Genomic DNA, 113382 nt, shown 5'->3' with positions numbered 1-113382 from the left:
ACCGGGCGCGCGCCATCACCCACCGAGTCGGCGTGCTGCTGCCGCCCGACGCCGCCCCGACCGGCTGGCCGGACGATCCCCTCGCCGCGCTCCAACCCGCCCTGGAGGCCTGGGTCGCGCAGCTGCTGGGTCCGGCGGCGGGCTGGACGCTCACGGGGGTGCTCGGTGCACACTCCGACGGTCAGAACCACGACGGGGACGCGCACAGCGACGGCCCAGGGCATGAGGTGGACGCGCAGGCCGACGGCCAGGTCGTGTTCGAAGTCACCGTCGACCGGCTGGGATTGGGCGCCCTGCGGACCGTACTGGACGCGGCCGCCGTCCAACCAGCCGGGCTGTGGCAGGCCGTTCGCGGCGCCATGGGTGTCCCGCCGGACACCGCGGTCGAGTTCACCGGACCCGGATGGAGCGCTCTGCGCGGTCGGGCGGCCCGGATCCGGTCACTGCTGACCACCGCGCAGTCACTGCTGCCGGCACACCTTCCCGAGGACCCCGTCGGCCGTACGGTCGACACGGCCGGGCTGCGCACCCGCCTCGCCGCCTTCGCCGCGAGCCCCCTGGTCGCGGGGCACCCGGCGCAGGCCGCACTGCGCGCCCTGGCCGCGGAGCAGGTCACCCCGGCGACGGCTGAGGCCTGGCTGTCCCGGGCCCGCCCGACGCTGACCGAGGTGCTCGGCGCGGACGTACCCCTCCTGCCCACACTCACCGCAGTGGCACCGCAGCCCGCCGGACCCGGCGACGTGCCCGGGGCCGAACTGGAGGACTGGCTGCGGCGCAACGCGGCCGTACGACCGACGGTGCGCACCCTGCACGAGACGCTGCTGCTGGCCGGGACCCGCGCCGAACGGGCCGAACGGCTGCGCGCGGCACAGCGTCCGGCGGGCGCGGCCGACGCGTGGATCGGCGGCACCTTCCCCGCCGGGCAGCGCCCCCTGGCCACCACGCACCTCGTCTGGCACGCGCCCGTGGACGTCGCACCCGGCGCGGCCGTCACCGGCCTCGTCCTCGACGAGTGGATCGAACTCCTTCCCGGCTCCGACCAGCCTCCCCCGCCCCCCGAGGCCGCACCACCCGCCGAGGGTGCGCCGCAGACCGAACTGACCGGCGTGGCCTTCCACTACGACCGCCCCGACGCCAAGGCGCCGCACAGCGTCCTCATCGCCGTGCCCCCGGACCTCAGCCGCGGCTGGACCTCCGACGGCCTGGTGCAAGTGCTGCGCGAGACACTCGAACTGGCCAAGCTGCGCGCCGTCGACCTGCAAGACCTGCCGCAGCTTGACGACCTCCTCCCGGGCATCCGCATCAGCCAGCACGGAGCGACCGGGCGAGCGTTGTCCATGATGGAGACCCGTCGGCCGAACACCGACCCGGAAGGACCCTTCCGGCTGGAGCCGAACCACCGCGCCGCCGACATCGAGCAGGGGCTGGCCGCCCGGGTGCACGACCCGCTGTGGCTGCTCACCCGGCAGTGGCAGTTCGGCGAGTTCGCCGCCCAGGACGCCGGTTCGCCCGCGGTGGTCCGGATGAGCGGCGGCAGCGTCCCGATCGACGCCTGGCGCCCGGGCGGGAGCACGGACTGGACCCCCTACGATCCACGCCTGGGGCCGCTGGACATCCAGGTCGAGGACGAACCCGTCCAGGTCGATGAACGGCTGCGCGCCGAAGGCGGCACCGCACTCCTGCGGATGTGCGACGACGCCGGGTTGCGCGCCGCCGCCCGCACGGTCCTCGCGCCCCACCTGCTCCCGGCCGGCGAGCCGGACACGAGCCTCATCGGCCTGCTGGACGGCCGGATGCCCGACGCGGCGTCGGTGGCGGCCGCGCTGGACGCGGGCTCCTTCGACAGCGGACCGGAGCCGCAGCTGGCCGAGGTGCTCGGGCGGTGGCGCACCTGGTGGGCCGGACAACTCGCCGAGCACGGCCCGGACTGCTTCGACCCGCACCGCTTCGAATACGGCGTGGAACTGTCCACCGGCGGGACGGTCCTGCGCGCCGAGGAGTACCTGGGCGACGGCCTTGACTGGTACGGCCTGGACGTACATCCCGACCCCGACGCCGAGGCGGCACCGCAAGGACAGCGCCGGCCGTTCACCGAGGAGGGCCTGCCCTCGACCGTGCGCTACGGCGGGCTGCCGGCCGACCGGTTCTGGGAGATGGAGGACGCGCGCGTCGACCTCGGCGCGACGGACGTGTCCGCACTCGACACCGGCCGACTGCTGCTGATCTCGTTCGCCACGGTCTTCGGCAACGACTGGTTCCTGGTGCCCCTGGAAGTGCCGACCTCCTCCCTGACCGTCGTGGACCAACTGCTGGTACGCGACGTGTTCGGCCGCCACCATCTGATCCGGCGGGCCGGCGAGGACGACCCGTCCTGGTCGATGTTCACCCTGCACAGCCCCGACCCGGACCAGCCGGCGGCGTCCGGTCTGCTGATCCTGCCCACCGAGCCCGGCCAGAGCGGACAGCCCCTCGAACATGTGGTCCTGGCCCGCGACGAACTGGCCAACCTGGCCTGGGCCGTTCAGCATCACTACACCGACGCCCGGGGCGAGCGGATCGACCGCCGGGACCGCTGGGCACGCGCCACCCGGCCGGAGCCCGCCCCGGCCGGGGAACTGCCCAGCTATGCGGTGCAGACCATCGTGCCGGACTACTGGTTCCCGCTCGTCCCCGAGGAGATCCGCACCGCCGAGATCCGCTTCCGTCTGGTCGGCCTCACCGCTCCCGGCCTCGACGCCCGCCCCGAGGGCCGCCTCATCACGCCCGGACTGTGGGTGCACGAGGAGGAGGTGCCGCGCGACGGGGTGTACGTCACCCGCCGACCGGTGCTGGCCCGTTGGGTCGACGGCTCCTGGCACAGCTGGGTCCGCAGGGAGAAGGCGCCCGGTACGGGGGAGAGCTCCAGCGGGCTCGCCTTCGACACGGTGCGGCCGACGGAGCCCTGGCCGTGACGCCAGAGCACTGACGTACGCGACCGATTCAGTTGTGCATGCTCCTCACCAGTGCCGTCAGGACGCGGCGGGTCTTGTTCTCCGGGTGCTCGGAGAGCGCCACCCCACGGTCCCGCACCGCGTCCGTCAGCTCGCGCTGCTTGCGCTCGGCACGCTCGGTGAACTCCTTGACCTCGTCCTTCTCCTTGGGCTTGACCCGGATCGAGGCCTCCAGGAACTCCAGACCGGCGACCGACCAGGCCTCCAGACTCACCTTCAGATCGTCCAGCGCGACGTCCTCGACCTTCGTCGCGAGGATCGGCCCCAGCGCGACCAGCCCGTCGAACGGCACGGAGGGCGCGCAGGTGCGCAGAAACTGTTCCTGCACCGCGTCGACCGACGCGGCGGGATCACCGTCGGGCGCCACCGCGCCCGACAGCGCCCCCGGCGGGTGGTCGTGCACCAGGGAGGCGGCCGGTACCCGGCGCTCCGCCGACCAGTCCTCCTCGATCTTGTACGTGAGCGGGTCCGCGTCGAACGGTACGGAGAAGCGCCCGACCAACTGCGCCCGTGTGCACGGCCGCAACTTGACCGTCAGATCGTCCGCACCGGCGTCGAGCCTGAACCGTACGATCACCCCGGCGTCCAGCAGCGGCACCCGGCGCTCGGCGACGCCGTGCCGGTCCTCGGCGAACCAGATCCGGCGTGTCGTTCTCACTCCGTGTGCCCCGCCCAGGGCGGACAGAGCCTCCGCCACGTCGCTCTCGATGTTGACCTTGATCTCGATCGGCAACAGGTCCATGCCACCGCTCCCTATCGTCGTTTCGGACATTAGCGCCGACGCCCCGCCGACGCTGCCGGACGGGACGGCTCCCTTTTCACCCTCAGCGGTGCGGCAAGAGCTGCACCCGGATGTCGTCCCCGTAGGGGAGGACGACGGTGCGGTCCCGGCCGAGAACCCAGTCCGGGGTGACCAGGAACAGTCGCCCGCCGGACGACAGCAACAGGCGGAAGCCCGCGTAACGGTGGTGGTACGCCCCCGCGTCCGCCGTCTTCCCGGACGCCCCCAGCCGGGTCTCCGTGACGCCGGTGGGCAGGCCGTCGAGCGGGTCCTTGGTGTCGATGACGACTTCCGGACGGTCCACCAGCCGGGCGGCGTCCTCCTCGCCACGACCCGTGCCGTACGCCCAGGCCAGCTGGGTCGAGGCCCAGAACAGCCCGGCGACGAACAACCCCACCGCGCACAGGGCCCCGTTGCGTGCCATCCGCTGCGACAGCAGGCGCCGGCCGTGCTGTTGGGCGTAGACCCAGACGCCGTACGCCACCGCCGCCGGCCCGATCGCCAGCGACAACGGCGTGGCACCGATGACGACACTGGTGTCGGAGTCCTGGACGAACATACCGATCAGGGCGCGGGCGATGAGAAGCAGGCCGACGAGAATGATGAGGTATGCCAGCAGGGCCCGGTTGCTGGAGGCGTCGCCGCCGGTGTCGCGGGCGAGCAGCCATTTGACGAGGGCGTGGATGCCGACGCACGCCAGGATGCCGAGGAACATCAAGGCCGCCGGGACGTACACCACTTCCAGGCCCTGCAGCATGAGGTCCTGGTTGGACAGCCCCGTCATGTCCAGCGGGACGCCGAAGTACTGGTAGCGCGCGCGGGTGGCGACGTAGCCGAAGTAGACGAGCAGCGCGGTGGCCAGGGTCGTCGGACCGATCGCCTCCGCCAGCTTGCGGACCCGGGTGGAGACGGGGAGCTGGTCGGCGGAGGACCGGGGTTCTTCCGGCGGTTCCGTGACCGGTGGTCGCGGTGGCGTGGGCGGTGGTTCCGTGACCGATGGTCGCGGTGGCGTGGGCGGCGGTTCCGCGGGCGGCGCCTCCTCGGCCATCAGCCCTGCTCCAGCCCGTACGCCCCATCGGCGACATCGGGTACGTCAGGCAGCGGCTGCTCGTCGTCGGGGGAAACGGTGTCGGGCGAGGCTGGGACGTCCTCAGGGGTGTCGGGGGCCGGAGTGAGCTCCTCGTCAGGGTTGTCCTCGGGCTCCCCTCCCACGACGATCGTCACCGGGGGAACATTGTTTGAGGTCGAACCACTGATCACCACCGGATCCTGAGGCGTCGGTGGCGAACCACCCCAGTCCTTCACCTCGTCGCACGGCGAGTTCGCGGGGTCCACGCACACGTAGGTGAAGTTGACCGTTGTGGTGATGACATACGTGCCGTTCGGGACGCCGGGCGGGAGGACGGCCCCCGCGTCACACTGGTTTCCCTCTTGCACCCTGGCCCCGGCGCACGGGGGGTTGTCGGCCGAACAGTGCGCCGCGTTGTCGGAGGTGACGGCCGGCTTGGCCGGACCGCTGGCCACGGCGAACGAGACACTGTTGAAGGTCCCGGGCGTGCTCGTCTTGTTGATGATGGTCGCGCAGCCGTCGCCGCTGCCGTTGCCGTCGAGGTGCACCCCGTTGACGTGGATGGACCGGCGCCCGCTCCTGTGTGTGTCGCCGCCCGCCGACGCACCCTGCGAGGCGGCCCCGGAGCTGGAGCCCCCGTCGTCCGCGGTACCGGTGCCCCCGATGCCGCCGTCGGGATCGGGGTCGTTGCCATGGGAGGCGGCCGCCGGGCTGACCGCTCCTTCGTCAGCTGCGTTCTGGCCGTCGGTGGTTGCGGATCTGACCAACCAGACGATCCCGAGCACTGCCACGAGACCGAGGATGATCGCCAGAGCGATGGGTCGGGCACGCGTAGTGGCCATAAGTGCAGAATAAGCGCATTTCCGGCACACTTCCTGCTGAGTGAACGGCCGCCCGGATCTGGCAGCCCTGCCGGTAGAGTCAGCGGCTCACTTGGGCCGCGGCGGCCCTGAGCACGAGGCGACTTACCCGGCAGAGATCTGTGCAAGGCAGTCCTGGAGTCGGCGGACGGCCTCCTCCGCCTCCGTGTATTCCTCAGGGCTCGCGAGGACGGTGCCGAAGGTGCCGCCACGATCAGCAGTCAGGGCACGCCAGCGCAGGATCGGTTCGAGCGCGTTGATGGCACCGGAGAGGAACCAGGCCAGGCGGCCGTGAGTGCGAGCGAGGGAGATCGCCAGGACGGCGAGCGTCTCCCGCAGGCGTTCGAGCCGGTCGATCTGCGGCAATGCCTCCTGAACATCCGGCGGCCCGACAACTTTGCGCAGGCCGGCCTCAGTCTCATGAGCGAGAGTCCGATCGCTCGGTGCCAGCTTCCACACCTGGTCGTGTATTTGTTGCTCGGCTTCCTCGGCCAGCACCGCGACGATCCTCCGCATGTCCATGCGATCCACTCTAATGAACGGGTCAGCGCCGTCCGGCATGGCTCCGTGAGGTTCCTGACCTGGCCGCCGAGGGCGCTGGCCGGCCCCCGATCGCCGACCGCCCCGACAATACTGGCGCCCGTTGGGGACGCCATGGCGCCGAAGCCGTCCTCCAGCGAGCCTGTAGTTGTGCTGATCTGCACCCATCCAGGTTCGACCGGCTGTGGCCTGATCGATCGTTGTGTGATTGCCGCGCCGGGCTGAGACTGCTGTGTCCAGACAGTGACGCGACGACGGGGCGCTTGGTGAAACGCATTCACTTCACGGTGGAGGACTTGGCGCGGACTCGCGTGGCCACGACGATCGGCGTGGCGGCGGAGACGTTCGACAGTGTGCGGCTGTTGAAGGACCGCGACGCCAGTCTCACGTTCCGTCGCTGGCGGGTGTCGGTGCAGAGCCGACTGGGCGAACAGGCCGGCCCGCTGGCCGCGTTGATGCCCATGCGCGGTCCGCTGATCGACGCGATGAGCCTGATGGGTGACACGGCATCCGTCGACGAGGCAGTGGACAACTTCATGGCGGCTCCCCGCGCCCTGATGCGCCTCGAACTGGAGAACCTCGCCTTCCACCCCAGCCACCGTTCCTGGGCCCGCAACCTGATGGACGGCGACCGGGAAGCCCGCCTCCAGGTGGCCGCGGCACTTCGAGCCTGCCACAGCGTCACCGTCGCCCCCTACTGGAGCCGGGTGCGCTCCCATCTGAGCGAGGTCCGTAGCGCGTTTGTGAGCACGATGGCCGACGGCGGCGTCGAGCGGCTCTTCACCACACTCTGCGGCCCGTTGGTCCGCTGGCGCCCGCCTGTGCTCGAAGTGGCCCACCGGCACGATGAGGACATCCACCTGAACGGGCGAGGTCTCGTCATCGCGCCGACGATGTTCTCCACACCGCAGATTCAACTCCTGTCTCCGCCACTGGACCCGGATCGGGCACCCACATTGGCCGTCCCCGGCCTCAGTGGGACCTCGCTCGACACCGCCCTGTGGGAGGGCGTCGGCCAGTCCGCTGTCCAGTCACTTGAGCACCTGCTGGGACGCACCAGGGCTGCGGTGCTGAGGGCGGCGGACGGCGGATGCAGCACCACGGAACTGGCCCGCCGTCTGAACATCTCGCCGGCGACCGCGAGTCACCATACGACGGTGCTGCGCAACGCCCACCTGATCACCACCCGGCGGGAAGGCAAGGCAGTCCTCCACAGCCTCACGTCACTGGGTATCGCCTTGCTGGAGCAGAGGTACCCCTTCGCCTAACGGGACCGGCCGGGTCGGAACTGCCGCTGGTCCGGGGCTGGTTCATCATTCGGACGCGGGCAGTCGTTGCACCTCCCGCCTAGCGAGTGGTCCAGTGGAAGAGCCCCTCTTCGGGGGCAAGGCCTATGGCACGTGCCAAGCCGGTTGGGTATTCCATCCTGCGATAATGCGGGTTCCGCCCACACCTGCATGCGTGCTTCAGTGACTGCGCGCCGGATCTGCCGGTGCGCACAGCGAGGAGGACCAGCGGTGGAATCCATAGTCGTGATCAGTACCCTGCGTCTGCGCGCCGAGCGGGCGGACGAGGCCCGGAAGGTCATCGCGTCGGTGGTCTCCCAAACCCACGAGGACGCGGGCTGCCTCACATACGCGGCACACGAGGACGCCGCCGATCCACTCACCATGGTGCTCGTCGAGAAGTGGGCCTCACAGCAGGCCATCGACATACACAGCCAGGCTCCCTTTCTCACCGAAGCGATGAGCCGGGTGGGAGAACTGCTCACCGCCGAGCCCGAGATCCGCGTCATCACCCCGCTCGGCTACGGCACGGGCGACAAGGCCGCGCTGTGCTGACTGCACGGGTGCACAAAGGGCCGCGGGTTCGAGCCTGCCAAGGGGGCTTGACGCCGAACCGACGTGGGATGTTGCCGTAACCGTACTTGGGCGGTCCCGAGTTTTGTCCGGGCCCGCCCAATTGGCGGTGTCAGTTCTGCCGGACTCCGTCCGTTTTGAGCTTGAGTCGGTCTCTTGGCCCGACACCGACGTTCACCTGCTCGGCCGGCCCGACCCCGTCCTCACCGGTCCGCCGGGCGACGGCAGCGAGGATGTCGGGACAAGGAGCCTTGGCGCCCGCGGTCTCGGGGAGATCGGCACGGCCAGTCCGTGAGTGCCGCGTATGGCGAGCCGACCGATCGGCCTCGGCGTCGCCGGACCTGAGCCCCGACCAGTGGCCGGTGCCGCCGCGGTTATGAGGGATTGACAGGTCGTGTCGTGCCTCTACGTCACGACGGGGACCGGCCCTCGCTCGCCGTGCCACCCTGATCGCCCTCGACCTCAGCAGACCCGGGGCCGGACAGACACTCGACCGTGAGATCGCGACCCGCGATGTCACCGTGACGAGCCTCGTCGACAACGTCGGCTTCGGCTTCCCCACTGACGGCCCCGGCCGGGAGGAGGAAGGCGACCGTTTGCGGGACGCGGCCGTCGTTGACGGGGGCGAGCCTCGTGGAAGAGACGGCGGATGACGTCGCGGATTTCCCAGCGGAGGACACCGCAGCTGTCGGCCGGTGCCGATGACGGCCCCTGAGCGCGGGCCGACAGGCCCTGCTCACCCTCGCCCCCACGCCCGCCGAAGCTATCGGTGCTGCCTCGCCGAGGTAGTCGTCCGAGACGCGTGGATGGCCCGCCGGCCAGAGCTGTAGTGCACCGGCGGATGGTGATCGAGGAGGAGGACTGCTGCGACCGGGGCGTGCGGTTCAGTTCGCTGGGTGGCCCGGAGCGATGTCAAGGGTGTCGCTCAACGTCAGCACGGGGGTGCGGCTGCCCGTGAGACTCTCCGTCGCCTCGGGGGCGAGCAGAAAGCCGACGTGGTCGCCGCCGTCGATCCGGTTCTCCACGCGGCCGACGAACCAGGCGGGAGCCTCGTCCAGAACCGGTAGACCGCCCGGCCCCGCGTGCCATGGGACCTGGGTGAACTTGTCGGTGTGGTCGCCGGTCTCACCGCCGAAGAGCCGGGCCAGCTGGTCCTGGCCGCGGCGCAGAAGATGGACCGCGAGTCGGTCGGTGTGTGCGGCTACCCGGTAGGTCCGGTTGGCTTTGGACAGCCAGACCATGAACCGGGCGGGCCGAATCGAGCACTGCGAGGCGAATCCGACCAGACATCCGGCCATTTCCCCGTCGGCTTGCGCGGTCACGACGTACATCGGGTAGTCGAGCAGATCGGTGAAAGGATCGAGATCGGTCACGGTAATCGTCTCCCCGCTCAAGTGATCGGATATAGGTCAAGCATTTACCAGCTCCGTCAAAGAGCCTCGACCACGGCGCGCGCGGCCGTAGTGTGGCGCGAACCGCGGGTGAAGTGGCTGTCTGGCGCTGCGGCTCGGTGACGAGGTGTGGGGTCTGGCTGAGTATTGGTCGGCGTCCGGAACGGGCTTCGGCGTCACCGTCGGCGTGCTACTCCCCATCACGTTCACCGCGGCCGAGCGCGCGTTTGGGCGGGCCTTCGCGGGCGGGAACACGTGCGATCCCCGGAAAAGGGCTCCTCCGCCACGTGTCGCAGTGAGTGGCAGCCGTGCTGGGTGAACCACCTCTACCCGGGTGCCTTTTTTGCGACGGTGGTAGTCATGCACTGGCTGCCGAGCCGGAGGCGCCGAATTCGGTGGACGGGTGTGTGTCAGGTGTTCGCCGCATACCGCCAGAACTCCCTGATCACCGGTGCCGGCACGGGGCCCATCGCTGCCACCTGGGTCAGCAGGATGGTGACCGCACCCGTGGCCGGGACGATGTGCGCGGCTGTGCCCGTGCCGCCGACCCAGCCGTAACGGCCGGGCGCATTCCACGGGTTGGCCCGGTCGATGTCGACCGAGCCGCCGAAGCCCCAGCCCTGGCCCTCCAGGAACAGCCGGCCGATGTCGCGCTGCGCCGGATTCGTATGGTCGGTGGTCATCATGCGTACGGAGTCGGCCGACAGCACCCGGCGGCCGTCGGCCGTCACCCCGCCGGCCAGCAACATCCGGCAGAAGGCCAGCCAGTCGTCGGCGGTCGAGGCCAGCCCGCCATTACCGAGCGGAAGCGCGGGCAGGCTGCTCCACTCGCCGTCCGGGTCGTCGGCGAGCTCCAGACTGCCGTCGGCGCCTGGCCTGTAGAAGCTGGTGAACCGTCCCCGCTTGGCGGCCGACACCTCGAAACCGGTGTCCACCATGCCCAGCGGCCCGAAGATCCGCTCCGCCAGAAACTCCGGCAGCGGCTGCCCGGTGACCCGCGAAATCAGCACTCCCTGCAAGACGGAACAGGTGTCGTACAGCCAGGCAGCGCCCGGTTGGTACAGCAGCGGGATGCGGCCGAGCGCCGCCATCCACTCGTCGGCCGGCGGGAAGTTGCTCGGCACCCGGCCGTCCTTTTGCACCGTGAACAACTCCTGCACCGCCGGCAGTGTGAAGTCGGAGGGGAATCCGTACCCGGCCTGGGAGGCCAGCACGTCGAATACGGTAATGGACCGGCTGGCCGGCACCACGTCGTCCACCGGGCTCGCCGGCGTGCGTACGACCACCGGCTTCCCCAGCTCCGGCAGCCACCTCCCGATCGGGTCGTCCAGTGCGATCCTGCCCTCATCCACGAGGATCAGCAGTGCGGCGGCGGTGACGGACTTGGTGATCGAGGCGACCCGGAAGATGGAGTCCCTCGCCATCGGGGCGCCGCCGACGTCCTGCGTGCCGACGGCCACCACCTCGACCTGGTCACCCCGGGCCACGAGGCCAACGGCTCCCGGCACCGTACCGGCACCGACGTGGGCTTGGAGCAAGTCGTGCAGGGTCGTCATGAAGCCGCCTTCCAGAAGATTGCCGTCTAAAGACAGACTCCAGCACCGGCCGGGAATCATCGGCGTCGATAGGTCTGGTGGCCGAGAGCCACCACCCTCCTGGGCTGCTCGTAGGCGCGTTCGTCGATCGGGCAAGGTGCCGCGACTGGCAACGGCGACTTCAGTCGGCGCATGATCAACGCGACGCACAACGGGGATAGTGGCCGAGCTCCGAGCCGCTTCTACCTGTATGTCCGCATCATCGAAACGGGCTTCAGAATGAGCGACGCGGTCGAGACGGGGAACGGCCTCGCGCCCGTTCAGCGCCACCAGTTCGACATCAGCGACGAGGACGGGCCCGCCGGCGACGAGCTGGACCGCAGCCATAACGGCCTCGTCCGCGTCACCGACGGTGCCGTCACCGTGATGACCGCCATCCACACCGGCGACGTCGAACGGCCCCGGCGCCTACCCCGGCTGCGCAATCACACACGAAGTCGGGACACCGCCATCGACCAGGCCCCCGACACGGTCACCGAGTGGTACCTCATCACCGCAGTTGACGCCTCTTTCCCGCCTCCAGTGAGACGTATGACGGGCAGGGCGGGAGTTCCGTTCAGCCGATGGTGAAGCGCTGGTTCTGGGCGTTTCGGTCGCAGCTGGCCGTGCGGTAGTAGCCGTTGTCCTGCTGGTAGAGGCAGCGGCCCGTGCCGACGCTTCGGAGCATGATGGCGCTGCCGGCGGCGGGCTGGACGGTGCGCCACTTCTGGTATGAGCCGCCGTTGCAGGGCAGGGGGTAGACGTCGCCCCGGTCATTGCTGTCGAGGCAGCGGTCCCAGACGTTGTTCTTGAGAGTGGTGTTGGTGTTGAGGCGGCCGTTCCACTGCCACAGGAGACTGCCGCGTCCGGTGTTGCAGCGGTCGCCCATGAGTTCGGTTTCGGAGGCCTCGCGCAGGCAGTCACCGTAGCGGTAGTTCGCGAAGCGGCTGGTGGCGGTGGCAGCCGAGGCGGGTGTGGGGGTGAGAAGGGGGAGGGCGAGGCCGGCGGCGACGAGGGCGGCGAAGGCTTTCCGGGACGGGCGGCGCACTGGGCTCTCCTTGCAGTGATTTTCACAGGTGCCTCAACAGGATCTCCGAACACCACCGCCTACGCCGGAAGCATGCGGCAAACCCGCGGACGAGTCGCGCCAGTTCCCGGATTTCTCCGGAAGATGCACCCAATGGGTTCCGGTCTGGAAGCTCGAAGACGATCGCGTCGGTCACCTGCCGGTGATCCCTCACGGAAGCCAGGCACACCCACGGGGCGGGGAACGCTCATGACTCCTCCCCAGACCACCGTCGTTCCACCGACACCAGGTGCTGCAGGAACACGAGCCTTGGGCAACCGGTATGTTCCGTCTGTTGCAGCTTGATTTGTACAACTGGGTCTGGGATGGCGGAGGTTGGAAGTGGGGGATAGCCGTGTGCAGGCAGTTGCCCTTGACGGCTGTCGGGCTCTGCTTGAGCGATTACGCGTGTCGCCGGCTCTGTTGCGGGCGCCCGTGACAACGGTGCTTGGCTATGTGGAGACATGGAGGGCACCTGACCTGCGGCATCCGGTGCTTGATCAGGATCGGCTGAACCGCAGGTATCGGCAGCTGCTCGCGGTTGGTCTCGTCCTGGTGGCTTCGCTGGTAGGCCTGTGGAAGCTCGACCGGGACGCGTCGTCCTGGCGGGACGAGACGGTGAGCTATGCCGTGGCCAAGCGCACCTCAGGAGAGTTGTGGCTCCTGGTGCAGAACATTGATGCCGTCCACGGCCTGTACTACTTCCTTGCCCATCTTGCACTTGGGGTATGGGACGACGGCGTCCTGACACTGCGGGTGCTGTCGGTGCTCGGTACGGTGACTGCTGTGTTGGGGGTCTACGCAATCGGGACCCGGCTCGGTGACCCAGCAACCGGATTCTTGGCCGGAGTTGCTTTCCTGTGCGTTCCCCAGGTGCAGTTCTACGCGCAGGAGGCCCGCTCCTATGCGTTGGTGAGCGCCGCGGTGGTCTGGGCGACGTGGTTCTTCGTGCGCGTGCTGCAGGACCGCCGGCGACGCTGGTGGGTCGGGTATGCAGGATTGCTGTTGTTGGGCGGGTGGCTGCATGTGTTTTCTCTGCTGGTCATCCTTGCGCATGCCGTGACGCTCTGGCATGACGGCCATCTGCGCCGTCTCGGACGCCGCTGGCTCGTAGTGGTCGCCTTCGTCGGTTGTGCTGTGGCGCCACTGGCTGTGGTCAGTGCCGGTCAGGCGTCAGCGCAGTTGGACTGGCTGGGCCGACCGAGTTTTCAGGACTGGCTGGGGTTCGTGGTTCCTGCTGCTGTGGCAGCAGCTTTGGGGGTCGTGCTTCGGCGGCACGAGGCGGGCGAGGCCAGGGCGGTAACGCTTTCGACGCTCGGCGTGCCGCTCCTGATCGTCCCTGCCGGATTCCTGCTCACGGTGTCCCTCGCACAGCCGTGGTACGTCGATCGCTACGTCCTGTACTGCATGTCAGGCCTGGCACTCGTCGTCGGCCAGGCGCTGCGGCACTGGCAACGGATCCTGCGAGTGGAGGCAGTTGCAGAGCGCAGGCGGCGCAAGCTGTACGCCACAGCGGCCGTGGCCTTCGCTCTGTTCTCGGCGCTCGGCCCCTGGTACTGGCAGATGCGCTCCGCTGCCAGTCGCACCGACACGGTGGAGAGCTATTGGGGGCTCACCGTCACCGTCCCGGGAGACCCCGAAGCGGTTCTCTTCCAGCCTGCACGTCGCCGCGTATGGGTACTTGCCCGGCCTGCTGCTTTCGGGCCGCTCGACGACATCGCGCTGGAGCAGACACCGGCTGCGTCCGGAACGTTGTACGGCGTCGAGGCCTCCCCGGACGTCATCCGGCAGCGCATGCTCCGGCATCGTGAGATCAATGTCTTGCGCGATCGTCCCGGTCAGCCCCTGGACAACACTCCCGCCGAGATCACCAAGAGAGCAGTACTACGCCGGCACTATCAGCTCTGCTGGGTGATACCCGTCAATGGAGGCGAATCCGCAATCTTCATCCGCCGCGATACCGCGGCGACGAACCCCCTGTGTACGCCTGGGCGCGATATCTACAGCTGATCAGCTCAGGATCCGACTCTGCATGGCCCCGAGTCTGTGGCCGGTGTCTGCCCGGATCGCGAGGTCCGCTGAGGGCAGGGCTGGCGGCCAGATAGCGGCCGAAGGCCGCCGACAGGTACGCACGGATCTCCGTCGCCTGGCCGCCGAGGTCGGCGGCGATGCCGACCGCGTGCAGATAGGCGAGCCCCGCCTCGGGCAGCGGGGGCCGTCGGGCTCCAGCAGCGGATTGTCCGTGGGGTCGGCGACAAGCATCGAGGTGGGCGCTGTCGCCGGCCATGCCTTGCCCCCGCGGCGCAGTGTCGCCGCCCAGAAGTGCGCGTACCCGTCGACAGAAGCCCGTGCATTCTCGGGTGAGGGCGTGTAGGCCTCACGTCGTCGGTGGGGGTCCTTGGCTGTTGGCCTTACCTGCCCGGGCGTTTCCTGCCACCGTGGCAGGTGCGCTTTATCCGGCAGAGCGGGGGAGGGTCATGGGTGGCGGCGAGCTATGGCAGCTGGATGAACTGTGGTGTCACGGGCTCCCTAGCGACGGTGGGCGAGATGGGGAGGGACGACCGCGACGCGTCGTCGACGGGCACGGCACCCGTGAGGGGACTGACCAACGCATTGGTGGCGACCATCGTGCCGGCAGCGCGGGGACACGGACCACTGTAGGTGCAACCGCGGACTTTCCGGGGCCCGTCACGCCGCGGACGGCGTGGCCGGTCACCGAGTCCGGTTCATGTTCCGTGGCGGTGAGCAGGGATGGGGAGGGCTTCGTGTTCATCGGCCATCACTCGGGTCACTCATGACGGGATCATTGAATGAAGGGTCCGGCACACCTCGGGCCAGTGAGAAGACTGCCTCTGCGCGTGGGGTCGTGGCCTGGGGCGAGCGGTCGATCGCGGTCGGTGGCAACTTTCTCGGCACCGCCATCACCGGGGACAACGTCACGATCCACCACCCTCCTGGAGAGCTGAAGAGAGCTGACCAGGTGGACAGTCCCAAAGGTGTGGTGCGGTTGCGCGCTACACCTTCGGCCGGCTCACTGCTCATCTCCCGCGACGAGCAAGTGGGCCGGGTCCCTGCCCGCCTCAAGCGCGGCTCCGGTGCCCGCGCACTGGCGATCACGGGTCTTGGGGGAATCGGCAAATCCACGCTGGCCGAGCAATATGTCAGTTCCCGCTTGCGCCGCTACAACCCGATCTGGTGGATTGACGCGGAAACCCCGGCTCAGATCTCTCACGGGCTGGCCGAGCTGGGAAGGCGTCTGTATCCGGATCTCGCCCACGCCGCCGACGCCCACGCGGCAGAGTGGGGCCGCAACTGGCTTGCCGCCCACAAGGGCTGGCTTGTTGTCTTGGACAACGTACGGGGTCCAGGCGACGTGGCCGAACTCATCACCGCCTGCCGCAACGGCCGCTTCCTCGTCACCAGCCGCCACACCACCGACTGGGAAGGCATCGCCACCCCCACCCAACTCGGGGTGCTGCCGCTGCACAAGGCTACGGCGATGCTGCGGTTGCGGGTCCGGGACGAGATCCTGCTCGATGATGCCGGGGCTTTGTGCCAGGCCCTCGGCGGTTTGCCTCTGGCAATCGATCTGGCGGGCCGCTACCTGATGCAGAACCACGTATCAGCAGCGACCTATCTGCAACGCCTCTCCCAGCCCGGGGCCAACATCCTGGCCTGGCGCCAGGCCGGAGAGGAGCCCGGCCCGGCCGTCGCTACCGTCTGGGATGCCACCCTGGACCGAATCGCTTCGCACCACGGGCAGTTACCAGGCCGAATCCTTGGCGTGGTGTCCTGGTACGCCCCCGGCGATCTCCCTGCCGACGTGCTTCGGTACGAGGACCTCGGCGCCGAAGATCAAGCGGCCGTCGACGAGGCCATCGGACGCCTTGTTGCCTACGGCCTCATGGCACGCTCCGGCGATGCACTCCACGTCCACAGCCTCCTCCAGGCGATCACCCGTGAGCGCGGCGACGAGACAGGCTCGAACAGCCTCCGGGAACTGGCCGGACGTGTTCTGCTGTCCGCTTGGAAGGCCGCCGATCGCTCGCAGCGGTCCCGGCTCTTGCCTCACGTGGCAGCTCACATTCACCACGGCGGCCCCTGCAGCGGCGACGCCGAGTATGCCTGGATGGTCATCCACTACACGGAGCACATGGACCGGGTCGGTACTGCCGATGACCAGGTCCGTGTCCTGGCATCCATCCTCGACGAGACCGTCCCGCTCCTGGGCGCCGATCACCGTGCTGTGCTCCCGTACCGGCTGGCTCTCGCCGACGCGCAGGCAAGGGCCGGCTCCACGAGCGACATCACTTCGCAACTAGAAGACCTGATTGCCGATCAGACGCGGGTCCTGGGCCCGAACCACTGCGAAACCCTGTGGTCCACACTCACGTTGGCCAAGATCTACCAGCGCAACACTTCCCACCTCCACCAGGCGATCACTCTGCTTCATCGCGTGGCCGCCGACGCGCACCGAACACTGGGGCCCGGCGACTGGACCACCCTGACCGCCCGCTGGGAACTCGCCGACTGCTACGCCTCCTTGGCCGACGCAGCCACTTCACCCAAGGCGTATACGAGCCTCTTGCTTGCACTCGCCTACTATCGAGTCGTCCTGTCCGACGCAGCCCAGACACTCGGACACGACGATCCGCTCACATACGCGTACACGCACCGTTTCATGGAGTTCTGGGGCGGACGGAAGCTGGTGGCTCTCGACGACCCGATCTGTCGAAGAGTTCTCGCTTTCAGCCAGGGCGCGGCGGGCGGCAAGCGCCTGGATAGGATCCGCCGCGCACACGAACTCCGCTACCGTCGCCCCAGGTGACACCAGCGACGCCCCGCAACCTCTCCGCTGAGTAGGCTGCCAGAGCGCGGTACCGGGATTGCTCCTGGTCCGTGCTACCGGTCCTCTCGCCGAAACTCGCCGCGCTCCTCTCAGTGCAACTACCTCTTCCCGTCCGCTGCACACACGGCCTCCAGCTCGACACCCTTATCCACCACGCCCGTTCCTTCGCGACCTGCTTGTTGTCGACGATCGCGGTTTCGGCCGGGGCACCGCGTGCACTCCCGCTACCGGCACCGCCTGGCCGAACGCCCTGTGGCAGAACGGCCGTTGGTGACCTCCCTACCGTCGCGACGGTTCTTCTGCGACCGACCCGGGTGCCATCGCCGCACATTCGCCGAGCAGGTGCTCCAACACCGCCGCGGCGTCACCGCAGGCCTCAGTACCCGGATCCTGCTACGTCAGCGCGCGCGGATCCGTCCGTACAGCCAGGGGAGCACTGTGCCCGTCCCCCGCGTTTTTCCCTGGGGCCCGCAGAGCGAGGAGGGCGACGTCGTCGTCGTTGTCGGCGGGGCGGACCCGCCGCAGAAGCTGGTCGGTGAAGGAGACAAGAGGGCGGTGGGCGAGGGCGGCAGCGTGCTGGCGCAGCCGATCCAGGCCCGCGTCCAGGGAGTGTCCGGGTTCTTCGATGAGACCGTCGGTGTACAGCAGGAGGGTGGATCCGGCCGGCAGCGCGGCGGTGGCGTCGGGGCGGGGCGCGCGGGTCCCGGTACCCAGGAGGATGCCGTGGCCGTCGGTGAGGTAGCGGGTGATGCCGTCCCGGCTGATGAGCAGGGGTGGCGGGTGGCCGGCATTGGTCCAGGACAGTTCCCAGTGGCCGTCGTCCGCTTGTTTGACACGGGCGAAGATCATGGTGGCCATGGGGACGTCGGTGATGTGCGTGATCGCCTCGTCGAGCCGCTCGACGATCCGGCTGGGGGGTTCTTGCTGGGCCCAGGCGTAGGCACGCAGCATGTTGCGGACCTGCGCCATGCCGGCCGCTGCGTCCAGGTCGTGGCCGACGACGTCTCCGATGGTCAGGACGGTGGCGCCGTCCGACAGGCAGAAGGCGTCGTACCAGTCGCCGCCGACCTGCGAGGCGTCGGGTGCGGGCAGATAGCGGGCGATCATCTCCAGCCCGGGCACGTGTGGCAGCTGGGGCAGCAGGTGGTTCTGCATGGTCTCGGCGACCTTGCGCTGACGCTGGTAGAGGCGTGCGTTGTCCAGAGCGACCGCGGCCCGTCGAGCGAGGTCCTCGATCAGCGGCAGGTCGGCGGTGGTGAAGTCCTCCGCCGTCTCGGCACGGCCCAGGGTCAGGGCCCCCAGGACCTCCCGTGCACTGCGGATGGGCACGATGGCCGCGGAGCGGACGCCGGTCGCCTCGAAAAGGCGGCGCTGTTCGACCGCGATGCCGGAATCAGGTGGCTGCTGATAGGTCTCGGGACCGGCAAGGGTGGAGGAAACCCCACGCAGTGCTCTGGAGAGCGGCATCGGGGATTCTTCCGGCACCGGGGGCATCGGACCCTGCAGCTCTTCGTGGTGCACCAGCGCGTCGTCCTCGGCATGGACCACGGCAGCGCGCCACACCTCGTCCCGCTCCGTGATCAGGTCGACGACCACCCAGTCCGCCAGCCGGGGCACGAGCAGCGACACGAGCCGACGCAGCGCCTCGTTGGCATCGAGGGTGGAAGTCAGCTGCGTCGTGGTCTGCGCCAGCAGCGCCAGCCGCTCGACCTCGGTCAGCGCGTAAGTCACCAGCTCAGGCCGCCGGCCCGCTTCCTGCGCCTGCTGGGCGCAGTGGAAGACAACGAGCGTGGCGGCCTCCCGGCCACCGGTGTCGCACGGGGTGATCATCCAGTTGACGGGCAGCAGCGAGCCGTCACCGCGGGCGAACCACTCTCCTTCGGCCTGGGCGGTGCGTCCGGCGTGGAAGGCCTGCCGCATGCTGCATCGGCTGGTCGGCATCGGCTGCCCGCGGGCATCGCGGTGCAGCAGATCGTGCGCGTCACGGCCGACGAGGTCCTCGGCGGGCCGGGCCAGCAACTGCGCGGCTCGGGCGTTGACCGCGATGATGCACCCCTTCTCGTCCACCACGTACGCCCCCGTCCCGATGGCGGCCAGTGCCCCGCCCACAGGGGTGTCAGCCGGCCCACGGGATCGCTGATCCATGCTCTCGGTCCGCTCTGGCTCCGCCACGTGGGCCTCCTTCATGATCACCGCTCGTGCCCCCCACTGTGCATCCGGACGCTGCGTACTGTCTTGTCCTGCGTTCCTCTTCCCGGCTACCCCCTTGTGCAGGCATGCCGCCCCCGCCTGGCAGGACCACTGGTGTCCCTGAGCCCCGGAGCGGGCCTGGGGCTCGTCCGGAGCCCAGGCGAGCATGGCGACCAGCAGTGCGGCGGCCACCGTCAGCAGTGCCGCCGGCAGTATCAGCGCCCGCACCGGACCCTCGCTGCGCAGCCCGTGTGCGGGTGGTGGCGAGGCGATAGGAGTCGGTTCCGGTCTCGATGATGTTGCCGCCGGAGGTATCCGCGTACTGGTGCGCCAGCTGTAGGTCGTGATTTCGCTGATGAGGTGAGCCGAAAAACGATAGGTGCCACCAAGCCAGCGTGTTGTCACAAGGGCTGGCGGCCCCTGCCAGGGGTCAGGCGGTGAGTGCCCAGCGCAGCAGGGGCGCGGTCATGGCGGTGGTGACGAGGGCCATGACCACCATGAGTGAGTAGAGATCCGTGTCGAGCAACTCCAGACGTAGTCCCACACCGAGGATGATGAGTTCGGTGAGACCGCGCGTGTTCATGAGGATGCCCAGTGTCGTCGCCGACCGCCCGGGTCGGCCCGCGGCCCGCGCTCCGAGGTAACCGCCGCCGAACTTGCCGCCGATCGCGACGAGGAGGATCAGACCCAGCTCGCCGAGCCTGTCCCCGTCCACCGTGCTCAGGTCGACCTTCAGCCCGGCCACCGTGAAGTACGCGGGCAGCAACATCCAGGTGATCGTCTCGAACCGATCGACGACCGTCGCGCGCAGCCGCTGCGTGCCGTCGCGCGGCACGATCGCGCCGGCGAGGAATGCCCCGAAGATGAAGTGCAGCCCGAACCATTCGCTCAGTGCGCCGGAGACGAGCAGGACCACCGTCAGCACACACAGGGGTGCGGTACCCGGCCCGCGCTCCCCGTCATCCGCTCCGCGCGGCTCGCGGGTGGCCAGGAACCTGCCGAGGAGCGGCCGTACCACCGTGATCATGACCACCGCATACGGCAGGACGAGAAGCACCTGCCACGAACTCTGGCTCCCCGTGAAGGTAAGGACGGCCGCGAGCAACAGCCAAGCGAAGACGTCCCCGACGGCCGCGCTTGCCATGGCCAGCGCACCGACCCTGATGTGCTGGATGCCGCAGTCGGTGAGGATGCGGGCCAGGACCGGGAAGGCCGTGATGGACATGGCCGCGCCTATGAACAGCACGAAGCCGAGTTGGTCGCCGACCGCGTGATCGTTCCACAGCCACACCGCCAGCAGCACGCCGAGTCCGAACGAGCAGACGATCGACCCCACGGACACTCCGAGCGCAGCACGTTTGTTCCCGCGCAGCAGCCGGTTGTCGAGCTCGAGCCCGATGAGGAACATGAACAGCGCGACGCCCAGGTTGCCAAGTGTGCTGAGCATCGGCCGGACGTCTGAGGGGAAGACGGCGTCTGAAAGGGCGCCGTGGAACAGCGTCGGGCCGAGCAGGATGCCGGCGAGGATCTCGCCGAGGACGGCTGGCTGGCCGCACCGCCGTGCGAGGCGCCCTAGCACATGCGCGAGCAAGAGGATCAACGCCAGACCGACCATGATCATGGCTGTTTGATGGGTCGTCATGAACACTCTTTCCGTACGGGGCGATGGGCGCGAGTCGATGAGCCGTACCGGCCGGAGACAGCGGAGGGGGCGGGTGGCCGGAGCTGTCGAACCCGTTAACACGGCGATCTGGGCGTTGCTATGTTGAGAGACATGTCGAGTCCTGAGGCGGAAAGAAGCGGGCCACCGGTGATCCGGTGGCTGATCGCGTAAACCTCTGACGAACCTGCTTTCTCCGGCCCCGTCGCCGAGCAGGACGTCGTGCATCCGCCACGGATCAACCGCATCGCGGGATCACGCCCGGAACTCTCTCCGGGACGTCTCCCATGCGACCGCATGGCCATCCGTCCATGCGTCGCGTCCCCTCTTTCTGCGATGTAGTTGGAGCATCTTCATGCCATTTGCCGTCTACGTTCTCGGGCTGGCCGTATTCGCCCAGGGAACGTCGGAGTTCATGCTGTCCGGGCTGGTGGAGGACATGGCCACGGACTTCGGTGTGTCCCTCCCCGCCGTCGGTTCGCTCACCTCGGCCTTCGCCGTCGGCATGATCGTCGGCGCACCGCTGGTCGCGATGCTGAGCCTGCGATGGCCGCGACGCCGAGCGCTGCTCACCTTCCTCGTCACCTTCCTCCTGGCCCATGTCGTGGGCGCCCTCACCCACAGCTTCGAGGTCCTCTTCGTTACGCGAGTGATCGCCGCACTGGCCAACGCGGGCTTCCTCGCTGTCGGCCTCGCGACCGCGGCGAGCATGGCGGGACCCCAGGCCAAGGGCCGTGCGACGTCGGTGCTCCTGAGCGGTGTCACCCTGGCCCTGATCGCCGGTGTTCCCCTCGGCGCCGTACTGGGCGAGCTCTGGGGCTGGCGCTCGACCTTCTGGGGTGTCGCGATCGTCTGCACCCCGGCGGTCTTCGCGGTGCTTCGATCTGTACCGGCGACACCCGTGGACCCTGCGGCTCCGAGCGTCCACCACGAGCTGCGGGCGTTCCGGACGCCCCGGGTGATCATGATGCTCGTGCTCGGGGCGCTGGTCAACGGAGCGACGTTCTGCTCGTTCACGTACCTCACACCTGTTATCACCAACGTGACGGACCTGAGCTCCGGTTGGGTGCCTGCCACGCTGGCGCTGTTCGGAATCGGGGCCTTCGTCGGGGTCAACGTGGGCGGCCGACTCGCGGACAGCCGTCCCGGCCAGGTGCTGGCGGTCGGTGGTGCGGTGCTTCTGGTGGGCTGGCTGCTCTTCGCCCTCACGGCCGCGAACCCCGCCGTGGCGCTGATCCTCGCCTTCGTCCAGGGGACCTTGTCGTTCTGCGTGGGCTCCACGTTGATCGCGCAGGCCCTCTACACGGCCTCGGCCGCCCCCACGCTGGCCGGCGGCTTCGCCACCGCCGCGATGAACGTAGGCGCCGCTGCCGGACCCGCCCTGGGTGGCCTCGCCCTGGGCGCCGACTTCGGTTACCGCTCGCCCCTGGTGGTGAGTGCCGTGCTCGTCGCCACCGCCTTGGTCCTGGCGGGGGCTGCCCGGGCCATCGGCATCACCGGTGGCAAGGGCGACCCCGGCGCCGCCCAGAACCGTCCGGCCGAGCGTCCTCTGGAGGCCCGTTCCTGACCGTCGCTCCCTGTGTCCGGTGGCCCGTCCTCCTCGTGAGGATGGGCCACCGGCCGTATCCGTGGGGCGTACGGGACATGCTTCAGAGCAGCGAGAGGAAATGGGAGACCATCTCCGCCGACTGCTCGGGGTTCAGACGCGGGTCTCACGTGGACCGGTAGTTCGTGAACCGCGGCGGCTCATCCCGCTCTGACACGCACTCGGTGACCGGGTCCGGGGTCAGCTCCAGGTGGAGGCCCGCCGGCCACTGCCCGTGCGCCCGCAACGCTCGGGTCATCGGCACCGGGCTGGGCGGCTACGAACCCCTCACCGCCACCATGGTCCCCGGACCACACTCATGCTCTACACCGACGGCCTGGTCGAACGACGCGGCGACGTCGCAATCCTTGCTGCCCGCCGGCACCAACGCCGGTAACCCGCACCCACTGACGCTCTGCCGAGTGCCGTTGACGATGTCCCGGCGGGGCATTCTCCTGTCTGCCCCGCCTATGTCCGAGTCGACGTTCGCGCCTGATGGACAAAGCACAAGCCAACGCGCGGAATGGTTCTGCCTCAGCCCCGCCGTCGAGTCGGGCGCCCACATGCCCGGCGAACGTGGGGGCGCCGTCTGCTCGGCGGTGATGTCATCCTCGCGGACGCCGGCGGCCGTTCCTTCGTCTCAGGCGCCGACTACGCCATCGCTTTCGACGACGAGCCCGATAAGGCCGGCCTTCATCAGGGGCGCTTCTGCGTGGCGTACTGAGCAGGCCCGCTCCGGCTCGTCCTGGCCGCCAGGGGGTCTACGTCCTCACTTCACCCTTCGTCAGCAGCCACTCCTCGTGCACGGCGCCCAGCGGTATCCGTGTCTGGAAGACGGGTGTGCCGAAGATGGAGAGCTGCAGATTCAGCGTGCCGCTCAGGTCGACTCCGCCGTACAGGGCCCAGGAGCCGGACGCGGAGCCGGTGCCGTTCGCCGAGCCCCCGGCCGTGGCGTTGGATTCGGCGCGGAGATAGTGGGCGAGGTCGGCGGTGACGCCCACTGTGCCGTAGAGGCCCACCGTCGCCTCGGCGCCCATGGCGGCTTTGACGTCACCGAGGGTGGTGACCGTCGTCTTGAGGGGCTCACCGGTCATGTGGGATTCGCTGACGCCGCGCCAGCCCTTGGCCCAGGTGAAGTTGCCGCCTACGCGGAAGTCTCCCTTGAGGTGCTGTTCGGCGTCGACTGTGACGCGGCCGTCGGCGTCCACCCGGAAGTAGCAGACGAGATCGAGGTTGACGACGATCGGGACGGGGCCGACCTGGATCACGGGGTCGGCGTGCAGTTCGGCGAAGGGGATGCGGATCGGCTTGCCGTTCGTCGCGCCGGCCGCGCGGCCCTTCAGCTGCCACTGGGAGGTCCACTCGCCGGTCAGCCCCAGGAACGCGCCGCTGGGCGAGGAACTCGTGGCGGCGCGGGATCCGTCGTACGAGAAGGCGACCTCGGGGGCCAGTTGGACAAAGCCCTTTAGGGAGGCGGCGGCCGAGGCGGGGGCATCTGCGGCGGTCTTCACAGCGGTTGCGACGTCGATGCGCAGGCTGCCCAACGGGAGCTTCGCGCCCTCGGGTCCGAAGGTGAGATCCCCGGTCTTCGCCCAGGAGACCTTCACGCCCTCGACGAGCGGCTCGACGTTCAAGGCGGACGGGTCGACGGGGACCGCGCCGTCCGCCTTGCTCTTGCCCAGGACGGAGTTGAGCTTGGCCGGTTCCGTCTGCACGGTCGCACTGCCGTCCGCCGCGGTGTCGACGATCTCGGTCACCTTGGCCAGTATGCCGTCGGGGGCGCCGGGGGCGGGGGCGCTGGCTATGACGTCGCCGACAGCCACGGCGGTGGTGGAATTCGCGCCGCCCGAGCCTGCGTCCTGGGGAGTGCCGGAGGCGGTGGGCGAGGAAGCGGTCGTTGTCGACGGGGTTACCGGTGGTGTCGTGCCCGAGCCGGAGGTCGGTGCCGCTATGACCGCCCGGCGGCTCTTCCTGTCGTACGAGGCGACCGTGAGCGCGGATTTCCGGGCCCGGGCCTGGTCGGGCGTGTTGGCGGCGGCCACGGCGGTCGGGGTGGCGACGCCACCGGTCGGGGCGGAGACGACCGCGAGTCGTTCGTCGTCGGTGCCGGGCTTCGAGGCTTCGGCCGTCGAGCCGGCTGCTTCGCCGGTGGTGGCGGGGGAGTGGGCGGAGCAGCCGGTGGCCAGTAGAGCCGCGACGGTGATCGTCGACAGGGCCGAAATCAGGGCATGCGCTCTGAGTTTGTGCACGCGTGAGTCCTCGGGAGCGGTGGTAGGGGGTGTGCTTCGGGAAGGAATGGCGTAGTGGCATGGCGCAGGTGCCATGGCGGTCTTCGGGTGAGCGGGTACGAGCGGGGGTGGGCGTGGTCGGGCGGCACGGCTGTCCTCGTGACAGTGCGCGGCGGTTATTACCTGCGAGTAAGTGCGCATGAGCATGCCAGGTTGACGGTGCGGCAGGGGTTACTTCTCCTCTGGCTGCAGGGTGACGTGGAGCACATTCATCTGTGGGTCAACTGGCCCTCGGGGAAGGGGCGTTGGGGGCTCCCCGTGAGTCGGCCCACGGAGCCGGAGGGCATCGCCGGACTCTTCACGTCCGACGGACGGTGGGTGGTCGATGGCGAGGGCGCGAGTCTGAACAGCCACGAGGGGATCCGGGAGCGTTTCCGCGCACTGTCGAAGCGGATTCCCTGAAGGCGGCCACCGGCCTGCGCAACGGCGTTGAGGTCGCCCGGGGCGAGGGTGGCCATCTCAACGGGCATGGTGCCGGCGACTGATTCCGGCCCATCGGATCCACGCTCGGTGAATTGGCCTCCGAGTCGGTGTGCCCATCCCCATCATCCCCTCCCGTATGGCATGCTCCCGTCAATCGATGCACGCAGCCCACGGCCACCCACCGACGCACCCCAGCCGGTGGATAGCCGCCGAGCAGACCGGGATCCCGGTCGCCGCAAAGGAGTTACGCGTGAGAACCACCCCCCACAGATCCGTCGCCGCGCGCGCCCTCGCCGTCGCCGCGCTGGCCTCCGTGTCCTTGCTCCCCGTCCACCCGGCGTCCGCCGCCACCGACGCGGCCGCGGCCTGCACGCCGACCCAGGCGGTCGTCAACGGCGGCTTCGAGAGCGGCACTTCGCCCTGGACGCAGTCGTCCACGAGCGTGATCACCAGCCGTTCCGGCCAGTCCGCGCACGGCGGCACCAGCTTCGCCTGGCTCGACGGCACCGGCGGCACGCACACCGACACGCTCTCGCAGAGCGTGACGATCCCGTCCGGCTGCAGCACCGCCACCCTGTCGTTCTGGCTGCACATCGACACCGCCGAGACCACCTCGTCCACCGCCTACGACAAGCTGACGGCGAAGATCGGCAGCACCACGCTGGCGACCTGGTCGAACCTCGACAAGGCCACGGGATATGTGAAGAAGACCCTCGACGTGTCGTCGTTCGCGGGGCAGACCGTCACCCTCGCCTTCACCGGCACCGAGGACTCCAGCCTCCAGACCAGCTTCGTCCTCGACGACATCGCCCTCGACACCTCCGGCGGCACCGTCCCGCCGGCGGACTCGACACGGACGCCGGCCGCGCCCTCGTACACGGTGAACCTGAGCAGCAACACCTCCGGCACCGTCTGGACCGGCCATGAGAGCGCCACCTTCACCAACGCCTCCTCGACCGCGCTGAGCGAGGTGTACCTGCGCCTGTGGGACAACTACCACGGCACCTGCGACGCGATGCCGATCACGGTCACCAACGTCACCGGCGGTACGGCCGGTTCACTCTCCGTCGCCTGCACGGCGCTCCAGATCACCCTGCCGACACCCCTGACGCAGGGTCAGTCCGCCACGATCGGCTTCGACCTGGGCATCACCGTGCCCAGCGGCGCCGACCGGTTCGGCCATGACGGGGCGTTCAACAACATCGGCAACGCGCTGCCCGTGCTCGCGGTGAAGGACGGCTCGGGCTGGCACCTGGACCCGTACACCAACAACGGCGAGTCGTTCTACTCCCTGGCCGCCGACTTCAAGGTGACCCTGGACCACCCGAGTTCGCTCCTGGTCCCGGCCACCGGCACCTCGACGGACACCCCCGGCTCCAGCGGCCGCACCGTCACCACGGCGACCGCGACGAAGGTCCGTGACTTCGCCTGGGCTGCGGGCCCGTTCAGCAAGATCTCCGGCACCTCGGCGGCCGGGACGGCCATCAACATCTACTCCGTCTCGGGCATCAGCTCCTCCGACGCGCAGTCGATGTTGAGCACCGCCAAGACGGCCGTCGACGCACACGCCGGCCGCTTCGGGGCCTACCCCTACGGCGAGTTGGATGCGGTCATCGACAACAACTACTGGTTCGGCGGCATGGAGTACCCGGGCTTCGTCCTGGACCTCGTCAGCACCACCGCGCTCACCCACGAGATCGGCCACCAGTGGTGGTACGGCATCGTCGGCGACGACGAGTACAACAGCCCCTGGCTGGACGAAGCGTTCACCGACTACGCCACCGACCTCGCCCTCGGCAAGACCGGCGCCAACTGCTGGAACAGCGTCTCCTGGGCCTCCTCGGCGGAGAAAATAACCAACTCCATGGCCTACTGGGACGCCCACTCGTCCCGGTACTCCACCGTCGTCTACGGCTACGGCAAGTGCGCCCTGCACGATCTGCGGCGGCTGATCGGTGACACGGCGATGACCAACCTGCTGAAGAGCTACGCGAGTTCACACTGGTACGGCGTCTCTACCACCGCCGAGTTCAAGGCGGCGGCCCAGGCGGCGACCAGCACGGACCTCACGTCGTTCTGGAGCACGCACCGTATCGACGGCTGAGCCGGCGCAGGTCAGTCGACCCGGACGAGGAAGGTCAGCACCGAGGCGTCCTCCTCTGTGAGGGGGCGAGCGCGGTGTTGAACGGGCCGCCGTGAGGGGCACGGGGTCCTGGTTCGGGTGAGTTGTCCGGGGTCGGTGCATGAAGGAAGGGCCTCTTGGTAGCTCGCGGATGTCGCGTCCAGCGAAAACCAAGAGGCCCTTTTGTCGAAGTGTCGCGTGGTCGTCGCGGTCGCCGAGTCCGGTTCGTCCACTCGTGGGTGTGACTGCCTCGCCCACAGGTTCGGGAACGCCGTCGACTGGCCGCAGCGCCGGCCCCGATACGGCTCGGACATGAGCGATGCCGAGTGGGCCGTGGTGAGGGACCTGCTGCCGGTTCCGGGCTGACTTTCGGGCCGCGGCGGGCGTCCGGAGGGCTACTGCCACCGGCAGACGATCGACGCGGTGCGCTACCTCGTCGACAACGGCATCAAGTGGCGGGCGATGCCAGCGGACTTCCCGGGTCGTGGACTCGCAGCCGGTGAAGGCGGATGCCGCCGTCACCTTCGGCTCACGGGGCTTCGACGCGGGCAAGAAGATCAACGGTCGCAAGCGGCACCTGCTCACCGACACGCTCGCACTTCTCCTGGCCGTGCTGGTCACACCGGCGTCCGTGACCGACCGGGACGGCGCCCGGGCACTTCTGCCACCGGAAGCCGGCAGTTTTCGGCGGCCGGCGCGAGTCTGGGCCGACGGCGGCTACACCGGCAACCTCACCGACTGGACCGCCCAGCATCTCGGGTTCGTCCTCGCCATCGTCCGCCGCAGCGAGGACGTCCGCGGCTTCCAGCCACTGCCCCGCCGCTCGGCCGTCGAACCGCTCCTTCGCCTGGTTTCTGCGCAGCCGACGCCTGGTCAGGGACTACGAACGACGCATCTGGCTCGCTGATGTCTGCCTGGACGGACAGCGAGAACTCCGTACCCTGCCCGCCGACATGCGGTGCGATCACGCAGCAGTGTTCGCCGGACTGACCACCACCTTCACCCCGGGAGCGGTCGTGGGAAACGTCACCAGAATCAAGCTGCTGAAGAGACGGATGCACGGCCGGGCCGACTCCGACCTCCTGCGACGCTGCATCCTCCTGTCACCTTGATCAACCGGCTGACACCCCCGAATCAGCGACAGGCCCAGAACCTGAGCCAGAACCGTTGGTCGCGTACAACGCCACATCTGCGTGAAGGCGTCACCAATCCGGTCATGTCGTTGGTGTGTATGACGATGTGACAGGTGATCAGCCCTGGACGTCCCCTGACCCGTTCTTCCCTACGTACGGCTGTCCCCCAGGGGGTAACGCCGGGGAGAGGGCCGGGTTCCGGGGCCAGGCGGACGTCGGGGTCCGTCAGGCGAGGTGGATCGTGAAGCGCCTCACGATCTTGGGGCTCGTGGCGATGGTGTCGGAGTGGACCGAGCCGCGAGCCTTCTCGTACTCCTCGGTGCCGCCAGTGATCGCGCTGTCGAAGGGGCCCTGGTCGACGTAGTTGAAGTACACCCCCTGCGTGGTGAGCTGGCCGCCCGGGAGGACGTACGTCACGACGCACTGCTCCGCTTCGTCGGCGTCGCCTCGGGTGGTGGTGCAGGCGCCGTGGGTCTCGCCGACCTTGGTGTGCGCCTCGTCGAAGAGATCCGAGCGGACGACGACTTGATCGCCCTGCGAGACGCTGCCAGGGGTGACGGGGAAGCGGGTCAGCTGGACCACCTCGGCCAGGACTGTGATGATCCGGGCCTTACCCCTGGCGTGGGCGGAACCGGTGTCCGTCGCGGCGGCCACGACGGGGGTGCAGGCGAGGAAGGTGACCAGCGTGGCCGTGCCGAGGCAGGCCGCTCTGATGGGGCGCATCATGCGACTCCTGAGGTTGATATTCGGGAATGACCGGATGGCGAACTTCCATCCGATTCCGTTCGATTCCCTTCATAACCTCGACCCCGCCGCCGCACGGAGCACCCGGGCACGAACCACGGGTACATCCAGCCGGTCGGACCAAAGTCAGGCGGCGGAGCTCGGCGCGAAGCCGAACGGCAGCTTCAGGCCGACAGCGGCCAGTGACGTCAGGGCGGTGACGTTGCCGGTGGCCGCGGCTGCGGTGATCAACCGCGCCCGGTCGGTGGCGAGGAAGACCACCATGTCGGCGACCTCCTCCGGCTCGCCCAGGCGCTTGAATGCCGACAGCTGCGCCATCGGCTCGCGCACCTTGGGCGGGTCCGGGGAAAGGTGCGCGACCTGCTCGGGGGCGGCCCCGGGGGAATGCTTTCGGGGCCGTCTCCCCGGGCCAGGTGTTGATGACGAAGTGCGCGGCGTAGATACCGGGAGGCCAGGAGGCCAAGAGGACGGGTGGCTGATGGGCTTCAGAGGTTGAAGACGAGTTCGGCCTGGTCGCGCTTGGTGGTGTGCAGGTCCCAGTAGACCGGGGAGATCTCCTCGGGCTGGGCGGTCGGGAATCCGGGGATCGCCGGCGTGCCGATCGACACGTTGATGGCGATGTGCGCCGCCTGGACACCTGTGCCGTCCAGCTCCTTGTGCAGGTTGATCACCCAGTTGCGCAGCGCCGCGGCGGCGGCGTTGACGTTGGCGACCTGCGGCACGGGGTCGACGGAACCGGCGCCGGTGGTGAACAGCAGGGTGCCCGCACCGGCCTCCCGCATGGCGGGCAGCACCGCACGGGTGGCGTCGATCGCTCCGTAGAGCTGGAACTCCATCTCGTGCTGCACGTCGGCCGGTTCGGTGGCGCCCGGGGTGGTCATGACGGTCTGGAGGCCGCCGACCGGGGAGTACTCCAGGACGTCGATGCCGCCGAAATGCGTAGCTGCGTCCTTCAGTGCCTGGGTGAGGGCGGGGCGGTCGAGGACGTCGGCGGGGAAGGCGGCGGCGGTGATGCCCTCGGCGGCCAGCTCGCCGGCAAGGACTTCGAGCTTGACCCGGTTGCGGGCGATCAGTGCGACGTCGTAGCCGTGAGTGCCGTAGGTGCGGGCGATGGCGAGGCCGAGCTGAGGGCCGGCACCGACGATGGCGATGGTGGGCATGAGAGAGCCTTTCCCCGGAGGGATGGTGGGTGATGGATAGGGCTATCCGTTTCATTTCCGGAAAGCCCTATCCGGTTCACTGTCCACCGTAACACGACAATCGGATAAGGCATTCCGGTTTGCTGGTCTGACGTCATGAGCCCCCGAGACCCGCACCCCGCAGCGAGCGCTGGCGCGACTGTTTCCGCAGGTCAGTCCGAGCGCGGCGACGCGGAGCGCAACCGGGGGCGGAATCGCCACCCTCTTCCGCCACTTCCCCCGCAAGGAGGTCCTGCTCGCTGCGGTCGTCGCCGACCGTATGAGGGCGTACGTGCAGGCCACCGACGCTGCCCTGGCCGATCCGGAGGCCTGTCACGGCTTCACCGGCCACATCGAGACCGTCTGTGCGATGCAGGCCGCCGACCGCGGCTTTGCCGACATCCTGACCATGAACTTCCCGGGCGCTCCGGAGCTGGAGACCTACCACGCTCAGGCGTACGAGGGCTTCCTCGAGCTCATCGGCCGCGCCAAGACCAGCGGGCAGCTGCGCGAGGACTTCACCAGCCCCCGGCCCGCGGCCTACTGCCGGACCCGCCGGAAGACGCTGCGCTGTACGAGGCCATGCGCCGCGCCAGCCAGAGCGCCACCGCCCCCGCCGGTCGCTGGTTCAGCGTAGCGTCCACCCGGCTCGTGCTGGATCAGCTGTGCAGCCCCCGCAGCATCACCCCCAGGTAGCGGCGGCCGGAATCCAGACGCTCCTCTTGGTCATCGGCATGCACGCCTGCGGCGAAGGCGATTCCGCACATGAGAGGCAGCAGGTCGTCCCAGGTGACGACGCCCTGAACCGATCCTGCCGCCTGTGCGCGCTCCAGCAGGCGGCCGGCGAGTGCGTCCAGCGTGGCGGTGAGCTCCTGGGTGCGGGGCAGGACGCGTTCGGGGGCGGCCCGGACGAGGGTGATGGAGGGGTCGGTCAGCTGCGTCTCGAGGGTGATGCCGAGGAAGCCGGTCAGTGCACCCCAGGGGTCCTCCTCGCCCAGGGCCTGTTCCGCGCGGGCGATCAGAGCCTCCAGGCCAGGGGCCGCCACGGTCTCCATCAGGGCCTCGGTCGTCGGGAAGTGTCGGTAGGTCGTGGCCACCCCCACACCGGCGAGGCGGGCGATGTCGTTGAGCTGCAAGGGGGTTCCTTCGTCGATGAGCCGGCGGGCCACGTCGAGGATGCGCTGCCGGTTGCGGGCAGCGTCCTTGCGCATCGGTGCAGGGGTCATGTCCACAGCATAAATGGATGAGTCATCCGTTTCGTGTTACGTTGAAATGGATAGATAATCCGTTTCGATGTGACGCCGCTTCGCGCCCAGCGTCCAGCGTCCAGAGGAGAAAGCACCATGACGTTCACCGTCACCGACGTCCCGGGCCTGTCCGCCGCGTTCACCGACACCTTCACCAGCCGCACCGTCACGACCGACGAGGGCATGACCCTGCATGCCGTGGTCGGCGGCGACGGCCCGCCGCTGCTGCTCCTGCCCGGCTGGCCCCAGTTCTGGTACAGCTGGCGCCTGGTCATGCCTGCCCTCGCCGAGCACTTCACCGTCATCGCCCCCGACCTGCGCGGCATGGGCGCCAGCGACAAGCCCGCCACCGGCTACGACGCAGCTACCCCCGCCGACGACATGGCTGAGCTGATGACCGCCCTGGGACACGAACGCTTCGCCGTCGTCGGCTACGACCTCGGCATGCTGGTCGCCTACGCTCTGGCCGCAAGCCACCGCAACCGCGTCACCCACTTCGTCGGCGCCGAGTCGATCCTGCCCGGCCTTACCCCGTTCCCGCCGATGCTGACGGACCCGACCGTCAACGAGGTCATGGCGCACTTCGTCATCAACCGCCTCGCAGACCTCAATGAACGCCTGATAGCCGGCCGCGAGGAGATCTACTTCGGCCACCAGTTCGCGTCCAAGACCGCCACCCCCGGCGCCATCCCGCAGGACGCCGTGGACCTGTACGTCGACCACCTGCGCGACCCGGCCGCCCGGCACGCCAGCTTCGAGTACTACCGCACCCTCGACACCACCGCCGAGCACATCCAGCGCTGGCGCGACCAGGGCCCGCTGGCCATCCCGGTCCTGGCCATCGGCGGCCAGTACAGCACCGGCACCATGCCCGCGGACACCATGCGCCTGGTGGCCACCGACGTCACCGAACTGGTCATCCCCCAAGCCGGTCATTTCCTGCCCGAAGAAGTTCCGCAGGAGCTGACGAAGCACCTGCTGGACTTCCTGCGCTGACCCGCCCGGTCAGCACCAGTTGCGAGGTGAAGGGTCCGGCGAACCGGCTCCCTGACACAGGCGCGAGGGCGAGCGCGGTCAGTGGCTCGGAGCAGTACGACTCCACCCGACAGCGACGCCCCAGGTGACGCCCGCGTCGCCGGTGACCTCGAAGCGGGTGGCTGCAGTCGAGAAAGGCAGCTGATCGGCATTGAGCGTGCCCGAAGCGCCGGCCGAGCAGGACTCGGTGTAACTGGACGGGCCGACGGTGACGGTGACCTTGCCGCTGCCTTGGCACTCGATGCTGGTCCAGACGGTGCCCGCGTGGGGCTGGGCAGGCAGTGGGAAGTGCCCGGCCCCGGTGTGGCGGCCGGTGTCGGTCCAGACCTCGACTCCCTGATCGCGGAGCGCGGCGGCGGGGTCCTGCCACGGCATGGGGGCATCGCCTGGGATCCCGGACGGGCTCGGGGACGCGGTCGCGGCCACGCCCGCGTTCGATGCATCGCTGGGGCTCGAACCGGCCGACAGGCTGGAGAGAGCGAGCGCGGTAGCGCCGCCACCGATCAGGACGGCACCCAGGACCAGGCCCGTGACGGTCGAGCGCCTGCGCCGGATACGGCGCTTGATGATCACAGCGTCGAACTGCGGAGCGTCGGGGGTGTTCGCGACATCGTTCAAGGTATCTACCAGGTTCTGCTCGAAGGGCGTCAGGTTGGCGTCATGGAGAGCTCGCGCGGAGTGACGGGTCATGGGGCGACCTCCTCGGTCTGCTGCCGGACAGGACTGGGAAGCTGAGCGCGCAGCTTGTCCAAGCCCCGGGCGAGCTGGGAACGCACCGTGGTGGCAGAGATCCCGAGATCTGCGGCTATCTCGGCGTCCGGCATGTCGTGGAAGTACCGCAGTACGACCACCGTGCGCATGCCCATCGGTAGCTGTAGCAGCGCGCGAACGAGCTGGTCCCGGCTGTCCAAGCGGGCGTACTCGTCCGCTTGAGAACCCTCGTCCATGAGGTCCAGCCGGTTCGAACGCCGGAATCGGCGCCAGCGGTCGTTGGCCAGATTCACCATGATCCGCCGCACATAGGCTTCCGGGGACTCGGTTGCCGCGACCTTCCGCCAGCGACGGCACGCGCGCTCCAGAGTCTCTTGAACCAGGTCCTCGGCCGCCTCACGGCTGCCGGTGAGAACGTAGGCCCCGCGGAACAGCGCAGCCGACCTGTGCGCGACGAAGTCCTCGAACGCCACCTCCGGGCACTCGGCCCGCTTGTGAGGTGGCGCCGGGTCGGCACCATCCATGAACGTCTCCTTCCTCACACCCCACCTAGACGGTGCCGCCCCGGCATCTGCTGCATGAGGGTGACGAGACGTGGATCACACGGAGTCGCCGCTGATGGCGCTGTCATTTCTCGGGTTCTGGTCCACCTTCTGGCCTCGTGGCCGTTTCGGGTGTGGCACCGGTTGATCAAGGTGACAGGAGGATGCGGCGTCGTAGGAGGTCGAAGTTGGCCCGGCCGTACATCTGTCTCTTCAGCAGCTTGATTCTGGTGACGTTGCCTTCCACCACTCCCGAGGTGAGGCTGGTGGCCGGCGCGGCGAGTACGGCGGCGCGGTCGGGGCGTATGCCGGCGGCCAGGGTGTGGAGTTCGGGACTGCTGCAGGGTCCGCAAGGACGTCGTGCGGGTCGCACGAAGCCGTGAGTCCGGCGTCACCCTGGAACAGATCGCCGCCGATATCGGCGTCCACCCGGCCTCGTTGTCGAAGTGGATCCGACGCGCGGAGGCCGAGGATCATCGGGACGGGCAGGTCCGCGGTCGGCACGCTCGTCGAGCGCGGCAGCAGGTCCACGCTCCTGGTCCATCGGCCGCGGCTCGGGGACTGGGGCGAGAGACCGTACGTCAAGAACGGGCCCTCGCTCGGCGGATACGAGGCCGCCGCGATGAACGCCCCACTGACGGAAGCGTCGATGGTCCGCCGAAGACCTCGAAGCAGTCGCGTTCGCACTCAACAACCGGCCCCGCAAGATCCTGGGCTGGAAGACAAGATCGGCCGCTGCGAAACTCGGGGCAGCTCGCTTCTTCCATAGCCAGTTACCGCTGTTGGCGGATGCACACGGCGCCCGGATGCTCCCGTGGGCGATGAAGCTTGGGCGGCCCTTGGGGAGAGCTTGGTTGTTCATGACGGGCTCTGACGAGGACTCTGTGACGGTCGCGTGATCAAGCACTCCGATGCGCGACAGCAATGGGGGGCGGGAGCGTCGCGCACGTGTGAGTCGATGGCGAAACCGCCGCCACCGCAGGGGATTTGACCACATCCACGAGTGCAAAGGACGGTCATGGTCAGGCGAAGACACCCATCCGGCTTCCGCTTCCGGCTCGCTCCTTCGCTCAGAGCCCTGCTGCTGGCCCTCACCCTGGCCGGCGGCTCGGTGTTCGTCTCGTCGGGCCCGGCGTCGGCCGCCGGCTGCAAAGGAGCGGAGTGCACCGGCCAGAACCCGGCGACGATGGGCTGCGACAGCGACGCCCGGCTCCTGGAAGAGATCGACGAGACGGACCACTCCCTGCGGTTCTACTACTCGGGCACCTGTGACGCCTCGTGGGCGTATGTGACCGTCGATCCGACGTCGGACATCATTCCGCAGGCCGCCAACATCTTCTACGTCCCCCAACTCGGCGGCAGCGAGGCGTCGTTGTCCGCCGGATACGTGGACCAGGACGACGTGGCCAAGGCGACGCCCATGGTGGGCGGCGACGCGATGGCGAAGGGATGCTCCGCCGACGACGGCCCGGCATTCGACCCGGCTCCGGAGACCTGGAAGCAGCAAGGGACAGCGGGGGAGTGCACCCAATGGCACTGACGAGGATTCCACGCACCGCACGCACCCGCCGGACCGCCAGGACCGCCGTGCTGTCCTGCGCGGCACTGGCCGCGGGTCTGCTACCCACCTCGGGAGTGACCGCGGCCGCCGCGACACCGGCGCCCGCGACGCGCAGCGACGGCAGACTGTTCACCTCGCCCGACCGGGCGCTCGGCGACGGCTGGCGGACGTCCTCCGACCGGGCGGTCGTCGGGACCGGCGACTCCGCGGGCTTCCACATCCTGGTGGCCGACGAGTCGCAGTCCTTCCGCTACCGGGAGGTGGCCGACCTCACCGAGGAGGGGCTCGACGGCATCGGCCCGTGGACCGGATACGTCTGCACCACCGGCTCCGGCCGGTACGCGGCCGCCGTCTACGCCCCGTCCATGGCGGCCAACAAACCCGCCTTGATGCAGCACGGCGCCTTCGCCGCCGTGGTGGATCTCGCGACCGGACGGGTCACCCGCTCGGTCACCGGTGTGCAGCTCGCCTACTTCTCCCCGGGCTGCGGACAGAGCGACACCGTCACTTTCACCCGCAGCGCCGTCGGTGACACGGCGCACGGGTCCACCGAACTCTTCGACGTCGATGCCGCGACCGGCAGAACGGTCCAACACGCCACGGTCAAGGGCCAGTTCACCAATCCGCTGCCGACCGTCGGCGGCGACTTCGGCGTGTTGAACGGGCGGCTCGTCAAGGCCGCCGCCGACGGCACGACCAGCACGCTCACCAAGCTCCCGGGACGTCTGTTCGGGCTCGCTCCGAGTGCCGGCGGGACCGTCGACGTGGCCGTCGTCTCGAACGGCAGGGACGAACTGCACCGCTGGAACGGCCGGAAGCTGACGAAACTGGGCACCGCACCGCTCGGACAACTCGGCATCTTCCCGCGTCGCGGCGGCGACTTGGTCGCAGGCAAGGTGTCCGGCATCGACACCGCCGCCGCGCCCGGCCTGGTCAAGGAGGACGCCCCCGGCAAGCCCCTCGCCGCCTCCCGGCAGGGTCATCTGCTCACCACCTCGGTGGCCTCGGAGGAACTCAAGGGCATCACCTCGAAGATCGGCGCCACCGGCGGAGAGGGCGCCGGGCTCATCGGCCTACAGGCCCTCGCCACCGCCAGCGACACCACGTCGACCACGCAGGTGACAACCGAGGCGACCGCCGCCGACACCACCGACGACACGGAGCCCGACGTCGACGGCCAGCCGGAGAAGGACGCCCTCGCGCAGTCCGGGATCACCCCGAGCGACCCCAACCCCCAGTCGCACTACTCCAACTGCCTGGTCAAGCGCAACAACGTCCACGCCCAGGCGCTCCAGCCGAGCCCCAACATGGTCGAGTGGGCCGTCGACCAGGCCGTCCACGGCGACTTGAACATCACCCGGCCGTCGAACTATCTCGGCACCGGAAGCGCCGCCTACAACCCGCAGTCGCTGTTCCCGCGCGTCGCGCTCACCGGCGGCGGCACCGTCCCGGCCCAGGTCATGCTCGGCATCCTCGCCCAGGAGTCCAACTTCAAGCAGGCGTCCTGGCATTCGGTGCCCGGTGACGGCGGCAACCCGCTGCTCGGCGACTACTACGGCAACGGCGACAGCATCCACTACTACCCCAACGGCGGGGCCGCCGACTGCGGTTACGGCATCGCCCAGGTCACCACGGGCATGAACGAGGCCAAGCCGAACCCGTACGAGCCCACCGAGGCGTACGCCATCGCCACCGACTACGCGGCCAACATCGCCGCCGGTGTGCAGATCCTGAGTCAGACGTGGAACCAGCTCAAGAGCCAGGGCATGAACGTCAACACCGGCAACCCCGCCTACATCGAGAACTGGTTCATGGCGCTGTGGGGCTACAACAGCGGCGTCTACACCGACTCCTCGCAGAACGGCGGCCACACGGGTCTGGGCTGGTTCAACAACCCGGCCAACCCCGACTACCCGGCCGACCGTGCCCCGTTCCTGCGCGACTCGTACGACGACGCCTCCCACCCGGCGGACTGGCCGTACGAGGAAAAGATCATGGGCTGGATCGAGACCCCGCAGCTGACCTACAACAGCCAGCCGTCCTACGCCCTGCCCCAGTTCCCCACCGGCGGCACCAGCCCGGCCGGCAAGCTCAATCTGAACCTGAACTACCGCGCCTACTGCGACAGTTCCAACAACTGCGACCCCGGCACCGCCTCCGGCAGCGATCCGTGCCCGGCCGAGAACGAGACCTGCTGGTTCCACGGCTCGGTCAACTGGGGCGCCGGCCAGGACAGCACCGACGGCTCCTCCGAGAACCTCGTCCACGCGCTCGGCAGCAGTGAGCCGGCGCTGAAGCGGCAGTACGACGCCGGCCCCTGCAACAACGCCCCCGCCGGTCTGCTCGTCGATGACCTGCCCGACCCCGACGACAACACCCAGGGCTGCACCGAATCACAGTCGGCCGAAGGGAAGTTCACCCTGCAACTCGGGGACAACTTCACTTACGACCGCAGCGACGGCACCTGGCGCGCCACCGGCGACATCGCGCCGATAGACCTGCACCAACTCGGCGCCGGATACGACGGACACGCCTGGTTCACCCACGGCTACGCCGGCGGCACCGGCAGCGCCGCCAACCTGTGGCACAAGGTCACCGCGACCTGGACCCCGAACCCGTCGCGGATGTCCGAGTCCGGCACCACCGGTCTGCTCTACGACATCTTCGTCCACCTGCCCAACCACGGCGCCCAGGCCATCGTCCCGTACACCGTCCACGTCGGCATGAACACCGCCGGCGTGGCCGCCACCCGCACCTGCAGCGTCAACCAGGCCACCAGGAGCAACGGCAAGGACGTGTGGGTCGAACTCGGCACCGTGCGGATGTGGCAGGGCGGCAACCTCCAGGCCGACAACACCAGCCGCTCCGACTACACGGGCGACCTGGACATCGCCTACGACGCCGTCGTCTTCTCCGCGACCACGACGGCCTCCAGCACGGGCATCTGCTTCCACGACGCGATGCCCTGACTCGCCGCACACCACGGCACGGCGGTGCGCCGCACGGCCCGGAAACGGCCGGGCGCACCGGCGCACCGCCTCGCACACCTGCCCTCGCAACGGAGCCCCACGTCCATGAAGTTCCCCCACACCCTGGCGGCGGCGCTGGCCGTCTGCGCCCTCCTCGCCGGCTGCTCCTCGCAAGCCGGCTCCTCACCGGGCTCCGCCTCCTCGACGTCACCCGGTCCGGGGGAGGGCGAGGTCACGCCCTCCGTCACGGCCGCGATCACCCCCTCGGCCACGGCCACCGCCGATCTCGACGACTGGCCCACCGAACCCGCGACCGCCGACAAGCTCCCCGCCGGCATTCACAGCACCGCTTTCGCGCAGGGGTACTCCGGCGCAGCCTTCCTGGCCCGGCTGACGAAGCGGTGGAACATCACGTTGAGCGCGAAGAAGAAGAACGACTTCAAGGCGAACGACGCCTGGCCCGCCGTGTGGATCTCCTCCGGTTCCACCCACCCCACGCCTGGCACGAAGGTGAGCATCGCCGTCGTGTGGAGCCTGGACGGCGACCTGGAGTCCCTCACCTGCACGGCCGACCGGAAGGCCACCGGCCGCGCCGAGTTCCTGCGGCAGTGTGCCGAACTGGACCACCCGGGCGCACACCCGCAGGCGGCGGCGAGCTGGCTCCAGCGGACGACACCGGCCGTGGACAAGGCGTTTGCCCAGGCCAACAAGCCCATCGGCAGTGCCCTTCACCGCTCCGGCCGGGCCGCGACCTACCTGCAGGAGTACGGCACGAGCGAGAACGCGGCGACGTACGCGCTCCGGATCTTCGGCACGGCCTGACAAGCCACCGAACACTGAACGTTTTCAGTGCGACCGCTGATCGGGCGACGGGGCGGTGTCTCGCGGAGCGACTCGCCCCCAGGCAAGGTTGACAGTGTGTGGATCACGGCAGGGATGAGGTCGGGTGAGCTGATGGCGGGGCTCGCCGTCCGCGTTCGCGGCCGTCCGCCGGCGGCGTTACGCCTGTACGGCGAGGGTGCCGGACAGCCCCTGCTTGACCAGCCGGGTGTACTCGTCGGCCAGGATCTCCGGGGCGTCCTGCTCGATCGCGCGCAGCGCCTGCGCGGCGACGTCGGCGGGGTCGGCCTTCCCCTCGGGCGGCAACACGGCGGTCATGTCGGTGTCCATGAGACCGACGTACAGAGCGGAGACCGAGATACCGCGGGGGGCGAGCTCCTCGCGCGCCGCGTTGCTCATGGCCCAGGCGGCGGCCTTGGAGGCGGCGTAGGAACCAGCCAGGGCGGCGGTGGAGGAACCAGCCTCAACGGCGTGCATCCAGGCGACCACGGAGACGATGTTCAGCACGGCACCGCCGCCGTTGCCCTCGATGATCGGGGCGAACGTTCGTGTCATGGCGAGGGGGCCGAAGAAGTTCGTGTCCATCTCGGTGTGCAGGTGCTCCATGCTGCCGCCGATCAGCGGGTTGGCCCGCGCGACACCGGCGTTGTTGATCAAGAGCGTCACGTCCGAGGCGATGCGGGCGGCCGCGCGCACCGACTTCTCGTCCGTCACGTCCAGGCGCAGCGGGGTGACACCCTCCAGATCCACCGTCTCGGGGCGGCGCGCCGCGGCGTAGACCGTGGCGCCGCTGTTCACGAGCTGCTGCGCGAGATGGCGTCCCAGCCCGCGGTTGGCGCCGGTCACCAGCGCGACAGATCCCTTGAGTTCCATGATCACTCCTTGCCGAGGCAGACCTGCCGGGCCGCCCGCACAAATAGATTATTGGCAACATCTAAACACGCTCTATGATAGATGTCGAATGTCATCCAGAGGGAGACGGACGATGGGTCGCGTGTCACAAGCGCAAGCACAGGAGAACCGGCAGCGCGTCGTGCGGGCTGCCGCGGAACTCTTCCGGGAACGCGGGCCGCAGGTCGGCGTCGTCGACCTCATGAAGGAGGCGGGGCTCACGCACGGAGGGTTCTACAAGCAGTTCGCCTCCAAGGAAGCCCTCTTCGAGGAGGCCGTGACGCAGGCCTTCGAGGATGCCGCCGGACAGGCGTACCGGCAGACTGCCGCCGAGGGCGGGCTCAGTGATGAAGCGATCGCCGCCTACCTGTCCGTCGAGCACCGCGATGCAGTCGCCGAGGGCTGCCCGGTGGCAGCGCTCGCCACTGACATCGCACGGGGACACGGCGGGTCTGCCGTCCAGGACCAGTACAACGATGGCGTTGCCCAGCTCGCACAGCTCTTGGCTACCGACGAGGATGACGGGCTGAGCCGGATGTGCACGATGGTGGGAGCTCTGATCCTGGCCAGAGCGACCAGGGACACGGAGCTGTCTCAGGCGATTCTCACCGCCGCTCGCGCCACACTGAGCACGTCCGGTTGATACGGGCAGCCTTTGCCTCAACGGGGTCCACTGAACCTCAGCATCACTGCAAAAGTCCACCACGTGATCTGCGGGACCTGCTCCGAGCGCACTCGATGATGATCAGCGACACGGTTCTGTACGGCGCCGTCCGCAAAACCGCCGCCACCCTGCGCCCCGGCACCGTCCTGCTCCACCTGGGCGCCGTCCAGTTCCCTCTCACCGGCCCTGTCCGCTACTCCATGACCGCCGCTGACGCGCTCGACCTGTGCGAGACCATCCGTCCCACGACGATCCATCCCGTCCACTACGAAGGCTGGCAGCACTTCCGCGAAGGCCCGGAAGCCCTCACCACGAAACTGCGGGCCCTGCCCCCGGAGCACAGCAAGTCATTCACCTGGCTGCCCCGGGGCACCCCGCACCTCACCACCGTCTGACCACGAACAGAGCCTTGAGCCATTGCCGTAGGCCAACGGCACTTCAACACGCAGAACCAACGGGCTGGTAAGTCCCGGTCGAACGGGACACTGGCAGCCTGACCCTCGTACCAAGCGGCCGGCGAGGTCGCCGCCCGGGTCATCGGCCAGTACCACCGTGGCCTTGATCCGTTTGGCCACCGGCTCCCGGTGCAGCTCGATGCTGCGGTAGACGGCCATGACGATCTCCTCTGCGCCGCCTGCCAGCGAGTGAACCCGGCGCGCGTCCCGCGCCGCCCCCAGCCGTCTACCAGCGAATTCCCAACGACTCCCAGGCTGCCGTCGTTCGGCGGAACCGGTGGCCGCTCCTCCCGTGGTGGCGAGGGACGCATGAGGCGGACGCTTCGCAAGTCAGACAGTCACTTGTAGATCTTGCCGGGCTCGGCCTTGGCCGGAGCGAGCAGCTGGGAGACGGTCACGAAGGTGTAGCCCTGCTTGCTGAGCGCCGTCAGGATGGAAGGCATGGCCGGCACGGTTCCCTTGTGCAGCGGGTGGAGCAGGATGATCCCGTCGCGGCCGGCGCCGTCGAGCACGCGCTTGGTGATCAGAGCGGAGTCGTCCGTCTCGTAGTCCTTCGCGGTCACCGTCCACAGCACCTGCGCCATCCCCAGTTCTTTCGCGACCTTGGAGACGCGGTCGTCGGTGCGGCCCTGAGGCGGGCGCATCAGCGTCGGCTCGCTGCCGGTGATGCCGGAGATGGCCCGTGCCGTGCGGCGCAGCTCGTCGCGGATCTGCGCATCGGAGACATCAGTCAGCACCGCGTGCGTCCAGGTGTGGTCCCCGATCTCGTGGCCATCCTTGGCGATCCGCCGCACCACATCCGGGAACTTGTGGATGCGCCGGCCCTCAAGGAAGAACGTCGACGGCGCCTTGTACTGCTTCAGGAGGTCCATCAACCGGTCGGTGGGTTCGCCAGGGTTGCCGTCGAAGGTGAGCGCGATGCACTTGACCTTCCGGCAGTCCACCTGCCCCGACATTACGCCTGCTCCAGACGCGGCCCGGTCACGCTCCTCGCTCGGGGAGAGCGTCTCCATCTTGTTCGCCTGGATGACCATGGCGACGGTCACGGTCACGGCGGCCACCACGGCCAGGGTCAGGAGTATGAGCAGGCGAGGCCGCCTCTTCAGGATCTTCACCTCAAGGAGAAGATTTCAGCGACGGAAGGGTTGCCCAGCGGCCTCGACTGTGAGGTAGAACACGTGTGTGCCGCGCTTTCAAGCGAGCCGCGGCGCGACCTCGGCTGCGATCCGCTCCAGCGCCTCTTCGGCGTGCTCGGCCGCCGACGGTGGCGCTGATGTGCCGCGCGCGGGGCAACGGCCCGCAGCCGCAGCCGCCGCCGGACGGGCCACCTCGGCTTGCGCCTGCGCGAGTTCCTTGCCCAACTGCTCGCCCTGGTCCGTCAGCATGACCCGCCGCTGAGCCACCCACGTCAGCACCGCAGCCACCCGCCCCCTCTCCCGCCCCTTGCCCGCTTCTGGGCCGATGCGAGTGCTTCGTACTCATGTACTTGCCAATCACTTGACGATCCGTTCCCTGGACGTTCAACCCCGGTGCCTCGCCTGCGCTGTGTGGCGTCCCTAGGTTTCCTGGAGGTTTGGGAAGAGGGGACTATGGACGCACTTCTCGCGGTCCGGGCGCGTGGGATCAACAAGTGTTTCGGCGATGTCGTGGCACTCGACGGCGTCGACCTCGATGTGACGCAGGGACAGATCCACGGCCTGGTGGGACCCAACGGCGCGGGCAAGACGACACTGCTCGGTCTTCTGCTGGGTCTGGCCGTCGCCGACGGCGGCCGGCTGGAGATCCTCGGGACGCCGGTGGAGCGGGCGCTCGCCGTTCCCGACAGGGTCGCCGGCTTCGTGGACGGCCCCGGACTCTACCCCTCCCTCACCGCCCGGCAGAACCTCGCCGCGCTGGCCCGACTCCGGGGCCACGACGCGCGGACGGCGGGAATCGACGAGGTGCTCGACCAGGTGGGGCTCACCGACGTCGCCGACGACAAGGCCCGCGGCTTCTCCCTCGGCATGCGGCAACGGCTCGGTCTGGCCGCCGCCCTGCTCACCAAGCCCCGGCTGCTGGTGCTCGACGAACCCTCCAACGGCCTCGACCCGTCCGGCAAAAGACATGTGCACCGGGTTCTGACCCGGCTCGCCGCGGACGGCACCAGTGTGGTCGTCTCCAGTCACCGGATGGACGACCTCGAGGCGCTGTGCTCCGAGGTGACCATCCTCGCCACCGGACGGGTCGTCTTCTCCGGGCCGCTGAACAAGCTGGCCACCGAGAACCGCGAACTCGACTACCGGGTGCGCACCTCCGATCCGCTGGCCGCGCGCCGACTGGCCGACGACACGGACGGGATCAGGGTCGTCGAGGACACCGGGATGCGGCAGGACGCCGAGGTGCTGGTGGTACGAGCCCTGGTGCCCGCGCTCGACGAACTGGTGGCGCACCTCGTGCGGTCGGGTGTCGCGGTACGCGAACTGGCGCCCGTCGTCTCGCCGTTGGAGGCCGCCTTCCTCGCCCTCACCGAGCGGCAGGAGGACGGCCGATGACCACGGCCATGGCCGAAGACAGCGTTGCCATCGTCCGCCGTGTGCCGCTGTCGCGCGGCTACCGCTTCGAGTTGGTGAAACTGGTCTCGCAGTGGCGGATCCGGCTGCTGGTCCTCGCCTGCTGGATCGCGCCGGCGCTCTTCGTGGCCGGGGTGAGCCGGCAGAGCACCCTGCCGTCCGACACGCTGTTCGGCCGCTGGATGCATGCCACGGGGTGGGCCGGGCCACTGGTGATGCTCGGTTTCGCGGGCACCTGGGCACTGCCGCTGCTGACGTCGGTGGTCGCCGGTGACGTGTTCGCCGCCGAGGACCGGCTGGGGACCTGGCGGCATCTGCTGGTGGCGGTCCGCTCACCCCGCCGGATCTTCGTGGCGAAGTCGCTGGCCAGCCTCACCGTCATCCTGCTGCTGGTGGCCGGGCTCGTCTGCTCCAGCGTGATCGGCGGACTGACGTCGGTCGGCAACCAGCCGCTGGTCGGCCTCGACGGCCATCTGCTGACACCGGGCGACGCGGCCGGCCGGGTCCTGCTGGCGTGGCTGTGCGCGCTCGCCCCGACCCTGGCTCTCGCCGCGATCGGCCTGCTCGGGTCGGTGGCCCTGGGGCGCTCCCCGATGGGCCTGCTGCTGCCGCCGCTGGTCGCCCTCGGCATGCAGGTCGCGCAGATGCTGCCCCTGCCGGTCGCCGTACGCCTCGCCCTTCCGGGCTACGCCTTCATCTCCTGGAACGGCCTGTTCACCAGCCCGGCCCAGCTCGGCCCGCTGCTGATCGGCGTCACGGTCAGCCTGGTGTGGGCCGTGCTGGCGACGGCGCTGGCCTATCTGCTGTTCCTGCGGCGGGACTTCACCAACCTGGCCTACGACGGTGCCGGTCGCCGGGCCCTCACGCTCGGTCTGCTGCCGCTGGCCGCCCTCACCGCCGCCACCGTCGCCGTGGTCGCCGTGGCGACGCCCTCCATGGGCTCCGGCATCGAGCAGGACAAGGTCCAGCGTTCAGTGGCCACCGCCTTCGCCCACCTCTACCGGCTGCAGACCCGGCAGTTGCACCGCCCCGCCGTCACGGAGGCGAAGCTGCGGACCACGGCCGCGTGCACCAAGAGCGACGGCCAGGGCGCTCAAGAAGGCGCGGGCAACGACTGGCGCTGCGTCGTGACCTGGCATCTCCCCGACGTCGCGGTGGCCGGTACGGCCATATACCAGCTCGACGTCGCCTCAGACGGGCGGTTCGTGGCCGACGGCGACGGACCGAAGGAAGTCAACGGTTACTTCCTCGTCCGTACCCCCACCGGGGACGCCCCGAACCCCCTTTGGCAGTTCGACGGCAACGTCGAACTGCTCGACACCACCTCGAAGGGATAAGTCCATGCAGGTAACACGGCTGCGCCGGGTTAACGAGAAAGAGCAGGTCAGCCTCTTCGGCAGACGCGTCGGCCGGCGCACCCTCATGGTGACGGCGGGCATCACCGTCGCGCTCGGCGTCACGGGGACCGCCGTCGCCTCGACGTGGCAGTTCGGCACCCAGCAGGTCGCCCAGATCACCCGCGACGGCCAGGTCCTCCCCAGCGACCAGTACATCAAGCCGTACGGCGACCGCACCGTCATCAACGACGGCAAGATCATGTCGTCCACGGTCAGCCCGGACGGCACCCACCTCGCGGCCTCGGTCGCCGACGGCGACGCCTCGCTGGTCGTCCTCGACCTCGCGACCGGTCAGGTGAAGCAGAAGGTCGGCACCAACGCGGCGGACGACCTGCGCATCAAGACCGGTTCCGTCGGCCAGGAGGGTCCGACGTACTCGCCCGACGGCACGCAGCTGTGGCTGGGCCAGGCCGACGGCTACACCAAGTTCACCGTGGGCGCGGACGGCACCCTCGCCAACCCGGTGACCGTCTCCATCCCGGCCGACGGCACCAAGCACGCGCTGGTGGGCGCGGCGCTCTTCTCCGCCGACGGCTCCACCGTGTACTGCGCGGTCAACGGCCAGAACCGGGTCGTCGCCATCGACGCGGCCAGCGGAACCATCAAGCAGAGCTGGGCCGTCGGCAACGCCCCGCGCGGTCTCGCCCTGGTGGGCGGCAAGCTCTACGTCAGCAACGAGGGCGGGCGCCCGGCCAAGGCCGGCGAGACCACCATGAACTCCTACGGCACCCAGGTGCCGGCCAACCCCGACACCGGCGCCGCCACCACCGGCACGGTCAGCGTCATCGACACGTCGGACCCGTCGGCCGCCGTCGGCAGCATCGAGGTCGGCCTGCACCCGACCGCGGTGTACGCCAAGAAGGGAACGGTGTTCGTCACGAACACCGCCGACAACAGCGTCTCGGTCATCGACACGGCCAAGGACAAGGTCGTCCAGACCATCGCCACCCAGCCGTGGCCGGAGGCCTCCGTCGGCTACGAGCCCAACGCCGTGACGCTCACCGACGACGGCCGCCTGTTGGTGACGCTCGGCCGCGCCAACGCCGTCGCCGTCTACCGCTACTCCTCCGCGCAGCTGCCGGCCCGCTACGTCGGCCTGCTCCCCACGGACTACTTCCCCTCGGGGGTCACCACCGTCGGCAAGCAGGTGATCGTCTCCAACACCCGTGGCATCGACGCTCGCCGCCCCACCACCGCCAGTGGTCACAACACCCACGACACCACGTCGAGCCTGACGCAGTTCACGCTGCCCGACGACAAGACCGTCCGCTCGCAGACGGCCAAGGTCTTCAAGCAGAACGGCTGGACGGCCGGCTCGGTCCTCACCGCCAACGGCAAGGGCCACGGCAAGGCGCTGCCGGTCCCGGTGCGCCTGGGCGACCCCTCGACGATCAAGCACGTCTTCCTGCTGGTCAAGGAGAACCGGACCTACGACCAGGTCTTCGGCGACCTGCCGCAGGGCGACGGCGACTCCTCGCTGACGACGTTCGGCGAGAACGTGACGCCCAACCAGCACGCGCTGGCCCAGCAGTTCGGGCTCTACGACAACTTCTACGACGTCGGCACGAACTCCGCCGAGGGCCACAACTGGCTGATGCAGTCGGACAACCCGGAGTACACCGAGTCCTCCGCCGGCGAGTACACGCGCAGCTACGACACCGAGGACGACGTTCTCGGCCACCAGAAGACCGGCTTCATCTGGACCGGCGCCCAGGCGGCCGGCAAGTCCGTCAAGGACTTCGGCGAGTTCCAGTCGATCGAGTCCAAGCCGGCCGGCGCGACCTGGCAGAACCTCTACTGCGACACCAAGAACATGGCCGCGACCGGGGCGCAGACCCAGTACCCCATCAAGACCGGTTCGGCGATCCCGTCGCTCAACAAGGTGGCGGTCCAGGGCTTCCCGCTGTTCGACCTCGATGTCCCGGACATCTACAAGGAACAGATCTGGAAGCAGGACTTCGAGAAGAACGGTCCGGCGAACCTGAACATGTTCTGGTTCTCCAACGACCACACCGGCGGCCCGGCGAACGCCTCCGCCGAGGTCGCCGACAACGACCTCGCGGTCGGCCGCATGGTCGACGAGATCACGCACAGCAAGTACTGGAAGGACTCGGCGATCTTCGTCGTCGAGGACGACTCCCAGAACGGCCTCGACCACATCGACGGCCACCGTGCGCCGGTCCAGGTCATCAGCCCGTACGCCCAGCACGGCACCGTCGACAACCACTACTACTCGCAGATCACGATGGTCCGCACCATCGAGCAGATCCTCGGCATCCACCCGATGAACCAGCTCGACAGCGCGGCCACCCCGATGTACGGGGCCTTCACCCCGAAGGCGAACTACATCCCCTTCACCGCGGTGCCCAACCGGACCTCGCTGACCCTCGGCGTGAGCCCCCAGCCCACCTGTGGTTCGGACACCCCGGCGGCGCAGGACAAGCAGGCGGCCGCCGCGCCGACGACCACCGCGGTGCCTCAGGCGGCTCAGACGGTCGCGGCGCAGTGGAAGGCCTGGGCCTCGCACCAGCGCCTGACCGGCCCGAACGCCGTGCCGGACTACGCCAACCCCGAGCAGATGAACCGTTACACCTGGTACCAGACGCACAACTTCACCAAGCCGTACCCCGGCGACAAGAAGGTCTACGCGCCGAACGCGGTACCCGGCGCCTACCTCCCGGCGCCGGAGTCCGACGGCTGACCGAGCGTCTCTGATCAGCTGAGTGATCCTGTGTGATCCGCGTGTTGCGGGATCGGTTGGATCGTTTGCCAGCGTGGCGGGGTGGCGTGGGCGTGGAGGTGGAATCCAGCGCCCAACGCTGCCCCGCTCGGCTTGTGCCGCCTGGTGGTCTTGCTGATCGTCTTCACGCCCTGGTGCCGGTGGGCTGCGCGGGGCAGCCGCTTCCGGCCCGGTGGTGCGTGCCCCTCCGGACGCTGGCCCGCCCGGCCACGGGGCCGGGTGGGGGAGGGTGCCCCGCGTCGCCTGGGTGCGGGGCGTGTGGTTCGGTTCCGGGTCGGGCCGGTCTTCGACCGGTCGCCCCCGGTGGCCGTGGGTGTGATGACCGCTTTGGCTTCGAGCTTGTCCACCACGGCGCGGATGGTCATGGTGCCGGTGGCACGGTCAACGACGGTCTTGGCCTGGTGGGCGAGTCCGCGTGTCGCGATGCGCCGCCATGCGCCTTGGTCGCGGTCGCCCTGCCAGCGGCAGGGCGGGTTGGGGCAGATCGCCCACTTCCAGCCGGGCACGGTGGACCGGTCGGGGCTTTGCGGTGGCGTAGCGGGCTCAGGCAGTGCGGGCAGTGCTTGGAGGTGTTGCGTGCCGGAACGGTTGCCACGGCGATCCCGGCTTCCGCCGCCAGGTGGTGCATGCGGTCGGCGATCTGACCGCGCACGTGCTGCGACAAGCGGGTGTTGTGGGTGCGGCCCATGCCCTTGCCTCCATCGAGCGGAGGTCTGCGCCGTACACGGCCAGCAGGTGCCCCAGCCAGCCGACCCCGAACCGTGCGAGCCGGTCCTCGTGCGAGACATGCACGACCGTCACCGAGCCATCGGCGACGGCTCGCAGCAGACGGTTGAGACCTGGCCGGTCCTCCCGCAGGCCCGACGCCCGGTCACGGAAGACCTTGACGATCTCACCAGTGGAGGTGGCCCGCAGCTCCATCTCCTGTGCTCCCAGCGAGGATTCCTGCCCGCTGGAGCCGGACACGCGCACGTACAGGCCCTCCAGGCGGACACACTCACTACCGGTGGAAACCGTCATCGCCTCGACGTCGATCGAGGAGAACCGGCGCTCACGGCCAACCCAAGTAACCGGAATCTTCCCCGAGTCAGCCCGCAGACGAAGCGTCACCGGGTGAACACCGAGACGCTTCGCGGGCCCTTGAGAGTCGGAGGAGTTCCACAGAGTGACCATATGAACACTGAGGGTTCTCAAGTGAATCAGTGAGCCTCATCCCGACGAAGCCTCATCCGGACAGGGCTGCCTGCGACAGTGTTCATCGATACGTTGGAGGCATGCGCTTTGCTATCTCCATCCCCCAGTTCTACCTGGACGGCGAGTTCGATCCCGGAGCCTTCCGCGCATACCTCGCGCGGGTCGAGGACCTCGGGTACCACAGCGTCTGGGCGCAGGAGTCACCAATCGGCACCGGGGCGTTGCTGTCGCCGATGGAGGCCATGACGTACGCCGCCGCGTGCACGACCCGGCTACGGCTGGGGACGACCGTCTTCGTGAGCACACTCCACCAGCCCGTCCACTTCGCGAAGGCGCTGGCGACCATCGACCAGATGAGCGGAGGCCGACTGGAGGTGGGCGTCGGCTCCGGCGGCCCGAACCGGCCGTTCGCCGCGTTCGGCATGGACAAGGCCCGGTACCTCGCGCGGTTCACCGAGGGCATCGACCTCGTCAAGGCGCTGTGGACGCGACCGAGCGTCACCTTCGCCGGCGAGTTCTGGCAGCTCGAGGACGCCGCGATGGAGCCCAAGCCGCTCCAGAAGCCGCATCCGCCGCTGTGGTTCGGTGGATCGAGCGAGTCGGCGCTGCGGCGCGCGGTGCGGCTGGGGGACGGGTTCTTCGGCGCCGGATCCTCCACCACGGCCGCCTTCCGTGAGCAGGTCGCGTTCGTCGCCGCGGAGGCGGCCAAGGTGGGCAGGGCGGACTTCCCGGTCGCCAAGCGGATCTACATCGACATCGACGAGGACGCCGAGCGGGCACGGGAGCGGACCAACGCCGGACTGGCCCGTGTCTACGGTCGCCGGATCGCCAGCATCGAGGCCGCCGCGGTCGCCGGGACCCTGGACGAGTGCGTGGCGGGCGTCCGCGAGGTGATCGACGCCGGCGCGGAACTTGTCCTGTTCACCCCGCTCGGCGACCCCGCGCCGCTCGCGGAGCGCATCGCCGCCGAGGTGATCCCTGCGCTCTCCGTTTGATGTCGCGCGGACGCAAGCTGCGGCAGTGCCCCCTCTTCGGGTGAGGCGTGACCTCGGTGAGGCGTCGTCAACCTCCTGGATCGGAACGGATGTTGCCGGTCAGGAGACCGGCCGACCCTGACCAGACCATCGACCAGGTCAGGCCGACCACGGTCACGATGAGGACACAAACCGTGTGGTCAGGGCATGGTCAGCCTGACCACCCCCTGACCACGGGCACTTGCGAGGCAGGTGAGCGGACACCGCCGCGTGTCTGTGCAACAAAGCGTGCGCACGGAGGGGGCGGCGTCGGTATGCGCAGTGGGGGGTTTGGACATGCGCAGCACAGAAGGTGCCGCAGCGGGCTGCGCGGACATGCGCATTCAGCGGTACCTGGGCCTGTCCGGCGCTGCGCAATGAAGCGGCCTGACCACGGCTGAGCACGGCGGATGTTGCTCGGATTGTGACCGTGGTCGGCCTGACCTGGTCGATGGTCTGGTCAGGGCCGCCGGATGCCCTTGAGGGCATGGACCTCACCTGCGCGCGTGCACGGAAAAGCCCTGACCGTATCCCTCTCCGCGGCAAGCAGCACGACGTCGCCGCGACCGGCTTCACGACGCATGGGGGAGCGCAGTGAGCCACGGAGCGGGGATCCGCCGGGGCGTGATGGCCGGTGATCAGTTCACCCAGGTCGCCAACGCCTTGTTCCGGGACGGCCGTCGTCCTACAAGGCGAAAGGGATCTTCGGATACATCAGCACCCATGCCCCCACGGCGAGCGCACGCCGGGCGTGGCGGCAGCACCGCCTGAAGGGACGGGCCGGCCGACGCCGGATGACCCGGGCACGCAGCTGCTGCTGTCGATCAGCTCCGCCCACCCCGAACTGCTCCTGCAGGAAAAGGCTCTGCATGACCAGGGCCGGTGGTCACCGCGATGCTCGAGGCCGGCTGGAGCACCAGGCAGCTGCGCCATGTCATCACCAGCCGCCCGCTGCCGGGCCGGATCCGCACCTCCGTCGACGCGATCGTCGCCGCCCGCCTGCGCTCCGCCCAGCTCTATCCGCCCCCGGCCACCGCCAGCACCGGCCGGGAGGAGGCGGTTGCGTGGACAGTGCAGTCCTCAACACCATCGGCCGCCGACCGCACCGTCGATGAGGCGATCGCCTACCGGGCGCTCGTGGAGTGCTCCGGTTGCGGCAGGCCCGGCACCGCCCCCGATGAGGGCCTGTGCCCGGCCTGCCCGGGCTGGCCGCTGTGCCGCACCTGTCCCGGTCCGACTCCCCGGCGCGCTCACCCCGACGGGGACGGCTGCTGCTCGACCTGCGCCTCCGCCCTGACCGTGACCGGCCTTCTGGAAGCGAGCCCGTCATGACCGACACGCCCCGCATGCCACCGCAGACGGCCCCGGGCAGCCTCTACGTCCTTTCGCCCGTCAGCCGCGACGCTGGAGGGAAGAACAGTCCCGTGTGCTGCGTCGAGGTCATGTCTGCCCGGGCGCAGGATGCGCTGGCATGTGTGAGCCCGCACTCGTGGTGGAGCGCACCGGCTGGGGGCGGCTTGCCTGGACCGTGCCCGACGACGGCACACTGCCCCAACACCCGCAGCAGGTCGGCGTGATCATCCCAGATGCGACGCTGACGCAGCGGCTGGCCTTGCGCTGGCTGACCCGCCATCCCGCCACCCTGATCGCCTGACCACCCATAGCTCCGCGTCGCTACGGCTTTCCGCGATGACCGCGGCGGCTACAAGTCTCTTTGCTGCCCTGCATACACACTGCTGAGCGGCATCCCTGTCGTCCTCGTGCTGCCGGTGGTGCTCCTCGCCCCGGCGCTCACCGAGCGCCTGCCTGACCAGCTCGACGACCGGGCCGCACGGCATGTGCGCAGTGTTGAAGACGCCGCCGTCTGCCGCTACCTGCAGCGGCTTGCCGAACTGCACACCCGGCTCGTCCAGGCTGCTGCCGACAACGACGCCGAGCGGCTGCGCCGCTGGGCCGAGATGGGTCACCGCCTCCTGCGGGACGCCGCCAGTCTGCTCCAGACAGCAGACACCGAGTCCGCCTCGGCCGGGCTCATCGACATCGAGCGGCTGATGGCCCAGCTCGCCGGCCAAGTTACCCAGTCCCTCAGCCCTGCTGCTGCCGCAGCGCAGGCGAGCCTGCAAGACCGCCACCAGCCGCATGGCGGGACAGGCCCGTTGGGCTCGCTCCCGCCCGCCTTCGAGCCCGCGGCCCAATAATCGGCTCATTTGCCTGCGGCCGCCACTTCACCGCTGAAGGGAGCCCACCCCATGCCCCGGAGCCAGACCGACGCTCCGGCCCGGACCACGGGCACCTATTTCCTCTTCGCGCACGAGCCGTACTACCCCAGCCTCGGCACCCAGGAGACCAACACCATCGTGGTCGCCGCAGACACCCTGCTCCACCCCCAGGTGCAACAGCCCGACGGCGCCCGCATCCACGAGCTCCTCACCTGGGCGCGCACACCGGGCGAGATTATCCCGCTCTCCACGCTCACCCATGAACTGGGCGGCGGTGCCGACTGGCACCAGGTCGGCGACTGGGAGACAGTCACCACCGACCTCGTCCATCTCGTCCGCGCAGGGAAATGCGACACCCTCAGCCTAGGCTTGCCCGAGGTTGGACGTTCTGGCTTGGCGAGGGACTGCTTGCGCCGATCATCCGACGGGCGTAAGAAGCCCACCGCTCGTGACGGCTCAAGGCCTGTCCCGCAATGATCTTCGGGCGCGTCGGCCGGTCACGGTGTGATGGCTGGCCTACCTGACGTCCCGTCGGAGCCGATTGCGGAGTTCAGCATGCGCAAGGCGTCATCGCATTGCTGATGGTCGAACCGGAACAGACCGAAGGCCGTGTAATCGCGGGTCTTGCGATGGGGTTGCTCAGAAGAGCCCCAGATCACGAGGACTGCAGGTGCGGCGCGTATGAACGACGTGCCAAGCCCGCACAGGGCAGCAGCGCGCCCATTGGGACGGCCACACCGCCGAAGAGAAGTACGCCAGGACCGCCACCCTCAGTGGCGGCGCTCCTCTGGCCACGGCGAGGCCCTACGCCGACCGAACTCAACCGCCCGCTCCGTAAAGCGTCGGCGCAACCACGCCATCCAAAGCGCCAACGGGGTCACGACAAGGCCCATCGCCAGCGCCCTCCACCAGGCGATGCCACTCCCGGAGAAGCGCAGAGCCAACACGGCAAACACGTAGATCACCAAGGCGACCAGGACAGTTCGCAGTCTCTTCGTGAGATTCACCCAGACCGGGTACCCCGCACCAGCGAGCACAACGAAGGAGCGCTCAGTCCACTACGACAGCAGGCACGCCCGGAGGCGGTGGCCGACCGCGCGGTGCGCCTGGCACTGAACCTCGACGTCTCGGGCAACGAGCACTCCCCGCACTACCGCGCCATGGCCCTGGCTCATCTCTGCGAACACCTCCCCGCCCACTCGATCCTTCCGGTCGGCCTTCAACTACTGGGCCTGCATGGTGAGGTGATGGTCCCGGCGCTACGGAAGCTGGCGTCGCGCATGTCCGGGGCAGAACTCCATCAGATGATGGAGGCCGCCGAGACGCTGTACAACGACTACGGCCAGGCCAAAGTACTCCTCGCTCTCGCCCCTCAGTTCCCTGAGCCGGGCAGGCGAGAGGTGTTGCAGGACCTTCATCACTTCGCCCAGGACATCGACGACCCCCTGCTGCGCTGTCAGTTGACGATCCTCATCGCGTCCTGTCTGCCGGAGGCCGAGGCCCTGCCCGTCCTCGCCGACGCGCACGCCCAGGCCAGGCTCGTCGCCGAAGTGGAGGCACGCACAAAGGTGTTGACGGACACCGCCGGCGCGCTACCCCCGGAGCGCCGGGCCGAGGTCTGCTACGAGGCACTGGCCGCGGCAAGTGCCGGCCACGCCGACGACGTCCACCTCATGGGCCGGATCGCACTCGCCGCGTCCCCCTCGGTCACTCCCGTCTGGCAGGACTTCTGGCGCCCGGCACTGCACCGCGCGGCCGGTGTCAGCCGGGTCGAGGTCGCCCGTCAAGTCGCGGATGCCGCACGGGACATCGTCCGCCTGGGCGCCGAGGCGACCCCGGCTGCCGTCATGACGGTTCTGGACGACGTGATCCGGTGGTGGCCGTGATCACGGACTTCACAGCATATGGCGCACCTCGTGCGGCCGATGGGGCGCCGGCGCTTGCCCACGGTGTAGCAGTCGCCACTCAAGCCGTTTCCCACGGCTTGGCGGGCGGTCAGCCGGTCAGTGGGTAGTGGCAGGCAACGCGGCGTCCTGCGGGCGTCGGTGTGAGCCGGGGGCGCTCCACGGCGCAACGCTCGCGTGCGTAGGGGCAGCGGGTGCGGAAGGGGCAGCCCGTCGGCTTGTCCACCGGGTTGGGTACCTCGCCGGTGAGGACGATGCGTTCCCTGGGTGGTGCGTCCGGCGCGCTGCCGTCGTCGATGTCCGGCACCGCGGACAGCAGTGCCTGTGTGTAGGGGTGGGCGGGGGCCTCGAACAGGGCTTCCGTACCGGCGAGTTCGACGATCTCGCCGAGGTACATGACGGCGATCCGGTCCGACACATGGCGGACCACGCCGAGGTCGTGCGCGATGAAGACGTAGGTGAGCGCGAACTCCTCCTGGAGGTCGGCGAACAGGTTCAGCACCTGGGCCTGGATCGACACGTCGAGCGCGGACACCGGCTCGTCGGCGACGATGAGCTTCGGGTTGGTGGCCAACGCCCGGGCGATTCCGATGCGTTGGCGCTGGCCGCCGGAGAACTCGTGCGGATAGCGGTCCAGGTGCGCCGCGGCCAGTCCTACGACGTCGAAGAGCTCGGCGACCCGGCGGCGGACGGTGGTGGCGTCGCCGTAGCGGTGCACGAGCAGCGGCTCGGCCACGATGTCGCCGGCGCGGCGGCGGGGGTTGAGCGAGGCCTGCGGGTCCTGGAAGACCAGCTGCATGCCCGGGCGCACGGGCCGCAGTCGGCGCGTGGACAGGGCGCTGATGTCCTGCCCGTCGAACTCGACCCGGCCGCCGGTGAGTTCGGTGAGCCGGACCAGGCAGCGGCCCAGGGTGGACTTGCCGCAGCCCGACTCGCCGACGATGCCCAGGGTTTCGCCGGTGTGGACGTCGAGCGACACTCCGTCCACGGCTCGTAGGACCTTGCGGCGGCGGGGGAGTGGGTAGTGCTTGGTGACGTCGGTGGCGCGCAGCAGGACGTCGCCCGCGGGAGGCGCGCCCTCGTCCACCGCCACGATGTCCTGTGCCGTCACTTCGCCGCCTCCGTGTCGATGTCCGCCGGGCCGGTCGCCCCCGCCTCCGAGTTCGTGTTCGCCGGGCCGGTCGCCGCCCCCCGTGCCGTCAGGCGCAGAGCCGCGCGCTCGTCCGGTGGCAGCCAGCAGGCGTCGCGGTGGCTGTCGCCGGACAGAGCGGGGCGCTCCTCGCACCGCTCGTGACGCAGTCGGCAGCGCGGTGCGAACGCGCATCTCTCCGGAAGACTGCCGGGCGAGACCGGCATGCCCGCGATGGTCGGCAGCCGGTGCAGCCGGGGACCGCCGACGCGAGGCACCGAGTCCAGCAGGCCCCAGGTGTAGGGGTGCCGCGGGCCGTGGAACACCGCCCGGCGCGGGCCCTCCTCGGCCGCCCGGCCGCCGTACATCACCAGGACCCGGTCGGCGATCTGGGAGACCACCCCCATGTCGTGCGTGATGAGCACGACGGCCGCGCCGTCGGCGTTCAACTCCCGCATCAGGTCGAGGATCTGGGCCTGGACGGTGACATCCAGCGCAGTCGTCGGTTCGTCGGCGATGAGCAGCGCGGGGCTGCAGGAGAGGGCCATCGCGATGACCGCGCGCTGGCGCATGCCGCCGGAGAACTCGTGCGGGTAGGCGTTCACCCGGGAGGCCGCGTCGGGGATGCCGACGTCGGAGAGCAGCTGGACCGCGCGGGCCTGCGCCGCCCTGCGGGACACCTGCTCGTGCGCACGTATCTGCTCGGCGATCTGCCAGCCGACCGTGTACACGGGGGTCAGCGCGGTCATCGGGTCCTGGAAGACCATGGCGACCTCCCGGCCCCGTATCGCACGCATCTCCTTGTCGGGAAGGGCGAGCAAGTCGCGGCCACGGAAGTGGACTTCGCCCGACACCGTGACGTTGGGGTTGGTCAGCAGGCGCAGGACGGCCAGCATCGACACGCTCTTGCCGGAGCCCGACTCGCCCACCACGCCCAGGACTTCGCCGGGTGCGACGGTGAAGGAGAGGCCGTCGACGGCCGTGACCGGGCCGGTGCGGGTGCGGAAGGAGACCCGCAGGTCGCGTACGTCCAGCAGTGGTTCAGGCATGGCGGGCCCTCGGGTCGAGTCGCGCGTACAGGATGTCCACCAGGGCGTTGGCGAGGACCACGAAGAAGGCCGCGTACAGAACGGTCCCCATGATCACGGGCAGGTCGAGGTTCTGCAGGGCGTCGAAGGTGAGCTTGCCGATGCCGGGCAGGCCGAAGACCACCTCGGTGAGCAGCGCCGCGCCGCCCACGAGGGCGCCGAAGTCCAGGCCGAACAGCGACACGATCGGGATCAGCGAGCAGCGCAGGGCGTGGCGCAGCAGGATCCGGCGCTCGGACAGGCCCTTGGCGCGGGCCGTGCGGACGTAGTCCTCGTTGAGGGCGGTGATGACCTCGCCGCGCAGGAGGCGGGCGTAGATCCCGGCGTACAGCAGGGCCAGGGTCAGCCAGGGGAAGAGCATGTGCAGCGCCCACTGGCCCGGGTCCTGACTCAGGCCGACGTAGCCGGGCGGTGGTACCCAGGAGAAGACCGAACTGTGCAACTGCTTCTGGGTGATGAGGTTGACGACCTCGCCGAGCCAGTAGGCGGGCAGCGAGACGCCGACGACGCCCACGAGCATGATCAGCGGGTCGGCCGCCTTGCCGCGCAGCGTTGCCGCGGCCGTGCCCATGAGGATGCCGGCCACCATCCAGATCACCGCGGCGCCGACGACCAGCGACAGGGTCACGGGGGTGGCCTGCACGATCTGCGGGATGACCCGGGCGCCGCGGTTGACGAAGGACTCCAGGTCGCGGTCGACGAGGAGGTGGCGCATCATCAGCAGATAGCGGATCGGCATCGGGCGGTCGAGGCCGAAGGAGTGCCGCACCTGGGCGAGGGTGGCAGGGTCGGCGTTGCGGCCCGCGATGCGTGCCGCGGGGTCGACTCCCGGAGTGGCGAAGAAGATCAGGAACACCAGGACGCTGATCGCGAACATCACGAGCAGGGCCGAGCCGAACCGCTTGAGCGCGAAGGAGAGCATGGCAGCGTCACACCCCTCCGCGCAGCCGAGCGCTCGGGTCGAGCGCGTCGCGTACCCCGTCACCCAGGACGTTGAGGGCCGCCGTGGTGAGCGCGATGAGCAGACCGAGGGCGATCGTCACCGTCGGGCGGGTGTAGAGCAGGCCCAGACCGTCCTCGATGATCGTGCCCCAGCTGGCGTCGGGCGGCTGCACGCCGACGGACAGGAAGGACAGTGCCGACTCGGTGAGCATGGCCAGCGCGGTCATCAGCGGGACGAACACGATCGCCGTGGGCAGCACGTTCGGCAGCACCTCCCGGCGCAGGATGCGCAGGGTGGGCGCGCCGGATCCGACGGCCGCGTGGATGAACTCCTTGTTGCGCAGCACCAGCACCTGACCGCGCAACGGCCGTGCTATGTACGGGACATAGATCGCCGCGATGATCGCGACGGGCAGCCACAGGCTCCCCGCGTCGACGGTGAGCGGGCCCAGCTTGAGACCGTTGGTGAGCAGGACCACCGACAGAGAGATGGCCAGCAGGTACACCGGGAACGCCCAGATGACGTCCAGAATCCGGGAGATGACGGAGTCCACGGCGCCGCCCACGTATCCGGCGACGACCCCGACGGCCGTACCGACGACGCAGGTGAGCAGAGCCGCGGTGACACCGATGAACAGGCTCGTACGGCCGCCGTAGAGCAGGCGTGCCATGACGTCGCGGCCCTGGTTGTCGGCACCGAGGAAGTAGTGGGCGGGGTCCCAGGTCGGGCCGATGGGCGTGACGCCGAGGCCGAGGCCGGTGCTGCTCGGGGTGAGCACCGGCACGGTCTTGCCGTCGATGACCGTGGTGCCGGAGACGTGGGACTGGAAGGGGTCGGTGTGGGCGATGTGGGACGCGTACAGGGGCGCGCACAGCGTGGCCACGACGACGATCAGCAGGACGACGGCCGCGGCCAGCGCCGGCCTGTTGCGCACCAGGTCGGCGGCGGCCGTCCGCCAGGGGCCCGGCGAGCGCCGGGCCTCAGCGGTCAACAGGGGCTCTGAGGCGGTCATTTGACCCACAGCTGCCCGACGAGCATGTAGAACTGCTTGCTGAACTGGTAGTTGCCGACCCGCTTCGACGTGAAGTCGACGAGCTTGGGGTTGATCAGCGGGACGACCGGCGACTCGGCCATGACTTGCTGGTCGATGGCGCCCCACTGCTGGTTCGCGCTCTTCGCGTCGGTCTGTGCGGTCTTCAGCGCCGTGTGCATCTTCGTGTCGATGCCCTTGTCGCAGAAGCCGGAGATGTTGATGCTCGAGTCGCTGCCCGGGTGGTAACTGGCGCAGGACAGGAGCACGTTGAGGAAGTCCGAGGCCGCCGGATAGTCCTGGTACCAGGACGTCAGCGCCAACTGCACCTTGTTCTTGGTGTTCTGGATGTAGGTGAACTGGATGTTCGGCGACAGCGGCTTGAGCTTCGCCTTGTAGCCGAGCTGAGTGAGCAGGCTCTGCAGGTACTGCCCGATCGACTTGTTGACGTCGTCGTCCTGGACGACGATGCCGACCTCCTGCCCGGCCGTACCGGACTTCTTCACCAGCTCCTTGGCCTTGGCGAGATCCGCGGCCTTCCAGGTGGTGCCGCCGCCCTTGGTGTAGTCGCACGAGTCGACGTGCCCGGGGAAGCCCGGCGGCAGGATGGTGCACGCGGGAGAGGCCAGGTTGGTGCCGCCGTACAGCTGGACCACGGCCGCCCGGTCGACGGCGTAGTTGATGGCCTGACGTGCCAACTTGTTGTTGAACGGCGCCATGTTGACGTTGAGCGTCGCGTACCAGAACGCGGTCAGCGGGTTCACATGCGTCTGGGAGGCGTACTTGGTGCCCATCTCGTTCAGCCGGTCGGTGGGCGGCGCGTCGAACATCCAGTCCGCCTGGCCGTTCTCGACGGCGGTGACCTCGGACTCCACCGTCTGCCCGAAGGTGTAGTCGATGACGTCCGGATAGCCCTGCGGCGACGCCTGCCGCGACCACTCCTTGAAGTGCGGGTTGCGCACCAGCTTCAGCTCGCGGTTCGGATCGTAGGAGGCGGCCATGTACGCGCCGGTCGACGGCAGCGGCTTGGTGCCGGCGTCCTTCGTGGGCGAATCCTTCGGTACGACGCTGGCGTGCGGGACGGCCAGTTTGTACGGGAACTCCGAATCCGCGGCGGTGAGGTTGATGGTGACCGTGTTGGCCTTCGCGTCGCCGATCACGCCCTTGGACAGGGTGCAGGAGGCCGGCTTCTTGATGCAGGCGTCGGCGCCGACGATGCCGTTGTAGAAGGTGCCGGCGGTGGGGCTGGAGACCTTGAAGATGCGCTGGAAGGACGCCACCACGTCATCGGTGGTCAGCGCCTTGCCGTTGGAGAAGGTGATGCCCTTGCGGAGCGTGAAGGTGTACGTCCTGCCGCCGTTGGTCACCTTCGGCATCGCCGCCGCCAGGTCCGGGACGACGGTGAACGACTCCTGGCCGCCGACCTTCTTGAACGCGAGCAGACCGTCGTACATCGACTGGTACAACTGCCAGTACTGCAGCGTGTAGTTGACCTGTGGGTCGAGGGTGCCGGCGGCCGCATGGGCCATCAGCTGCAGGGTGCCGCCCTGGTGCTGCGGCTGGAAGGCGGAGGACCCGGAGCCGGATGAGGACGCGCTCGGGTTGTCGGAGGAGTCGCTGTCGGAGGACGAACAGGCGGCGGCGGTCAGGGCGAGGGCGACGGTGGCGGCGGCGAGCGCGCCCCGTCTCGTGCTGCGGGACATCGCAATGAACTCCCGTCGGGGGAAGGGCCGTTGGAGTCAGTCGGTGGAGTCGAGGAAGGAGCCCACGACCCGGAGGTAGAGCTCTTCTTCTTCGACGTGCGGCATGTGGCTTGAGTGCTCGAACATGTGCCAGCGCACATCGGGGATGTGGTCGGCGAAGGGGCGCAGCGTCTCGGGGGTCGCCTCGTCGTAGCGGCCGGACACCAGCAGGGTGGGTACGTCGATCAGGTGCAGCCGGTCGACGACGGACCAGTCCTTGAGCGTGCCGACGACATGGAACTCGTTCGGCCCGTTCATGGTGTGGTACACGGTCGGATCGGCCGCGATGTTGTCCCAAGTGGCCTGCACTTCGGGCGGGTTGGGTGTCAGGCGGCACACGTGGCGCTCGTTGAAGACCTGCTCGGCCGCGCGGTAGGCGGGGTCGTCGGTGGTTCCGGCGGCCTCGTGGGCGAGCAGGGTGTGCTGGACCTCCGCGGGCAGTTCGGCGCGCAGTTCGGCCGCCGCCTTCAGCCACAGCTCCATGGACGCGGGGGAGTTGGCGATGACCAGACCCCGCAGTCCGGTCGGGCGCCGTACGGCGTGCTCGGCGGCGAGCATGCCGCCCCAGGACTGGCCGAGCAGGTGGTAACCGTCTGCGATGCCCAACGCCTTGAGGAGGTTGTCGAGTTCGTCGAGGAAGAGCTGGACGGTCCAGAAGTCGGCGCCCTTGTCGGGCAGATGGGTGGACAGTCCGGTGCCGAGCTGGTCGTAGTGCACCACCTGGCGGTCCTGCTGGGCGATGTTCGCGATGCTGAGTGTGTAGTTGTGACCGGCGCCGGGCCCGCCGTGCAGGACCACCAGGGGGGTCCGGCCCGGTTCGCCCGTGATCCGGTACCAGGTGGAATGGCCGTTGAAGTCGACGGTTCCGGTGTGGTTCGGTTCGGGGATCGCCACGAGGAAGCCTCCCGGACCGGCCGGTGCGAGCCGGCCGCTGGCTGAAAACGGTGTGGGTGTGACGGATGGGTGAGATAGTGATTGGGTAAATGGTCAGCGCACAAGACCTTTTAGCGGGGCCGGGCCAAGACGTAACGGCGTGTTTACGTGGCCCGCGTGCGTTAACAAGAGCGGCGAACAAGGGGGAACCAGCTGACATCCGTACCTGAGGCATCCGAACCGGGTGGCGAGTTCTCGCGGGTGCTCGACCGTGTCCTCCTCGGCGGCGCACCCTCGCCCGAGCTGCGCCCGGTGCGGGTGGCCTCCGCCGTCGACGAGGTCTCGGATCGGCTGCTCACCGCGATCGCCGTAGGAGACTTCCTGCCGGGCGAACGGCTGCCGGTGGAACGCGAGTTGATCCAGCTGCTGCGGGTCAGCCGCCCCACCGTGCGCGAGGCGATCGCCAGGCTGCAGGCCGTCGGTGTCGTCGAGATCCGCCGCGGCCGCAACGGCGGTGCCTACGTCCGCGACAGCTGGACCGAGTCGACCGCTGCCGCCGTCCGCCACACACTCCTGCCCCGCTGGGAGGAGTTCGAGCAGCTCTTCGACCTGCGCGGGCTGGTGGAGGGCATGGTGGCCGCGACCGCAGCCCGCCGCCGCAGCTCCCAGGACGTCGACTCCATGCGGGACGCCCTGGCCGCCTACCTGTCCGCCCGCACACCGCGCGACGAACAGACCGCGGACAGCGCCTTCCACCAGGCCGTCCGCACCGCCACGGGCAACCCGCAGGTCGTCATGCTCAGCCGCGACCTGCTCGCCCGGATCAGCCTCGGCTTCCCCGTCGAACCCTGGGGCAAGGGCGAACGGACCGACTTCCACCGCGGCGGCGAGGACCACAAGGCGCTCTACGAGGCCATCGCGGCCGGTGAGCCCGAGCGAGCCCAGGAGATCGCCCGGCAGCACTTCATGATCAGCGCCGAGATGATCCGTGACGTGCTGGCACGGGTTCGGGGCGTGGATCCGTCCTGAGGGGCAGCCCTGTCGACCGCATGGTCGTGCCCGTCGATTCGGGGGGACGCTCTCCGTGCAGAGGGTGAGAGAGCGGCACCTGGCCGGTCGGTGCGACGGACTGTGATGACGATGACCGGGGTGTCCACGCTGCTCACCGGGCGGGGTCTGGTCGAGTCACCGCGCTGGCACGGCGACCGGCTGTGCTTCTCCGACTGGACCGCCGGCGAGGTGATGGCCGTAGACCTGGCGGGCCGCAGCGAGGTCGTCGCCCGGGTGCCGTCACTGCCGCTGTGCACCGCCTGCCTCCCTGACGGCGACCGTCCGCTGATCGTCTCCTCGGTCGACGGGCGGCTGCTGCGCCGAGAGCCCGAGGTGCCGATCAGAACCCGGCGGCTGTTGCCGTCGGTTTCGCACCGCACCCGCACGGCATAGCCGCAGCGGGCCGTCATGTCCCGCGTGAGGGCACTCTCCAGCCCGCAGACCCACTCGACGTGCCCTTCCTCGGCGGCCAGGCTGTCCGCCGTTCCACACCGGCGGCGGTAGTCGTTGGGCCGCAGCTCGCAGCGCAGACGTTGATTCGTGGCACGCAGCACGAAGTCCACGGCATCCCCGGAACCGTGCCCGAGGCTGCACAACTCGGCCTGCGCCGCGTGCCCCTGGCCCGGCGGCCACTGCGTCACGTGCGCTTTGATGAACAGGCGATCGGCGCTGTCGACGCCGTTGGCCGTGCGATGGCAAGCCGCACGGCTTCCGTCCCGGTCCGGGAAATGGGAGAAGTGACAGACCTTCGTTTCGGCGGGTGCTGTCCCGGGCCCGGGGTCTGACTCATGACTCTCTTGACCAAGGTGTCCAAGTCACACGGTGTCGGTCGTCGGTCGGGGGAGGGGGGTGCGTTGTCGGTGCCGGGCCAGCTCGGCGTGTCCCCCGAGAGGGGCCTGCCGAGGGATGCACTTGGCCTGCACGAGCTGGGGACGCTTCGCCGCCCAGTGCTCGCCGGTCACCGGTGCAGATTGGACTTTCGGCAATGGTCGGACGGCGCCCGATGGCCGTACCGTCACCTCCGTGGACAGCACGATGATCAACCCTGAGGCTGCGACCGGAACCGCTGTTCTACGGCGGGCACTTGATCCTGGAACCATTCTCACAGCGGCGACCGCGTTGGCTGCCGGTCTGAGCGTGATGAACCTGTGGTGGGCTGTCCCGACTGCCATCGCCGCGTTCCTGGCAGGACGACGGCCGGGACGGACGGCGCCGACAGCGCTCGCCGTGGTCGCGATAGTCGCGGCCGGCATGGTGGCCTTGTCCGTCGTTCCTGCTTGGCTCCCCGTTGCCGGCCGCTTTGTGACGGTGGTGGTTGCCGCCACGATGCTGCCCTGGTTCGCGGGCCGGTTCTGGTGCCAGTATCAGCAGCTTGTCCGGGCCGGGTGGGAGCGCGCCGATCAGCTGCAACGCGAGCAGCAGCTGATCGCTGATCAAGCTCGGCTGCGCGAGCGGGCACGTATCGCCCAGGACATGCACGACGTACTCGGACATGATCTCAGCCTGATCGCCCTGTCGGCCGGCGCACTCAAACTCGCGCCGGACCTTGAAGGACACCATCAAAAGGCTGCAGGGGACATCCGAGCCAGAGCCGCGGCCGCGGTGGAGCGTCTCGGCGAGGTGATCGGTGTCCTGCGTGAGGAGTCCGACACCACGCCGATGGACCCCGACAACTCCAGCCTCACGAGCTTGACTTCCGAGGCTTCTGCGGCTGGCCTCACGGTGGAGTTGCGCATCGACGGCGAGGCGGACGAGTTGCCGCCCATGGTCAAACGTGCGGCGCACCGGGTCGTACAGGAAGCTCTGACCAACGTTGCCAAGCACGCGTCGGGCGCGACCGCGACTGTCCACGTGACGCATACGCCAGCAGAAACAAAAGTCGTGGTGGAGAACGGCCCGCCATCGTCTCCGGTCGACCAGCGGCCGCGGCTTGGGAGTGGAGGGCGTGGCCTCATCGGTCTCGAAGAACGCATGCGGTTGACCGGCGGTTCATTCGGCCACGGCCCGAAGGATGGAGGCTACGCAGTCGTCGCGCGTATCCCGCACACCCCCTCGCCGCCACCGCCGCTCTCGCCCTCAGCCTCTCGCCGTGACGAGTTGCCGCAGGAACATCGCCGCGCTCGACGCCGGGTCGGCCGGGCCCTGGTCGCCGCCGTCATGGTGCCCCTTGTGACAGGAGCTTTGCTGAGCGGAGCTCTCATGGGATGGGAAATGCTGTCGGCGTCACAGTCGGTCCTGGACCCACGCGACTACTCCCGCCTGCATGTCGGGCAAGATCGTTCCGAGGTGCAGCGTTTCCTGCCGGACCGGCAGACGAACTATCGACCGCTGACTGCCGAGCCGACGGGAGACGGCACAACGTGCGAGTACTACGCGATGACAGCCGACCGATTCGACGACCGGTCCGGCGACGCCTACCGGCTCTGCTTCCGGAAGGACACCCTGGTGTCCCTGGATACGATCACCCCGTGAGCGCTCGATGATCCGGGTGCTGATCGCCGATGACGAGCCGATGATCCGGGCAGGGGTGCGCGCCGTACTCGCCACGGATCCGGACATCGAAGTCGTCGCCGAGGCCGTCGACGGGCACGCCGCCGTGGAACTGGTCCGGCGCCATCGTCCCGAGGTGGCCGTACTCGATATCCGCATGCCGGGAATCAACGGCATCGACGCCGCCGTGGAAATCCGCAACACCGTGCCGACCACGAACATCATCATGCTGACGACCTTCGGCGAGGACGACTACATCCTCCAGGCGCTCGGCGGTGGTGCGGCAGGCTTCCTGATCAAGTCGGGTGAACCCGAGGAACTGATCACCGGAGTCCGTGCGGTGGCCGGTGGCGCCGCCTACCTGTCACCGAAAGTCGCGGCCCGTGTCATCGCGCACCTCGCCGCGACGGGCGCGGGCACCCTGGCCGGTCGGCGCTCCACCGCCCGCCACCGGGTCGCCGCCCTCACTGCCCGGGAAAGAGAGGTACTGGCCTTTCTCGGAAGCGGCCTGTCCAACGGGCAGATCGCCCGGCGGCTCCATGTGGTGGAGGGAACGGTCAAAGCCCACGTGAGTTCCATCCTGGCGAGGCTGGGCGTGGACAACCGGGCCGCTGCCGCGGTCGTGGCTCACGAGGCCGGGATCATTCCGCCTAAGCCTTCCCAGCCGTGATGCCACCGACTGGGCAAGGGGCATGAATGCGAGCAACACCGCCGTCACGACAGCGCCGCCGAGCGTCGCGCCGGCGAGCACATCGTGCGGGTAATGAACCCCCACCAGCACTCGCAGGAGCGCAGCGGCCCCGGCCAGCGGCAGCGTGATCGCGGTGAGGCGGGGCCGCAGCACGGCGAGACCGACGGCCAGGCCGGCGGCCAGGGTGGCGTGGTTGCTCGGGAACGACCAGTCTCCGACTCCGGGGCATTCCGCGACGGATTCGGCGCCTGCGCGTAACGCACGGCAAGGGCGCTCCTCGTCCACGGCGAGCTTCACCGCTTCGCTCACCGCGTAGGCCGCGACGGTGCCGAGACCGGTCAGGACGGATCCCGCGACCTCCCATGTGTCTTTGCGGCGGGTTGCCGTCCACCACATCCAGACCAGCAATATTCCGAGGATCACAAGAATGCCTTCGGTGGCCATGTCCAGGAGGGGGGCCAGCCACGACGGTGCATCGGCCACCGCCCCGGTCACCGACCGGTACGCGGACGCCGAAGCTCCACCTGTGACCTCGACAGCACCAGCCTCGCCCAGGCCGCCGGGGGACAACCAAGTGACAACTCCTGCTCCCATGCACAGGACGGCCAACGTGCCGAGCAGCCGACCGGCTCGGACTCTCCTTCGCGGTTTTCGTTCCATGAGGACCGAACGTAGGAGCAGGAACAGCCGGGAACCCGAGCCGAACGGCATCACCGGACCTTGACGATCGTCAGGGGTGACAGCTGCGGGCACTCTCGTTCCACGTCCCGGACGCACACCCGTAGTGGTGCCGGGCTGACCTCCGGCGTCGCGATCGCCGCGTGGAACCTGCGCCCTTACACCATGCGCCACGCGGCACAGCCAAGTGCCCAGTCCGCGCTCAGATGAAGCGCCCGATCCATCGCTGAAGCGCGTTGCTCACCGTGAGATCGCCGCCATTCCGCGACCAGTTGGGCGTAGATCGGCGGATGGGCGCCACGGCCGTCGGCGCATGCGCGGGACGGCCGCCGCTTTGGGTCGGCCACGGCGACGGCCGACCGGGGCGAGCCGTCGGTGGACGCGCGAACCCGGCAGCGGTAAGCGCCAGACCGCGCCACCCTTCCCAGGGGGCAGAAATATCTACCAGCATGCATATGCCGGTTCGGTGCGCGGACTTGTCGTGCGCGGACGGGCGCACACGGAGTCGAGAGCCTGGGGTGAGGCATGCACAACGCCATGTGGCAGCAGAGCATCGAGTGGCTCGCCGCGGCCGCCACGGATCCCCGGGTCTGTAAGCGGCAGTGGGACAGCGGAGAGGGCACCGCGCTGCTGGAGGCCGGGCGGCTCTGGGACGTACTCAGCGTCCCTGAACGCCTTGGCCTGCTCACCCTGGATCTCTTGTGGCGGGATCCGGGCACGGTGCCCGGGCCCACCCTGGTGGACTGCGCGGCCGTCCGGGTGGGCTTCTTCCTGCCGCCCGATCCGGCCGGCCAATGGATCGGAGCGGGAGTGCGGCGTGCGGGCCGGGGCTCGTGGGTGGCGGTGCCGCCGCCCTACCGGGCCGCCGGACGCCTGGAGTGGATCGTGCCGCCCGACGGCACCGGCGCCCTGCACAACCCCGACCGCCTCGAAGGCGCCCTGCGGGAAGCCCACGCCGCCCTCGCCGTCCTGGCGCCCGCCCACCCTCAGCAGTAGACACCGCCGGGACCGGCAGCCTTCACCGCGAACGCCCGGGACGTCGACCAGGCGGTTACCGCAGCGCAGCAGCCGCCACCACCGTGTCGGCTGCCCCTTGGTCGCGTGGGCCGGAGACCGGCCCGGCGGGCGCAGGTCGCAGGTCTGCCCGTGCGAGGCACCACGTTGTACCCGCCGCCGCGGCAGAAGCGGCGAAGGGGGTCCACGGAGTGCTCGGCTGCTCCAGGGTCTCCAAGGGATCCGGGACAGCCCGCCCGGTGGCCTGCCACTCCGCGACCAGCTGGGCGTAGATCGGCGGGTCGGTGCGACGGCCGTCGGCGTACGCGGGTAACGCCCGCAATGAGACCGCCTTGCCGAGCACACGCGGCACCGCCCTGTCCATGCTGTCCATGCCGGGGCAACGGGAACGTGTACTGCGGCGGTACGCAGACCCCGCGCCGGTCACCGAGTCGAGTGAAGCCGTCCCCCCTTTGGAGGTGAACGCTCATCCGACAAGCTGCCTGCGTGGCCGTGAAGTCGCGCACCGGTTCATCGTGACGCGATGTCTTGCCCTGGGCGGGGCGGAATCTCGGGTTCGGGCCGGGAGATGGGGCGCACGTCCGGCACCTGGGCCGCCCGTTGCCTCGAGCCTGACGCTCGCAGGATCGAGGCAACCGCCCCCAGCGGCCAGAGCATCGATGACTCCCGGGTCCGGACTCCGCGACGTCTGCGGTGAATTGGGGTATTTCCTGGGACGATGCCCGTTATGCAGCAGCTGCCGACTCCCTGCCCAGGTCATCTGATCCCGGACGCCACCGACCGGTTCGATGCCGCCTATCGGGAGGCCAGGGCTCAGCGGGCCGTGTTCGTGGGGATCGAACGTGAGGGTGAGCGGTGGACGGTGAAAACGGATGCGTTGACCGCTGGCCCAGGCCACGTCGTCGTCGACGCCGTGAACGTCGCGATGTGGGCAGCGATCGTGCGCCTGATTGATGGGCGAGAGGCGGGCCCGGACGCGTTTGCGGGCCCGGTGTACTTCATGCTGCACGGGGTGCCGAGCGAGGCGCGGGCCCGTGAGCTCGCCGCTGCCTTCCATGCCGCGCTGTATGGGGATCTGGGACCGCTGCATCGTGCGGTGCCCCGCGCTGGGGTTGATCAAGACGGTGATGCGGCCGGTTGACGCCGCGGTGACCCGGTCCGTCCTGAGAGTGCTGGGCCGGGCCGGACGCGTGCACCGTTGTCCGGAGGCGAGTGCTGAACCAGCCGCTCGTAGACCACCTCACCCGATCTCCGGTGCGTCGGGCAGGATGACTTGGCGGCACGCGGCCGCGGTCAGATACCGAGACCGCCCGCGACGTGCGTCTCCTGACCAGTGAACTCACCTGTCAGTAGCGGCATGACCTTGCTGATGGCTTCCTTTGCCTCGGGCAACTGCAACGACGTGTCGTGATGCTCTTTGCTCTCCCACACCTCGCTCACCCACACGGTGTCTGCGTCGGTGGCCGATTCGGTCACGACGTAGAGATGGCATCCCGCTTTGCGTAGACCTTCAGCGCCGGCGACCAGTACGGCGACCACCTCCGCACGGTGACCGGGTTTGGCTTTCATCGAACCGATATAGCCGTAGCGCATGTCACTCCTCTTAAGTCACGAACGAGACGCGCCCAGGAGTCTATCGGGCGCACGTTCGAAGGCGTGGCAGTGCTGCGGATACCCCTGCCCCTTGGACGACCTGCGGCCCACCCCATGGGCGTCAATCCACGACCGCCTTCTGACCAGCCACCACGCACGACACCGGCTCCCCAGCCAACCCCCGAAGGGCTTTATTCGCGATGCGGCTCGTGGGTCCGCTGTCCGTCTGGAACACCACCAGGGCGGGGGAGCAGCTGACGGAATCGAGGAAATGGTCGATGACCGCGCCCATGGCCCAGTGATAGTTCATGCGGCCCATGTGGCCCAGGTTCTGGTGCAGTTTCTCGATGCGGCCCTGGTGGCGGCCCAGCGTGAGATAAGGGGTGCCGTCGTCGTCGAAGTGCGCGGACAGCGTCAGGACCTGCTCGGCAAGGTGTGACAGCGACGTGCGGTGAGGCCCTGAGCACCCGGTCTCGGCGTCGTCGCTCCAGACCGCGCACCTTGTACGGGACGGGTCCGCGTTCCACGTCGGCTGCTCCCTCGGAAGGTGTCGATCCGTGCCTGCACTGCCACCCCGACATCGGCCTGGGCATGCTGGACCAACCGCAGCCCCCAGGGAGTCAGGAGCGTTCGCCTACCCGGGGCCGGCTCGTCATGGCGATGTACGACTTGATGGCGTCGGTGATGACGTCGCGGCTGCTGTCGGGATCGAGCGCCTGGGTCTGAAGCCGGTCGTACATCCCGCTGTAGAGCTGCACGTCAGAGGGTTTGTCCAGGCAGAGGTCGCTGGTGAACCGTTCCAGATACACCACCTTCGCCGCGGTGCTGTCGGCGGACTGCAGGATGGAGAACTGTCCGGACAGGCCCGGATGGGCGCCCACCGCGTAGGGGAGGACCTGCACCGTGACGTACGGCTCGGCGCCGAGCGCGTTCAGGTGCTCCAGCTGTTCACGCATGACGTCCGGGCTGTCGACGATGCGGTGCAGTACTGATTCGTCCAGTACGACCCACAGGCGCAACGGGTGATGCGGGTCGTAGATCCGGTGCTGACGGCGCAGCAGCACTTTCAGCCGCATGCCGGCTTCTTCGGCAGTGGGCAGCGGGATCGTTTCCCCGATGACCGCATGGGCGTAGGCAGGAGTCTGCAACAGCCCGGGGATCGCCATGGATCCGTAGGTCTGGAGGGAGGTGGCGTCCGTCTCCAGAGCGACATAGACGCTCTGGGGGATGTCGCCGTAAGCGTGCCACCAGCCCTGCTGTGCGGATTCCCTGGCCATCTGCATCAGGGAGTCGATGACCTGCTGGTCCGCCACTTCGTAGAGCGCGCACAGATCGCGTACGTCGCGGGGGCTGATGGCGCGGCGGCCGTTCTCCAGGTGACTGATCTTTGGCTGGGAGACCATGAGCCGCTCGGCCACCTCGGCGCTCTTGAGCCCGGTGGCCAGGCGGAGCCGACGCAGTTCGGCGCCTAGGCGGCGTCTCCTGACGGTGGGATTGTTATGCGCCGCCACGAGCGGTGTACCTCCGGGCTCCAAGTGATCCTGCTGGCCCGCAGATTGCCATGGAAGAGGCGTTGTTGATCATGCGCCATGCCGTCGTGTTCCGCGGACTGCCAAAACGGACTGTGACTTTGTCACGTGCCTGAACGGCAGGAGTCGCCAGGCGTTCTTCCTGCAGGAATCGAGAGCAGGCGCTTGGGGCTGTCGTCCCACCACAGATGTTCGGCGGGGTCGCGGCAACGGTGATCTGGGCGGACCAGTCCTGGGGTCCCGGGCGGATCCCAGGTCACGTCGACGCGTTCTTCGTGGAAGTCGTGTGCAAGCCCTACCACCATGGCTGCCGCGGCGGCCCGGGCCTCGGCTGGGCCGGCGTTGACCGGAACGTCGGCGAGGCGCCCGCAGAGCATCCCGCCTTCCACGGTGAGGACACTGTGGCGCCGGCCTTCCGGCGTCGCGAGCGGGACGATGCCCTTCGGCATGCCGAAGGGGGGTCGCCTCCTCTTCTCCCGTTTTCGTATCACCACGAAGCCGTCCAACGTCGTCGGCTGTTGTCGTACGCGGGGACGTTGCCGTTGGCGGGAGCGGTGCAGGTGAGGCCGGGCAGGTCGACGGCGTCGATGCGAATACGGGTAGTGGCCATCGTCCGGCACCCTCCCGGCCTCGGTATCGCCGACGGCGGGGGTGACAGCGAATCCGGCGCGAACACGCCGGATTGGCCCTTCCGGGCAGTGGCGCAGGAGAGTGAATTGGCCCGCAGCTGATAGTACTGTCGACGGCGCGGCTCGGAAATGTCCCGAGCGATTCCTCGAAAGCATCCTTCCCGTCGCCTGCCAAGCGCCGAATGGCGTGGCGCGTCGGCCTGACCGTGGGGTGTGCCGCCGAGTGGTGCGCTTTCCTTCCGTCGGCCGTGCCGGACGGCTGTCGACGGCGATAGTTCCGATTTTTGAGCCACCCGAACCATTAAGTATTCCTATGTATTTTCATGGCCCAATCGGCGATTCCGGGCAACCCGCTTGTGTAAACCGACGACCGGCACACTCCTCAGTAATATTCCAACGCCAGAAACAGGCGATTCTGTGCGAGCGGGAACCGCCAAGACCATCCGAACCAAGGAGTTGGCCCCTCGATGACGCTGAATATCCCTGACGCTCCTCCACGACGAATCATGTCGGCCTGGGTCGCGGCGGTGACGGCCGTGGTGATCGCCGCTGCTGTCCTCGCGTTGACGCCGACACGCGCAAATGCCATTGCCACCCCCGTGCCCATCGGTACGACGCTGGCCACTTACGGCGTACTGGGTGGTGCGACGGTCACCAACACCGGCCCCACGGTGGTCGAAGGTCTCAACGTCGGTGTGAGCCCCGGTTCGGCCATCACCGGGTTCCCGCCCGGCGTTGTGACCCCGCCCGGGACTCTGCACGCGGCCGATGCCCACGCGGGCCAGGCCAAGGTCGAGCTGACCACGGCGTACAACCAGGCCGCCGGACAGTCGCTGAACCCCGTGGTGTACAACGACGCTCCCCACGAGTTCGGCGGCCAGGTGCTGACGCCGGGCCTCTACAGGGCGAACAGCAGCGCACAGATCACCGGTCCACTCACCCTGGACGCCCAGGGCGACCCCAATGCCGTCTGGGTGTTCCAGATCGGTTCGACCCTGACGACGGCAGCCGAGAACAGCACGGTGAACCTCGTCAACGGCGCATCGCCGTGCAACGTGTTCTGGCAGGTGGGCAGTTCGGCCACGCTCGGTACCCACACCTCGTTCGTGGGCACCATCCTGGCCAGCGAGTCGATCAGTGCCACCACGGGAGCGACCATCAACGGCCGGCTGCTGGCCGACGCGGGCGCCACCGGTAACGGCGCAGTGACGCTGGACACCAACAGGATCTTCCTGGGGCCGTGCGCGGCCGGGGGCACCACCGGTGGCGTGATCACGGGTGGCGTGATCGCCGGTACCACGACAGGCGGCACCGCGACGGGTGGCACCGCGACAGGCGGCGTCATCGCCGGTGTGCCGACGGGTGGCGGAACCGGTGGCGCCCTGGGTGGTCTTCTCGGCGGCGTCCTGACGACGGGCGGAACCACCGGAGGCGCCTTGGGCGGCCTCGTCGCGGGCACCACGGGCAGCGTCACGGGCGGCGGAACCGGTGGTGCGCCCGGTGGGGCCACCGGTGGCAACGAGCACGACCACGACCACGGCGGGAAGCCCGAAGGCCACGACCACGGTGGGAAGCCCGAAGGCCACGACCACGGTGGGAAGCCCGAAGGCCACGACCACGGCGGGAAGCCCGAAGGCCACGGCCATGGTGAGAAGCCCGGCGGCCACGGCGGAAAGCCCGAGAAGCCCGAGGGCTATGGCAGCGACCACGAAGGTCATGACAAGAAGACTGCCTGACTCCATGTGAGCGAGCAGAACGAGCGGCGCGCGGCGGACCGTTGTCGATTCCGTCGCGCGCCGCTGGTGAATTCTCAGGAGAAGCGATGAGAGAAGCCAGGACCAGCGCTGAGCCGACAGAACAGGGAGATCGGGGTGGAAAAACTCCGGCCTACTACCACCCGCCCGCCAAGCCTTCGCTCGTTCTCCTGAAAGCGGGAACGAGCGCTGCTGTGATTCTGTGCCTGGTGACGGCCCTGATCCATGTTCTCCTCGTGTTTCTGCACGTGGCACCACCGAATCCCCTTTCCCGACAGTACAGCCGCCAGATCAATGCCTGGGTCTTCCCGCTGTTCGAGCAGAATTGGCGACTCTTCGCGCCGGATCCCGAGTCGGTCAACCGGGATATTTCGGCGAGGACCATGCACACCGCCCCGGACGGCAGTGTCCAGGTGAGCGGCTGGTTCGATCTGACGGCCGTCGACAACTCGGCGGTGAAGCACAACGCGTTCCCGAGCCACACGGCACAGAACACGCTGCGGCGGGCTTGGAGTTCGTACCTCGAAACCCACGGTGATGACGATCAGTACCGCTCGGAGCGGGCGCTGATGATCCAGCAGTACCTGACCAACATCGCCGCAGAGCGCATCACCGAGCATCGCGGCGGCGCCTTCGAGTCGGTCCAGCTGAGAGTGATCACGGTGCCCATCGCCGTGCCTGCCGCGGCGGGCACGGCCGCCGCCGCACCGACGTCTGCCGAAACGCGGTATCTGCCCTGGTGGAAGGTGACCTCCCATGGAAACTGAGCAGGCACGCGCACCGCATCGGATCGTTGCGTTGCTCACCGTTCTGACCGAGCGGCCGGTCTCCCTCTACGCCGCGGCGGTCCTGCGCATCGGCTACGGACTTCTCTACCTCGTCTTCCTGCTGCGCGAGTTTCCGCACCGCGACGAGATCTGGGGTCCCGGGTCGCCGTGGACGCCCGAGCTGGCCAGGCAACTGTTCGACCAGACGGGGTGGGCCAGCATCCTCACCCTCTCCGACAGTCGGGCGTACTTCGAGGCCTGCTACGTGCTGGCACTTGTCACGTCCGCGCTGTTCATGGCGGGCTGGCGGACCAGGGCGGTGTCCGTGCTGTTCGCGGTCGTGGTGGCCTCGTTCCACTCCAGGGCCATCTTCATGACGGACGGCGGAGACAACCTCGTCCTCCTGATGGCCGTGTACCTGGTCTTCACCGCATGCGGCCGACGCTGGTCCCTGGACGCGCGCAGAACCCGTCTTCGAGAGACCACAGGAAAGCCCACGCACCTGCCGGTGGTTCGGACAGAAGCCGGACTCAGTGACTCCCGCAGGACCCTGACGACCGTGCTGCACAACTGTGGCATGTTCGTCATCGCCGCCCAGGTCTGCTTCCTCTATGGATCCGCGGGCCTCTACAAGGTGCAGGGCGGCACCTGGGGCAACGGCACCGCCCTCCACTACGTCCTGAACCTCGACCTGTTCCGGCCCTGGCCCGAGCTCTCCCTCATGGCGGACGAGCACGACGTACTGATCGCCATCGCCTGCTACCTGACGGTGCTGCTGCAGATCGCCTTCCCGTTCGTCCTGTTCGGGCGACTCAAATACCCGGTCCTGACCATGTTGTTGGGCATGCATCTGGGCATCGCCGTCCTCATGGGGCTGCCACTCTTCTCCGGCGCGATGATCATCGCGGACGCTGTGTTCCTGCCGGACCGCTTCTACCGGTCGCTGGGACGACTGTGGCGGCGCATGAGCGGGCGGCCCGACGACTCGGGCACGGAGGCCCCGTCCCGCGGAGAGCCGGCACTCGTGCCGTCACAGCCCGCACCGTCGAGCCACTGAGGCTCTGCGATCGGGTGTGCGCCGCTCTGGCGGAACCGGTGGTGCCGGGAAGCTCGCCCGCACGCTGGGCGGAGGGCATCGTGAAGACCAGACGTCGGCATGCTCTGGCCCCCTACGCCGGAATCGCAATACGGGAGCGTGGTGTGCGGGGGCCTCTATGTTTTCGTCAAGCGAGGTGTGGGGTTCTGGGTTCGTAGAGGGTGCCGTCGCGGAGCAAGAACTGGTGACGCTCGCGCGCGTGTCTAAGAGGCCCTAACAGAAGCTGTAGATCATGTGACTTTCGGTGTGGGCGCTCGTTGGTTTGATCGTGGGAAAGCGAGAGTCTCGGCCGTGGATCGTCTCGGATGAACTGTGGTCGCTCATCGAGCCGTTGCTGCCTGAGCCGGGACCGAAGCTGGTCGAGGGCAGGCCGCGGATACCGGACCGGCAGGCCTTGTGCGGGATCCTGTTCGTGCTGCATACCGGCATCCAGTGGGAGTACCTGCCCCAGGAGCTGGGCTTCGGCTCGGGGATGACGTGCTGGCGGCGTCTGGCCGCATGGAACGAAGCCGGTGTGTGGGACGAACTGCACTTGGTGCTGCTGAAGAAGCTGCGTGCGGCGAAGAAGCTGGACTGGTCGCGGGCGGTGATCGACTCCTCCCATGTGCGGGCCGCTCGGCGGGGCCCAAAAGCGGGCCCAGCCCGGTCGACCGCGCACGGCCGGGCAGCAAGCACCACGTCCTCACCGACGCCCAGGGCATCCCGCTCGCGGTGTCGCTGACCGGCGGCAACCGCAACGACGTCACCCAACTCCTGCCCCTGCTCGACAAGATCCCCGCCGTCGCCGGGGTTGTCGGCCGGCCCCGCCACCGGCCAGACGCGCTGCTCGCCGACCGCGGCTACGACCACGACAAGTACCGGCGCCTGCTGTGGCAGCGCGGCATCCGCCCTGTCATCGCAGAACGAGGCCAGCCCCACGGCTCTGGCCTGGGCGTCTACCGGTACGTCGTCGAGAGAACGATCGCCTGGCTGCACGGCTTCCGCCGCCTGCGGATCCGCTGGGAGCGACGCGACGACATCCACGAAGCCTTCCTCGGCCTCGCCACCTGCCTCATCACCCACAGACACGTCCAACGCCTTTGTTAGGACCTCTAAGAACCGCTAACGAAATGATTGACGGGGGACGCTAGGCTCAGTGGCATGAGTCAGAGCGGTTCGCAGGCGGCAGCATTCTTCCGAGATGCGCGTCAGAGCGGAGTGGTCTGGTTTGTTCGGGATGACGAGGGAAGCCCGGCTCCCCTCTCTGCGGACGGCACGCGAAGTCTTCCCTACTGGTCGACCTCAGCCCGGGCCCAGAGGGCGGCGACGATCTGGGGGCATGGGCTACGTGTTGAATCCATGTCCCTGGATGCCTGGCGCGATCGCGATCTGCCTGAAGCCGCCCGAGAGGGATACATGATCGGCATCAACTGGGCGGACCGCGCCTCGTCGGCTGGAGCTTCACTCCGATGGAAGTCCTCAACCGACTGGCGGCTGGTGACTAGCCCACGGCGCCGCTCAACACGGAGCGCAGTCGCCGCCAGCAGATGAGTGCGCATCCGAGGGTGAGGAAGGCTTCATGGATGTCGTCGCGTATCTCCCAGCGGATCCGCAGGCGGCGGAACCAGTGCAGGTGGGCGAACGTGCGCTTCACGACCCAGCGTTGGGTGCCGAGCCCGGAGCCGTGTTCGGTGCCGCGGCGGGCGATCTGCGGCTTCACTCCGAGGTGCCAGACCAGGCGGCGGTACTTGTCGTGGTCGTAGCCACGGTCGCCCAGCACCACGTCCGGTCGGCGTCGAGGCCGGCCGCGCTTGCCCCGCACCGGCGGCACGGCCTGGAGGAGTGGGATCAGCTGGGTGACGTCGTTGCGGTTGCCACCGGTGAGACTGGTGGCGAGCGGGATGCCGGTGGCGTCGGTGATCAGGTGGTGTTTGCTGCCCGTCCTGCCCCGGTCGACAGGGCTTCGTCCCGTCTTGGCTCCCCCTTTAACGCGCGGATGTGGGAGCCGTCGACCGCCGCTCGGGAGAAGTCCAGGGCGTTCGCGCTGCGAAGCTTGGCCAGGAGGACCTCGTGCAGCCGGGGCCACACGCCAGCGTCGGTCCACTCGGCCAGGCGGCGCCAGCAGGTCATGCCAGACCCGAATCCGAGTTCCTGCGGCAGGTGTTCCCAGGCGATCCCGGTGTGCAGGACGAACAGGATGCCCTGGAATACCAGCCGGTCCGGATGCCGCTTGCGTCCCGGATGCGGGGAGCGACGCTCAACCTTGGGAAGCAGGCGCTCGATCACCGCCCACAGCTCGTCATCGACTTCCCACGGGTTCGGCCGTGCCACTCCGCACCCCCGGATCATCCGTCCTGGAGAGATCCAACCATCTCGAAGATCATTTCGTTAGGAGTTCTAAGGGCCGTCCAGTAATGATCTTTTGGTTGGAGGTAGTGAGGTGTTGCCTCAGCGGCATCGGGCTTGATGTTCTCGCGCTCCGGGTATCGCAGGCGCATGCAGGCATGGGGAGAGGCCGTGTGGGCGGGGCCCCGGTGGGAGAGTTTTCTGCGGGGCGTGGTGAAGCGGGCGCTGGCGGAAGAGGAGCCCCAACCGTGGTGGATGCCCCGGCGGGTGCTCACCGTGGTGTCAGTCGATATCGACGACACTGCCGGGGTCGGGGCGATCTGGATCGTGTGGCGTCCGAAGTCATCGCGGATGCGTGAGCACACTGCGCTCATGGAGTGGTTCGGCAATCAGTGGCGGTACGTCGGGGGCGGCAGCGGCTCCGGAGACGATCCTGTCGACGTCGATGTGCTCGACGTGTGCAAGGGCGGGGGCGTGCTCAGCCTCACCCGCAGCCTTGACCCTCCGCGCTCCGTCGCTGAGGCCCCATGGATCAGTTGCGTCAAAGTACGCCTCGGGCAGGACGTGGGTCAGGTCCTTATCGGCGCCCGCCGGATCGAGGTTCCAGAGCAGCGCAGTCTCGTTGCCGTATGGATGTCGCCCCAGAGCAGCCGTGGAGCCCGTCCCGTCATCGTGGCCCTGGGACGTGACGGCACTTCCTGATGGCCGCGCGCCGGTACGCGGACGATCTTCCCGCCGACGGTTTCGCACACGGTCTCATCGCTTGCGTGTTCCGCTGCAGAACACGGTTCACCGCGGTATCGAGCACGGCCGAACAGAGCGACAGTTTCGTAGGCTCGGATGTCCGTCGCGGGCGGGCTTTCCTGCATAGGGGCGTGCTCGTTTCCTTGAGGTGTCCGTCTGCGCGAACGAGGACGACGGCATTGGCCTGGTTCGCGGGCTTACGGGGCCAGCGAGTCCGGAGTGGGACGCCATGGGTGGCAGAGGGCCAGGAAGCAGACCGTCGCGGCCAGCGCGAGGCCGAGCACCGACAGGGCCATGGGCAGGGCGGTGCCCTGGTCGCCGAGACCGGCGAGGGCGGGCGCGAGGGCTCCCATGAGGAACTGGGTGGTGCTCAGGAGCGCTGAGGCGCTGCCCGCCGCGTGCCGGGCACGCTGAAGGGAAAGGGCGGTGGTGGTGGGCAGGATCATGCCGACCGGGCAGGCCGTGAAGAACAGCGCGCTGGCGATCCAGGGCAGGCCGACGTGCGTGAGGGTGGCCAGGACGACCAGGGCGGTGCCCGCGGTGGCGAGTACGGCCAGGCCCGCCCCCAGGATGCGGTGCGAGGGGAAACGGCCGAGGAGCAGTTTGCCGTTGAGCTGGCCGGTGGCCACCATGCCGACCGAGTTGAGGGCGAAGAGCAGGCTGTAGGTCTGCGGGGAGGCGCCGTAGACCTCTTGCAGGGTGAAGGAGGAGCCGGCGATGTAGGCGAACAGGGCGGCGAAGCCGAGGCTGCCGGTGAGCAGACAGCCCGAGAAGCGGCCGTCTTTGACGAGGTCGCGCATGGTGCGCAGGGTGTCGGGGAGCCCGCCGCGCCGGCGCTGGTGTGCCGGCAGGGTCTCGGTCAGCAGGGTCGCGGTGGCGGCGAGGATGACCAGGCCCAGCACGGTGAGGGTGACGAACACGCCGTGCCAGGAGGTCAGGCGCAGCAGTTGGGCGCCGAGCACGGGGGCGAGGATCGGCGCGGTGCCGGAGACGAGCATCAGCGACGAGAGCAGGCGGGCGGCGGCGAGTCCGTCGTACAGGTCACGGACGACGGCCCGGGCGATGACGATCCCGGCGGCGCCCGCCAGGCCCTGGACCATGCGCATGCCGATGAGGACCGTGGGATTGGGGGCGACGGCGCACAGGAGGCTCGCCGCGACGTACAGGGTCAGGCCGGTCAGGAGGGGACGGCGCCTGCCGAGGGTGTCGCTGAGCGGCCCGATGACCAGCTGGCCCAGCGCGATCCCGATCATGAAGGCGGTGAGGGTGAGCTGGGTGACGGCCTGTGAGACGTGGAGATCTCCGCTGACCTGAGGGAGGGCAGGGAGATAGAGGTCGATGGTGAGCGGGCCGAGCGCGGTCAGGGAGCCCAGGATCAGGACGAGGGGCAGACGGCGCGGATGGCGGTCCGGGGACGGCGCGTTGAGGGTGTCTGCTGTCCCGGCGCTGCTGGTCGGGGAGGGTTCGGACATGTCGGTTCCAGGGCTGTCGGGGAGAGCGGACCGTGCGGACCACTGTGCTGCCGGTTCTGCACCGGCGCGGGTGGGATGCGTCCTGCCGGCCGCGTCAGCGGCCGAGGCGGGCGATGAGCAGGTTGGGGTCCTTGCCGGTCATGTAGGCGGCGCTGGGGACATACAGCTTGCTGCCGTGGACCGCGATGGATGTGGGTGTCTGAAGACCGTCGGCCGGGGTGAGGACGGTGGTGTGGGTGCCGTCGGGGCGGACGAGGTCGACCTGGTTGTCGTCGCGGGCGGCGAGCAGGGTGTCGCCGTGGCCGGTGAACGCGAAGTCGTCGATGGACGGCATGCCGGTGGCCCGGACCTGGATCTTTCCGGCGGTGCCCTTGGCGGTGACCGGGATACGCAGGACGGTGCCTCGGTCGAGGTTGGTGGCCCAGACGGAACCGTTGTGCAGCTTCAGGCCGTTGGCGCCGGCGAACGTGGTGGGCTCCAGCTGCGTGCCCTTGGCCCAGACGGTGGCCTTTCCGCCGCACGCGGGGAGGCGGTAGATGACGCCGTTTACGGAGTCCGTGACGTAGAGCTTGTCGGTGTGCTGGTCGAGGGCGAGGCCGTTGGGCAACCCGTCGGCGGGCAGGGCGGCGATACGGTGCGGGCGGCCACCGGGACGTATGACCCAGACGCCGGTGAGGTCCGCGGTACCGGTGGCGTAGGTGACGTACAGGGTGCCGTCGTCGGCGCGGGCGATGCCCCCGACGAACGCCTTGCCCAGGTTGGGGGTGTTCGCCTTGGCGGGGGCGGGCAGGGTGGCCAGGACGTGCGGCCGGCTGCCCGGAGTGACGCGGACGATCTGCCGGGCGAAGGAGAAGGTCAGGTACGCAGCCCCCGTGCGGTCGACGGTGATGTTCTCGGGCTGCTGCGAGGCCGCCAGCTGGAAGTGGTTGGTGATGTGCGGCGCCGATAGCGGCTCGGTCGCCGCGGTTGCGGTGGCCGCGGAGGCCAGCAGGACCGCGGTCGCGGCGAGGGTGGTCAGGGATGTACGGACGCGCATGGGGTGGTTCTCCTGGTGGGGTTCTGCTGACGGTCCACTGCCGGCCCGTGGGGGTCGCGGGCCGGCAGTGGGGCTCGATGGGGTGGTACTGCTACGGCTCAGGGGGCGACGATCTTGATCGTGCTCGCCCAGCCGTGGCCCGCTTCGCGGATCTGCAGGGCCATGTGCAGCAGCTGGAAGCCCTCCAGCTCGCGGGCGTGCCTGAGCGCGCCGACGTCGACCGGGTTCAGCCCGCCGGAGGTGACCAGGTCGGCGACCTGCTTACGGGCGGCCTCGTCGTCACCGGCGATGAAGACGTCGAGCACAGTGCCGTTCACCTCGCCGGCGATCAGGGGCGTGGCGAACGTGGTGTTGAACGCTTTCACGACGCGTACGTCCGGTCCGGCGGCCTCGGCGATCTCTTCGGCGGCCGAGGTGCCCGGGGCGACGACGAGCGCGTCGAGGGAGGCGTCGACGGGGTTGCTGATGTCGATCAGCACCTTGCCGCTCAGCTGCTCTCCGTAGGCGGCGGCGAGCTGCTTGGCGGCGTCGAAGGGGACGGCGAGGACCACGATGTCCGCGGTGTCCACGGCAGATGCGTCGGCGGCGGCGATCCGGCCTTCGCCGGTTGCCTGCCCGCGCAGTTCGTCGACGAGTCGTACGGCCTTGCCGGGGTCCTTGGCGGTGACGGTGACCGTGTGTCCGCCCGCCAGGGCGCGGGTGGCGATTCCTCGGGCCATGTTGCCGGCGCCGATGATGGTGATCTTCATGAGGCTGGTGTCCTTTCTGGCGCTGTGCCTGCTGGCTGTCAGACGTGGACCCGCGCCACGTTGAACGGGAGCACCGGATTGGTGATCTGGAACTGGAAGTTGACGATCAGCAGGTCGTGGCCGTCGACGGCGGCCGTGGAGGGGCTGTGCATGCCGTGGCCGTGGACCGTGCGCACGAGTTCGGCCTTGGTGTAGTCGTGGCTCAGCTTCAGGACGCTGATCTGGCCGTCGGGGTGGTCGAGTTCGGTGACGGCGGTGAGGGTGTTGCCCCTCAGCAGGAGGCCGTCGCCGGAGACGCCCTTGGCGCCGCCGAGGTCGACCGGGACGACCTGGTGGGTGCGCAGGTCGACGCGGTAGAAGGCGTAGTCGTTGTAGTCGGCGAGCAGGACGTATCGGCCGTTGGCGGTGACCACCAGGCCGTTGCCGTTGAATCCGTCGTCGTAGACCATCGGGGAGTTGGTGAGGTCCACGCCCACGTGCAGTGGTTGCTGGACCTGCTTGCTCTTCAGTTCGGCGGCGGTTATGTGCCACAGCGCGGGGTGGATCGAGTCGGAGATGTAGGCGTCGCCGTTGGGGGCGAGGGCCACGTCGTTGAGGAAGGTGTCGGTGCGGCCGGTGTCGAACACGTGCAGCAGGGTGCGGGTGCGGGTGTCGTAGACGAAGACCTTGCCGGTGGCGCCGCCGGCGACGATGAGCCGTCCGGCACGGTCGGTCTTCATGCCCGCGACGGAGGTCCGTCCGTCCTTTCCGCCCGGCAGGAACACCTTGGTCGCGCTCTGGTGGACGTCACCGCGGTAGATGGTGCCGTCGCTGGTGCTGCCGACGTAGAAGAAGGGTGTGCCGTTCTGGCGTGCGATGCCCTCGGGGTAGGTCTTGTCGCCGGGGATGGAGTAGCTGGCGGGCAGGGGTTCCCGGTGATGCCGGGCGGCGGCGTGGGGCGCATCGCCGCCTGAGGCGGCCATGGCCGGGGCGGTACCACCCAGGACGAGGAGGGAGGCCACGGCTATGGCGGCGGCGCGGGGACGGAAGAGTCGGTTGTGGGACATGACGGATCTCCGGGCGTGAGCAAGTGAGCAGACCAAGGGGGTGATCAACAATGTGGGGCCATGAGCGCAGAGGACGCGGTCCGCGCGGAGTGCCCCGGATCCGCGCGGCGCGGGCGGCACACGCCGGCGGCGCTCAGCTGCCGGCCGGGAAGAGGGAGCGGTTGGCGATGTCGATGATGAACGGACCGACGTGGGCCGGGTACTTGTCGACGATCGCCTTCTTGTACGCGTCGCCGTCGTCACCGAGCAGCTCGCGCGCGTCGTCGAGGTAGCGGCGGATGTCCTGGTAGACCTCCGGGCCGGTGGGGGCGCCGTGGCCGGCGAGGATCGTGTCGTAGCCGGACTCGGCGGCCAGGGCGTCGACGGCCTGCTGCCAGCCGGTGATGTCGTTGTTGCCCAGGTAGAGGTGGACGTCGTTGTAGACGAGGTCCTGGGCGATCAGGACGCGCTGGTCGGGGAGCTTGATGAGCAGTTCGTCGGCGGCCTCGCCACCAGAGACGGCCTCGAAGACGAAGGTGACGCCGTCGATGACCTCCGTGCCCGGGATGATGGCCACGGACGGGGTGAACTCGCTGAGGGGGATGACCTGTCCGGTGGGCAGGTGGCTGTCGCCGCGGGCGATGATCTGCTCGCGCACCTGGGCCAGCGCGTGGACGGGGACGCCGAAGCGGGCGGCGCCGTTGTAGTGGTCCGGGTGGGCGTGGGTGACGATGAGGCGGTCGATCGGCTTGCCGAGGCCCTTGGCGTAGGCGATGGTCTCGTCGGCATAGACGGGCAGCAGCTGGGCGTCGATCGCGATGACGCGGGCCGGGGTCTCGACCAGCTGGGTGGTGGTGTGGAAGGTGTCCGCCGGGGACATGTAGCTGTGGATGCGCACCGCGCCGTTGTCGAGGACCGTGACTGTGCCGTTCATGAGGGACTCCTGGAGGTGGAGGCGACCCTGCGCCGCCTTGACGACCTCTACTTTCGTCGCGAAAGCGCAGGCAGGCGAGATACGCTGAAGACGCGGCATGGTAAATCGAGGACATCTGGAGATCGTGGTGCTTCCCGTGGGACTCGGTGACGGCGACCCCTCCCGGGGCGGCGCCATCCTGCGGCTCGACTTCAACCCGCCCGAGGAACGGGTCCCGGGTTTCGAGATCATCGATCTGGCCACCCTGCACGAGCGACGGCGGCGGCGGGGGAGGCGGCCCGACCTGGTGCACCGGGTGGACTTCCACACCCTCACCCTGATCACGGAGGGCAGCGGGGAGCATGCGATCGACTTCGTGACCTACCCCGTCCGTCCCGGCACCCTGTTGTGGGTTCGGCCGGGCCAGGTCCAGCGCTTCGTCCGGCCCGGCACCGCGAACGGCACGCATCTGCTGTTCACGCCGGCCTTTCCACCTCACACCAGCAGCGCCGACCGGCTGGTGAACGAGTGGTACGGGCCGGCGTGCCGGCAACTGGGCGCGAGCCCCACCTACGCGGTGCTGTCCACCCTGCTGGGTCAGCTGCGCGCCGAGTACGACCGGCCGGAGCAGGCCGTTTCGGCGGAGATCCTGCAACTCCTGCTGGCCACCGTGTTGTTGCAGATCGACCGGCTGCCGCAGCCCGACAGCGGCGCCGATCCGCACGCGGGCGGCGAGGTCTACGCCCGCTTCCGCGCCGAACTGGAGCGTTCGTATGCCACCACCCGCCGCGCCGCCGACTACGCACACCGCCTCGGATACACCGTCAAGACCCTCACCCGCGCCTGCACCGCCGCCACCGGTCAGCCTGTCAAACACGTCATCGACGGCCGCGTCGCCCTGGAGGCCCAGCGCCTGCTCGCCCACACCGACGAGCCGGTGGCGACCATCGCCCGCCGCCTCGGCTTCCCCGAACCCACCAACTTCGGCAAGTTCTTCACCCGGCACACCGGTGTCACCCCCGGTACGTTCCGTCAGGCGCATCGGAGTCAGCAGTGAGGGTCGGCATCGCACAGTGGTCGCACGGTCCCCTCCGCCGCCATGCGGCGACGGCCTCAGAGCCGTCGCCGCATGGTCGGTGCCGGGTGTCGGCTCAGCGCTTCGCGTAGATGAAGCCGAGCTTGTCGATCTCGTCACCGGAGCGTCCGTGGAAGCCGGCGATCTGCCATCCGGACGGGGCGGTGCGGGTCACGCAGTCCGACGTGGTGGATCCACCGGTCAGGGTGTTGCCGAGGTTGGTGGTGAACCTGGCGTAGAAAATCCGGGTGTGGCCGCTCTTCTGGCCCTGGCACAGTTGGGCGGTGGTGACGTACTCGCCGCTGCCCAGTGCCAGGGACGACGCCGTGCCGCCGGTGCCGCCGTGGGTGAGGACCGTGCCGTTGCCGAGCGTCAGGCCGACGGCGTCCACCCGGGAGCCGCTGCGCAGCGAGAGGCTGACGGGACGCGCGCCCGACGGTACGGCGTCGATGTCGGTGTAGTAGTCGCCATGCGGGCCGCCGAACTGGTCGCTGAGCTGGAAGTCCGGGTTGCGTGACCAGGTGAAGCCGACCGTGATCGGGTCGTGGTCGGAGAGCATCTTCCCGTCGTCCGTGAGGAACTTGGCGTGTTCGTTGTTGTACGAGGTCGCGTTCAGGGACACCAGCTTGCTGCCGCGGTAGAGGACCTTGTCGACGACCTCACAGGTGTTGGGCACGGTGGTCCCGGTCTGGTCGCACACGAGCGCGTCGCTGCCCTTGGCGGGCGCGGTGCCGCCGCGGATCAGCTTGACCCAGGCATCGGTGAGGCCGTTGGCCGCGCCGAACTCCGCGATGGTGTCGGCGGATCGGGTGTACCGGGTGTTGGTGTCGCCCATGACGACGACCGCGTTGCCCGCCGAGTGGGACTGGATGAACGAGGTCAACTGGCTCAGGTTGTCCGCGCGGGACGCCTCGTCGCCGTCATTCGTGCCGGCGTTGGTGTGCAGGTTGTAGAAGTCGACGTACACGCCTTCCGCCAGCCGCTCACGCATGAACGTGAACCCCTTGGGGGTCAGGCAGTCGCCCGAGTCGTACTGGCAGGAGTTCCAGTGGACCCGCTCGAAGTCGTCGGTGTCGTAGGAGAGTTTGGACAGGGTGTTGAGTCCGCTGCCGATGCCCGCACCGCCGCTTGTGGGGGTGCGGTAGGTGTGCGCGGTGTCGCCGGCGTAGAGGTAGGCGTGGTAGTTGAAGTCCTCCTCGACGTTGACGATGTCGTAGGGCGCGATTCGCTGACCGATGGCGGTGGTGCTGGATTCGCGGGGTGTGGACGCGCTGGAGAGGATCTCCGGCAGGCCCGCCACGTTGTAGGTCAGGGTGCTGAAGGACCCGGACGACGGGTCCGCGGCGGCGGCCGGGAACGCGTTCGCGACGAACCCGCCGCAGGTGATGGCCGCGGCCGTGAGGCACGCGAAGAGACGGCGCATAAAGCGGAACTCCTGTGAAGTGGGGTAGGGCAGCGGGAACTTACCGCCGGTAACCCGGTTCTGTCCCCGGTCCGGTACGGGGAGATCGAAACTTGACCGCGTGGTCCAGGCCAGGGGGCTCCGCAAGGGGCAGCTGCCGGGACGCATGTCGCCGTTTGACCATGCCGAGTCGCTCTTTCACCTTGCTGACAGTTACCTGCGTGGCAAGAGTGACCATGTCACTGTCTCCTCCTGCGTCGCCCTTGTCTCAGCCTCCGTCCTCTCCAGGGAATCCCCGATGAGCACCCTCTCCTTCAACGTCTTCGACCTGGACTTCCCGGTCGGCAGCAGGAACAAGACCGCGACACTGGTCACCGGTGAGAAGGAGGCGCTGCTGGTGGACGCCTGCTTCACCCGCGCCGACGGCCACCGCCTGGCCGCGGAGATCCTCGACTCGGGCAAGACTCTGACCACCGTCTTCGTCTCCCACGCCGACCCTGACTTCTACTTCGGCGCCGAGGTGATCGCCGACGCCTTCCCCGACGCGACGTTCGTCGCGACGCCGATCGTCATCGAGCACATCCAGCACTCCTACCAGGGCAAGCTCATGGCTTGGGAGGCCCTCGGCCCGAACCTGCCCACGCGCCTGGTCGACCTCGAGCCCCTGACCGGCGACCTCACTCTTGAAGGACACCGCTTCGAGCTCAAGGGCGGTCCTGCTGGACTGCCCGACCGCCACTACCTGTGGCAGGCCGAGCACCGCGCCCTCCTCGGCGGTGTCCTGCTCTTCCAGCAGGAGCACGTCTGGGTCGCCGACACCCCCACCCCCGACGACCGCGCCGCCTGGGTCACCCTGCTGGACGAGATGGCCGCCCTCCAGCCGGAACTGGTCGTCCCCGGCCACCGCCTGCCCAACGCCCCGGCCAACGCCTCTGCGATCTCCGCCACCCGCGACTATCTGCTCGCCTTCGAGGAGGAGCTCAGCGAGGCCGCCGACGGCGCCGCGCTGACCGAGGCTCTCATCGCCCGCTACCCAGACAACGGCATGCTCATCGCCGCCCAGATCGGCGCCAAGGTCGCCAAGGGCGAAATGAAGTGGGGCTGACCATGACCGACTTCGCAACGTCCACAGCCCCCGCCGACGTCGTACGCCGCCAGTACCTGGCCTCCGCGGCCGGTGACCTGGAGGCCCTGCGCACCACCCTCGCCCCCGACGTGGAGTGGACCGAGATGGCCGGCTTCCCCCTGGCCGGCACGTACCGCACCCCCGACGGGGTCACCACCAGCGTGATGGAACAACTGGGCAAGGAGTGGGACGGCTGGACCGCCCACGACGACACCTACGTCGTCGACGGCGAGAACGTCGTCGTCCTCGCCCGCTACACGGCGACCAACAAGGCCACCGGCAAGAACATCGACGTCCGGGTCGCCCACCACTTCGTCGTGCGCGGCGGCCTGATCGTCCGTTTCGAACAGTTCGTGGACACCGCGCTGGTCCGCGACGCCATGACCGACTGACCCTCCGCTACTTGAGGACAACTCAGATGAACCCCACTGTCGTTCTCGTGCACGGAGCGATGCACACCCCGTGGATCTTCAACCCCCTGCGTGAGAGGCTCAGCGCCCGCGGCATCGCCTCCCGAGCCGTCCAACTGCCCAGCAGCAGTCCAGACAGCGCGGCCGCCCAGGGGCTGGCCGAGGACGTCGAGGTGGTGCGCGCCGCCATCGCGGCTGTCGACGGACCTGTGGTACTCGCCGCGCACTCCTACGGCGGAGTGCCGGCGACCTGGGCCGCCGCAGAGTCGGACCAGGTGACGGAGCTCGTCTACATCGCCGCCTTCGCCCTCGAAGCAGGCACCTCGATGATGGAGTGGATGGGCGGCGACTTCCCGCCCACCTGGAACCACTCGCCCGACGGCCTGGCCGTCAAGGCGGGAGACGCCGAGGAGTCCATCTTCAGCGGAGTCGACCCCGCCCTGACCGCCGAGGCCGTCAAACGCCTCAACTGGCAGGGCATGCGCGCCTTCACCGAGAAGCTGGGCGCCGCGCCCGCCCAGGTGCCCCTGACGTACGTCGTGGCCACCGAGGATCCGGCACTGCCGCCCGCGGTACAGGAACAGTGGGCCGCGCGTGCTGCCCACAGTGTTCGTGTTCCCTCCGGGCACTCTCCGCACCTGTCCCATGCCGACGAGGTAGCCGACGTTCTCGCCAAGGCCGTCGCGCGGGCCTCGTCCAACAGGTCCTAGTGATCCACACGGCTGGCTCCTGGCGTTCACCGCCAGGAGTCAGCCTTTCGTCATGAGACCGGCCTTGATCCCTGGGTCAGGGCCGGTGGACTTCTCAGCGTCGACATCGCCACGAGCCGTTTCCCGCGTCCCCTCCGCACTGCCGGGGCAGACACCGAACAAGATTGTTGAACGATGCTACGATCCTGCCTCTAGGTTGCTGTGGCATTCGGACAGCGAGAGGAAGCCCGTGACAGGCGACGAGGACCACCGAGCACCCGCCTCCTTGGATGTCGTGCGTGCTTGTGCCATCCGAGCCAAGCAGGGTGGCACCGCTCTCATCAGTGCCTCGGACGCCGAGATCGACTCGGCGCTGCGTGGCATGGCGGAGCGTCTGGGATCGGCGCAGTCGGCTCTCATGGTCGCCAACGAGAAGGACCTCGCGGCTGCTGTCTCCGCGGGCATGTCGTCCGCGCTGCAGGATCGCCTGCGACTGACCTCGACGCGGTTGGAGGCCATGGCGGCGGAGCTGCGCACGCTGGCGGATACCTCGCATGAGCCGAGGGACAGGGCCGTCGAGGTACGCCCGGACGGCCTCACCCTGTTGGAACGCAGGCGTCCGGTCGGGGTCATCGGCGCCAACTTCGAGGCTCGTCCGAACGTCACGCTCGATATCGCGTCCCAGTTCCTCAAGTCGCGCAACGCGGGTGTGCTGCGCACCGGATCGGCGGCGCTGGGCTCGTCCCGGGCCTTGGTGGATCAAGTGATCGCGCCGGCGCTCGCCGAGGCGGGGCTGGATCCGGACGCCATCCAGCTGGTGCCCAGCGAAGACCGCTCTGCGGCTTACGCGCTGGTGGCCCTGCCCGAGCTGATCCCGCTGGTTATCCTTCGCGGGAGTGGCGACAGCACCCGCGACCTCGGCCAGGAAGGCGCACGTCACGGTGTGCGGACCCTCGCCCATGCCGACGGTGGCGGAGTCCTGTACGTGGACTCGGCCGCCGCAGAAGCAACTGCGCACCGGCTGATCACCGACAGCCTCGACCGCCTGGGCGTGTGCAACCGGCTCAATCTGCTGCTCATCGACCGGCCTGTGTACGAAGAGCGGCTGCCCGGCATTCTTCAGCTCCTGCACCGTCTGGGCATCACCGCATCTCTTCCCCCGCACACCCATCCGCGCGGATTCGAGTGGGCACTCGACTCGGAGCGTGCGGCAACCGTGACGATCGACGCCGCCGACGGTCCGTCGGACGCGGCGCGGATCGCGAATGAGGAGACGTCCGGGCTGGCGGCCGCCATCGCGACCGACGACCCGGCTGCCGCTGCCCGGTTCATTGATGCTTATGCCGGCTCCGGGGTCTTCTGGAATTCCCCCACGCGACTTCTGGACGGCTTCAAGCTATTGCGACTGCCGGAGACCGGTATCAACATCGACCGGGTCCCCGGTCCGCGTGGGCCGGTGAGCTTCCGCGACCTGTACCTGCGGCAGTACGTGGTCGTGCCCAGTTCAAAGAATCTCGGCTAGAACCCGGGCAGGATGTCCACCGCGTGCCCGTCGAAGGGCTGGAAGGTCATCGCCGTGAGCACGTCTTCGGCGATCCCGGTGACCGCGGTGATGGCCGCCCGTTCGTCCCGGGTGAGGCGGATGGTCCAGGCCGGCAGGACCAGGGCGGCCGTGGCCGTCTCCCGGTTGGGGAGGCCGAGCGCGCTGAGAACGTCGGTGAACGGGCAGGTCAGGCGTGCGGCGGTGAACTCCAGCCAGGAATCCAGGGCTTCACCGGGCTGTGGTGCGCACCGGATCGGCATGGTCCGATGCCCGGTGCTCATCGGGCGGCCCGCGCCCTGCGTGGACGGCTGGTGGCCCGCCCCGCCGCCAGGGCGTATTCGAGTTCGCGGCGGGCCTGTTCGGCGGCCTCGTCGTTCCTGACCCGGTCGAGGAGATCACCGGCAGTTGGACGACCCGCTGGTGTGGTGCCGGGACAACCTGAGCCGGCATTCGGCGGGGGAGCCGGCGGAGTGCGCCGAGGCGAACAGGCGTGGCTGCGGGTGTTAACTGCCAGCTCGGGAGCCGGAGTTGAACCCGGGGGAGGGGGTGTGGTCGCTGCTGCGGCGGGCCATGGCAAACGGCGTTGTGGCCGACCTACCCGCGCTGGTCCGCATCCTCAGACACAAGCTGAAGGGGATCCATACCGCCCGCACCTGCTCGACGCCTGTATCACCCGGCGGCACTGGTTACTTCCTGCAGAAGGGTGGCCATGCGAGCTCTTCTCACCCGGAAGCCCGGTGGCGGTGCCGTGGTGCCGCGTCGGAATCCACGCCGATGGCGGAGGGCCCGTGGACCCTACGGCGTGCGGAAGCGGAACGCCCCCGTCCCGCCGCCCAGCGTGAGCCAGATGTATTCCCCTTCCCTGACCAGCCGGAGGGCGATGTACGCGCAGCCCGGGCACCGCGCGGTCAGGCCCGGTTCCGGGCCGTAGACGTGGAGTTGGGCCAGTGGGCCCGACTGCGAGCACTCCGGGCAGCGCCACCAGGCCGTGGTCGCCTCCACGGAGAGGATCTCCGAGAGCGGGCCGGCGAGACAGTTGCCGTCGAGGTGGGCGGTGTCATCTGCCATCAGGACCTCCGGTCAGCCGAAGCGTTCGGTGCGGATGGTGGCGGGGTCGCGGCCCAGGTCGACGAGCAGGTTGCCGGCCGTCTCGACGAAGCCGGTGGGGCCGCAGATGTACACCGCACTGGTCGGCTCGAGACGGGCGGCCGGCTTCTCCAGGTCGGTCGACGTGAGGCGGCCCGGGGCCCGGGGGCTGCCGGGCGGGGCCTGCCGTGTGTAGAGGACCTGGACGTCGAGGTGGGGGTCCCGGTGGTCGGTGAGCTCTTCGCCGTACCAGATGTCGGCCGGAGTGCGGACCGAGTACAGCAGGTGGAACGGGCTCGTCGAGCGGGCCTCGCGGTGGGCCCGGATCATCGCTGCAAGCGGTACGACTCCCGAGCCGCCCGCGACGAGGAGCGTGGGCTCGGTCTGTTCGCGGTGCCAGACGAACCAGTTGCCGAGCGGGCCGCGGATCTCGACCTCGGCGCCCGGCGGCAGGTCGTCGGCGAGGTAGGGCGAGACCTCGCCGTCGGCCACGGCCTGCACGCCCAGTTCGATCCGGTCTCCGTCGGCGGGCGCGGCCAGCGAGTAGCTGCGTACGGCCTGGTAGTCGTCGTCGGCGGTGAGACGCACGTCGACGTGTTGGCCGGGCAGATGGCCGGGCCAGCCGGGCACGGTGAACAGCAGGGTGCGGGCGGTGGCGGTCTGAGGGCGGCGCTCGTCGAGGCGGGCCCGGCGCCATGCGATGGACATCGCCATGCTCAGTCCCCCCAGTTGCGCTGCTCGCGCCAGGGGTCGCCGTAGTTGTGGTAGCCGACGGTCTCCCAGAAGCCCGGCTCGTCCTCGTGCGTGAGCCGCAGCCCGCGCACCCACTTGGCCGACTTCCAGAGGTAGAGGTGCGGCACGAGAAGCCGCGCCGGGCCGCCGTGTTCCGGGGAGAGCGGGTAGCCGTCGTAGGTGTGCGCGACCCAGGCCTTGCCGTCGAGGAGGTCCTCCAGCGGGAGGTTGGTGGTGTAGCCGCCGTAACTGTGGGCGACGACGAAGTCGGCGGACGTCTCCACGTCCTCGAAGAAGGCGTCGATGGGGACTCCGCGCCACGGGGTGTCGAACTTGGACCAGCGGGTCACACAGTGGATGTCCGTGACGGTGTCCTGCTGTGGCAGGTCCATCATCTCCGCCCAGGTCCAGGAGTGTGTGTCCCCGGTCTCCGTCGTGATGGTGAAGGCCCAGGTGTCGGTGGAGACCCGCGGGGTCGGCCCCGCGGACAGCACGGGGAACTGCTCGGTCGGGTACTGGCCGGGAGGCAGCCGGTCCGCCAGCGAACGGGCCCGCCCGCGGAATCCGGGTGAGAAGGAGCTCATGGTGTGGTCGGTCTCCTCGACTCGGAAGGGCGGAACAGCCGGATTCCCCCATCATGAGCCGCCCCTCCCGCGCCCGCACGCCGTTCGGACATACGGCCGCCGCAAGCCTCAGCGCAGAGCCGCTTCGCGCGTGGTGACGGCACGCAGGGCGCGCTCGACGGTGTCCTCGTTCTCACCGACAGGGAACGGCCTGATCGCCAGACGGGTGCAGAGCGCGTCGCAGGTGGACGGAGGACCGCCTGCGGTGCCCTGGGGGCAACTGCCGGGAGGCCCTGGTGGGCGCGCACCCCGCCCCGTACTCCTCGCGCACCCCGCCCGTACTCCTCCCGCGGCCGGACGCGCTTCGGCGTCCGGGCGACTGACGTCATACGGGCAGCACATGGCCGGATCCTGGGCCGCCAAGGGGTGTGCGCGCAGGGCCTTGGCCGGTCGCGAATCAGGCCCAGGCCGCGACGAGCCTGCGGGCGTGAGCCTGGAGGGCCGGACGGGTCGGCGCCGGGGCCCCGCTCATGACCAGGAGCACGACGGGACCGCACAGTTCGGCGACGGCGAACCGGTCCGGGGGTACGTTCTCCAGCCTGGCCCGCACCCGGTCGAGCACGGCAAGGGCAGGTGCCGCCAGCAGGTCCGCCTCGGCGACGAGCCCGCTGACTTCGGGGTCGTGCTGTGCCTCGCCGAGCAGCGCCCGGTAGGCGATGCCCGCCGGTGACACCGTGAGGAACTTCGCCAGGCCGACGAGGAAGTCGGTCACCGTACGGACGGGGTCGCTGTGCGCCGCGAAGGTGAGCTCCTTGCGCGCGTTCTGACGAAACTGCGCACCGGGCGGAAGGACATCCAAAGCAGCCTGCCGAACTCCGTCAGGCTCGGGTCCGAAGAACCCGTCTGAGAACGCGCCGAACATCATTGATAAAACTGCGGAGACGCCGAGCAGAGCCGCTGGACCGGGAGGTCGCCGCTGACGTCGGCATAGCCGATGGCATGTCTACCCTCGCCGGCGTACCGTCGAGCGGCGCCGGCCGTGGAGTGATCTACCGAACGAGCCTGATGGAACGGAAGATCGAGCGACAGTCGTGTCCCCCGGTTTGGGAATCGCTTCTCACCACGTGATGACGGCCGTCACTCGCAAGGAATCGCACCCATGCCGTGCTGCGGCTGGTCCAGCGCTGTCGTCTTTCTTGTTGCCGGCGTACACCTAAACTTCTCTCCCCGCTCGCGTACGGGCAAAGGTCCCGAGTTGTCAGGCCACTTCGGACGCTGGGCCGGTGCGAGGCTAGGGCGCCTCGATGTCGGTCTCCTGGATGAGGGATGTGTCGGCGGGCCGCTTGATCTTGAAGGTGTCCTTGTAGGTCTTGCCGTCCTCGCAGGTCACGGTGGCTGTGGCGGACAGGCCCGCTTTGGAGATCTTGGTGAACTTCACCGAGTACTCGCCGGTGTCGTCGACATCGGTCTTGTCGGTGCGGCTCTCCTTGCTCGTGGTGATGGTCACTTTCACGGCCGGGGACCCGGTGGGGCAGTCCTCGACCGAACCGGTGACCGTCACGGTGGCGCTCTTGGGGTCGGCGTGTGCCTGGGTCGCTGCCGTCAGGGAGAGGGCGGCCGTCGCCGGCAGGATCGTCGCGACGGTGCAGATGGCGAGACGATGACGCATGGCTTCTCCTTGCTTGTCGGCACGCGTCGGGAACGGCTGCGCGCGCAGCGCGCAGGCACGGGATGCCGATGAGCCGTCCAACGGATGCGCTGATGGGGGCCGTCTTCCAGGCTCCGGTTTCGGTGGGCGGGGAACAAGGGCAAGGTCTGCCCACCACCTGTGGGCACAGCTACCCACGGCAGCCGTTCACGGCGGCCTGGTCACTGGCTGGTGAACCCGTGTTCGATGGCGAGACGGGTCAGGTCGCGGCGGCGCCGGGACCCGGTCTTCACGCCGATGCGGTCCAGATGCGACTGGACGGTGTGCTTGCTGATGCGCAACTGGGCGGCGATCTCGTGGTCCGTCGCGCCGTGGGCGAGAAGCCGCAGGATCTCCCGTTCCCGGTCCGTCAGGTGCACAGAACGTGTGAGCAGTCGGCTGGCGGGCGGGCACACGTAGCTGCGTCCGGAGCCGACGATCCGGATCGCCGTGAGGACCTCGTTCTCCTCGGTCTGCCGACTCAGATAGCCGCAGGCCCCTGCCTGGATCACCTGGACCGCGTCGATCTGCGGCGAGGACGACACGACGATGACGGCATGCCCCCGGTTTCGCAGCTGCCCCACGACCGCGGCGAGCTTGGGTGCCGGCTGCTCCAGATCCACCAGGACCACGTGCGCATGCTGCAGGCCGCCGTCCGCACGCTCCACGGACGCCGCGGCGGCGACCAGATCGAGATCGGGCACCGTGTGGATCAGGCGGGACAGGCCGCGCCGGAAGATGGGGCAGTCCCCGATGACCGCGACACGCACGACGTCGGCACTCACAGGGGGACCTCTTTTCGATCACGCGCGAGCACCCCCTGCCTCTCAGCTTCGATGGCACGCCGGACCGCGTCGCACCGGACTAGCCCGTCCAGGGCCCCCACACCAGAAGACCCAGGTCAGCGACTCAGCGACCTTCGGTGCGCGCCGGGGGCGTGGTAAATGCTGTGGCGCGTGCTGGAGGTGCTTGTGTCTGCCCTGACGTGGGCCGATGTCGGTCCTGGACGGGCCTCCCATGGGAACGCCAGAGACGGCGTCGGTTCGCTGCGTGCAGCGAAGGCTGTGGTGTCACACTGGCGCGCACCGACCGGTTACCGGCGTGGTCGGCGAGGGGGGCCCGATCCGGCATCGGACCGCCCGCCACGGAACGTGCGCGCAGCTGCCCCGATGAGGTGAATACGCCGACCGTTGCTGTGGCTTCCCAATCGCCTGAGGGGATGGGCGGTTCCGCGTCCCACACCTCTACGGTGAATGACGCGGTGTGGGTGTGCGCGGCGCTCTGAAGTCGAGACGGCCGGGATCACGTTCGGGGTGCCGAGCGCGTCGGCGATCCGGTGGGCCGCCGCGCCGCCGCCGATCGGCGGGGACGGGATCGCGGCCCGGACGGCATCGGCGTCCAGCGCCTCCACAGTGGCCCGGACGACTGCGAGGGGGCAGCTTCTACGATTTCGCTGTACTGCTTCGACAAGGCCGGCAACCTCATCTCCCAGGACGGCGCCGCCTCCACCTGCCCCGGCAGCGCGGTCTTCACCTACAACGACGCCAGCCAGCTGACCGCCCAGATCGGCTCCACCACGCCGTGGTCGTACGGCAAACTCGGCAACGAAACCGCCGGCGGACGTATCGCCGCCTCCGCACGCACGTACGAGACCTGGAGTGACTGCAGCCAGCTCTCCGCCATCACCACCGGCGGCACGGCCTACGACCTGGTTCACGCCGGCACCGACAACTCCGAACGCACCAAGCTCGGTTCGACGTCGTTCCACCACACCGCCCCAAGTGTGATCGCGCATCATCGCCCAGAGGACGTTGAGCCCTGCGACGAGCGAGGGCCGCAGGGCCTGGATGTGGTGCCGCCCTCCACACCCTCCATCTGCGCGCCGGCCGCCCCAGCCCCGCCGACATCGATCGCCGTCGACCTGCGCATACTGATCGGACGCCGCGCAGACCTGGTCCGATCTCGGCAAGCAGTTCGTCCCCGGCTGTGCGTCCGGCGGGTACGGTGCGCGGCGCTGGTGCGGTCTGTTCTGCTGTCTAGCGCTCGCGGTCGGCCAGGCGGACCTTGTGCGGGGTCGACAGGAGGGCGCCGTCGGTCATGAACTGCATGATGTCGCCGGGGAAGCCCTGCACACCTTCGCTAAGCACACCCCGGGGGAGCGGAACTGGCATGTGCCGATGACGGACACCTGGGCCCGGGTGCCCGCGACGTCCCGGTGCTCACCGTCCACGGCACGCTGGACTCGCCGGACCTGCTCGCCGATGCCGAACGCTTCGCGAACACCGCGCGCAACGGCCGCTCGGTCCTGGTGGAAGGCACCTCACACTTCCCCAGCCTGCAGAAGCCCGAGGAGTTCAACGCGACCCTGCTGGACTTCCTGCGCTCCCTCTGACACCCCGCCGACGTCGACCGCTTGTGCGAGTACTCGAAACGACACCGGCGACGAGGAAGGAGACGAGGACTGCGGGTCCCGCCGTACCGTCCGCCACTGTCCCGGACGGAGTGAAGGTGCCCGCACCGATGATGCCGCCTACGCCGATTGCGGTCGGCGGCCACAGCTCGAGCGACCGTTCCAGGCCGTGGCCGCGCCGGATTCCGTCTCCGCGCCGCCCTCGATCGGTTTGCGGCCGAGAATCCCTCGCCCATCCGGAACCGGGCCATGCGCCTCACCTCTTCGCGTTCGGCAAAGGGGTGACGGCAGATCATGGCGACGCCGAGACGCCCGGGACGGAAGGCACCGCGCAATACATGGCGGAAGCGAGTGAACTGAACGGCCGTTCAGTTCGTGGGTCGGAGTAGTTTGTCTCGCAACCACTGAGCGGAGTTCTCGGAGGTTCCAGAATGACCACTGACCCACATGTCCCGGCGCCCTTGCGGACGTTCCGGCTGCCCGCCGCCGTCGACGGCACGGATGCCGACCGCGCCCTCGGCCGAGCGCTCGTCGCCGCCTGGCAGTCCGACGGCATCTTCCAGGTCCACGCCACCCCCGCCCAACAGGAAGCCACCGAAAAGGCACTGGAGGCATCCCGGGCCTTCTGTCGCAGACCCCTCAAGGAGAAGGCAGGGTACGTCTCGGACCTCAGCTACAGCGGCTACGTGGCCTCCGGCGAGGAGGAGACGGCGGGGGAGCGGGACGGCTCAGAGATCTTCACGGTGTGCCCCGACATCCCGGCCGATGACCCTCGCGTCATCGACCAATGGCCCTGCCACGGCCCGGCACCCTGGCCCTCACCCGGCTACGCCCGCGCCATGAAGGGCTACATGACGGCCGTCGGCGAGTTGGGGCACCGCCTGCTCCGGCTCACGGCTCTCGGCCTCGGCCTGGACGATCCCGATCACTTCACCCGGCTCACCGCGGACGGCTGGCACCACATGCGGGTCCTGCGGTTCCCGCCCGCCGACGCGCGCTCCGAACGCGGCATAGGCGCCCACACCGACTACGGCTTGCTCGTCATCGCAGCGCAGGACGACGTCGGCGGCCTCTACGTCCGGCCACCCGTCCCCGGTGAGGAACGCGGCCGCAACTGGCTGCCCGGCGAGTCCATGGCCGGGCGTCACGAACACGAGGAGCCGTGGACCTACGTCACCCCGGTCCCGGCCGTCCTTACCGTCTTCCCCGGCGACATCATGCAGTTCATGACCGGCGGCGCCCTCCTGTCGACCCCGCACAAGGTCCGCCTGGCCGACCGCGAGCGCTACACCCTCGCCTATTTTCACGAACCGGCCTTCAACGCGGTGGCCCGCCCGCTCGACACCGCGGACCCCACCGAGTACATCCACTACGGCACCCACTTCACGCGGATGTTCATGCGCTGCTATCCGGAGCGCGTGACCACCGCCCGCATCGAGACGGAGGGCCGGCTGAAGGTGCTGGACCGGCTGCGCGAGGAGGCACTGACCTGAACAGACCGACGTGCGCCCGACTCGGCAGGGCCGGCACCGGGCTGCGGCCCAGCCATGAGCCCGGCTACGGCACCACCGGCTGTGTCAGTGCGTAGGGATGCCGTTTCGAGACGACTTCGGATGTCACTGCGGCCCTTCCTCGCGGGCCGATTGTGGCCGCCGCTCGCTGCCCGTCCAGGTCGTACGTCCTCGCTTCGCTGCGGGCGCTCCACCTGGACCTGCGACTTTCCGGCGACAAGAGCCCCCAGCAGTCGAGCAATTCGGCCGGAGTGACATCCACAGTCACCTCGAAACGGCATCCGAAGTCACGTGCATAGCCGGCACCACCGTCACCGGCCACCGCCCCGCCTTCACCAGACGCACGGAGACCGAACCGACGATCCGGTCACGCAGAAGACCTAGGTGTATTGATCACGAGCGTTGTTAACGCTTGCCGGGCTTGATCACGGCGAAGACCTCCGGTGTGGTGGAGCTGTCTAGGAGTGCACCGCACGGAGGTCTTCGTGTCCCACCGTAATGCCCGGCTGACTGTTCATGGCGCGGCTGCTCGTCGAACGGGTCTGCAGCGGCCGCCCGTTGCGCATGTCGCAGCGGAGATGGGCATCTCGCGCGTCACGGCCCACAAGTGGATGCGCCGCTGGCGAGCGGAGGGCGCGCAAGGGCTGCACGACCGCTCCAGCCGTCCGCTGACGTCACCCCATCGCACGGCGCCTGCGGTGGAGGCCCAGATTTTGCCGCCTGCGCCAGGACCGCAAACCCCGGCCCGCCCGCCTCGGCCCGATCCTGGGCGTGCCCGCCTCGACCGTGCACCGCGTCCTGGCCCGGCACGGCCTGAACCGGCTGGCGTTCATGGACCGGCCCACCGGACCGGTGGTGCTGGGCCGAACCGGTGGCAGCCGCTCGGGCACCGGGGCCTAGGATATGCGAGCACGGTGCCATCGTTGTGCCGTGATCACGCCCGACCAGCTGCGCAAGCACTCCAAGAAACTCGTTCTGTACCCGACCGCGACGCAGTTGCTCACCCAGGCCGAGCGTGAATGGCGTGCCGGGTCCGCCCGGTGGGCCGCCCACAGAGTCGAGAAACTCCTGGCCGCCTGCCTGCCGCCCGCCATCCTGGAGTCCGTGGAAGTGTCACGGTCCTGCGCCAGACCGTCGAGCAGGACCTGCGAGCTCTGGCTCAGTCCTCCCCGGCCGTCCGGTGGCTGTACGGTATTCCGGCGGCCTACGCGGACGTGATGTGCAAGACCTGGCGCCCCCACGTGCCACACGGGGTGGAGCTCAACGTCCGCGGTGCACGCAAGCCGGAATGGGTCGCTGCGAACACCAACAACCCGCTCCGCGACTGGGACGGCCGCGAACACACACCCTGCACCGGGTACCGCAAGGCCGTTGTCAACATGGACACGGTAGGTCCGGTGTTCGGGGCGCGCACGAAGATCGCCACCGGCTGACAGGGCTTCAAGGGCCTGTTCTAGGAGCCGGCGAGGGTGATCTCCGCAGCTCGACTGATCCAGAGGATCCCCCGGTCCGTGCACGCTCCCGTGAGCCCCGACGCTGGGTCGGTGTCACCGGCCGCCGAGGGTGCGATGTCCAGCGCCTCCACTGAGGGCCATTCCGAACTGCCCCGAACAAGTGGCGCCGGTAGAAACTCTGACACCTGCTCAAGTGGCGAGAGTTCGGGGGATTGCGCAGGACTGCTGAGCACCGCGGTCCGGGCCGCGACGAGGGCCGGGCACGCGCTCCAGCCCACGCCCCAGCCCGGACACGGCGAAACTCGACAGAAACGCGACCCCTTGTCAGGGGCATGGCCCTCTTCTACAGTCCCGGATACGGAGACTGTGGGAGCGCTCCCACGAGGAGGTGCTCCAGCGCTCACTCCCCTCACTCCGAGAGGGGTCCCACACGAACGTCACGGCGCCCCGTCCCGAAGAAGGCGGACCCCCCATGCAGCTTCTTTCGATCCACCGCTCGCCCGCCCGAAAGCGCATTGCTGTGTTGCTGGCAGCACTTTGCTGTGCCGCGTTTCCCGTCGTGGCCGCGGCCGCCCAGCCGTCCATGGCGAGCGCCGCCGCCACTGAGGTCCTGGGCAACGCGACCCATTTCGACGGGCTCGGGAGCCCCTACGGCGGCTGTGGTCTGCCGCAGCGCGAACTGGACAGCCAGGACTTCGTGGCGCTCAACGTGTTCAACACACCCGGCGACTACTCGGGCTCCTACCCGCGCCCGGTGCCGGACTCAAGGGCACCGATCAAGGGTGCTTTCGACAACGGCCGCAACTGCGGCCGCTGGGTCAAGGTCACCATCGGGGACTACTGCTCCGGCACCAACGACGGCGCCCCTGGCCAGCCCTTCTGCCGCAACGGCTCCTGGGTGGCCGACAAGTACAACGGCGCCACCCTGACCATGCTCGTCGCGGACAGCTGTGCCGATTCCAACGCCTGGTGCCGGGACGACCCGAACCACCTCGACCTGGCGACCGATTCCCTCAACCGCTTCCGGATCGGCGGCACCCCCGTGGGGGCGATGTACCCGGACCGCTGGAACAACCGTCATGTCTCCTGGAGCTTCGTCCCGGCCCCGGACTACAGCGGCGACATCCGTATCGGCTTCCTCAGGGGAGCCCAGCGGTACTGGCCCGCCATCGCCGTCTCCCATCTGCCCAACGGCGTCCACGGCATCCAGTACCTGAAGAACGGCACTTGGACCGACGCCACCATGAACAGCGACATGGGGCAGTCCTATGTCATCGGCGCGACGGCCTCCGGCGGAAGCGACTTCACCATACGGATCCGCGACGCCGCCGACGCCTGGCTGGGCGGCGGCCGTACGTACTCCTTCTCGCTGCCCTCGGGCTGCGCGGGAGGATGCGCGCAGGACTACACCGCCGTCCCCTACGCCACTGACACCTCTGGAGGGACACCGCCTCCCACTCCCGCGCCGAGCCCCTCCGGCGACACCGCCTGCACGGCGCAGTGGAAGCTGACCGGCTCATGGCGGGGCGGGTACCAGGCCGACGTCACGGTCACCAACACCGGGTCCGGGCCGATCACCGGCTGGTCGGTGCACCACACCCTGCCGGGCGGTGTGACCGTGGCGAACCGCTGGAACGCGGTGGTGGATCCGTCCCGCCCCGCCATCACCGTGCACAACACCTCCTACAACGGCTCCCTGGCGCCGGGCGCATCGACGACCTGGGGGATGACGCTCAGCGGCGACGACCGAGACCTCGGCACCCTCCTCTGCACCGTGTCCTGACTCCCGTCGAGAGAGTGATCATGGCCATGACTTCATTACGCGTGCGTCGTCAGCGGCTGCAGCTGTGGGCATTGGTGCTGACCGTGGTGGCGGTTGCCCTTCCTGCCATCGCGACGTCGCGCGCACAGGGCGCGGCGACGGGCTGCACGGTCACGTACACCACCAACGAGTGGTCCGGCGGTTTCACCGCCCAGATCCGCGTCACGAATCTCGGCGCCGCCCTGAACGGCTGGCGGCTGGAGTGGGCCTACGGCGGCGACCAGCAGGTCACGTCCGCCTGGAACACGCAGGTCACCCAGTCGGGCAGCGCGGTGACCGCCGTGAACGCGGCGCACAATGCCGCGCTCGCCGCCGGCGGGTCCGTGGACTTCGGCCTCCAGGGCACCTGGCGCACCACCGACCCCGCCCCCACCGCCTTCGCCCTCAACGGCGCTCCGTGCGGCGGAACCACTACTCCGACGCCGACGCCGACGCCGACGCCGACGGCCACGGCGCCGGCCGAATGCGCCGGGGCCGGGGCGACCATCTGCTCCGACTTCGAGGACCAGACCGGCACCGTGCCCTCGGGCACCTGGCAGACCACGGCACCCGACTGCCAGGGAACGGGGAAGGTCAGCGTCGACACGTCCGTCGCCTACAGCGGCACCAGGTCGCTGCGCGTCGACGGCGGCGCCGGCTACTGCAACCACGTCTTCGCAGCCTCCACCCGCGATCTGTCCTCCGTCGGGCCCGTGGTGTACGTGCGGATGCGGGTCCGGCACACCACCGCCCTGCCCCTCAACCACGTCACCTTCGTGTCCATGCCGGACGCCTCACAGGGCGGCAAGGCGCTGCGCGTCGGCGGGCAGAACGGCGCGCTGCAGTGGAACCGCGAGAGCGACGACGCGACACTGCCGGAACAGAGCCCGGCGGGTGTCGCCCTCAGCACCCCGCTGGCAACCGGCCGGTGGCTGTGCCTGCGGTACCAGATCGACACCACCACCCAGTCCATGCGCACCTGGGTCGACGACCAGGAGATCGCCGGACTGCACGTGGACGGGGTGCCGACCCAGAACGTCGACGGACAGTGGCTCGCCCGCAGCACCCCGCCCCGCCCCACCGGCCTGCGCCTGGGCTGGGAGAGCTACGGCACCGGGGACGACACCCTCTGGTTCGACGACGTGGCCCTGGGCTCCTCACCGATCGGCTGCTGACGCCCGCATGCAACGTGCCGGGACGACAGGACCTGAACACGCGACAGTTGTCGATTCCTCGATCCGTACGGCGCGCAGCACCCGCCCGGTGGACCGGTCAACTGCCAGCCCTCGGCCTGGGCCCCTGGCCCACCCGTCCGTCAATCAGATGGGGTATCGAACTCATCGATCCCTTACGCAACAAGGAGACCAGGTGAAACGTCGTCACACCTTAATAGCCGCCGGCGCGGCCGGTGCACTGATCCTGGGTGGCCTTGCCCTCGCCACCCTGCCCGCATCGGCAGCCGCCACCGGCTGCTCGGTCGCGTACAAGGTGCAGAGCGAATGGCCGGGAGGGTTCACCGCGGACCTGGCCATCACCAATCTCGGCTCCCCCGTGCGAGGGTGGACCGCGACCTTCGACTTCCCGAACTCCGACCAGAAGGTCACCAACGGCTGGAGTGCCACCTGGACACAGTCCGGAACCCATGTGTCCGCCACCAACCTCGACTGGAACGGGACACTGGACACGGGCGGGTCGGCGTCCATCGGGTTCAACGGCGCGTGGAAGGGCGCCAATCCGCAACCCGCGTCGGTCGCCCTCAACGGCGTGACCTGCACCGGCTCGGTGACATCCCCGACCCCCAGCCCCACCACCACTGCGACCGCCAGTCCAAGCGGTCCCGCCCCGGAGCTGAAGGTCTCCGGCAACAAGATCGTCACCGCGAGCGGCAAGCCGTACCGGCTGCTGGGCGTGGACCGCTCCAGCGGTGAATACGCTTGTGTTCAGGGCAAGGGACTGTGGGACGGCGGCCCGGTCGACCAGGCTTCCGTCGACGCGATGAAGACCTGGAACATCCACGCGGTACGTGTGCCGTTGAACGAGGAATGCTGGCTCGGCCTCAACGGCTCGCCCAAGGGGACCGCTTACCAGCAAGGCGTCAAAGATTACGTCAACCTGCTGGTCGCCAATGGCATCACCCCGATCCTCGACCTGCACTGGACGCGGGGCGCCTATACCAACGGGCCGGACTGGCACTGCAAGGACGCCACCGCGACCTGCCAGAAACCCATGCCGGACGCGCAGTACGCCCCCCAGTTCTGGACCGGTGTCGCAGGCGCCTTCAAGGGCAATGACGCCGTCGTCCTCGATCTGTTCAACGAGCCGTACCCGGAGATCGCCGCCGACTGGGACAAGACCGTCGGCTGGCAGTGCTGGCGCGACGGCGGCACCTGCACGGGCCTCCCGTACGAGACGGCCGGCATGCAGGACCTGGTCGACGCGGTCCGGGCCACCGGCGCGACCAACATCCTCATGCTGGGTGGCCTCGAGTGGGCCAACGACATGCGCGAATGGCTGACGCACATGCCGAACGACCCGCTGAACAACATCGCCGCGTCATGGCATTCGTACAGCTTCAACGCCTGTGCGACAGCGTCCTGCTGGGACAGCCAGGTCGCCCCGCTCGCACAACAAGTTCCGGTCGTCATCGGTGAGTTCGGCCAGGACAACTGCGGCTTCGACTACATGCAGCAGCTGGTGGACTGGGCCGACGCGCACAACATGAGTTATCTCGCGTGGACCTGGAACCCCTGGGGCTGCAGCAGTGGTGGCGTGCTCATCAAGGACTGGGCGGGCACCCCGGAACCCGGCGTCGGAGAAGGCCTGAAGGCCCACCTGATCAGCCAAGACCCCTACTCGACCCCATAACCGAGTGCCCAGTTTCTCGCCCGGGTCGTCGACGACGAACCGGCCGGTGCGGAAATCGTGCTGGTCCCCTCCCAGCCCACCGGCTGGGCGGGACCGGACCGTACCGACACCAGTGGACGTTCTCGATCTCGTTCGGGCTGGGCCCCGGTACGTCGCGGGCGTCAGTCTCGCGCAGCCAATCGGGGCGCAGGGGGTGGCCGTGGAGATCGAGGGACCGCACGGGCTCGTCGCCGGTGCGCATCGGCTGCCGGTGAGCCTGCACGGCGCAACAAAGGGCCCCGACCATCGGCTGGCCGCCCGCTCCGGCGACGAGGTGACCGCCGACCTCAATTGGACGTCGGCGGTGCGGGCCGGCGAGTCGGGCAGTACCGAGTTGGGGAGGTAGGTCGGCATGAGGAGCATGGCGGGGTGCGTGGAGGACGGGAACCAGCGCGTGACGGTGGCAGTTCTAGGGGTGCCGGATTCGGACTCGTCCGCAGGGTGTTCCTGCTTCGGTTGCGTCTCCCCGCAGGCTCTGCAGCCCTTGTGGTCGTGCCGGGTGACGGTGACGGGTTGAGAGGATTGATGCGAGACGTCAGATTTCCTCGCGACCGACACGGAGAGCAATGTCGAAGAGACTGCCGATAGGGCAGGCCGGGGAGCGGCTTCGGCATGAGCTGAGCCGTGGGCAGCAGGCTCTGGCCGGGCTGGGTGTGGACGAGGTGTGGTTGAGGTTCGTGCGTTTTGGCTCGCAGTGCTTTGATGCGGCGAGTACTCCTGATGCGGATGGCTTGCTCTGCCAGTACGGAACCTACGCTTTCGGTGGGCCGCCTGTTTTCGTCCTGGATTTTGTCCGGCAGTTCGAGGTCTGCGATGCCGCGGGTGAGCATGACCATTACCTTCAGCTTCACTGCGAGCTGCGGTACGAACCTGTCCGTCAACTGCGTGCGCTGGGGCATTTTGAGTCGTGGTTCTTCCACGGCACGGACGAGGATCTCGACAGCTGGGCCGAGGAGCTCCGGCTGCACGGTTTCTGGTCGATCGTCCGCAACGTTCTTCCCATGGATATCAGGGTCTACCAGGAACAGGTGTGAGCGCAGCCGCGCATGTGACCTGCCCTGCGACGCTGTTCGACGACTCCGTAAGATCTGTGCCGGAGCCGTCCGGTGGCGGGAGCCTGGCGACTGCGATTCCCCGTTCTGCAGGTGGTTGGTGACGATCCGGCGACTCGAGGTGGCTGCGGAGAGCAGTGTCATCTGGGACCGCGGGTTGCCGCTGCGGGCGGCCACGGGGCCGGGTGCGGTCCGTCTGGGACGAGCGGCGAGGCTGATGAGGCTGTACTGACAGGCTGAGGCGGACTGATGGGGAGCCACGTGGATGTCGTTGAGCGCGAGCTGACCGACCCCTGGGAAGGGGTTCTGGTCGCTCCTGCCTGCGGCAGCGACATCGGCGTTGTGGTTCTGGCGGGTTCCAGCGGGCGCGTCGAACGGGAGAGAGCACGCATCCTTGCCGAGCAGGGCATGACGGCCATGGCGATCCGCTGGTTCGGCGGGCCGGGACAGCCCCCGGGCATCTGCGAGATCCCCCTGGAGATCTTCACCACCGCCGTCGACTTCCTCCAGGCCAACGGAGCGGAACGCGTCGGCATCCTGGGCATCTCCAAGGGGGCTGAGGCGGCTCTGCTCACGGCAGTGCACGATCCGCGTGTGGACGTGGTCATCGCCCTGTCGCCCACGTTCCATGTCTGGTGCAACGTCGGACCAGGCCGTGACGGCGCGCAGCACCCATATCGATCGTCCTGGACCTGGCGAGAGCAGGCGCTGCCTTTCGTCCCGATGGATGATTCCTGGACTCCCGCGGAGCCGGACAGCGGGCCGGTCGCCATCCGCGGATGGTACGAACGCAGCGCGCGGGCCTTCGCGCACCTGCTCCCTGCCGCGGAGATCCCCGTGGACAAGGCCCGGGCTGACCTCCTGCTGGTCGCGGGCGGCGACGACGCGATGTGGCCGTCCCTTCCCTTCGCCGAACAACTGGCCAGGCGCCGACGCTCAGCCGGGGCCACCGTGCGTCTGATCGCCCGTCACGATGCCGGCCACCGCCCGCGGCTTCCAGGCGAGAGCCGTGCACCGGCATCCCCGCAATTCCTGTACGGAGGCACGGCCGAGGCTGACGCCCTCTTGGGAGCGGCTGCCTGGCCCCAGATCCTCAACATGCTCCGTAGCGACGGCTGACCCTCTCGCGTGTTGACCACGTCCGACGCTTGGAGCTCGTAACACGATCATGGGCGGACCTTCTTGAGGCGTCTCCAGCAGATGAGGCCGCAGGCAAGTGGGACGAGGGCGTCGTGCAGGTCGAGGCGTCTTTCCCAGCGGACGGCCAGGCGCTTGAAGTGGTGCAGGAGCGAGAAGGTCTGCTCGACGACGTAGCGGAGCTTGCCCAGGCCCTTGGTGTTCGGGGCGCCCTTGCGGGAGATCACTTGCAAGATGCGCCGCCTACGCAGCTCGCGCCGGTTGGGGTTGCTGTCGTAGCCCTTGTCGCCGAGCAGTGCGTCGGGGCGCCTGCGTGGACGGCCTGGCTTCCCGGCGATGGGTGGGAGGCCGTCGACCAGGGCGAGGGGTCTGAGTGACGTCGTTGAGGTTGGCCGCGGTGCTGATGACCTTGAGTGGTGTGCCGTTAGCGTCGCAGATCAGGTGGTGTTTACTGCGGGTCTTCCCGCGGTCGACCGGTGACGGGCCGGTGGCATCACCCCCTTTTTTTCGCGCGGATGAGGGAGGCGTCCACGCAGGCCCGCGTCCAGTCCAGGGCGTCGGCTGGGCCGGTGGCAGCAGGTCTGTCCGGAGCCGAACCCCAGCTCCAGCGGCAGCAGTTGCCAGCTGACGTCGTTGTAGAGCACGTACAGGATGCCCTGCAGGCACAACCGGTCTTCCAGCGGCCTCGGACCTGGTGCTCTTTGTGGCCAGGGCGGCAGCAACGGCTCGATCAACGTCCAGAGGCCATCGTCCACAATCCACGGTCGAACACTCACACCCTCCCAAACGGTCGAACGCGATTCATCGGTGGCCGGGCGCCTTCCAAAGGAAGGCGATCGCGGTAGTACTCCGGCTCCAACCAGTCCTCCTTCACAGACCGGCCGCGACATCCGCACGCCACCGACCCCTGAGAGCGCAGAAGAGCACCCAGATCGGTCAGGGCGAGGGAGTCATCGGGTGTGTGCGACAAGCAACTGCCGTCTCCGGCGGCGTAGTCAAGGAGCAATTGGTGCCCCTGCTCGGGATCTCGTCCGGCCGGCGCGAAGCCCGCTAGCAAGACCTGTGGTCCTGTGACCGCGCCCAGGGCAATGCACGCCACCTTGCCCGCGTCGTAGAACACCTTCACCCCGTCGGCGAAGTCTTCCTGCTCCGTACGGATCGCCCACCCGTTTTTGCGGCTCAGACATCCAGAGTGCGTCGGCGACCTCGGCCGGGCTCATCCCGAACCGCAGTGGCCCCAGCCCGGCTCCGGGCAGCAGCTCCCAGTGCTCCCGTCCTTCACTCGCGCTCACGTGATCCGCCCCTTTACAGCGGCTAACACAATGAAGACGAAGGGTGCGCCAGCCGCACCCGCCAAACGATCGAGTGGATCTCCTGACCGCTGGGCCGCGGCGGTTGGTTGTGTTGAAGGCGGGGGTTCCCCTGTCTCTGCGCTGTACCGTCTTCGGAGACGATCACTGGAGGGGCGGGGTGACCAACGATCTTCAGTTCAGTTGGGAACTGAGTGGCAGCGGCTGGGCAACGTGCCTCATCAGGGATCGTTCTTCGGAGCGGAAGGACATCGTCAGCTACTGCACGGATGCGCTTGCCGACTTGCTTCTCGGTGTGGCGGGTCTGTATGGCCCTATGCCTGTCCAGTGTTTCTCCTTCGACCTTGAACCGGCTGAAGTGAGGTGGGTCCTGCGAGGCAGGGGCTCGGAGGTTGACGTGGCGATCTACCGCTTCCCTGACATGTCCGCGAGCTTCAACATGCCCGACCAGAAGGGCACACTGGTCTGGGCCTCTACGCAGCCGCGAGATCTTCTCAGCCACGTCGTAATGGAAGCCGCTCAGTCAGTCCTTCAGGTGCATGGCGAGGACGGCTATCGGGCGAAGTGGGTTCAGCACTCCTTTCCCATCGCTGCACTGCAAGACCTCCGCCAGCTGCACCTCCAGCACGACACGTGTGAACTGCAGCATGGTGTCGCCATTTCATAGGCCGCTGGATGCTCCGCAGAGCAGATCTGCGTCACTGCATCGCCCAGCCGCGCGATGACCTCTACCGACGGCATCGCAAAACGCCGAGCTGTCGGTGAGTGATCAGACAGCAGGCGAGTTTGAGGAAGGCTTCGTGGATGTCGGCTCGCCGTTCCCAGCGGATGCGCAGGCGTCGGAAGCCGTGCAGCCAGGCGAAACTCCTCTCCACGACCCAGCGGTAGGTGCCCAGTCCCGTGCCGTGCAGGGTGCCGCGCCGGGCGATCGCGGGCACGATACCTCGGGCGCGGACCTGGTCGCGGTAGACGTCATGGTCGTACCCGCGATCTGCGAACAGCGAGTCCGGCTTCCGGCGAGGATGACCAAGCCGACCGCGAACCGCCGGGATCGCGTCGAGCAGGGGCAGGAGTTGGGTGACGTCGTTACGGTTGCCGCCGGTCAGCAGGACCGCGAGCGGGGTGCCGTGCCCGTCGGTGATCAAGTGATGCTGGAGCCCGCTCGTCCCCGGTCGACCGGCGACGGGCCCGTGTGCTGCCCCCTTTTAGCGGCCTGACGTGCGAGGAGTCGACCACACACCGGGACCAGTCCAGACGTGCGGCCGCGTTCAGTTCGGCCAGCAGGACCTCATGCAACCGCTGCCGGACGCTGGCCTCGTTCCAGTCCCGCAGCCTGCGCCAGCACGTCATGCCCGACCCGAAGCCGAGGTCCTTGGGCAGGTACTCCCACTGGATCCCGGTGGGCAGCACGTACAAGATCCTGCACAGCACCGCCCGGTCCGGCAACGGCCTGCGACCCGGATACCGGAACCTGCGCTCACGCCGCGGTAGCAGCGGCTCCAGATGGTCCCAAAGCTCATCCGACACGATCCATGGCGACGTCCCCACACCGGGCCGAACGCTCAACTCCCGCCCTGGACACGGCAGCCAGGAGCGATCCACCTCATTGTGTTAGCCGCTGTTAACTGACCATCCCCTGTGGCCCGGCATCGCGTGCGAGAGCAACGCCCAAGGTGCCACCTGAACTGCCCGAGCGCCAACCGCTGTTCGGGGGCCGCCCGGCGGCTATGGCCGCGCCAGGGCGAACAATCCCTGCCCGGTCCCGGCCAGGATGCCGCGCCCGGTCACCGCTTGCGTCTCAAGCGGGGATGTTGTTGGGCGCGATCTCCTTGTCCATCGCCTCGCAGACCTGCCGTGCCCGCATTGGGGCGTCGGCCGCGGCGAACTGACGGATATCGGCGAGGGACTGCCTTACGGAAGGCGGACCTGGTGGATGGGCCGCCGCCGGAAGACGGTCACAGGTGGCAGCTGTGGCCGAAGGCCGCCGCGGTGGCCACGCACGAGAGCGGTGTGCTCGACGAGGTCACCGAACGCAGGCTGCTGACCAGGAACCTGCGGACCGTCAACGCCCTGACGGACTCGACGGTCCGCGAGCCGGCGATCGCCGGTGTGACCGAGGGCGCAAGGGGGCGGGCATCGTGTCGCCGGTCGGGCGCCTGTCCATGGGGGAGTGGGGCTGCCGCATGGACAGGCGTGACCGTGGGCCTCAAGCCGCTTCGAGGAAGGGGTAGTCGGTGTAGCCCTCGGCGCCCGGCCCGTAGAACAGTTCCGGCCGCGGCTCGTTCTCCGGGTGGCCGCCCTGCCAGCGCTCGACCAGGTCGGGGTTGGCGATGAGGGCCCGGCCCACGACCACGGCGTCGGCGTGGCCGGCCTCGATCTGCTGGAGCGCCTGCTCGCGGGTGGTCTGTCCCCCGAAGGGGCCGTTGTTGACGATCAGCTTGCCGTCGAAGCGCCGCCGCAGCTCCTGCACCAGGTCGCCGCCCGGCTCGGCGTGCAGTACGGAGAGATAGGCCAGGCCCAGCGGGCGCAGCTGGTCGAGCAGGGTGCCGTAGGTGGCCAGGACGTCGTCCCGGTCGGTCTCGAAGACGTCCCCGAGGTCGACCTCCGGCGAGATCCGCAGCCCGACCCGTTCGGCACCGACGGCCTGGGCAACCGCCGTGACGACCTCGACGACGAAGCGGGCGCGGTTGTGCGGCGAGCCGCCGTATTCATCGGTGCGCTGGTTGGCCGCCGGGGAGAGGAACTCCTGAAGCAGGTAGCCGTTGGCGCCGTGGATCTCCACGCCGTCCGCTCCCGCGTCAATGGCCCGGCGGGCCGCGGCGACGAAATTCTTCACGGCTGCCCGGATCTCTGCGGTGGTCATCGCTTCCGGTACGGGGTAGGGCTGCTCGCCCTTCTCGGTGAACGTCTTGTTGTCGATGGCGATCGCGCTGGGGGCGAGGATGCGGCGGCCGCCGTTGATGTCGGGGTGGGTGCCGCGGCCTGCGTGCATGATCTGCAGGACGATGCGGCCGCCCTCGGCGTGCACCGCGTCGAACACCCGCTGCCAGCCGGCCGCCTGCTCGTCGGTGGCGATGCCCGGCTCACCGACGTACCCCTGCGACGCGTGGTCGGGGTAGGTGCCCTCGGTGATGATCATTCCGACGCTCGCCCGCTGCCGGTAGTACTCGACTATCAGGTCCCCGGGGATACCGGAGGAACCGGCCCGGACCCTGGTCAGCGGTGCCATGACGATGCGGTTGGCGAGCTCGATCTTCCCGAGAGAGACGGGGGAGAAGAGTGACGGGGCGGGCGCAGCTTCTGAAGTGTTGGCAGGCATGGGTTTCTTTCTTTCTGCGGTATGGAGGGAAACGGGATGAGGGTCTGCGACGCAGGGGTCCGCGCTGTCCCGGCGGATCGGCGTGTGGGTGGTGTCGGCAGAACGCGCGAGGCTAGCCGAGCGGTACGTCCGCGACGCCCTTGAGGTGGCTGAACGTCTCGAGGGAGTACCGGCCGTGGTAGCGGCCCATGCCGCTTTCGCCGACGCCGCCGAACGGCAGGTCGGTCATGAGCAGTTGCATCACCGGCTGGCCCCAGGCGACGCCGCCGGAGGACGTCTCGTTCACCAGGCGCGACTTGGTGGCCTCGGACTCGGTGAAGGCGTAGAGAGCGAGGGGCTTGTCGCGTTCGTTGATGAAGGCGATGGCGGCATCGAGGTCTTCGACTTCGACGACGGCGATGATCGGACCGAAGATCTCCTCCCGCATGACCGGCGATGCGGGGTCGACATCGGTGAGCACGGTCGGTGCGATGAACAGGTCGTCACGGTCGTGCTGGCCTCCCACCGCCGCCCGGCCGGAGTCCAGCAGCCGGGTGAGCCGTTCGAAGTGCCGCTCGTTGATGATCCGGCCGAAGTCGGCCGAGGTCTGCGGGCTGGTGCCGAACTGGGTTTCGATCGCCGCACGAAGGGCGGGGACCAGCGCGGCGGCGGTGGCCGGGTCGGCCAGCACGTAGTCGGGGGCTACGCACTGCTGCCCCGCGTTGCCGAACTTGGCGCCGACCAGCCGCTTCGCGGTCTCCTCCACGTCGGCGTCGGGCGCCACGAAGACCGGTGACTTGCCTCCGAGCTCGAGCGTGACGGGGGTGAGGTTCTTGGCGGCTGCGGCCATGACGATCCGGCCGACCGCGCCATTGCCCGTGTAGAAGATGTGGTCGAAACGCTCTGCCAGCAGGGCCGTGGTCTCCTCGGCGCCCCCCTCGACCACCGAGAGCACGTCCGGGTCGAAGTACTCGCGCAGGAGGCGTGAGGCGACCGCCGAGGTGTGCACCGAGATCTCGCTCGGCTTGGCCACCACGGTGTTCCCGGCGGCCAGGGCGCCGATGATGGGGTCGATGAGCAGGTGCAGCGGGAAGTTCCACGGAGCGATCACCAGGACCACTCCGAGCGGGTCGTACGTGGTGTAGGCCGTGGTCGTGGGGCCGAAGTGGGCGGGAACCTCCACCGGGCGAGGCTGAAGCCAGCTCTCCAGATTCGCCAGCGTCTCGTCGATGTCGGCGACGGTGAAGTCGATCTCCTGCGTCTTCGCCTCGGCGGCGTTCTTCCTCAGATCCGCCCAGAGCGCTTCGATCAGCTCCTGCTCGTTCTCGACCAGCAGCGCCCGCAGCCGCCGCAGCTGGTCGACGCGCCAGTCCAGTCCGCGGGTGACGCCGGTGTTGAACGTCGCACGAAGGCGGCCGACCACCTCCGCGGCCGTTTCGCTCCGGTGCGTCCTCGACTCGGTCCCCTGTGTTGCGGTCATGGGGTGTGCTCCGTTCCTGATGCAAGTCACGCCCCGGCTGCCTTCCAGCCGGGCACAGTGGCCAGCGTGCTGGACGATCCGGTATTCACCCAGGTCACGGCTTTATGTACATCCGCTGTGCCTACCACTGACTGGTGCAGGCTGATGAACGTCCGACCGGGGATACTCGAAGGCATGGACGAATACCGCGAGCCGGTGCACGAGCCCGCCGACGGCGCTCTGGATCCGCGTGCCGAACTCAGCGAGTTCCTGCGCACCCGGCGGGCCCGGCTGAAGCCGGAGGACGTGGGCCTGCCGGACTTCGGACGGCACCGGCGGGTACCGGGGCTGCGCCGCGAGGAGCTGGCGCAGCTGGCCGGGGTGTCGGTGGGGTACTACACGCGCCTGGAGCAGGGCAACGGGCGGTACGTGTCGGCGGAGGTCCTCGACGCCATCGCCCGCGCACTCAGGCTGAGCGACGCCGAGCGCGCCCACCTCACACACCTGGCGAAGCCGAAACAGCACAAGAAGAGGCCGACCGGCCGCACCCAGCAGGTGCGCGGCCACCTGCGGACGCTGCTGGACACCATGGAAGGCGGCCCGGCGATACTCGTGGGGCGGCGGGGGGATCTCCTCGCCTGGAACCGAATGGCCGCGGTGGTCTTCGGCGACTGGGCCGAACTGCCCGCGCACGAGCGGAACTGGGCGCGGCTGGTGTTCCTCAGGCCCGAGTACCGCGACCTGTTCGTGGACTGGGAGCACAAAGCGAACGACGTCGTCGCTCAGCTGCGCCTGGACGCCGGCTCCCACCCGGATGACCCCCGGCTGTCCGCACTGGTGGGCGAACTCTCCGTGAAGAGCGAGGAGTTCCGGCGGCTGTGGGCCGCCCACGACATCAAGGACAAGTGCCACGGCATCCAGCGCCTGCACCACCCGCTCGTCGGCGAACTCGAGCTCCGCCTCGAGTCGTTCCATCTGGCCGATGACCACGAACAGACGCTGGCGACGTACCACGCCGAACCCAACTCGCCGTCCGCGCAGGCACTACGACTGCTGGCCAGCTGGGGCACCGACGCGACAAGGGCGGGAGCCGGGATGCCGCCGACACGCACGGCTTGACGAACAGTTGATCATCGGTGGTCGACTGCGCGCCTCGGCCCCGGCACGCGCCGTCCCGCCGACCCCGTCGCAGCGTCGGCATCCCGCGCAAGCATGTGCGCAGATCCCGGGCTGCCTGGCTGCCTGGCTGCCTGGCTGACTATGGCTTTGGCCAGCTGCCCAGCGCGAGGTTCGCGACTTGCAGCAGCTCAGGGCGGGAACTGCCACTTGCGGCCTGGACGGCGATCCCATTGGCGACTGTTCTCAGGTAGAGCGCGAGAAGATGAGGATCTGTGGAAGGCGGAAGGTCACCGGCGTCCACCGCCTGCTGAAACCGGCGCGTCAAGTGGGCTATCCCGTCCTCACGCCATGCGATGAGTGTGTCTCGGACGGGGCGGCTGTCATCCCCGGTGGCCAACGCACCCTGCACGCCAAGACAGCCGCGGGCAATCCCGGCATGGTTGCCGCCTCGACCGTCCCATGGAGTACGGCAGTAGCCACTGCCGCACTGGTGGGCTCTGCCAGAGCTCGGCCGAAGTAGGCCGTCAAGCCCTCGGTGTACCGCTCCAACGCCTTGTAGAAGAGATCTTCCTTGCTGCCGAACGCCCTGTACAGGCCGGGGCGGCTGATACCCATCGCTTCGGTGAGGTCGTCAAGGCTGGCACCCTCGAAACCCTTTGACCAGAACACCAGGACGGCACGATCGAGTGCCTCGTCGAGGTCGAACGCGCGAGGCCTGCCAGGGGGGACCGGTGTCGTCGAGGTCATTTCTTCATCCTACGCCTTCGGTACCGATCGGTACGGATGTGCTAACGTGTTTCGTACCAATCGGTACGCTATACGGAGAGGTGGCATCGTGTCACAGACCGTACTCATCACTGGTGGAACCTCGGGCATCGGCTTGAGCCTCGCGCAATCCTTTGTGGAGCTAGGGGCGTCCGTCGTCGTCTGCGGACGTTCGCAGGATGCGCTTGACCGATTCGCGCAGGCACATCCGCAGGCGCTGGTCGTGCGGGCTGATGTGACGGACGCGGTTGATCGG

The 113382-nt window shown here is 68.9% G+C and carries 104 protein-coding genes and 9 pseudogenes (1 of these 113 only partly in view); 58 read left to right on the top strand and 55 right to left on the bottom strand.

Features of this window, described 5'->3' with window-relative positions:
- Nucleotides 1-2951, top strand: partial view of a hypothetical protein gene (locus CRP56_RS00630; protein WP_097259473.1) — the final stretch only. 3115 nt of this gene lie to the left of the window's left edge; only the last 2951 of its 6066 coding nucleotides appear in the window; its start codon lies off the left edge, out of view; the stop codon is at nt 2949-2951.
- A gap of 28 nt (nt 2952-2979) precedes the next feature.
- Here CRP56_RS00630 and CRP56_RS00625 read toward each other — a convergent pair whose 3' ends face one another.
- The 4 genes from CRP56_RS00625 to CRP56_RS00610 form a co-directional block, all read right to left on the bottom strand.
- Entirely contained in the window at nt 2980-3732 is a 753-nt protein-coding gene (locus CRP56_RS00625) for a hypothetical protein (protein ID WP_097259472.1), read from the bottom strand.
- An 82-nt stretch (nt 3733-3814) separates the two neighbouring features.
- Nucleotides 3815-4819, bottom strand: a complete 1005-nt coding sequence (locus CRP56_RS00620; protein WP_257039948.1) for a hypothetical protein — start codon at nt 4817-4819, stop codon at nt 3815-3817.
- Nucleotides 4819-5682 carry a hypothetical protein gene (locus CRP56_RS00615; protein ID WP_097259471.1) on the bottom strand — a complete coding sequence of 288 codons (864 nt, stop codon included), beginning with the start codon at nt 5680-5682 and terminating at the stop codon, nt 4819-4821. The genes CRP56_RS00620 and CRP56_RS00615 overlap by 1 nt, the downstream gene beginning before the upstream one ends.
- Before the next feature lie 123 nt (nt 5683-5805).
- A complete protein-coding gene (locus CRP56_RS00610; RefSeq protein WP_257039947.1) occupies nt 5806-6222 on the bottom strand; it encodes a hypothetical protein in 417 nt (138 codons plus the stop codon).
- Between the two features lie 305 nt (nt 6223-6527).
- Between CRP56_RS00610 and CRP56_RS00605 the strand changes: the two genes are divergently transcribed.
- Entirely contained in the window at nt 6528-7508 is a 981-nt protein-coding gene (locus tag CRP56_RS00605; RefSeq protein ID WP_306459465.1) for an ArsR/SmtB family transcription factor, read from the top strand.
- Between the two features lie 249 nt (nt 7509-7757).
- Entirely contained in the window at nt 7758-8081 is a 324-nt protein-coding gene (locus CRP56_RS00600) for a putative quinol monooxygenase (RefSeq protein WP_179850913.1), read from the top strand.
- A 902-nt stretch (nt 8082-8983) separates the two neighbouring features.
- Here the strand turns inward: CRP56_RS00600 and CRP56_RS00590 are convergent.
- Together CRP56_RS00590 and CRP56_RS00585 are read right to left on the bottom strand one after the other, a co-directional pair.
- On the bottom strand, nt 8984-9472 hold the full coding sequence (locus CRP56_RS00590; RefSeq protein ID WP_097259467.1) for a flavin reductase family protein: 489 nt from the start codon (nt 9470-9472) through the stop codon (nt 8984-8986).
- Between the two features lie 428 nt (nt 9473-9900).
- Nucleotides 9901-11046 carry a serine hydrolase domain-containing protein gene (locus tag CRP56_RS00585; RefSeq protein WP_097259466.1) on the bottom strand — a complete coding sequence of 382 codons (1146 nt, stop codon included), beginning with the start codon at nt 11044-11046 and terminating at the stop codon, nt 9901-9903.
- Nucleotides 11047-11217: 171 nt separating this feature from the next.
- On the opposite strand from CRP56_RS00585, the gene CRP56_RS00580 reads away from it, so the two are divergent.
- On the top strand, nt 11218-11655 hold the full coding sequence (locus tag CRP56_RS00580; protein WP_097259465.1) for a hypothetical protein: 438 nt from the start codon (nt 11218-11220) through the stop codon (nt 11653-11655).
- Here CRP56_RS00580 and CRP56_RS00575 read toward each other — a convergent pair.
- The gene (locus CRP56_RS00575; protein ID WP_097259464.1) at nt 11642-12112 is read right to left on the bottom strand and encodes an RICIN domain-containing protein; all 471 of its coding nucleotides are present in this window, start codon (nt 12110-12112) and stop codon (nt 11642-11644) included. The two genes, CRP56_RS00580 and CRP56_RS00575, sit on opposite strands and share 14 nt — an antisense overlap.
- Nucleotides 12113-12538: 426 nt before the next feature.
- Between CRP56_RS00575 and CRP56_RS00570 the strand changes: the two genes are divergently transcribed.
- Nucleotides 12539-14140 carry a glycosyltransferase family 39 protein gene (locus CRP56_RS00570; protein WP_218877946.1) on the top strand — a complete coding sequence of 534 codons (1602 nt, stop codon included), beginning with the start codon at nt 12539-12541 and terminating at the stop codon, nt 14138-14140.
- Between the two features lie 856 nt (nt 14141-14996).
- On the top strand, nt 14997-16958 hold the full coding sequence (locus tag CRP56_RS00560; RefSeq protein ID WP_097259461.1) for an NB-ARC domain-containing protein: 1962 nt from the start codon (nt 14997-14999) through the stop codon (nt 16956-16958).
- Nucleotides 16959-17372: 414 nt separating this feature from the next.
- Here the strand turns inward: CRP56_RS00560 and CRP56_RS00555 are convergent, their stop codons facing one another.
- The 3 genes and pseudogenes from CRP56_RS00555 to CRP56_RS00550 form a co-directional block, all read right to left on the bottom strand.
- Complete coding sequence (locus CRP56_RS00555) at nt 17373-19124, bottom strand: SpoIIE family protein phosphatase (protein ID WP_179850911.1); 1752 nt, start codon at nt 19122-19124, stop codon at nt 17373-17375.
- 271 nt (nt 19125-19395) lie between these two features.
- Nucleotides 19396-19482 (bottom strand): annotated as a pseudogene (locus CRP56_RS49460) (IS21-like element helper ATPase IstB); the annotation flags it as partial.
- A gap of 117 nt (nt 19483-19599) precedes the next feature.
- On the bottom strand, nt 19600-20811 hold the full coding sequence (locus CRP56_RS00550) for a cation:proton antiporter (RefSeq protein WP_097259460.1): 1212 nt from the start codon (nt 20809-20811) through the stop codon (nt 19600-19602).
- 373 nt (nt 20812-21184) lie between these two features.
- Between CRP56_RS00550 and CRP56_RS00545 the strand changes: the two genes are divergently transcribed.
- Nucleotides 21185-22396 (top strand): Cmx/CmrA family chloramphenicol efflux MFS transporter, encoded by a 1212-nt coding sequence (locus CRP56_RS00545; RefSeq protein WP_097259459.1) that lies wholly within the window; start codon nt 21185-21187, stop codon nt 22394-22396.
- Between the two features lie 779 nt (nt 22397-23175).
- Here CRP56_RS00545 and CRP56_RS00535 read toward each other — a convergent pair.
- Entirely contained in the window at nt 23176-24663 is a 1488-nt protein-coding gene (locus tag CRP56_RS00535) for a hypothetical protein (RefSeq protein ID WP_097259458.1), read from the bottom strand.
- 712 nt (nt 24664-25375) lie between these two features.
- Between CRP56_RS00535 and CRP56_RS00525 the strand changes: the two genes are divergently transcribed.
- Both CRP56_RS00525 and CRP56_RS00505 read left to right on the top strand, forming a co-directional pair.
- Entirely contained in the window at nt 25376-27229 is a 1854-nt protein-coding gene (locus tag CRP56_RS00525) for a M1 family aminopeptidase (protein ID WP_097259456.1), read from the top strand.
- 502 nt (nt 27230-27731) lie between these two features.
- Nucleotides 27732-28154: a transposase gene (locus CRP56_RS00505; RefSeq protein WP_097259454.1), complete on the top strand. Its 423-nt coding sequence runs from the start codon at nt 27732-27734 to the stop codon at nt 28152-28154.
- Nucleotides 28155-28605: 451 nt separating this feature from the next.
- Here CRP56_RS00505 and CRP56_RS00500 read toward each other — a convergent pair whose 3' ends face one another.
- The 3 genes from CRP56_RS00500 to CRP56_RS00490 all read right to left on the bottom strand — a co-directional run bounded on the left by CRP56_RS00500 (nt 28606) and on the right by CRP56_RS00490 (nt 30284).
- Nucleotides 28606-29106, bottom strand: a complete 501-nt coding sequence (locus CRP56_RS00500; RefSeq protein WP_097259453.1) for an allene oxide cyclase barrel-like domain-containing protein — start codon at nt 29104-29106, stop codon at nt 28606-28608.
- Between the two features lie 144 nt (nt 29107-29250).
- Nucleotides 29251-29442, bottom strand: a complete 192-nt coding sequence (locus tag CRP56_RS00495; protein ID WP_097259452.1) for a hypothetical protein — start codon at nt 29440-29442, stop codon at nt 29251-29253.
- Between the two features lie 167 nt (nt 29443-29609).
- Entirely contained in the window at nt 29610-30284 is a 675-nt protein-coding gene (locus CRP56_RS00490; RefSeq protein WP_097259451.1) for an SDR family NAD(P)-dependent oxidoreductase, read from the bottom strand.
- 298 nt (nt 30285-30582) lie between these two features.
- Between CRP56_RS00490 and CRP56_RS00485 the strand changes: the two genes are divergently transcribed.
- A complete protein-coding gene (locus CRP56_RS00485; protein WP_257039946.1) occupies nt 30583-30939 on the top strand; it encodes a hypothetical protein in 357 nt (118 codons plus the stop codon).
- A 22-nt stretch (nt 30940-30961) separates the two neighbouring features.
- Here the strand turns inward: CRP56_RS00485 and CRP56_RS00480 are convergent, their stop codons facing one another.
- Nucleotides 30962-31528, bottom strand: coding sequence for a TetR/AcrR family transcriptional regulator (locus CRP56_RS00480; protein WP_097259450.1), 567 nt, complete (start codon nt 31526-31528; stop codon nt 30962-30964).
- Between the two features lie 117 nt (nt 31529-31645).
- Here CRP56_RS00480 and CRP56_RS00475 point away from each other — a divergent pair, with 117 nt between their 5' ends.
- Nucleotides 31646-32545: an alpha/beta fold hydrolase gene (locus CRP56_RS00475; RefSeq protein ID WP_097259449.1), complete on the top strand. Its 900-nt coding sequence runs from the start codon at nt 31646-31648 to the stop codon at nt 32543-32545.
- A 78-nt stretch (nt 32546-32623) separates the two neighbouring features.
- On the opposite strand, the gene CRP56_RS00470 is transcribed toward CRP56_RS00475, so the two are convergent.
- From CRP56_RS00470 to CRP56_RS48155, 3 genes are all read right to left on the bottom strand, one after another.
- Nucleotides 32624-33274, bottom strand: a complete 651-nt coding sequence (locus CRP56_RS00470; RefSeq protein ID WP_097259448.1) for a hypothetical protein — start codon at nt 33272-33274, stop codon at nt 32624-32626.
- Nucleotides 33271-33819, bottom strand: coding sequence for a SigE family RNA polymerase sigma factor (locus CRP56_RS00465; RefSeq protein ID WP_097259447.1), 549 nt, complete (start codon nt 33817-33819; stop codon nt 33271-33273). The genes CRP56_RS00470 and CRP56_RS00465 overlap by 4 nt, the downstream gene beginning before the upstream one ends.
- Nucleotides 33820-33985: 166 nt before the next feature.
- Nucleotides 33986-34210, bottom strand: a complete 225-nt coding sequence (locus tag CRP56_RS48155; RefSeq protein WP_373559620.1) for a transposase — start codon at nt 34208-34210, stop codon at nt 33986-33988.
- A 99-nt stretch (nt 34211-34309) separates the two neighbouring features.
- Here CRP56_RS48155 and CRP56_RS00450 point away from each other — a divergent pair.
- The 4 genes and pseudogenes from CRP56_RS00450 to CRP56_RS00435 all read left to right on the top strand — a co-directional run.
- Nucleotides 34310-34631: pseudogene (locus CRP56_RS00450) on the top strand (hypothetical protein); the annotation flags it as partial.
- Nucleotides 34632-34855: 224 nt separating this feature from the next.
- Nucleotides 34856-35377, top strand: coding sequence for a DUF2690 domain-containing protein (locus tag CRP56_RS00445; protein WP_097259446.1), 522 nt, complete (start codon nt 34856-34858; stop codon nt 35375-35377).
- Complete coding sequence (locus tag CRP56_RS00440) at nt 35368-38367, top strand: hypothetical protein (protein WP_097259445.1); 3000 nt, start codon at nt 35368-35370, stop codon at nt 38365-38367. The genes CRP56_RS00445 and CRP56_RS00440 overlap by 10 nt, the downstream gene beginning before the upstream one ends.
- Before the next feature lie 105 nt (nt 38368-38472).
- Nucleotides 38473-39189 (top strand): hypothetical protein, encoded by a 717-nt coding sequence (locus CRP56_RS00435; protein ID WP_097259444.1) that lies wholly within the window; start codon nt 38473-38475, stop codon nt 39187-39189.
- Nucleotides 39190-39366: 177 nt separating this feature from the next.
- Here CRP56_RS00435 and CRP56_RS00430 read toward each other — a convergent pair whose 3' ends face one another.
- Nucleotides 39367-40080: an SDR family oxidoreductase gene (locus CRP56_RS00430; protein ID WP_097259443.1), complete on the bottom strand. Its 714-nt coding sequence runs from the start codon at nt 40078-40080 to the stop codon at nt 39367-39369.
- A gap of 112 nt (nt 40081-40192) precedes the next feature.
- On the opposite strand from CRP56_RS00430, the gene CRP56_RS00425 reads away from it, so the two are divergent.
- Complete coding sequence (locus CRP56_RS00425) at nt 40193-40741, top strand: TetR/AcrR family transcriptional regulator (protein ID WP_097259442.1); 549 nt, start codon at nt 40193-40195, stop codon at nt 40739-40741.
- Between the two features lie 95 nt (nt 40742-40836).
- Complete coding sequence (locus tag CRP56_RS00420; RefSeq protein WP_179850909.1) at nt 40837-41157, top strand: hypothetical protein; 321 nt, start codon at nt 40837-40839, stop codon at nt 41155-41157.
- Nucleotides 41158-41555: 398 nt separating this feature from the next.
- Here CRP56_RS00420 and CRP56_RS00410 read toward each other — a convergent pair whose 3' ends face one another.
- Complete coding sequence (locus CRP56_RS00410; RefSeq protein WP_097259441.1) at nt 41556-42332, bottom strand: polysaccharide deacetylase family protein; 777 nt, start codon at nt 42330-42332, stop codon at nt 41556-41558.
- A gap of 78 nt (nt 42333-42410) precedes the next feature.
- Nucleotides 42411-42641: a hypothetical protein gene (locus CRP56_RS00405; protein WP_097259440.1), complete on the bottom strand. Its 231-nt coding sequence runs from the start codon at nt 42639-42641 to the stop codon at nt 42411-42413.
- A gap of 165 nt (nt 42642-42806) precedes the next feature.
- Here CRP56_RS00405 and CRP56_RS00400 point away from each other — a divergent pair, with 165 nt between their 5' ends.
- The 3 genes from CRP56_RS00400 to CRP56_RS00390 are packed head-to-tail and all read left to right on the top strand — an operon-like array spanning nt 42807 to nt 47864.
- Nucleotides 42807-43748, top strand: coding sequence for an ABC transporter ATP-binding protein (locus tag CRP56_RS00400; protein ID WP_097259439.1), 942 nt, complete (start codon nt 42807-42809; stop codon nt 43746-43748).
- Nucleotides 43745-45103, top strand: coding sequence for an ABC transporter permease (locus CRP56_RS00395; protein WP_097259438.1), 1359 nt, complete (start codon nt 43745-43747; stop codon nt 45101-45103). Before CRP56_RS00400 ends, CRP56_RS00395 begins: the two co-directional genes overlap by 4 nt.
- 4 nt (nt 45104-45107) lie before the next feature.
- On the top strand, nt 45108-47864 hold the full coding sequence (locus tag CRP56_RS00390) for an alkaline phosphatase family protein (protein ID WP_097259437.1): 2757 nt from the start codon (nt 45108-45110) through the stop codon (nt 47862-47864).
- Between the two features lie 582 nt (nt 47865-48446).
- Here CRP56_RS00390 and CRP56_RS47425 read toward each other — a convergent pair.
- On the bottom strand, nt 48447-49013 hold the full coding sequence (locus tag CRP56_RS47425; RefSeq protein WP_218877945.1) for a recombinase family protein: 567 nt from the start codon (nt 49011-49013) through the stop codon (nt 48447-48449).
- Nucleotides 49014-49177: 164 nt separating this feature from the next.
- Between CRP56_RS47425 and CRP56_RS00375 the strand changes: the two genes are divergently transcribed.
- From CRP56_RS00375 to CRP56_RS00340, 6 genes are all read left to right on the top strand, one after another.
- On the top strand, nt 49178-50092 hold the full coding sequence (locus CRP56_RS00375) for an LLM class flavin-dependent oxidoreductase (protein WP_097259435.1): 915 nt from the start codon (nt 49178-49180) through the stop codon (nt 50090-50092).
- A 912-nt stretch (nt 50093-51004) separates the two neighbouring features.
- The gene (locus tag CRP56_RS47085) at nt 51005-51442 is read left to right on the top strand and encodes a hypothetical protein (RefSeq protein ID WP_143664875.1); all 438 of its coding nucleotides are present in this window, start codon (nt 51005-51007) and stop codon (nt 51440-51442) included.
- A gap of 139 nt (nt 51443-51581) precedes the next feature.
- Complete coding sequence (locus CRP56_RS00360) at nt 51582-51764, top strand: hypothetical protein (RefSeq protein ID WP_097259432.1); 183 nt, start codon at nt 51582-51584, stop codon at nt 51762-51764.
- A gap of 106 nt (nt 51765-51870) precedes the next feature.
- On the top strand, nt 51871-52308 hold the full coding sequence (locus CRP56_RS00355) for a hypothetical protein (RefSeq protein WP_097259431.1): 438 nt from the start codon (nt 51871-51873) through the stop codon (nt 52306-52308).
- 51 nt (nt 52309-52359) lie between these two features.
- Nucleotides 52360-52806 (top strand): hypothetical protein, encoded by a 447-nt coding sequence (locus CRP56_RS00350; protein ID WP_257039945.1) that lies wholly within the window; start codon nt 52360-52362, stop codon nt 52804-52806.
- A 608-nt stretch (nt 52807-53414) separates the two neighbouring features.
- The gene (locus CRP56_RS00340) at nt 53415-54215 is read left to right on the top strand and encodes a hypothetical protein (protein WP_097259429.1); all 801 of its coding nucleotides are present in this window, start codon (nt 53415-53417) and stop codon (nt 54213-54215) included.
- Between the two features lie 109 nt (nt 54216-54324).
- Here the strand turns inward: CRP56_RS00340 and CRP56_RS00335 are convergent, their stop codons facing one another.
- The 6 genes from CRP56_RS00335 to CRP56_RS00310 are packed head-to-tail and all read right to left on the bottom strand — an operon-like array spanning nt 54325 to nt 61059.
- Entirely contained in the window at nt 54325-55344 is a 1020-nt protein-coding gene (locus tag CRP56_RS00335; protein WP_097259428.1) for an ABC transporter ATP-binding protein, read from the bottom strand.
- Nucleotides 55341-56411: an ABC transporter ATP-binding protein gene (locus CRP56_RS00330; protein WP_097259427.1), complete on the bottom strand. Its 1071-nt coding sequence runs from the start codon at nt 56409-56411 to the stop codon at nt 55341-55343. Before CRP56_RS00330 ends, CRP56_RS00335 begins: the two co-directional genes overlap by 4 nt.
- A complete protein-coding gene (locus CRP56_RS00325; protein WP_097259426.1) occupies nt 56404-57372 on the bottom strand; it encodes an ABC transporter permease in 969 nt (322 codons plus the stop codon). The genes CRP56_RS00330 and CRP56_RS00325 overlap by 8 nt, the downstream gene beginning before the upstream one ends.
- Nucleotides 57373-57379: 7 nt before the next feature.
- Entirely contained in the window at nt 57380-58405 is a 1026-nt protein-coding gene (locus tag CRP56_RS00320) for an ABC transporter permease (RefSeq protein ID WP_097259425.1), read from the bottom strand.
- A complete protein-coding gene (locus tag CRP56_RS00315; RefSeq protein ID WP_097259424.1) occupies nt 58402-60126 on the bottom strand; it encodes an ABC transporter substrate-binding protein in 1725 nt (574 codons plus the stop codon). Before CRP56_RS00315 ends, CRP56_RS00320 begins: the two co-directional genes overlap by 4 nt.
- A gap of 36 nt (nt 60127-60162) precedes the next feature.
- Nucleotides 60163-61059: a proline iminopeptidase-family hydrolase gene (locus tag CRP56_RS00310; RefSeq protein ID WP_097259423.1), complete on the bottom strand. Its 897-nt coding sequence runs from the start codon at nt 61057-61059 to the stop codon at nt 60163-60165.
- A 240-nt stretch (nt 61060-61299) separates the two neighbouring features.
- Between CRP56_RS00310 and CRP56_RS00305 the strand changes: the two genes are divergently transcribed.
- The 4 genes from CRP56_RS00305 to CRP56_RS48145 all read left to right on the top strand — a co-directional run bounded on the left by CRP56_RS00305 (nt 61300) and on the right by CRP56_RS48145 (nt 65248).
- On the top strand, nt 61300-62067 hold the full coding sequence (locus CRP56_RS00305; RefSeq protein ID WP_257039944.1) for a FadR/GntR family transcriptional regulator: 768 nt from the start codon (nt 61300-61302) through the stop codon (nt 62065-62067).
- 111 nt (nt 62068-62178) lie between these two features.
- Nucleotides 62179-62481 (top strand): hypothetical protein, encoded by a 303-nt coding sequence (locus tag CRP56_RS00300; protein ID WP_179850908.1) that lies wholly within the window; start codon nt 62179-62181, stop codon nt 62479-62481.
- Between the two features lie 642 nt (nt 62482-63123).
- The gene (locus tag CRP56_RS00295) at nt 63124-64560 is read left to right on the top strand and encodes a sensor histidine kinase (RefSeq protein ID WP_179851274.1); all 1437 of its coding nucleotides are present in this window, start codon (nt 63124-63126) and stop codon (nt 64558-64560) included.
- A gap of 7 nt (nt 64561-64567) precedes the next feature.
- Nucleotides 64568-65248, top strand: a complete 681-nt coding sequence (locus CRP56_RS48145; RefSeq protein WP_097259420.1) for a response regulator — start codon at nt 64568-64570, stop codon at nt 65246-65248.
- On the opposite strand, the pseudogene CRP56_RS49455 reads toward CRP56_RS48145, so the two are convergent.
- Nucleotides 65204-65929, bottom strand: a pseudogene (locus CRP56_RS49455) (phosphatase PAP2 family protein); the annotation flags it as partial. The gene CRP56_RS48145 and the pseudogene CRP56_RS49455 sit on opposite strands and share 45 nt — an antisense overlap.
- Before the next feature lie 543 nt (nt 65930-66472).
- On the opposite strand from CRP56_RS49455, the gene CRP56_RS00280 reads away from it, so the two are divergent.
- Nucleotides 66473-66943 carry a hypothetical protein gene (locus CRP56_RS00280; protein WP_097259419.1) on the top strand — a complete coding sequence of 157 codons (471 nt, stop codon included), beginning with the start codon at nt 66473-66475 and terminating at the stop codon, nt 66941-66943.
- 55 nt (nt 66944-66998) lie between these two features.
- Here CRP56_RS00280 and CRP56_RS00275 read toward each other — a convergent pair whose 3' ends face one another.
- Nucleotides 66999-67334 carry a hypothetical protein gene (locus CRP56_RS00275; RefSeq protein ID WP_143664873.1) on the bottom strand — a complete coding sequence of 112 codons (336 nt, stop codon included), beginning with the start codon at nt 67332-67334 and terminating at the stop codon, nt 66999-67001.
- A gap of 354 nt (nt 67335-67688) precedes the next feature.
- Here CRP56_RS00275 and CRP56_RS00270 point away from each other — a divergent pair, with 354 nt between their 5' ends.
- Nucleotides 67689-68102 carry a hypothetical protein gene (locus CRP56_RS00270; protein ID WP_097259417.1) on the top strand — a complete coding sequence of 138 codons (414 nt, stop codon included), beginning with the start codon at nt 67689-67691 and terminating at the stop codon, nt 68100-68102.
- 152 nt (nt 68103-68254) lie between these two features.
- Here the strand turns inward: CRP56_RS00270 and CRP56_RS00265 are convergent, their stop codons facing one another.
- The 5 genes from CRP56_RS00265 to CRP56_RS00250 all read right to left on the bottom strand — a co-directional run bounded on the left by CRP56_RS00265 (nt 68255) and on the right by CRP56_RS00250 (nt 70693).
- Nucleotides 68255-68554: a putative quinol monooxygenase gene (locus tag CRP56_RS00265; protein WP_097259416.1), complete on the bottom strand. Its 300-nt coding sequence runs from the start codon at nt 68552-68554 to the stop codon at nt 68255-68257.
- A 121-nt stretch (nt 68555-68675) separates the two neighbouring features.
- Entirely contained in the window at nt 68676-68873 is a 198-nt protein-coding gene (locus CRP56_RS49230; protein ID WP_373559619.1) for a hypothetical protein, read from the bottom strand.
- Between the two features lie 301 nt (nt 68874-69174).
- A complete protein-coding gene (locus CRP56_RS00255) occupies nt 69175-70065 on the bottom strand; it encodes a helix-turn-helix domain-containing protein (RefSeq protein ID WP_097259415.1) in 891 nt (296 codons plus the stop codon).
- 122 nt (nt 70066-70187) lie between these two features.
- Nucleotides 70188-70532, bottom strand: coding sequence for a hypothetical protein (locus CRP56_RS47080; protein WP_143664872.1), 345 nt, complete (start codon nt 70530-70532; stop codon nt 70188-70190).
- A gap of 38 nt (nt 70533-70570) precedes the next feature.
- Nucleotides 70571-70693: a hypothetical protein gene (locus CRP56_RS00250; RefSeq protein ID WP_257039943.1), complete on the bottom strand. Its 123-nt coding sequence runs from the start codon at nt 70691-70693 to the stop codon at nt 70571-70573.
- A 486-nt stretch (nt 70694-71179) separates the two neighbouring features.
- Here CRP56_RS00250 and CRP56_RS00245 point away from each other — a divergent pair, with 486 nt between their 5' ends.
- The 5 genes and pseudogenes from CRP56_RS00245 (at nt 71180) to CRP56_RS49225 (ending at nt 75859) form a co-directional block, all read left to right on the top strand.
- Nucleotides 71180-72448: an ice-binding family protein gene (locus CRP56_RS00245; protein WP_097259414.1), complete on the top strand. Its 1269-nt coding sequence runs from the start codon at nt 71180-71182 to the stop codon at nt 72446-72448.
- Nucleotides 72449-72534: 86 nt separating this feature from the next.
- A complete protein-coding gene (locus tag CRP56_RS00240; RefSeq protein ID WP_257039942.1) occupies nt 72535-73233 on the top strand; it encodes a DUF5819 family protein in 699 nt (232 codons plus the stop codon).
- Nucleotides 73223-74290: an HTTM domain-containing protein gene (locus CRP56_RS00235; protein ID WP_101924566.1), complete on the top strand. Its 1068-nt coding sequence runs from the start codon at nt 73223-73225 to the stop codon at nt 74288-74290. The genes CRP56_RS00240 and CRP56_RS00235 overlap by 11 nt, the downstream gene beginning before the upstream one ends.
- A gap of 283 nt (nt 74291-74573) precedes the next feature.
- Nucleotides 74574-75415: pseudogene (locus tag CRP56_RS00230) on the top strand (IS5 family transposase).
- 54 nt (nt 75416-75469) lie between these two features.
- Complete coding sequence (locus CRP56_RS49225) at nt 75470-75859, top strand: DUF2750 domain-containing protein (RefSeq protein WP_218877944.1); 390 nt, start codon at nt 75470-75472, stop codon at nt 75857-75859.
- Here CRP56_RS49225 and CRP56_RS00220 read toward each other — a convergent pair.
- Nucleotides 75810-76657 (bottom strand): IS5 family transposase gene (locus CRP56_RS00220; RefSeq protein WP_373559618.1). Its coding sequence is split into 2 segments (ribosomal slippage): nt 75810-76310 and nt 76313-76657, totalling 846 coding nucleotides; the frame shifts between segments, so codons are not numbered across the junction. The genes CRP56_RS49225 and CRP56_RS00220 overlap by 50 nt on opposite strands.
- 207 nt (nt 76658-76864) lie before the next feature.
- Between CRP56_RS00220 and CRP56_RS00215 the strand changes: the two genes are divergently transcribed.
- Nucleotides 76865-77356: a hypothetical protein gene (locus CRP56_RS00215; RefSeq protein WP_257039939.1), complete on the top strand. Its 492-nt coding sequence runs from the start codon at nt 76865-76867 to the stop codon at nt 77354-77356.
- A 239-nt stretch (nt 77357-77595) separates the two neighbouring features.
- Here CRP56_RS00215 and CRP56_RS00210 read toward each other — a convergent pair whose 3' ends face one another.
- From CRP56_RS00210 to CRP56_RS00190, 5 genes are all read right to left on the bottom strand, one after another.
- On the bottom strand, nt 77596-78870 hold the full coding sequence (locus CRP56_RS00210) for a multidrug effflux MFS transporter (protein ID WP_097259411.1): 1275 nt from the start codon (nt 78868-78870) through the stop codon (nt 77596-77598).
- A gap of 94 nt (nt 78871-78964) precedes the next feature.
- Nucleotides 78965-79906, bottom strand: coding sequence for an SMP-30/gluconolactonase/LRE family protein (locus CRP56_RS00205; RefSeq protein ID WP_097259410.1), 942 nt, complete (start codon nt 79904-79906; stop codon nt 78965-78967).
- Between the two features lie 98 nt (nt 79907-80004).
- A complete protein-coding gene (locus tag CRP56_RS00200) occupies nt 80005-80655 on the bottom strand; it encodes an NADPH-dependent F420 reductase (RefSeq protein ID WP_097259409.1) in 651 nt (216 codons plus the stop codon).
- A gap of 38 nt (nt 80656-80693) precedes the next feature.
- Nucleotides 80694-81701, bottom strand: coding sequence for an SMP-30/gluconolactonase/LRE family protein (locus tag CRP56_RS00195; protein ID WP_257039938.1), 1008 nt, complete (start codon nt 81699-81701; stop codon nt 80694-80696).
- Between the two features lie 133 nt (nt 81702-81834).
- Nucleotides 81835-82614 (bottom strand): MBL fold metallo-hydrolase, encoded by a 780-nt coding sequence (locus CRP56_RS00190; protein WP_097259407.1) that lies wholly within the window; start codon nt 82612-82614, stop codon nt 81835-81837.
- A 97-nt stretch (nt 82615-82711) separates the two neighbouring features.
- On the opposite strand from CRP56_RS00190, the gene CRP56_RS00185 reads away from it, so the two are divergent.
- Complete coding sequence (locus tag CRP56_RS00185; RefSeq protein WP_097259406.1) at nt 82712-83650, top strand: helix-turn-helix domain-containing protein; 939 nt, start codon at nt 82712-82714, stop codon at nt 83648-83650.
- Between the two features lie 94 nt (nt 83651-83744).
- Here CRP56_RS00185 and CRP56_RS00180 read toward each other — a convergent pair whose 3' ends face one another.
- Nucleotides 83745-85091 (bottom strand): jacalin-like lectin, encoded by a 1347-nt coding sequence (locus CRP56_RS00180; protein WP_097259405.1) that lies wholly within the window; start codon nt 85089-85091, stop codon nt 83745-83747.
- A 277-nt stretch (nt 85092-85368) separates the two neighbouring features.
- Here CRP56_RS00180 and CRP56_RS00175 point away from each other — a divergent pair, with 277 nt between their 5' ends.
- The 4 genes from CRP56_RS00175 to CRP56_RS00160 all read left to right on the top strand — a co-directional run bounded on the left by CRP56_RS00175 (nt 85369) and on the right by CRP56_RS00160 (nt 88817).
- A complete protein-coding gene (locus CRP56_RS00175) occupies nt 85369-86175 on the top strand; it encodes an MBL fold metallo-hydrolase (RefSeq protein ID WP_097259404.1) in 807 nt (268 codons plus the stop codon).
- A 2-nt stretch (nt 86176-86177) separates the two neighbouring features.
- Nucleotides 86178-86588: a nuclear transport factor 2 family protein gene (locus CRP56_RS00170; protein WP_097259403.1), complete on the top strand. Its 411-nt coding sequence runs from the start codon at nt 86178-86180 to the stop codon at nt 86586-86588.
- A gap of 26 nt (nt 86589-86614) precedes the next feature.
- Nucleotides 86615-87316, top strand: a complete 702-nt coding sequence (locus tag CRP56_RS00165; protein WP_097259402.1) for an alpha/beta fold hydrolase — start codon at nt 86615-86617, stop codon at nt 87314-87316.
- Nucleotides 87317-87545: 229 nt separating this feature from the next.
- Nucleotides 87546-88817, top strand: coding sequence for an aldehyde dehydrogenase family protein (locus CRP56_RS00160; protein WP_097259401.1), 1272 nt, complete (start codon nt 87546-87548; stop codon nt 88815-88817).
- On the opposite strand, the gene CRP56_RS00155 is transcribed toward CRP56_RS00160, so the two are convergent.
- The 7 genes from CRP56_RS00155 to CRP56_RS00120 all read right to left on the bottom strand — a co-directional run bounded on the left by CRP56_RS00155 (nt 88814) and on the right by CRP56_RS00120 (nt 93691).
- A complete protein-coding gene (locus CRP56_RS00155; protein WP_143664871.1) occupies nt 88814-89119 on the bottom strand; it encodes a TniQ family protein in 306 nt (101 codons plus the stop codon). The genes CRP56_RS00160 and CRP56_RS00155 overlap by 4 nt on opposite strands.
- Before the next feature lie 514 nt (nt 89120-89633).
- A complete protein-coding gene (locus tag CRP56_RS00145; protein WP_097259399.1) occupies nt 89634-89906 on the bottom strand; it encodes a DUF6510 family protein in 273 nt (90 codons plus the stop codon).
- Nucleotides 89907-89918: 12 nt separating this feature from the next.
- The gene (locus CRP56_RS00140) at nt 89919-90632 is read right to left on the bottom strand and encodes an FAD-binding oxidoreductase (RefSeq protein WP_097273536.1); all 714 of its coding nucleotides are present in this window, start codon (nt 90630-90632) and stop codon (nt 89919-89921) included.
- A gap of 8 nt (nt 90633-90640) precedes the next feature.
- A complete protein-coding gene (locus CRP56_RS00135) occupies nt 90641-91240 on the bottom strand; it encodes a sulfite oxidase-like oxidoreductase (RefSeq protein WP_179850907.1) in 600 nt (199 codons plus the stop codon).
- Between the two features lie 436 nt (nt 91241-91676).
- Nucleotides 91677-92078 (bottom strand): hypothetical protein, encoded by a 402-nt coding sequence (locus CRP56_RS00130; protein WP_257039936.1) that lies wholly within the window; start codon nt 92076-92078, stop codon nt 91677-91679.
- Nucleotides 92079-92510: 432 nt separating this feature from the next.
- Nucleotides 92511-92888, bottom strand: coding sequence for a hypothetical protein (locus CRP56_RS00125; RefSeq protein WP_097259398.1), 378 nt, complete (start codon nt 92886-92888; stop codon nt 92511-92513).
- Nucleotides 92889-93088: 200 nt separating this feature from the next.
- Nucleotides 93089-93691: a LuxR C-terminal-related transcriptional regulator gene (locus CRP56_RS00120; RefSeq protein ID WP_257039935.1), complete on the bottom strand. Its 603-nt coding sequence runs from the start codon at nt 93689-93691 to the stop codon at nt 93089-93091.
- A gap of 551 nt (nt 93692-94242) precedes the next feature.
- On the opposite strand from CRP56_RS00120, the gene CRP56_RS48130 reads away from it, so the two are divergent.
- On the top strand, nt 94243-95007 hold the full coding sequence (locus tag CRP56_RS48130) for a hypothetical protein (protein ID WP_257039934.1): 765 nt from the start codon (nt 94243-94245) through the stop codon (nt 95005-95007).
- Between the two features lie 114 nt (nt 95008-95121).
- Nucleotides 95122-95298 carry an alpha/beta fold hydrolase gene (locus tag CRP56_RS00105; RefSeq protein WP_179850906.1) on the top strand — a complete coding sequence of 59 codons (177 nt, stop codon included), beginning with the start codon at nt 95122-95124 and terminating at the stop codon, nt 95296-95298.
- Nucleotides 95299-95329: 31 nt separating this feature from the next.
- Here the strand turns inward: CRP56_RS00105 and CRP56_RS48125 are convergent.
- A pseudogene (locus CRP56_RS48125) lies at nt 95330-95541 on the bottom strand (amino acid permease); the annotation flags it as partial.
- A 206-nt stretch (nt 95542-95747) separates the two neighbouring features.
- On the opposite strand from CRP56_RS48125, the gene CRP56_RS00095 reads away from it, so the two are divergent.
- The 10 genes and pseudogenes from CRP56_RS00095 (at nt 95748) to CRP56_RS00050 (ending at nt 105157) form a co-directional block, all read left to right on the top strand.
- Complete coding sequence (locus tag CRP56_RS00095; RefSeq protein ID WP_097259396.1) at nt 95748-96809, top strand: isopenicillin N synthase family dioxygenase; 1062 nt, start codon at nt 95748-95750, stop codon at nt 96807-96809.
- Nucleotides 96810-97270: 461 nt separating this feature from the next.
- Nucleotides 97271-97465, top strand: a pseudogene (locus CRP56_RS49220) (helix-turn-helix domain-containing protein); the annotation flags it as partial.
- A 133-nt stretch (nt 97466-97598) separates the two neighbouring features.
- Nucleotides 97599-97727, top strand: coding sequence for a hypothetical protein (locus CRP56_RS49215; RefSeq protein WP_373559776.1), 129 nt, complete (start codon nt 97599-97601; stop codon nt 97725-97727).
- Between the two features lie 353 nt (nt 97728-98080).
- Nucleotides 98081-98260, top strand: coding sequence for a hypothetical protein (locus CRP56_RS00080; RefSeq protein WP_143664870.1), 180 nt, complete (start codon nt 98081-98083; stop codon nt 98258-98260).
- A 493-nt stretch (nt 98261-98753) separates the two neighbouring features.
- Nucleotides 98754-100064 (top strand): cellulose binding domain-containing protein, encoded by a 1311-nt coding sequence (locus CRP56_RS00075; protein ID WP_097259394.1) that lies wholly within the window; start codon nt 98754-98756, stop codon nt 100062-100064.
- Nucleotides 100065-100084: 20 nt separating this feature from the next.
- Complete coding sequence (locus CRP56_RS00070) at nt 100085-101257, top strand: cellulose-binding domain-containing protein (RefSeq protein ID WP_257039933.1); 1173 nt, start codon at nt 100085-100087, stop codon at nt 101255-101257.
- Between the two features lie 193 nt (nt 101258-101450).
- Nucleotides 101451-102947, top strand: coding sequence for a cellulase family glycosylhydrolase (locus tag CRP56_RS00065; RefSeq protein WP_097259392.1), 1497 nt, complete (start codon nt 101451-101453; stop codon nt 102945-102947).
- Nucleotides 102948-103146: 199 nt separating this feature from the next.
- Complete coding sequence (locus CRP56_RS48120; RefSeq protein ID WP_257039932.1) at nt 103147-103332, top strand: hypothetical protein; 186 nt, start codon at nt 103147-103149, stop codon at nt 103330-103332.
- Between the two features lie 220 nt (nt 103333-103552).
- Nucleotides 103553-104020, top strand: a complete 468-nt coding sequence (locus CRP56_RS00055; RefSeq protein ID WP_097259391.1) for a hypothetical protein — start codon at nt 103553-103555, stop codon at nt 104018-104020.
- Between the two features lie 279 nt (nt 104021-104299).
- The gene (locus tag CRP56_RS00050; protein ID WP_257039931.1) at nt 104300-105157 is read left to right on the top strand and encodes an acyl-CoA thioester hydrolase/BAAT C-terminal domain-containing protein; all 858 of its coding nucleotides are present in this window, start codon (nt 104300-104302) and stop codon (nt 105155-105157) included.
- Nucleotides 105158-105204: 47 nt separating this feature from the next.
- Here the strand turns inward: CRP56_RS00050 and CRP56_RS00045 are convergent.
- A pseudogene (locus CRP56_RS00045) lies at nt 105205-105951 on the bottom strand (IS5 family transposase).
- Between the two features lie 694 nt (nt 105952-106645).
- Between CRP56_RS00045 and CRP56_RS00035 the strand changes: the two are divergent.
- A complete protein-coding gene (locus tag CRP56_RS00035) occupies nt 106646-107152 on the top strand; it encodes a hypothetical protein (protein WP_097273530.1) in 507 nt (168 codons plus the stop codon).
- Nucleotides 107153-107213: 61 nt separating this feature from the next.
- Here the strand turns inward: CRP56_RS00035 and CRP56_RS00030 are convergent.
- The 3 genes and pseudogenes from CRP56_RS00030 to CRP56_RS00020 all read right to left on the bottom strand — a co-directional run bounded on the left by CRP56_RS00030 (nt 107214) and on the right by CRP56_RS00020 (nt 111263).
- A pseudogene (locus CRP56_RS00030) lies at nt 107214-108072 on the bottom strand (IS5 family transposase).
- Nucleotides 108073-108691: 619 nt separating this feature from the next.
- A complete protein-coding gene (locus CRP56_RS00025) occupies nt 108692-109804 on the bottom strand; it encodes an alkene reductase (protein ID WP_097259389.1) in 1113 nt (370 codons plus the stop codon).
- A gap of 112 nt (nt 109805-109916) precedes the next feature.
- Nucleotides 109917-111263 carry an aldehyde dehydrogenase family protein gene (locus tag CRP56_RS00020; RefSeq protein WP_097259388.1) on the bottom strand — a complete coding sequence of 449 codons (1347 nt, stop codon included), beginning with the start codon at nt 111261-111263 and terminating at the stop codon, nt 109917-109919.
- 174 nt (nt 111264-111437) lie between these two features.
- Between CRP56_RS00020 and CRP56_RS00015 the strand changes: the two genes are divergently transcribed.
- Nucleotides 111438-112361, top strand: coding sequence for a helix-turn-helix domain-containing protein (locus CRP56_RS00015; protein ID WP_097259387.1), 924 nt, complete (start codon nt 111438-111440; stop codon nt 112359-112361).
- Between the two features lie 139 nt (nt 112362-112500).
- Here the strand turns inward: CRP56_RS00015 and CRP56_RS00010 are convergent.
- Nucleotides 112501-113108: pseudogene (locus tag CRP56_RS00010) on the bottom strand (TetR/AcrR family transcriptional regulator).
- 88 nt (nt 113109-113196) lie between these two features.
- On the opposite strand from CRP56_RS00010, the gene CRP56_RS00005 reads away from it, so the two are divergent.
- Nucleotides 113197-113382: SDR family NAD(P)-dependent oxidoreductase (locus CRP56_RS00005; protein ID WP_257039930.1), on the top strand; the 186-nt coding region annotated here is incomplete at its 3' end.

Origin of the sequence: Streptomyces sp. TLI_55 (genome assembly GCF_900206255.1) — a bacterium.
GTDB lineage: Bacteria > Actinomycetota > Actinomycetes > Streptomycetales > Streptomycetaceae > Streptomyces > Streptomyces aquilus.
This window is presented reverse-complemented; position numbering and strand designations above follow the sequence as displayed.

Excerpts from the sequence above, each read along its gene's own strand:
- CRP56_RS00625 (WP_097259472.1), bottom strand. The coding sequence starts at position 3,732 with ATGGACCTGTTGCCGATCGAGATCAAGGTCAACATCGAGAGCGACGTG.
- CRP56_RS00620 (WP_257039948.1), bottom strand. The coding sequence starts at position 4,819 with ATGGCCGAGGAGGCGCCGCCCGCGGAACCGCCGCCCACGCCACCGCGA.
- CRP56_RS00615 (WP_097259471.1), bottom strand. The coding sequence starts at position 5,682 with ATGGCCACTACGCGTGCCCGACCCATCGCTCTGGCGATCATCCTCGGT.
- CRP56_RS00610 (WP_257039947.1), bottom strand. The coding sequence starts at position 6,222 with ATGGACATGCGGAGGATCGTCGCGGTGCTGGCCGAGGAAGCCGAGCAA.
- CRP56_RS00585 (WP_097259466.1), bottom strand. The coding sequence starts at position 11,046 with ATGACGACCCTGCACGACTTGCTCCAAGCCCACGTCGGTGCCGGTACG.
- CRP56_RS00580 (WP_097259465.1), top strand. The coding sequence starts at position 11,218 with ATGATCAACGCGACGCACAACGGGGATAGTGGCCGAGCTCCGAGCCGC.
- CRP56_RS00555 (WP_179850911.1), bottom strand. The coding sequence starts at position 19,124 with ATGGATCAGCGATCCCGTGGGCCGGCTGACACCCCTGTGGGCGGGGCA.
- CRP56_RS00550 (WP_097259460.1), bottom strand. The coding sequence starts at position 20,811 with ATGACGACCCATCAAACAGCCATGATCATGGTCGGTCTGGCGTTGATC.
- CRP56_RS00545 (WP_097259459.1), top strand. The coding sequence starts at position 21,185 with ATGCCATTTGCCGTCTACGTTCTCGGGCTGGCCGTATTCGCCCAGGGA.
- CRP56_RS00500 (WP_097259453.1), bottom strand. The coding sequence starts at position 29,106 with ATGATGCGCCCCATCAGAGCGGCCTGCCTCGGCACGGCCACGCTGGTC.
- CRP56_RS00495 (WP_097259452.1), bottom strand. The coding sequence starts at position 29,442 with ATGGCGCAGCTGTCGGCATTCAAGCGCCTGGGCGAGCCGGAGGAGGTC.
- CRP56_RS00490 (WP_097259451.1), bottom strand. The coding sequence starts at position 30,284 with ATGCCCACCATCGCCATCGTCGGTGCCGGCCCTCAGCTCGGCCTCGCC.
- CRP56_RS00485 (WP_257039946.1), top strand. The coding sequence starts at position 30,583 with ATGAGGGCGTACGTGCAGGCCACCGACGCTGCCCTGGCCGATCCGGAG.
- CRP56_RS00480 (WP_097259450.1), bottom strand. The coding sequence starts at position 31,528 with ATGACCCCTGCACCGATGCGCAAGGACGCTGCCCGCAACCGGCAGCGC.
- CRP56_RS00475 (WP_097259449.1), top strand. The coding sequence starts at position 31,646 with ATGACGTTCACCGTCACCGACGTCCCGGGCCTGTCCGCCGCGTTCACC.
- CRP56_RS00470 (WP_097259448.1), bottom strand. The coding sequence starts at position 33,274 with ATGACCCGTCACTCCGCGCGAGCTCTCCATGACGCCAACCTGACGCCC.
- CRP56_RS00465 (WP_097259447.1), bottom strand. The coding sequence starts at position 33,819 with ATGGATGGTGCCGACCCGGCGCCACCTCACAAGCGGGCCGAGTGCCCG.
- CRP56_RS00445 (WP_097259446.1), top strand. The coding sequence starts at position 34,856 with ATGGTCAGGCGAAGACACCCATCCGGCTTCCGCTTCCGGCTCGCTCCT.
- CRP56_RS00440 (WP_097259445.1), top strand. The coding sequence starts at position 35,368 with ATGGCACTGACGAGGATTCCACGCACCGCACGCACCCGCCGGACCGCC.
- CRP56_RS00435 (WP_097259444.1), top strand. The coding sequence starts at position 38,473 with ATGAAGTTCCCCCACACCCTGGCGGCGGCGCTGGCCGTCTGCGCCCTC.
- CRP56_RS00430 (WP_097259443.1), bottom strand. The coding sequence starts at position 40,080 with ATGGAACTCAAGGGATCTGTCGCGCTGGTGACCGGCGCCAACCGCGGG.
- CRP56_RS00425 (WP_097259442.1), top strand. The coding sequence starts at position 40,193 with ATGGGTCGCGTGTCACAAGCGCAAGCACAGGAGAACCGGCAGCGCGTC.
- CRP56_RS00420 (WP_179850909.1), top strand. The coding sequence starts at position 40,837 with ATGATGATCAGCGACACGGTTCTGTACGGCGCCGTCCGCAAAACCGCC.
- CRP56_RS00400 (WP_097259439.1), top strand. The coding sequence starts at position 42,807 with ATGGACGCACTTCTCGCGGTCCGGGCGCGTGGGATCAACAAGTGTTTC.
- CRP56_RS00395 (WP_097259438.1), top strand. The coding sequence starts at position 43,745 with ATGACCACGGCCATGGCCGAAGACAGCGTTGCCATCGTCCGCCGTGTG.
- CRP56_RS00390 (WP_097259437.1), top strand. The coding sequence starts at position 45,108 with ATGCAGGTAACACGGCTGCGCCGGGTTAACGAGAAAGAGCAGGTCAGC.
- CRP56_RS00375 (WP_097259435.1), top strand. The coding sequence starts at position 49,178 with ATGCGCTTTGCTATCTCCATCCCCCAGTTCTACCTGGACGGCGAGTTC.
- CRP56_RS47085 (WP_143664875.1), top strand. The coding sequence starts at position 51,005 with ATGCTCGAGGCCGGCTGGAGCACCAGGCAGCTGCGCCATGTCATCACC.
- CRP56_RS00360 (WP_097259432.1), top strand. The coding sequence starts at position 51,582 with ATGTGTGAGCCCGCACTCGTGGTGGAGCGCACCGGCTGGGGGCGGCTT.
- CRP56_RS00350 (WP_257039945.1), top strand. The coding sequence starts at position 52,360 with ATGCCCCGGAGCCAGACCGACGCTCCGGCCCGGACCACGGGCACCTAT.
- CRP56_RS00330 (WP_097259427.1), bottom strand. The coding sequence starts at position 56,411 with ATGCCTGAACCACTGCTGGACGTACGCGACCTGCGGGTCTCCTTCCGC.
- CRP56_RS00325 (WP_097259426.1), bottom strand. The coding sequence starts at position 57,372 with ATGCTCTCCTTCGCGCTCAAGCGGTTCGGCTCGGCCCTGCTCGTGATG.
- CRP56_RS00320 (WP_097259425.1), bottom strand. The coding sequence starts at position 58,405 with ATGACCGCCTCAGAGCCCCTGTTGACCGCTGAGGCCCGGCGCTCGCCG.
- CRP56_RS00315 (WP_097259424.1), bottom strand. The coding sequence starts at position 60,126 with ATGTCCCGCAGCACGAGACGGGGCGCGCTCGCCGCCGCCACCGTCGCC.
- CRP56_RS00300 (WP_179850908.1), top strand. The coding sequence starts at position 62,179 with ATGACCGGGGTGTCCACGCTGCTCACCGGGCGGGGTCTGGTCGAGTCA.
- CRP56_RS00295 (WP_179851274.1), top strand. The coding sequence starts at position 63,124 with ATGATCAACCCTGAGGCTGCGACCGGAACCGCTGTTCTACGGCGGGCA.
- CRP56_RS48145 (WP_097259420.1), top strand. The coding sequence starts at position 64,568 with ATGATCCGGGTGCTGATCGCCGATGACGAGCCGATGATCCGGGCAGGG.
- CRP56_RS00280 (WP_097259419.1), top strand. The coding sequence starts at position 66,473 with ATGCACAACGCCATGTGGCAGCAGAGCATCGAGTGGCTCGCCGCGGCC.
- CRP56_RS00275 (WP_143664873.1), bottom strand. The coding sequence starts at position 67,334 with ATGGACAGCATGGACAGGGCGGTGCCGCGTGTGCTCGGCAAGGCGGTC.
- CRP56_RS00270 (WP_097259417.1), top strand. The coding sequence starts at position 67,689 with ATGCAGCAGCTGCCGACTCCCTGCCCAGGTCATCTGATCCCGGACGCC.
- CRP56_RS00265 (WP_097259416.1), bottom strand. The coding sequence starts at position 68,554 with ATGCGCTACGGCTATATCGGTTCGATGAAAGCCAAACCCGGTCACCGT.
- CRP56_RS49230 (WP_373559619.1), bottom strand. The coding sequence starts at position 68,873 with ATGGGCCGCATGAACTATCACTGGGCCATGGGCGCGGTCATCGACCAT.
- CRP56_RS47080 (WP_143664872.1), bottom strand. The coding sequence starts at position 70,532 with ATGCCGAAGGGCATCGTCCCGCTCGCGACGCCGGAAGGCCGGCGCCAC.
- CRP56_RS00250 (WP_257039943.1), bottom strand. The coding sequence starts at position 70,693 with ATGGCCACTACCCGTATTCGCATCGACGCCGTCGACCTGCCCGGCCTC.
- CRP56_RS00245 (WP_097259414.1), top strand. The coding sequence starts at position 71,180 with ATGACGCTGAATATCCCTGACGCTCCTCCACGACGAATCATGTCGGCC.
- CRP56_RS00240 (WP_257039942.1), top strand. The coding sequence starts at position 72,535 with ATGAGAGAAGCCAGGACCAGCGCTGAGCCGACAGAACAGGGAGATCGG.
- CRP56_RS00235 (WP_101924566.1), top strand. The coding sequence starts at position 73,223 with ATGGAAACTGAGCAGGCACGCGCACCGCATCGGATCGTTGCGTTGCTC.
- CRP56_RS49225 (WP_218877944.1), top strand. The coding sequence starts at position 75,470 with ATGAGTCAGAGCGGTTCGCAGGCGGCAGCATTCTTCCGAGATGCGCGT.
- CRP56_RS00210 (WP_097259411.1), bottom strand. The coding sequence starts at position 78,870 with ATGTCCGAACCCTCCCCGACCAGCAGCGCCGGGACAGCAGACACCCTC.
- CRP56_RS00205 (WP_097259410.1), bottom strand. The coding sequence starts at position 79,906 with ATGCGCGTCCGTACATCCCTGACCACCCTCGCCGCGACCGCGGTCCTG.
- CRP56_RS00200 (WP_097259409.1), bottom strand. The coding sequence starts at position 80,655 with ATGAAGATCACCATCATCGGCGCCGGCAACATGGCCCGAGGAATCGCC.
- CRP56_RS00195 (WP_257039938.1), bottom strand. The coding sequence starts at position 81,701 with ATGTCCCACAACCGACTCTTCCGTCCCCGCGCCGCCGCCATAGCCGTG.
- CRP56_RS00190 (WP_097259407.1), bottom strand. The coding sequence starts at position 82,614 with ATGAACGGCACAGTCACGGTCCTCGACAACGGCGCGGTGCGCATCCAC.
- CRP56_RS00185 (WP_097259406.1), top strand. The coding sequence starts at position 82,712 with ATGGTAAATCGAGGACATCTGGAGATCGTGGTGCTTCCCGTGGGACTC.
- CRP56_RS00180 (WP_097259405.1), bottom strand. The coding sequence starts at position 85,091 with ATGCGCCGTCTCTTCGCGTGCCTCACGGCCGCGGCCATCACCTGCGGC.
- CRP56_RS00175 (WP_097259404.1), top strand. The coding sequence starts at position 85,369 with ATGAGCACCCTCTCCTTCAACGTCTTCGACCTGGACTTCCCGGTCGGC.
- CRP56_RS00170 (WP_097259403.1), top strand. The coding sequence starts at position 86,178 with ATGACCGACTTCGCAACGTCCACAGCCCCCGCCGACGTCGTACGCCGC.
- CRP56_RS00165 (WP_097259402.1), top strand. The coding sequence starts at position 86,615 with ATGAACCCCACTGTCGTTCTCGTGCACGGAGCGATGCACACCCCGTGG.
- CRP56_RS00155 (WP_143664871.1), bottom strand. The coding sequence starts at position 89,119 with ATGAGCACCGGGCATCGGACCATGCCGATCCGGTGCGCACCACAGCCC.
- CRP56_RS00145 (WP_097259399.1), bottom strand. The coding sequence starts at position 89,906 with ATGGCAGATGACACCGCCCACCTCGACGGCAACTGTCTCGCCGGCCCG.
- CRP56_RS00140 (WP_097273536.1), bottom strand. The coding sequence starts at position 90,632 with ATGTCCATCGCATGGCGCCGGGCCCGCCTCGACGAGCGCCGCCCTCAG.
- CRP56_RS00135 (WP_179850907.1), bottom strand. The coding sequence starts at position 91,240 with ATGAGCTCCTTCTCACCCGGATTCCGCGGGCGGGCCCGTTCGCTGGCG.
- CRP56_RS00125 (WP_097259398.1), bottom strand. The coding sequence starts at position 92,888 with ATGCGTCATCGTCTCGCCATCTGCACCGTCGCGACGATCCTGCCGGCG.
- CRP56_RS00095 (WP_097259396.1), top strand. The coding sequence starts at position 95,748 with ATGACCACTGACCCACATGTCCCGGCGCCCTTGCGGACGTTCCGGCTG.
- CRP56_RS00075 (WP_097259394.1), top strand. The coding sequence starts at position 98,754 with ATGCAGCTTCTTTCGATCCACCGCTCGCCCGCCCGAAAGCGCATTGCT.
- CRP56_RS00070 (WP_257039933.1), top strand. The coding sequence starts at position 100,085 with ATGGCCATGACTTCATTACGCGTGCGTCGTCAGCGGCTGCAGCTGTGG.
- CRP56_RS00055 (WP_097259391.1), top strand. The coding sequence starts at position 103,553 with ATGTCGAAGAGACTGCCGATAGGGCAGGCCGGGGAGCGGCTTCGGCAT.
- CRP56_RS00025 (WP_097259389.1), bottom strand. The coding sequence starts at position 109,804 with ATGCCTGCCAACACTTCAGAAGCTGCGCCCGCCCCGTCACTCTTCTCC.
- CRP56_RS00020 (WP_097259388.1), bottom strand. The coding sequence starts at position 111,263 with ATGACCGCAACACAGGGGACCGAGTCGAGGACGCACCGGAGCGAAACG.
- CRP56_RS00015 (WP_097259387.1), top strand. The coding sequence starts at position 111,438 with ATGGACGAATACCGCGAGCCGGTGCACGAGCCCGCCGACGGCGCTCTG.